Annotated in this window: 126 protein-coding genes and 2 tRNA genes (2 of these 128 running past the window's edge); 71 read left to right on the plus strand and 57 right to left on the minus strand. The window is 67.3% G+C overall.

Going from position 1 to position 110947, the window contains the following annotated elements; all coding sequences use genetic code 11:
* The 5 genes from B0I00_RS08735 to tatC form a co-directional block, all read left to right on the plus strand.
* On the plus strand, positions 1–274 hold the 3' portion of the coding sequence (locus B0I00_RS08735) for a segregation and condensation protein A (RefSeq protein ID WP_100866983.1). 527 nt of this gene lie to the left of the window's left edge; only the last 274 of its 801 coding nucleotides appear in the window; the start codon falls outside the window, past its left edge; it ends in the stop codon at positions 272–274.
* Positions 271–891, plus strand: a complete 621-nt coding sequence (scpB, locus tag B0I00_RS08740) for an SMC-Scp complex subunit ScpB (RefSeq protein WP_100866984.1) — start codon at positions 271–273, stop codon at positions 889–891. Before B0I00_RS08735 ends, scpB begins: the two co-directional genes overlap by 4 nt.
* An 84-nt stretch (positions 892–975) precedes the next feature.
* Positions 976–1227, plus strand: a complete 252-nt coding sequence (gene tatA / locus B0I00_RS08745) for a twin-arginine translocase TatA/TatE family subunit (protein WP_100866985.1) — start codon at positions 976–978, stop codon at positions 1225–1227.
* Positions 1228–1248: 21 nt separating this feature from the next.
* The gene (gene tatB, locus B0I00_RS08750; protein WP_100866986.1) at positions 1249–1653 is read left to right on the plus strand and encodes a Sec-independent protein translocase protein TatB; all 405 of its coding nucleotides are present in this window, start codon (positions 1249–1251) and stop codon (positions 1651–1653) included.
* Positions 1653–2459: a twin-arginine translocase subunit TatC gene (tatC, locus tag B0I00_RS08755; protein ID WP_100866987.1), complete on the plus strand. Its 807-nt coding sequence runs from the start codon at positions 1653–1655 to the stop codon at positions 2457–2459. The genes tatB and tatC overlap by 1 nt, the downstream gene beginning before the upstream one ends.
* Here the strand turns inward: tatC and B0I00_RS08760 are convergent.
* The gene (locus B0I00_RS08760) at positions 2456–4168 is read right to left on the minus strand and encodes an amidohydrolase (RefSeq protein ID WP_100866988.1); all 1713 of its coding nucleotides are present in this window, start codon (positions 4166–4168) and stop codon (positions 2456–2458) included. The two genes, tatC and B0I00_RS08760, sit on opposite strands and share 4 nt — an antisense overlap.
* Positions 4165–5061, minus strand: coding sequence for an NAD(P)-dependent oxidoreductase (locus B0I00_RS08765; protein WP_100866989.1), 897 nt, complete (start codon positions 5059–5061; stop codon positions 4165–4167). Before B0I00_RS08765 ends, B0I00_RS08760 begins: the two co-directional genes overlap by 4 nt.
* Positions 5062–5144: 83 nt before the next feature.
* On the opposite strand from B0I00_RS08765, the gene B0I00_RS08770 reads away from it, so the two are divergent.
* The 3 genes from B0I00_RS08770 to B0I00_RS08780 all read left to right on the plus strand — a co-directional run bounded on the left by B0I00_RS08770 (position 5145) and on the right by B0I00_RS08780 (position 7763).
* Complete coding sequence (locus tag B0I00_RS08770) at positions 5145–5525, plus strand: VanZ family protein (RefSeq protein WP_198519179.1); 381 nt, start codon at positions 5145–5147, stop codon at positions 5523–5525.
* A gap of 11 nt (positions 5526–5536) precedes the next feature.
* Complete coding sequence (locus B0I00_RS08775; protein WP_100866990.1) at positions 5537–6778, plus strand: threonine ammonia-lyase; 1242 nt, start codon at positions 5537–5539, stop codon at positions 6776–6778.
* 130 nt (positions 6779–6908) lie between these two features.
* Entirely contained in the window at positions 6909–7763 is an 855-nt protein-coding gene (locus B0I00_RS08780) for an arginyltransferase (RefSeq protein ID WP_100866991.1), read from the plus strand.
* Here the strand turns inward: B0I00_RS08780 and B0I00_RS08785 are convergent.
* From B0I00_RS08785 to B0I00_RS08850, 14 genes are all read right to left on the minus strand, one after another.
* Positions 7760–8416 carry an aquaporin gene (locus tag B0I00_RS08785; protein WP_100866992.1) on the minus strand — a complete coding sequence of 219 codons (657 nt, stop codon included), beginning with the start codon at positions 8414–8416 and terminating at the stop codon, positions 7760–7762. The two genes, B0I00_RS08780 and B0I00_RS08785, sit on opposite strands and share 4 nt — an antisense overlap.
* On the minus strand, positions 8413–8916 hold the full coding sequence (locus B0I00_RS08790; protein WP_100866993.1) for an arsenate reductase ArsC: 504 nt from the start codon (positions 8914–8916) through the stop codon (positions 8413–8415). Before B0I00_RS08790 ends, B0I00_RS08785 begins: the two co-directional genes overlap by 4 nt.
* Positions 8917–8919: 3 nt before the next feature.
* Positions 8920–9393: an ArsI/CadI family heavy metal resistance metalloenzyme gene (locus tag B0I00_RS08795; protein ID WP_100866994.1), complete on the minus strand. Its 474-nt coding sequence runs from the start codon at positions 9391–9393 to the stop codon at positions 8920–8922.
* Positions 9390–9722, minus strand: a complete 333-nt coding sequence (locus B0I00_RS08800; protein ID WP_100866995.1) for an ArsR/SmtB family transcription factor — start codon at positions 9720–9722, stop codon at positions 9390–9392. Before B0I00_RS08800 ends, B0I00_RS08795 begins: the two co-directional genes overlap by 4 nt.
* Positions 9723–9830: 108 nt before the next feature.
* Positions 9831–11255, minus strand: coding sequence for an aldehyde dehydrogenase family protein (locus B0I00_RS08805; RefSeq protein ID WP_100866996.1), 1425 nt, complete (start codon positions 11253–11255; stop codon positions 9831–9833).
* A 140-nt stretch (positions 11256–11395) separates the two neighbouring features.
* Complete coding sequence (locus B0I00_RS08810; protein ID WP_100866997.1) at positions 11396–11953, minus strand: fasciclin domain-containing protein; 558 nt, start codon at positions 11951–11953, stop codon at positions 11396–11398.
* Positions 11954–11970: 17 nt separating this feature from the next.
* Positions 11971–12960 (minus strand): hypothetical protein, encoded by a 990-nt coding sequence (locus B0I00_RS08815; RefSeq protein WP_100866998.1) that lies wholly within the window; start codon positions 12958–12960, stop codon positions 11971–11973.
* Positions 12961–13187: 227 nt separating this feature from the next.
* Complete coding sequence (locus B0I00_RS08820) at positions 13188–13700, minus strand: energy transducer TonB (protein ID WP_100866999.1); 513 nt, start codon at positions 13698–13700, stop codon at positions 13188–13190.
* Positions 13701–13945: 245 nt separating this feature from the next.
* Complete coding sequence (locus B0I00_RS08825) at positions 13946–14533, minus strand: lysozyme (RefSeq protein ID WP_232730172.1); 588 nt, start codon at positions 14531–14533, stop codon at positions 13946–13948.
* Positions 14534–14995: 462 nt separating this feature from the next.
* Positions 14996–16405, minus strand: a complete 1410-nt coding sequence (gene glnA / locus B0I00_RS08830; RefSeq protein WP_100867000.1) for a type I glutamate--ammonia ligase — start codon at positions 16403–16405, stop codon at positions 14996–14998.
* A gap of 64 nt (positions 16406–16469) precedes the next feature.
* Complete coding sequence (locus B0I00_RS08835) at positions 16470–16808, minus strand: P-II family nitrogen regulator (protein ID WP_100867001.1); 339 nt, start codon at positions 16806–16808, stop codon at positions 16470–16472.
* Positions 16809–17054: 246 nt separating this feature from the next.
* Positions 17055–17978: an N-acetyl-gamma-glutamyl-phosphate reductase gene (gene argC / locus B0I00_RS08840; protein ID WP_100867002.1), complete on the minus strand. Its 924-nt coding sequence runs from the start codon at positions 17976–17978 to the stop codon at positions 17055–17057.
* Positions 17975–18310 (minus strand): hypothetical protein, encoded by a 336-nt coding sequence (locus B0I00_RS08845; protein ID WP_100867003.1) that lies wholly within the window; start codon positions 18308–18310, stop codon positions 17975–17977. Before B0I00_RS08845 ends, argC begins: the two co-directional genes overlap by 4 nt.
* Positions 18311–18371: 61 nt before the next feature.
* Entirely contained in the window at positions 18372–19754 is a 1383-nt protein-coding gene (locus B0I00_RS08850; RefSeq protein ID WP_100867004.1) for a leucyl aminopeptidase family protein, read from the minus strand.
* Positions 19755–19804: 50 nt separating this feature from the next.
* Between B0I00_RS08850 and B0I00_RS08855 the strand changes: the two genes are divergently transcribed.
* The 5 genes from B0I00_RS08855 (at position 19805) to B0I00_RS17035 (ending at position 23865) form a co-directional block, all read left to right on the plus strand.
* On the plus strand, positions 19805–20632 hold the full coding sequence (locus B0I00_RS08855; RefSeq protein WP_232730173.1) for a DUF3298 and DUF4163 domain-containing protein: 828 nt from the start codon (positions 19805–19807) through the stop codon (positions 20630–20632).
* Positions 20633–20672: 40 nt separating this feature from the next.
* Entirely contained in the window at positions 20673–21497 is an 825-nt protein-coding gene (gene map / locus B0I00_RS08860) for a type I methionyl aminopeptidase (RefSeq protein ID WP_100867005.1), read from the plus strand.
* Between the two features lie 149 nt (positions 21498–21646).
* Positions 21647–22831: a chromate efflux transporter gene (gene chrA, locus B0I00_RS08865; protein WP_198519181.1), complete on the plus strand. Its 1185-nt coding sequence runs from the start codon at positions 21647–21649 to the stop codon at positions 22829–22831.
* 139 nt (positions 22832–22970) lie between these two features.
* Positions 22971–23528 carry a hypothetical protein gene (locus B0I00_RS17030; RefSeq protein WP_157812510.1) on the plus strand — a complete coding sequence of 186 codons (558 nt, stop codon included), beginning with the start codon at positions 22971–22973 and terminating at the stop codon, positions 23526–23528.
* 16 nt (positions 23529–23544) lie between these two features.
* Positions 23545–23865: an MliC family protein gene (locus tag B0I00_RS17035; protein ID WP_157812511.1), complete on the plus strand. Its 321-nt coding sequence runs from the start codon at positions 23545–23547 to the stop codon at positions 23863–23865.
* 23 nt (positions 23866–23888) lie between these two features.
* Here the strand turns inward: B0I00_RS17035 and B0I00_RS08875 are convergent, their stop codons facing one another.
* Entirely contained in the window at positions 23889–24545 is a 657-nt protein-coding gene (locus B0I00_RS08875; protein ID WP_100867007.1) for a heme exporter protein CcmB, read from the minus strand.
* On the minus strand, positions 24542–25120 hold the full coding sequence (ccmA, locus tag B0I00_RS08880; RefSeq protein WP_100867008.1) for a heme ABC exporter ATP-binding protein CcmA: 579 nt from the start codon (positions 25118–25120) through the stop codon (positions 24542–24544). The genes B0I00_RS08875 and ccmA overlap by 4 nt, the downstream gene beginning before the upstream one ends.
* A 49-nt stretch (positions 25121–25169) precedes the next feature.
* On the opposite strand from ccmA, the gene B0I00_RS08885 reads away from it, so the two are divergent.
* Entirely contained in the window at positions 25170–25460 is a 291-nt protein-coding gene (locus tag B0I00_RS08885) for a 4a-hydroxytetrahydrobiopterin dehydratase (protein ID WP_100867009.1), read from the plus strand.
* Between the two features lie 3 nt (positions 25461–25463).
* Here B0I00_RS08885 and B0I00_RS08890 read toward each other — a convergent pair whose 3' ends face one another.
* The 3 genes from B0I00_RS08890 to B0I00_RS08900 form a co-directional block, all read right to left on the minus strand.
* Positions 25464–26264 (minus strand): SDR family oxidoreductase, encoded by an 801-nt coding sequence (locus tag B0I00_RS08890; protein WP_100867010.1) that lies wholly within the window; start codon positions 26262–26264, stop codon positions 25464–25466.
* Between the two features lie 110 nt (positions 26265–26374).
* A complete protein-coding gene (locus B0I00_RS08895) occupies positions 26375–28408 on the minus strand; it encodes a S9 family peptidase (protein ID WP_100867011.1) in 2034 nt (677 codons plus the stop codon).
* A 111-nt stretch (positions 28409–28519) separates the two neighbouring features.
* Complete coding sequence (locus tag B0I00_RS08900; RefSeq protein WP_100867012.1) at positions 28520–29137, minus strand: DNA-3-methyladenine glycosylase family protein; 618 nt, start codon at positions 29135–29137, stop codon at positions 28520–28522.
* Positions 29138–29219: 82 nt separating this feature from the next.
* Here B0I00_RS08900 and B0I00_RS08905 point away from each other — a divergent pair, with 82 nt between their 5' ends.
* From B0I00_RS08905 to B0I00_RS09050, 30 genes are all read left to right on the plus strand, one after another.
* Positions 29220–29537, plus strand: coding sequence for a 2Fe-2S iron-sulfur cluster-binding protein (locus B0I00_RS08905; protein WP_100867013.1), 318 nt, complete (start codon positions 29220–29222; stop codon positions 29535–29537).
* A 68-nt stretch (positions 29538–29605) separates the two neighbouring features.
* Positions 29606–30613 carry a cysteine synthase A gene (locus B0I00_RS08910; protein ID WP_100867014.1) on the plus strand — a complete coding sequence of 336 codons (1008 nt, stop codon included), beginning with the start codon at positions 29606–29608 and terminating at the stop codon, positions 30611–30613.
* 55 nt (positions 30614–30668) lie between these two features.
* Positions 30669–30959, plus strand: coding sequence for a hypothetical protein (locus tag B0I00_RS08915; RefSeq protein ID WP_198519182.1), 291 nt, complete (start codon positions 30669–30671; stop codon positions 30957–30959).
* Positions 30960–31020: 61 nt separating this feature from the next.
* Entirely contained in the window at positions 31021–31695 is a 675-nt protein-coding gene (locus tag B0I00_RS08920; RefSeq protein WP_198519183.1) for an ABC transporter, read from the plus strand.
* Positions 31696–32037: 342 nt separating this feature from the next.
* Positions 32038–32541, plus strand: coding sequence for a division/cell wall cluster transcriptional repressor MraZ (locus B0I00_RS08925; RefSeq protein WP_232730174.1), 504 nt, complete (start codon positions 32038–32040; stop codon positions 32539–32541).
* A complete protein-coding gene (rsmH, locus tag B0I00_RS08930; protein WP_100867017.1) occupies positions 32538–33503 on the plus strand; it encodes a 16S rRNA (cytosine(1402)-N(4))-methyltransferase RsmH in 966 nt (321 codons plus the stop codon). The genes B0I00_RS08925 and rsmH overlap by 4 nt, the downstream gene beginning before the upstream one ends.
* Positions 33500–34003 (plus strand): hypothetical protein, encoded by a 504-nt coding sequence (locus B0I00_RS08935; RefSeq protein WP_100867018.1) that lies wholly within the window; start codon positions 33500–33502, stop codon positions 34001–34003. Before rsmH ends, B0I00_RS08935 begins: the two co-directional genes overlap by 4 nt.
* Entirely contained in the window at positions 34000–35733 is a 1734-nt protein-coding gene (locus B0I00_RS08940; RefSeq protein ID WP_100867019.1) for a peptidoglycan D,D-transpeptidase FtsI family protein, read from the plus strand. The genes B0I00_RS08935 and B0I00_RS08940 overlap by 4 nt, the downstream gene beginning before the upstream one ends.
* Positions 35730–37202 (plus strand): UDP-N-acetylmuramoyl-L-alanyl-D-glutamate--2,6-diaminopimelate ligase, encoded by a 1473-nt coding sequence (locus B0I00_RS08945; protein WP_100867020.1) that lies wholly within the window; start codon positions 35730–35732, stop codon positions 37200–37202. The genes B0I00_RS08940 and B0I00_RS08945 overlap by 4 nt, the downstream gene beginning before the upstream one ends.
* A complete protein-coding gene (locus B0I00_RS08950; RefSeq protein ID WP_100867021.1) occupies positions 37199–38668 on the plus strand; it encodes a UDP-N-acetylmuramoyl-tripeptide--D-alanyl-D-alanine ligase in 1470 nt (489 codons plus the stop codon). Before B0I00_RS08945 ends, B0I00_RS08950 begins: the two co-directional genes overlap by 4 nt.
* Positions 38669–38676: 8 nt before the next feature.
* Positions 38677–39747, plus strand: coding sequence for a phospho-N-acetylmuramoyl-pentapeptide-transferase (gene mraY / locus B0I00_RS08955; RefSeq protein WP_100867022.1), 1071 nt, complete (start codon positions 38677–38679; stop codon positions 39745–39747).
* Entirely contained in the window at positions 39744–41105 is a 1362-nt protein-coding gene (murD, locus tag B0I00_RS08960) for a UDP-N-acetylmuramoyl-L-alanine--D-glutamate ligase (RefSeq protein ID WP_100867023.1), read from the plus strand. Before mraY ends, murD begins: the two co-directional genes overlap by 4 nt.
* Positions 41105–42343, plus strand: a complete 1239-nt coding sequence (locus B0I00_RS08965) for an FtsW/RodA/SpoVE family cell cycle protein (protein ID WP_100867024.1) — start codon at positions 41105–41107, stop codon at positions 42341–42343. Before murD ends, B0I00_RS08965 begins: the two co-directional genes overlap by 1 nt.
* Entirely contained in the window at positions 42340–43503 is a 1164-nt protein-coding gene (gene murG / locus B0I00_RS08970) for an undecaprenyldiphospho-muramoylpentapeptide beta-N-acetylglucosaminyltransferase (RefSeq protein WP_100867025.1), read from the plus strand. Before B0I00_RS08965 ends, murG begins: the two co-directional genes overlap by 4 nt.
* 32 nt (positions 43504–43535) lie before the next feature.
* On the plus strand, positions 43536–44939 hold the full coding sequence (gene murC, locus B0I00_RS08975) for a UDP-N-acetylmuramate--L-alanine ligase (RefSeq protein ID WP_100867177.1): 1404 nt from the start codon (positions 43536–43538) through the stop codon (positions 44937–44939).
* Entirely contained in the window at positions 44936–45829 is an 894-nt protein-coding gene (gene murB / locus B0I00_RS08980) for a UDP-N-acetylmuramate dehydrogenase (protein WP_408635224.1), read from the plus strand. The genes murC and murB overlap by 4 nt, the downstream gene beginning before the upstream one ends.
* Positions 45826–46770 (plus strand): D-alanine--D-alanine ligase, encoded by a 945-nt coding sequence (locus tag B0I00_RS08985; protein ID WP_100867027.1) that lies wholly within the window; start codon positions 45826–45828, stop codon positions 46768–46770. Before murB ends, B0I00_RS08985 begins: the two co-directional genes overlap by 4 nt.
* A complete protein-coding gene (locus B0I00_RS08990; protein ID WP_100867028.1) occupies positions 46767–47771 on the plus strand; it encodes a cell division protein FtsQ/DivIB in 1005 nt (334 codons plus the stop codon). The genes B0I00_RS08985 and B0I00_RS08990 overlap by 4 nt, the downstream gene beginning before the upstream one ends.
* Positions 47771–49051: a cell division protein FtsA gene (ftsA, locus tag B0I00_RS08995; protein WP_100867029.1), complete on the plus strand. Its 1281-nt coding sequence runs from the start codon at positions 47771–47773 to the stop codon at positions 49049–49051. Before B0I00_RS08990 ends, ftsA begins: the two co-directional genes overlap by 1 nt.
* A 120-nt stretch (positions 49052–49171) precedes the next feature.
* Positions 49172–50794 (plus strand): cell division protein FtsZ, encoded by a 1623-nt coding sequence (gene ftsZ / locus B0I00_RS09000; RefSeq protein WP_100867030.1) that lies wholly within the window; start codon positions 49172–49174, stop codon positions 50792–50794.
* A gap of 161 nt (positions 50795–50955) precedes the next feature.
* Positions 50956–52848, plus strand: a complete 1893-nt coding sequence (locus B0I00_RS09005) for an SPOR domain-containing protein (RefSeq protein WP_100867031.1) — start codon at positions 50956–50958, stop codon at positions 52846–52848.
* Positions 52849–52972: 124 nt separating this feature from the next.
* Entirely contained in the window at positions 52973–53482 is a 510-nt protein-coding gene (locus tag B0I00_RS09010) for a type III secretion system chaperone family protein (RefSeq protein WP_100867032.1), read from the plus strand.
* 46 nt (positions 53483–53528) lie between these two features.
* The gene (locus B0I00_RS09015; protein WP_100867033.1) at positions 53529–54329 is read left to right on the plus strand and encodes a pyrroline-5-carboxylate reductase family protein; all 801 of its coding nucleotides are present in this window, start codon (positions 53529–53531) and stop codon (positions 54327–54329) included.
* 113 nt (positions 54330–54442) lie between these two features.
* Positions 54443–55177 carry a Bax inhibitor-1/YccA family protein gene (locus tag B0I00_RS09020; protein WP_100867034.1) on the plus strand — a complete coding sequence of 245 codons (735 nt, stop codon included), beginning with the start codon at positions 54443–54445 and terminating at the stop codon, positions 55175–55177.
* Positions 55178–55330: 153 nt separating this feature from the next.
* Positions 55331–56065, plus strand: coding sequence for a hypothetical protein (locus tag B0I00_RS09025; protein ID WP_100867035.1), 735 nt, complete (start codon positions 55331–55333; stop codon positions 56063–56065).
* Positions 56066–56175: 110 nt separating this feature from the next.
* A tRNA-Ala gene (locus tag B0I00_RS09030) sits at positions 56176–56251 on the plus strand.
* A 53-nt stretch (positions 56252–56304) separates the two neighbouring features.
* A complete protein-coding gene (gene obgE / locus B0I00_RS09035; RefSeq protein ID WP_100867036.1) occupies positions 56305–57360 on the plus strand; it encodes a GTPase ObgE in 1056 nt (351 codons plus the stop codon).
* Positions 57361–57458: 98 nt separating this feature from the next.
* Positions 57459–58082, plus strand: coding sequence for a class I SAM-dependent methyltransferase (locus B0I00_RS09040; protein ID WP_100867037.1), 624 nt, complete (start codon positions 57459–57461; stop codon positions 58080–58082).
* A 313-nt stretch (positions 58083–58395) separates the two neighbouring features.
* Positions 58396–59526 (plus strand): glutamate 5-kinase, encoded by a 1131-nt coding sequence (gene proB, locus B0I00_RS09045; RefSeq protein ID WP_100867038.1) that lies wholly within the window; start codon positions 58396–58398, stop codon positions 59524–59526.
* A complete protein-coding gene (locus B0I00_RS09050) occupies positions 59523–60434 on the plus strand; it encodes an NAD-dependent epimerase/dehydratase family protein (protein WP_232730175.1) in 912 nt (303 codons plus the stop codon). The genes proB and B0I00_RS09050 overlap by 4 nt, the downstream gene beginning before the upstream one ends.
* 10 nt (positions 60435–60444) lie before the next feature.
* On the opposite strand, the gene B0I00_RS09055 is transcribed toward B0I00_RS09050, so the two are convergent.
* The 11 genes from B0I00_RS09055 to B0I00_RS09105 all read right to left on the minus strand — a co-directional run bounded on the left by B0I00_RS09055 (position 60445) and on the right by B0I00_RS09105 (position 70634).
* Positions 60445–61047: a M23 family metallopeptidase gene (locus tag B0I00_RS09055; RefSeq protein ID WP_100867179.1), complete on the minus strand. Its 603-nt coding sequence runs from the start codon at positions 61045–61047 to the stop codon at positions 60445–60447.
* Between the two features lie 220 nt (positions 61048–61267).
* Positions 61268–62209: an SDR family NAD(P)-dependent oxidoreductase gene (locus B0I00_RS09060; protein ID WP_100867039.1), complete on the minus strand. Its 942-nt coding sequence runs from the start codon at positions 62207–62209 to the stop codon at positions 61268–61270.
* A 92-nt stretch (positions 62210–62301) separates the two neighbouring features.
* Complete coding sequence (locus tag B0I00_RS09065) at positions 62302–63090, minus strand: phosphoadenylyl-sulfate reductase (protein WP_100867040.1); 789 nt, start codon at positions 63088–63090, stop codon at positions 62302–62304.
* The gene (locus B0I00_RS09070) at positions 63083–63511 is read right to left on the minus strand and encodes a DUF934 domain-containing protein (protein WP_100867041.1); all 429 of its coding nucleotides are present in this window, start codon (positions 63509–63511) and stop codon (positions 63083–63085) included. The genes B0I00_RS09065 and B0I00_RS09070 overlap by 8 nt, the downstream gene beginning before the upstream one ends.
* Positions 63504–65132 (minus strand): nitrite/sulfite reductase, encoded by a 1629-nt coding sequence (locus B0I00_RS09075; RefSeq protein ID WP_100867042.1) that lies wholly within the window; start codon positions 65130–65132, stop codon positions 63504–63506. The genes B0I00_RS09070 and B0I00_RS09075 overlap by 8 nt, the downstream gene beginning before the upstream one ends.
* Complete coding sequence (locus tag B0I00_RS09080) at positions 65132–65428, minus strand: DUF2849 domain-containing protein (protein ID WP_100867043.1); 297 nt, start codon at positions 65426–65428, stop codon at positions 65132–65134. Before B0I00_RS09080 ends, B0I00_RS09075 begins: the two co-directional genes overlap by 1 nt.
* Positions 65429–65444: 16 nt before the next feature.
* On the minus strand, positions 65445–66221 hold the full coding sequence (gene cobA / locus B0I00_RS09085; protein WP_100867044.1) for a uroporphyrinogen-III C-methyltransferase: 777 nt from the start codon (positions 66219–66221) through the stop codon (positions 65445–65447).
* Between the two features lie 63 nt (positions 66222–66284).
* Positions 66285–67217, minus strand: coding sequence for a mechanosensitive ion channel family protein (locus tag B0I00_RS09090; protein ID WP_232730176.1), 933 nt, complete (start codon positions 67215–67217; stop codon positions 66285–66287).
* A 2-nt stretch (positions 67218–67219) separates the two neighbouring features.
* The gene (metC, locus tag B0I00_RS09095; protein WP_100867045.1) at positions 67220–68458 is read right to left on the minus strand and encodes a cystathionine beta-lyase; all 1239 of its coding nucleotides are present in this window, start codon (positions 68456–68458) and stop codon (positions 67220–67222) included.
* A gap of 1 nt (position 68459) precedes the next feature.
* Positions 68460–69305, minus strand: coding sequence for a 3-mercaptopyruvate sulfurtransferase (gene sseA, locus B0I00_RS09100; RefSeq protein WP_100867046.1), 846 nt, complete (start codon positions 69303–69305; stop codon positions 68460–68462).
* Between the two features lie 132 nt (positions 69306–69437).
* Positions 69438–70634, minus strand: coding sequence for a hypothetical protein (locus B0I00_RS09105; RefSeq protein WP_100867047.1), 1197 nt, complete (start codon positions 70632–70634; stop codon positions 69438–69440).
* Between the two features lie 123 nt (positions 70635–70757).
* Here B0I00_RS09105 and queF point away from each other — a divergent pair, with 123 nt between their 5' ends.
* Positions 70758–71231 carry a preQ(1) synthase gene (gene queF, locus B0I00_RS09110; protein WP_100867048.1) on the plus strand — a complete coding sequence of 158 codons (474 nt, stop codon included), beginning with the start codon at positions 70758–70760 and terminating at the stop codon, positions 71229–71231.
* A gap of 136 nt (positions 71232–71367) precedes the next feature.
* On the plus strand, positions 71368–73635 hold the full coding sequence (locus B0I00_RS09115; protein ID WP_100867049.1) for a TonB-dependent receptor: 2268 nt from the start codon (positions 71368–71370) through the stop codon (positions 73633–73635).
* A gap of 58 nt (positions 73636–73693) precedes the next feature.
* Here the strand turns inward: B0I00_RS09115 and B0I00_RS09120 are convergent, their stop codons facing one another.
* The 7 genes from B0I00_RS09120 to B0I00_RS09150 all read right to left on the minus strand — a co-directional run bounded on the left by B0I00_RS09120 (position 73694) and on the right by B0I00_RS09150 (position 80094).
* Complete coding sequence (locus B0I00_RS09120) at positions 73694–74797, minus strand: aminotransferase class V-fold PLP-dependent enzyme (protein ID WP_100867050.1); 1104 nt, start codon at positions 74795–74797, stop codon at positions 73694–73696.
* Positions 74794–75585, minus strand: coding sequence for a tryptophan 2,3-dioxygenase (locus B0I00_RS09125; protein WP_100867051.1), 792 nt, complete (start codon positions 75583–75585; stop codon positions 74794–74796). The genes B0I00_RS09120 and B0I00_RS09125 overlap by 4 nt, the downstream gene beginning before the upstream one ends.
* 41 nt (positions 75586–75626) lie before the next feature.
* On the minus strand, positions 75627–76781 hold the full coding sequence (locus B0I00_RS09130; protein WP_100867052.1) for an acyl-CoA dehydrogenase family protein: 1155 nt from the start codon (positions 76779–76781) through the stop codon (positions 75627–75629).
* A complete protein-coding gene (locus B0I00_RS09135; RefSeq protein ID WP_100867053.1) occupies positions 76778–77767 on the minus strand; it encodes an acyl-CoA dehydrogenase family protein in 990 nt (329 codons plus the stop codon). The genes B0I00_RS09130 and B0I00_RS09135 overlap by 4 nt, the downstream gene beginning before the upstream one ends.
* Positions 77768–77795: 28 nt before the next feature.
* Positions 77796–77871 (minus strand) — tRNA-Thr (locus B0I00_RS09140).
* 31 nt (positions 77872–77902) lie between these two features.
* Entirely contained in the window at positions 77903–78775 is an 873-nt protein-coding gene (locus B0I00_RS09145) for a hypothetical protein (protein ID WP_100867054.1), read from the minus strand.
* Positions 78772–80094 carry a replication-associated recombination protein A gene (locus B0I00_RS09150; RefSeq protein WP_100867055.1) on the minus strand — a complete coding sequence of 441 codons (1323 nt, stop codon included), beginning with the start codon at positions 80092–80094 and terminating at the stop codon, positions 78772–78774. Before B0I00_RS09150 ends, B0I00_RS09145 begins: the two co-directional genes overlap by 4 nt.
* A gap of 119 nt (positions 80095–80213) precedes the next feature.
* On the opposite strand from B0I00_RS09150, the gene B0I00_RS09155 reads away from it, so the two are divergent.
* A complete protein-coding gene (locus B0I00_RS09155) occupies positions 80214–80636 on the plus strand; it encodes a hypothetical protein (protein ID WP_100867056.1) in 423 nt (140 codons plus the stop codon).
* Positions 80637–80646: 10 nt separating this feature from the next.
* On the opposite strand, the gene B0I00_RS09160 is transcribed toward B0I00_RS09155, so the two are convergent.
* Both B0I00_RS09160 and typA read right to left on the minus strand, forming a co-directional pair.
* Complete coding sequence (locus B0I00_RS09160) at positions 80647–81804, minus strand: glycosyltransferase family 4 protein (protein ID WP_100867057.1); 1158 nt, start codon at positions 81802–81804, stop codon at positions 80647–80649.
* Positions 81805–81851: 47 nt separating this feature from the next.
* Complete coding sequence (gene typA, locus B0I00_RS09165) at positions 81852–83681, minus strand: translational GTPase TypA (protein WP_100867058.1); 1830 nt, start codon at positions 83679–83681, stop codon at positions 81852–81854.
* A 266-nt stretch (positions 83682–83947) separates the two neighbouring features.
* Between typA and B0I00_RS09170 the strand changes: the two genes are divergently transcribed.
* Both B0I00_RS09170 and B0I00_RS09175 read left to right on the plus strand, forming a co-directional pair.
* On the plus strand, positions 83948–86614 hold the full coding sequence (locus tag B0I00_RS09170) for a TonB-dependent receptor (protein WP_198519184.1): 2667 nt from the start codon (positions 83948–83950) through the stop codon (positions 86612–86614).
* A gap of 111 nt (positions 86615–86725) precedes the next feature.
* Positions 86726–87187 (plus strand): DUF805 domain-containing protein, encoded by a 462-nt coding sequence (locus B0I00_RS09175; RefSeq protein WP_100867060.1) that lies wholly within the window; start codon positions 86726–86728, stop codon positions 87185–87187.
* On the opposite strand, the gene B0I00_RS09180 is transcribed toward B0I00_RS09175, so the two are convergent.
* Entirely contained in the window at positions 87184–89706 is a 2523-nt protein-coding gene (locus B0I00_RS09180) for an ABC transporter permease (RefSeq protein ID WP_100867061.1), read from the minus strand. The two genes, B0I00_RS09175 and B0I00_RS09180, sit on opposite strands and share 4 nt — an antisense overlap.
* Positions 89703–90407, minus strand: coding sequence for an ABC transporter ATP-binding protein (locus B0I00_RS09185; RefSeq protein ID WP_100867062.1), 705 nt, complete (start codon positions 90405–90407; stop codon positions 89703–89705). Before B0I00_RS09185 ends, B0I00_RS09180 begins: the two co-directional genes overlap by 4 nt.
* Positions 90408–90455: 48 nt before the next feature.
* On the opposite strand from B0I00_RS09185, the gene B0I00_RS09190 reads away from it, so the two are divergent.
* Complete coding sequence (locus B0I00_RS09190; RefSeq protein WP_100867063.1) at positions 90456–91178, plus strand: arylesterase; 723 nt, start codon at positions 90456–90458, stop codon at positions 91176–91178.
* On the opposite strand, the gene B0I00_RS09195 is transcribed toward B0I00_RS09190, so the two are convergent.
* Positions 91165–91539 carry a copper resistance protein CopC gene (locus B0I00_RS09195; protein WP_100867064.1) on the minus strand — a complete coding sequence of 125 codons (375 nt, stop codon included), beginning with the start codon at positions 91537–91539 and terminating at the stop codon, positions 91165–91167. The genes B0I00_RS09190 and B0I00_RS09195 overlap by 14 nt on opposite strands.
* 299 nt (positions 91540–91838) lie before the next feature.
* Here B0I00_RS09195 and B0I00_RS09200 point away from each other — a divergent pair, with 299 nt between their 5' ends.
* Complete coding sequence (locus tag B0I00_RS09200) at positions 91839–92456, plus strand: copper resistance protein B (RefSeq protein ID WP_198519185.1); 618 nt, start codon at positions 91839–91841, stop codon at positions 92454–92456.
* Between the two features lie 56 nt (positions 92457–92512).
* Here the strand turns inward: B0I00_RS09200 and recF are convergent, their stop codons facing one another.
* Positions 92513–93586, minus strand: coding sequence for a DNA replication/repair protein RecF (gene recF / locus B0I00_RS09205; RefSeq protein ID WP_100867181.1), 1074 nt, complete (start codon positions 93584–93586; stop codon positions 92513–92515).
* 217 nt (positions 93587–93803) lie between these two features.
* Between recF and B0I00_RS17040 the strand changes: the two genes are divergently transcribed.
* Positions 93804–93944 carry a hypothetical protein gene (locus B0I00_RS17040; RefSeq protein ID WP_157812513.1) on the plus strand — a complete coding sequence of 47 codons (141 nt, stop codon included), beginning with the start codon at positions 93804–93806 and terminating at the stop codon, positions 93942–93944.
* Positions 93941–94156, plus strand: coding sequence for a PspC domain-containing protein (locus B0I00_RS09210; protein ID WP_100867066.1), 216 nt, complete (start codon positions 93941–93943; stop codon positions 94154–94156). The genes B0I00_RS17040 and B0I00_RS09210 overlap by 4 nt, the downstream gene beginning before the upstream one ends.
* Positions 94157–94206: 50 nt before the next feature.
* On the opposite strand, the gene B0I00_RS09215 is transcribed toward B0I00_RS09210, so the two are convergent.
* From B0I00_RS09215 to B0I00_RS09260, 10 genes are all read right to left on the minus strand, one after another.
* Positions 94207–94923 (minus strand): queuosine precursor transporter, encoded by a 717-nt coding sequence (locus tag B0I00_RS09215; RefSeq protein ID WP_100867067.1) that lies wholly within the window; start codon positions 94921–94923, stop codon positions 94207–94209.
* 96 nt (positions 94924–95019) lie between these two features.
* The gene (locus B0I00_RS09220) at positions 95020–96051 is read right to left on the minus strand and encodes a tyrosine-type recombinase/integrase (protein WP_100867068.1); all 1032 of its coding nucleotides are present in this window, start codon (positions 96049–96051) and stop codon (positions 95020–95022) included.
* Positions 95940–96221, minus strand: coding sequence for a helix-turn-helix domain-containing protein (locus B0I00_RS09225; protein WP_100867069.1), 282 nt, complete (start codon positions 96219–96221; stop codon positions 95940–95942). Before B0I00_RS09225 ends, B0I00_RS09220 begins: the two co-directional genes overlap by 112 nt.
* Positions 96218–96448, minus strand: a complete 231-nt coding sequence (locus tag B0I00_RS09230) for a hypothetical protein (protein WP_100867070.1) — start codon at positions 96446–96448, stop codon at positions 96218–96220. The genes B0I00_RS09225 and B0I00_RS09230 overlap by 4 nt, the downstream gene beginning before the upstream one ends.
* On the minus strand, positions 96445–97098 hold the full coding sequence (locus tag B0I00_RS09235) for a hypothetical protein (protein ID WP_100867071.1): 654 nt from the start codon (positions 97096–97098) through the stop codon (positions 96445–96447). The genes B0I00_RS09230 and B0I00_RS09235 overlap by 4 nt, the downstream gene beginning before the upstream one ends.
* The gene (locus B0I00_RS09240) at positions 97095–97373 is read right to left on the minus strand and encodes a hypothetical protein (RefSeq protein WP_100867072.1); all 279 of its coding nucleotides are present in this window, start codon (positions 97371–97373) and stop codon (positions 97095–97097) included. The genes B0I00_RS09235 and B0I00_RS09240 overlap by 4 nt, the downstream gene beginning before the upstream one ends.
* A complete protein-coding gene (locus B0I00_RS17355; protein WP_100867073.1) occupies positions 97370–97780 on the minus strand; it encodes a hypothetical protein in 411 nt (136 codons plus the stop codon). The genes B0I00_RS09240 and B0I00_RS17355 overlap by 4 nt, the downstream gene beginning before the upstream one ends.
* Positions 97780–97992 (minus strand): hypothetical protein, encoded by a 213-nt coding sequence (locus B0I00_RS09250; RefSeq protein WP_100867074.1) that lies wholly within the window; start codon positions 97990–97992, stop codon positions 97780–97782. The genes B0I00_RS17355 and B0I00_RS09250 overlap by 1 nt, the downstream gene beginning before the upstream one ends.
* A gap of 8 nt (positions 97993–98000) precedes the next feature.
* On the minus strand, positions 98001–98195 hold the full coding sequence (locus B0I00_RS09255) for a hypothetical protein (protein ID WP_100867075.1): 195 nt from the start codon (positions 98193–98195) through the stop codon (positions 98001–98003).
* Positions 98195–98434, minus strand: a complete 240-nt coding sequence (locus tag B0I00_RS09260; RefSeq protein WP_100867076.1) for a hypothetical protein — start codon at positions 98432–98434, stop codon at positions 98195–98197. The genes B0I00_RS09255 and B0I00_RS09260 overlap by 1 nt, the downstream gene beginning before the upstream one ends.
* Before the next feature lie 253 nt (positions 98435–98687).
* On the opposite strand from B0I00_RS09260, the gene B0I00_RS09265 reads away from it, so the two are divergent.
* From B0I00_RS09265 to B0I00_RS09275, 3 genes are read left to right on the plus strand one after another with little or no spacing between them, the layout of a single operon-like run.
* Complete coding sequence (locus B0I00_RS09265; protein WP_198519186.1) at positions 98688–99125, plus strand: hypothetical protein; 438 nt, start codon at positions 98688–98690, stop codon at positions 99123–99125.
* 16 nt (positions 99126–99141) lie between these two features.
* Positions 99142–99351, plus strand: a complete 210-nt coding sequence (locus B0I00_RS09270; RefSeq protein ID WP_100867077.1) for a hypothetical protein — start codon at positions 99142–99144, stop codon at positions 99349–99351.
* Positions 99352–99392: 41 nt separating this feature from the next.
* The gene (locus tag B0I00_RS09275) at positions 99393–99911 is read left to right on the plus strand and encodes a hypothetical protein (protein WP_100867078.1); all 519 of its coding nucleotides are present in this window, start codon (positions 99393–99395) and stop codon (positions 99909–99911) included.
* 3 nt (positions 99912–99914) lie between these two features.
* Here B0I00_RS09275 and B0I00_RS09280 read toward each other — a convergent pair whose 3' ends face one another.
* Positions 99915–100643 carry a S24 family peptidase gene (locus B0I00_RS09280; RefSeq protein ID WP_157812514.1) on the minus strand — a complete coding sequence of 243 codons (729 nt, stop codon included), beginning with the start codon at positions 100641–100643 and terminating at the stop codon, positions 99915–99917.
* Positions 100644–100729: 86 nt separating this feature from the next.
* Between B0I00_RS09280 and B0I00_RS09285 the strand changes: the two genes are divergently transcribed.
* From B0I00_RS09285 to B0I00_RS09325, 9 genes are read left to right on the plus strand one after another with little or no spacing between them, the layout of a single operon-like run.
* Positions 100730–101056, plus strand: coding sequence for a hypothetical protein (locus B0I00_RS09285; RefSeq protein ID WP_198519187.1), 327 nt, complete (start codon positions 100730–100732; stop codon positions 101054–101056).
* Positions 101053–101550: a phage regulatory CII family protein gene (locus tag B0I00_RS09290; RefSeq protein WP_100867081.1), complete on the plus strand. Its 498-nt coding sequence runs from the start codon at positions 101053–101055 to the stop codon at positions 101548–101550. The genes B0I00_RS09285 and B0I00_RS09290 overlap by 4 nt, the downstream gene beginning before the upstream one ends.
* Positions 101550–101729 carry a hypothetical protein gene (locus tag B0I00_RS09295; RefSeq protein WP_100867082.1) on the plus strand — a complete coding sequence of 60 codons (180 nt, stop codon included), beginning with the start codon at positions 101550–101552 and terminating at the stop codon, positions 101727–101729. The genes B0I00_RS09290 and B0I00_RS09295 overlap by 1 nt, the downstream gene beginning before the upstream one ends.
* The gene (locus tag B0I00_RS09300) at positions 101726–102262 is read left to right on the plus strand and encodes a hypothetical protein (RefSeq protein WP_157812516.1); all 537 of its coding nucleotides are present in this window, start codon (positions 101726–101728) and stop codon (positions 102260–102262) included. The genes B0I00_RS09295 and B0I00_RS09300 overlap by 4 nt, the downstream gene beginning before the upstream one ends.
* Positions 102259–102507 carry a hypothetical protein gene (locus B0I00_RS09305; RefSeq protein WP_100867084.1) on the plus strand — a complete coding sequence of 83 codons (249 nt, stop codon included), beginning with the start codon at positions 102259–102261 and terminating at the stop codon, positions 102505–102507. Before B0I00_RS09300 ends, B0I00_RS09305 begins: the two co-directional genes overlap by 4 nt.
* 2 nt (positions 102508–102509) lie before the next feature.
* A complete protein-coding gene (locus B0I00_RS09310) occupies positions 102510–103463 on the plus strand; it encodes a DUF6551 family protein (RefSeq protein ID WP_100867085.1) in 954 nt (317 codons plus the stop codon).
* On the plus strand, positions 103460–104200 hold the full coding sequence (locus tag B0I00_RS09315; protein ID WP_100867086.1) for a hypothetical protein: 741 nt from the start codon (positions 103460–103462) through the stop codon (positions 104198–104200). Before B0I00_RS09310 ends, B0I00_RS09315 begins: the two co-directional genes overlap by 4 nt.
* Positions 104200–104784, plus strand: coding sequence for a helix-turn-helix domain-containing protein (locus B0I00_RS09320; RefSeq protein WP_100867087.1), 585 nt, complete (start codon positions 104200–104202; stop codon positions 104782–104784). The genes B0I00_RS09315 and B0I00_RS09320 overlap by 1 nt, the downstream gene beginning before the upstream one ends.
* A 2-nt stretch (positions 104785–104786) precedes the next feature.
* On the plus strand, positions 104787–105389 hold the full coding sequence (locus B0I00_RS09325; protein ID WP_100867088.1) for an MT-A70 family methyltransferase: 603 nt from the start codon (positions 104787–104789) through the stop codon (positions 105387–105389).
* Between the two features lie 2 nt (positions 105390–105391).
* On the opposite strand, the gene B0I00_RS09330 is transcribed toward B0I00_RS09325, so the two are convergent.
* Positions 105392–105820: a hypothetical protein gene (locus B0I00_RS09330; RefSeq protein WP_100867089.1), complete on the minus strand. Its 429-nt coding sequence runs from the start codon at positions 105818–105820 to the stop codon at positions 105392–105394.
* A gap of 185 nt (positions 105821–106005) precedes the next feature.
* Here B0I00_RS09330 and B0I00_RS09335 point away from each other — a divergent pair, with 185 nt between their 5' ends.
* From B0I00_RS09335 to B0I00_RS09360, 6 genes are all read left to right on the plus strand, one after another.
* Positions 106006–106626 carry a hypothetical protein gene (locus B0I00_RS09335; protein ID WP_157812517.1) on the plus strand — a complete coding sequence of 207 codons (621 nt, stop codon included), beginning with the start codon at positions 106006–106008 and terminating at the stop codon, positions 106624–106626.
* A gap of 292 nt (positions 106627–106918) precedes the next feature.
* Positions 106919–108859, plus strand: coding sequence for a DNA primase family protein (locus B0I00_RS09340; protein ID WP_100867091.1), 1941 nt, complete (start codon positions 106919–106921; stop codon positions 108857–108859).
* A gap of 330 nt (positions 108860–109189) precedes the next feature.
* The gene (locus B0I00_RS09345) at positions 109190–109657 is read left to right on the plus strand and encodes a hypothetical protein (RefSeq protein ID WP_100867092.1); all 468 of its coding nucleotides are present in this window, start codon (positions 109190–109192) and stop codon (positions 109655–109657) included.
* A 192-nt stretch (positions 109658–109849) separates the two neighbouring features.
* Positions 109850–110197 carry an HNH endonuclease signature motif containing protein gene (locus B0I00_RS09350; RefSeq protein WP_100867093.1) on the plus strand — a complete coding sequence of 116 codons (348 nt, stop codon included), beginning with the start codon at positions 109850–109852 and terminating at the stop codon, positions 110195–110197.
* 55 nt (positions 110198–110252) lie between these two features.
* Positions 110253–110741, plus strand: coding sequence for a hypothetical protein (locus B0I00_RS09355; protein ID WP_100867094.1), 489 nt, complete (start codon positions 110253–110255; stop codon positions 110739–110741).
* A 14-nt stretch (positions 110742–110755) separates the two neighbouring features.
* Positions 110756–110947, plus strand: the start of a protein-coding gene (locus B0I00_RS09360) for a terminase large subunit (protein WP_100867095.1). It continues 1536 nt past the right edge of the window; only the first 192 of its 1728 coding nucleotides appear in the window; its start codon is at positions 110756–110758; its stop codon lies off the right edge, out of view.

A 110947-nucleotide genomic window follows, 5' to 3' on the forward strand; every position in this document is an offset into this window, starting at 1 on the left:
CAAGGCGCGCACCGCGCCGGTGGTCCACATGGTCCGCGACCGCATGGTCATGACGCTCGATTCAGCGCTGTCGCGCGTGTCCTCGATGCTCGGCGTCTCGCTCGACTGGATGGAACTGAAGGACTTCCTGCCGCCCCATGCCGATCCGCGTTTGCGCAAGTCGGCGCTGGCCTCCAGCTTTGTCGCTGCGCTCGAGCTGGCTCGGCTGGGCAAGGCGGAACTCGACCAGCAGGATACCTTCGGCCCGCTGCTGCTGCGCGGTATCAAGGCGTGAGCGGCCCCGGCGAGCTGACCCGTGCGGTCGAGGCGACGCTGTTCGCCGCCGAAGAACCGATGAGCGCCGAAGCGATATCGACGCACCTCGGCGGCGCGGACGTGGGGGACGCGCTGGCGGAACTGGCATCGCACTACGCGGAGCGCGGCGTGCACCTGGTCGAGCGGGGGAAGCGCTGGCACTTCGAAACCGCGCCGGACCTCGCTCACTTGCTGCGCCGCGAGAAGGAAGAGGTGCGCCGCCTGTCGCGCGCGGCAACCGAGGTCCTCGCCATCGTCGCCTACCATGAGCCGGTCAGCCGCGCCGAGATCGAATCGATCCGCGGAGTGCAGACCGCCAAGGGGACGCTCGACGTGCTGATGGAAGCGGGCTGGGTGCGCATCGTCGGTCGGCGCGAGGTGCCGGGCCGACCGGTGATCTATGCGACGACGCCTGATTTCCTCACTCATTTCGGCCTTGCCAGCCGTCGCGATCTGCCCGGAATCGACGAACTGCGCGCCGCGGGTCTGCTTGATCCGGTCGAGGATGCGCTGGCCGCCGCCATGGAAACGCCAGTCACGGCAAGCGAAGAAGCTGCCGATGACGACGATCGGGACGCGGACGAAACATCGGTCTGACTGGCAATCCCCGGGCCGTTGGCCTAGATAGCTGGAAACAGGGGGAGCCGGGCCGTCCCGCCCGCCAAACCAGGAGTGATTTCAATGGGTCTGTCGCTTCCGCATCTGATCATCCTCGCGCTGGTCGTGCTGGTGCTGTTCGGTCGTGGCCGCATTTCCGAAATGATGGGCGATTTCGGCAAGGGCATCAAAAGCTTCAAGGAAGGCATGAACGACGAGGCCAACCCGCCGGTCACGCCGCCCGCGCAGCAGATCCCGCCGCCGCCGCCCGCCAACCAGGCGACGCTCAACGGCGAAACGGTGATCGATTCGACCTCGCAGCCGCCCAAGCCCTGATCCCGCGCCGGGACGCGCGCCATGTTCGACATCGGCTGGGATGAAATGCTGTTCACGGCGATCGTCGCGATCGTCGTCATCGGGCCCAAGGACCTGCCGCGCGCGCTGCGCACCGCGGGGCAGTGGATCGGCAAGATCCGCCGTGTGTCCGGGCACTTCCGTTCCGGCATCGAAACCATGATCCGCGAAGCGGAAATGGAAGATATGGAAAAGAAGTGGCGCGAACAGAACGATCGCATCATGGCGCAGACCCCGCCCGGCTGGAACGCGGCAGAGGCCAATCTGGTCGGGCCTGACCCCGGTATCGGCACCGGCGCCCCCCCGCTGATGACCGAGCTGCCTGCCCCTGCCGAGCCGCCCGCCGCTGCGGCGAACCCGGATGCCGCCGCGCCCGAACTGCCGCTCGGCTCCCCCAAGGCCGGCTGATGGTGTTCCAGATCCGCGACATCGACGAAACCCAGGCGCCGCTGCTCGACCACCTGATCGAACTGCGCACGCGGCTGTTGCGCTCGATCGTGGTCCTCGCGATCGCTTTCGTCATTTGCTTCAGCTTTGCCGACGACATCTTTGGCTTCCTGGTCCGCCCGCTGACCGAGGCGTTTCCGCCGGGACAGGGCAAGCTGATCTACACCAAGCTCTACGAAGCCTTCTTCGTCGAGATCAAGGTGGCGCTGTTCGCGGCCTTCTGCCTAGCCTTTCCGTTCATCGCCAACCAGCTCTGGGCCTTCGTCGCGCCGGGGCTCTACGCGCGCGAAAAGAAGGCGTTCCTGCCATTCCTGTTCCTCACCCCGGCGCTGTTCTTCAGCGGCGCGGCACTCGCCTATTACGTGGTCATGCCCACGGCGTTCCGCTTCTTCCTCAATTTCGAGGGCCAGAAGGGCGGGCTGACGCTCGAAGCGCTGCCAGGCACGGGCGATTACCTCAGCCTCGTCATGCAGTTCATCCTCGCCTTCGGGATCAGTTTCCTGCTGCCGGTGCTGCTGCTGCTGCTCGAGATGGCGGGGCTGGTCAGCCGCACGCAGCTTGCGGGCATGCGCCGCTATGTGATCGTCGCGATCACGGCGGTGGCGGCCATCATCACCCCGCCCGACGTGGTCTCGCAGCTGATGCTGCTGGTGCCGATGTGGCTGCTGTTCGAAGGTTCGCTGCTGGTCATGTGGCTCGGCGAAAAGCGCAAGGCCGCCGCCGACACCACGGTGCAGACCGCAGAGGCTCCGGCCGAAGCGCCCTAGCGCCCGTCGACCGGAACCGGCCGTTCCCGCTTCGGCGGCTCTGCCGGCGGAGCGGGCGGACGCGCCGCGTCGTAGACCAGTTGGCCGTTGACCCAGGTCTGCAGTACCTTCGTCGCGCGCAGGTCGGCCGGAGTGGCCAGCATTGGATCGCGGTCGAGCAGCAGGAAGTCGGCGCGCTCGCCGCGGATCAGCCGGCCAAAGCGCCCCTCACCGAAACCGGCATAGGCGGCATCGGCGGTATAGGCGGTCAGCGCCTGTTCGCGGGTGACCTTTTCCTGCGGCTGCCAGCCGCCGAAGGGCTGTCCATCAGGCCCCTGGCGGGTGATCGCAGCGGCGAACCCTGCCCAGGGATCCGGCAGTTCGACCGGCGCGTCGGACCCGAAGGCAAGCTTGGCCCCGGTGCCGTTCAGCGATTTCCATGCATAGGCGCCGGCCAGTCGCGCCGGGCCGAGCCGCGCTTCGGCCATCACGCGGTCGCTCGTTTCGTGGACCGGCTGCATCGAAGCGATGATGCCGTACTTGCCGAAGCGGGCGATGTCGGCGGGATCGACCACCTGGGCGTGCTCGATCCGCCAGCGGCGATCGCCCTTGTAGGTCTGGGCCATGTCCTCGATCGCGGAGAGCAGTGCTGCGTTGGCTTCGTCCCCGATGGCGTGGACCGCGACCTGGAAATTGTCGAATGCGGCGCGGCTCATCAGGTTCTTGAGCGCGGTGTCCTGCGTGATCCTCAGCCCCCTGGTGCCGGGCATATCGGCGTAGGGCGCCTTGAGGCTCGCCCCGCGCGAACCGAGTGCGCCGTCCATGTAGAGCTTCACGCCGTTGAGGCGCAGCTTGTCGTCGTAGAGCCACGGGCTTGGCCCCGGGCCGCCGATCAAGACCATGTTGTCGACGCCCGAGGCGTAGCTCATGATGCGCAGGCGCAGCGCGCCGGTGTCGCCGGCGCGGCGGAACGATTGCCAGTCCTCGATGCTGCTGCCCATGTCGGCCACAGCCGTGATGCCGCGCTTCAGGAGCAGGTCCTGCGCCGTCGCCAGCGCGAGGTCGCGGTCCTCGGGACGCGGCGCCGGCACCTTGACCAGGTCCATCGCGGTGTCGACCAGCACGCCCGCCGGCCGTCCGCCGGGGGCGACACGCTCGATCTTGCCGCCGGCGGGTTCCTTCGTCGCGGCGGTCACGTTCGCCATGGCCAGCGCGCGGGTGTTGGCCCAGCCGGCGTGACCATCGACGCGTTCGAGCCAGACCGGCCGGTCAGCGACCACGGTGTCGAGTTCGGCGGCGGTCGGGAAGCGGCCCAGCTTCCACAGTTCCTGGTTCCAGCCGCGGCCGAGGATCCACGGCCGGTCCGGGTGGGCGCGGGCATAGGCGGCGATCTTCGCCTTGGCCTCCTCGAGCGAGGTCGTTTCCGACAGGTCGAGCGTCAGCGCGCCGAAGCCGATGCCCATCACGTGGACGTGCGCGTCGATCATGCCGGGCACCAGCACGCGGCCCTTGCCGTCGACCGCATAGTCGACCTTGCCCGGCCGCTTGTCGCCGCGGCGGAAGGTCTGGACGATGCGTCCGTCGTTGCCGATCAGGAGGCCGGTGAAGCGTTCAACCTGCCCCTTGGCATCGATGGTCATGCCATCAACGTTGTCGACCAGCGTATCGGCTGCGGCCGACGATGCGGCAGCGACAATGGCGGCCGCGGCCGCCAGCAACGGGTATTTCATGCCTTGCCCTTTCGCGGGAGAACGCGGACCAGCGCGGAGGTATCCTGCCGTCCGCCGCCGATCGCCTGAACCTGCGCATAGATCTGGTCGATCTGCGCCGCCACCGGCAGCGACACCCCGATCGAGCGTCCTTCGTCGAGCGCCAGGCCCATGTCCTTGCGCATCCAGTCGACCGCGAAGCCGAAATCGAATTCGTCGCGCGCCATGGTGTGCCAACGGTTGTCCATCTGCCAGCTTTGCGCCGCACCGCCCGAAATCGCCTCGTAGACCTTGTCGAGATCGAGGTGTGCCGACTGGGCAAAACGCAGCGCTTCGGACAAGCTGGCGATGATCCCGGCAAAGGCGATCTGGTTGACCATCTTGCAGGTCTGGCCCGCGCCCGCCTTGCCGACGTGGACGATCCGCTTGGTGTAGCACTCCATGATCGGGCGCGCCGCCTCGATCGCGTCTGGGCGACCCCCGGCCATGACGGTCAGCTGGCCGTTCTCGGCCCCGACCTGCCCGCCGGTCACCGGCGCGTCGACGCAGTGGACCTCGAGGTCGCGCGCTTCGACCGCGATCTGCCGGGCGATGCGCGCCGAAACGGTGGTATGATCAATGAACACGGCCCCGCGCTTCAACGTGGTGAAGACCCCCATCGGGCCGAGCACGACGTCTGCCAGGTCATCGTCGTTGCCGACGCAGGTCAGCACGCAATCGGCGCCGCTTGCGGCATCGGCGGGGCTTTCGGCGATGCGGAGCGAAAGGTCGGGATTGGCGTCCTGCCAGCGTTCGATCCGTCCCATCGACCGGTTGTAGACGGTCAGCGAATGGCCCGCGCGCGCGATATGGCGGGCAATCGCGCCACCCATCACGCCAAGGCCCAAGAAGGAAACGTTCAGCGGCTCGGTCATGGGCGAACCCTTACCGGATTTCGGGTGGCCTGCCAGTGGGAAAGGGATTGGTCGGGCATTCTGCCGGCGCTATGGCGGCGGCGATGACAATGCCACCTGAACGCACGGCCAGGGCCCTGCGCATCCTGTTCTGGCTGCTTCTGGCAACCGCGCTCTATTTCGCGCTCGATCCGCGGCCGCCGCGAGGGCCGCTGGACCGGCTGGGCGACAAGTGGGAGCACATGATCGCCTTTGCGACCCTGACCTTCGTTGCCGTCCTGGCCTGGCCCCGGCGCAGCGTCTGGCGGATCGCCGTTCTTCTTGCCGGGTTTGGCGCGCTGATCGAACTGTTGCAGGCCTATCCCGCGATCCACCGCGACAGCGACTGGCGCGATTTCGTGGCCGACTGCGTGGCGATTGCCCTGACCGCACTGACGATCCGACCGCTGGTCAACCGATTTGCGAAAGGTCGCGCTTTGCCGTAACGGCGCTGGCGATGACCGAAACCGCCCAGACCATCGATCCTGCCCTGCTCACCATCGCCGACGTCCGGTCAGCTGCCGCCCGCATCGCCGGTGCGGTTGTGCGCACCGACTGCGACTACAGCCGCACGCTGAGCGAGATTACCGGGGCGGACATCTGGCTGAAGTTCGAGAACCTGCAGTTCACCGCCGCCTACAAGGAGCGCGGCGCACTGAACGCGCTGCTGCACCTGGACGACGAGCAGCGGCGGCGCGGCGTCATCGCGGCATCGGCCGGCAATCACGCCCAGGGCCTGTCCTATCACGGCAGCCGGCTCGGCATTCCCGTTACCATCGTCATGCCGCGCACGACGCCGACGGTGAAGGTCATGCAGACCGAGGCGGTCGGCGGTACCGTGGTCCTTGAAGGCGAGACCTTCGACGATGCCTACGAACACGCGCGTTCGATGGAAAAGCAGCTGGGCCTGACCTTCATCCACCCGTTCGACGACCCGCTGGTCGCGGCCGGGCAGGGGACGGTCGCGCTCGAGATGCTGGAGGATGTGCCCGACCTCGACATGCTGGTGATCCCGATCGGCGGCGGCGGGCTGTCGACCGGGATGGGCGTGGCAGCGCGCGCGATCAAGCCGGACATCGGCATCATCGGCGTCGAAGCCGAACTGTTCCCCTCGATGTACAACCGGTTGAAGAATGCCGCCCTCGAAACGGGCGGCGATACCCTCGCTGAAGGCATCGCGGTTAAGGAACCGGGCCGGTTCACCTCGCGGATGCTGGCCGGGCTGGTCGACGATATCGTCCTCGTCAACGAGGCGACGCTGGAAAACGCCGTCTCCTTGCTGCTGCAGATCGAAAAGACCGTGGCCGAAGGCGCCGGCGCCGCGGGCCTCGCGGCAGTGCTCGCCTATCCCGAGCTTTTCCGCGGCAAGAAGGTCGGCATTCCGATCACTGGCGGCAATATCGACACGCGCCTCCTCGCCAACGTGCTGCTGCGCGATCTGGCCCGTTCGGGTCGCCTCGCCCGGCTTCGGCTGACGCTGCAGGACCGCCCCGGAGCGCTGTTCAAGGTGATGGGCGAATTCGACCGGCATAACGTCAACATCATCGAGATCTACCACCAGCGGATCTTCACCCATCTGCCGGCCAAGGGGTTGATCACCGACATCGAATGCGAGGCCCGCGACAAGGACCAGCTCGACGCGCTGGTCGCCGCGCTGCGCGCCAAGGGCTACGAGGTCGACCAGGTCGAACTGGGCTGAAACGGGACGATTGCGCGCGCGCTGTGCAAAACGGCCGCGTTTGCCCTCATTCGTGGTTAAAACACTTTCAACACGTTCGCTTGGGATGCATAGTGCGCTGGTAACTCCGTATTAAGGATACCGCGCTGCTGTGACGGCTCCAGTCCGCTTTCCCCGGTTCTTCGTCACGAGCTCTGCCCCGTGCCCCTATCTGCCGGGCCGTAACGAGCGCAAGGTGTTCACCGAACTCAAGGGGCCGCACGCCGACCAGCTCAACGATGCGCTCGGCCGGATCGGGTTCCGGCGCAGCCAGACCGTGGCCTACCGCCCGTCCTGCGTCGACTGTTCGGCCTGCGTCTCGGTGCGCGTCGTGGCGGGTGAATTCCGCCCTTCGTCCACCCAGCGGCGAACGCTCAAGGCCAATTCCGACCTCGTCGCGACGATCTGCCGTCCCTGGTCGACGGTCGAGCAGTTCGAACTGCTCCAGCGCTACCTTGCCCACCGCCACCCTGGCGGCGGCATGGCCAGCATGGACGAGGTCGACTTTGCCGATATGGTCGAACACACGCCGGTCGATACCCAGATCATCGAATACCGCGAGCCGACTCCGGAAGGATTGCCGGGACGGCTGGTGGGTGCCTGCCTGACCGACCGACAGGGCGATGGCTTGTCGATGATCTACAGCTTCTATGATCCCGACCATGCCTGGCGGCAGGGGTTGGGGAACTACATCATTCTGGACCACATCCGCCGCGCGGCCGACGAAGGCCTGCCCTACGTCTACCTCGGCTATTGGGTCGAGGGTTCGGTGCGGATGCAGTACAAGGTGCGCTATCGCCCGCTGGAACGTCTGGGCCGCGACGGATGGAGCCGGATCGCCGATGACGAGCATGACCGCCTGGTTGCCGCCGCCGCCACCCTGCGCCGCGAAGACGCCGAGCCGCTCGACGGACTGACGAAGGACGGGGCCCACGGCGGCCAGGATCAGTACCGCGTCGACGCCTAGGTCGCGCGCGCTTCCATCACATGCCGGTCGAACAGGTGTGCCAGCAGCGCGCCCGACAATTGCGCCAGCACGAAACCCGGCACGCTCGCCGGGGCGATCCCGGCAAAGGTGTCGCTGACACTGCGCGCGAGAGTGATCGCCGGGTTGGCGAAGCTGGTCGAGGCGGTGAACCAGTAAGCCGCCGCGATATAGAGCGCGACGCTGGCGGGAAGGGCCTGGGGCCGGTGCCGCGCGGTCAGCAGGATCGTCGTGACAAGGCCGAAGGTGGCGATCCCTTCGGCCAGCCATTGCCCCGGTCCGCTGCGCAGGTGCTGCGACACCTGCAGCACGGGCAGGTCGAACATGGCATGGGCCGCCCAGACCCCGAGCACGCCGCCCGAGACCTGCGCGGCAATCAGCGCCGCCGCGCTGGCATTGGTCTCGCTGCCGCGCAGGCGCAGCACCAGCGTTACCGCAGGATTGAACTGCGCACCAGATACCGGGCCGAGCATGGCAATCAGCACGAACAGGATCGCCGCCGTAGCGCCTGTGTTGGCGAGCAGCGCCACGGCCGTGTCGCTTCCGGCCAGCGTCTCGCCCATCACGCCAGACCCGATCACGGTGGCGAAAAGGAAGAAACTGCCGAGCGCTTCGGCCCAGAGGCGGCGGCTCATGCGGCGCCTTCCATCCGGCCGATCGCGGCGAGTGCTTCCTGTGCCTGGGCCCGGTCCATCGCGGCGAGGTCGAGCGCGAGGAACGCCGCGACCCTCATGTCGAGCAGGCGCCACGTTTCGGCAAAGGCGGCGTCGATCTCGGCCTCGCTGCCGGTCGCGTCGGCCGGGTCGGGCAACCCCCAGTGGGCGCGCAGGGGCGTGCCGGGAAAGACCGGGCAGGCCTCGCCCGCGGCATTGCCGCAGACCGTCACCGCCAGATCGATCGCGGGCGCATCCGGGCCGGTAAACTCGGTCCACGACTTGGAGCGGAAAGGCGCCGTATCGATGCCTTCCGCCACGAGCTTGCGGAGCGCTCCGGGGTGCGGAACGCCCTTGGGCTTGCTGCCCGCGCTGTAGGCGGCGATCTTTCCCCGGCTGCGCTGCGCGAACAGCGCTTCGCCGAGGATGGAGCGTGCCGAATTGCCGGTGCAAAGCACCAGTACCGAGCGAACCTCAACCATGCTTCAGCTGCAGCAGGACGATGCCGCCGGAGCCGCTTGCGGCGCGCAGCAGGCGCTCGGGGCTGCGCTGGCCGATGCAAGCTGCGCGATGTCCGGGCCCGAGCCATAGACGGTCGCATCGCCGCTGGTCAGGAAGGCTTCCCAGACGACCCCGTCGGGATCCGAGATCCAACTCTTTTCCGAATTGGCGTAACAGCAAGTGGTCGCGCCTTCTTCGAGCACGGGCCGTCCCGCGGCTTCGAGCCGGCCATAGACTTCGGTCAGTTCGGACGCGTCGTCGACCTGGAGGCCGAGGTGTTCGACGCCCTTGGCCGCGCCGCACTTCTGCGAAATGGCGAAGTTGACGCGCGGATCCTCGAGCATCCACTTGGCGTAATCGGGCTTGGTCACGCTCGGCTCCTGCCCGAACAGGCCCGAATAGAAGGCAATCGACTGGTCGATGTCGGCCACACCGACATGCACGTGGAAACGCTTCATGCGCAGTCCCTTTCGCTGATGGCGGCGCAGGACGATCCCGCGCAGCAGTTTTCGGTCAGGAAGGAAATCAGCCCGTTCATCGCCGCATAGTCGGCGGTGTAGATGATCGAACGGCTTTCGCGCCGCTGGCCTACCAGCCCGGCGTTGCTGAGTTGCGCCAGGTGAAAGCTGAGCGACGATGCCGGCACGCCCAGCCGATCGGCCAAGACCCCCGCTGCCATGCCGTCGGGTCCGGCCTGTACGAGCAGGCGGAACACGGCCAGGCGGTGCTCCTGCGCCAAGGCACCGAGAGCGCGGATGGTTGCTTGTGAGGTGGCATCGATTTCCATGATTCGATAAATATGGAAATATCGAAGAGAGTCAAGTCGGGTCCGAAACAGAAAACCCCTTCCCGCTCGCGCGGGAAGGGGCCTCGATGAGTTGCAATTGAGATCTGCTTAGGCGGGCAAGCCCGAAATCGCCTTCATTTCCATGAAGTCCTTGAGGCCGGCGAGGCCGCCTTCGCGGCCGTTGCCCGACTGCTTGTAGCCGCCGAACGGTGCGCCGGGGCTCGGGCCCCAGTTGTTGATCGCGACCATGCCGGCGCGCAGCTTGCCGGCAACGGCGGCTGCCTTGGCCGGATCGCCGGTGATCGCGGCCGACAGGCCGTATTCGGTGGCGTTGGCCAGTTCGATCCCGTCCTCGAGGCTGTCGTAGGTCAGGATCGTGGCAACCGGGCCGAAGATCTCTTCCTGCGCGATCCGCATGTCGGGGGTGACGTTCGAGAACACAGTCGGCTGGATGTAATAGCCGCGGTTCACGCCCGGGGGCAGGTCGGGGCCGCCGGTTTCGAGCGTTGCGCCTTCGTCGATCGCCGACTGGATCAGGTCCTTGACCTTTTCGTACTGCGCCTTGTTCACGACCGGGCCGAGGTGATTGCCTTCGGCCATCGGATCACCAACCGGGGTGGCGGCGTACATCTGCTTGTAGAAGCCGACGACCTCGGCCTCGCGGTCCTTGGCGACCAGCACCTTGGTCGGCGAAATGCACGACTGGCCGGTGTTGATCAGCGGACCCATGGCCACCGCCGGAAGCTGGGTGGCCAGATCGGCGTCGGGCAAGACCAAGTTGGGCGACTTGCCGCCCAGTTCCTGGTGGACGCGCTTGACCGTCGGCGCCGCCGCGATGGCAACCTGGATGCCGGCGCGGGTCGACCCGGTGAAGCTCACCATTTCGACGTCGGGGTGGCTGGAAATGGCGTTGCCGGTGGTCGGCCCGTCGCCCTGGACGAGGTTGAACACGCCCGGGGGCACGCCAGCCGCGTCGAGGATCTCGGCAAAGATCGCCGCGTTGGTGGGGCATTCTTCCGAAGGCTTGAGCACCATGGTGTCGCCGGCGGCCAGAGCCGGTGCGACCTTGAGCGCGATCTGGTTGAGCGGCCAGTTCCACGGGGTGATCATGCCGACCACGCCGATCGGTTCGTAGGCGACCTTGTAGCCCGGGCCGTCCTCCATGAACTCGAAGTCCTTGAGCGCCTGGATGGTCGAAATGAAGCCGCCGATGCCGGCGCCGACCTGGGCAGTCAGCGCGAACGACAGCGGTGCGCCCATTTCCTCGGCCATCGACTGGGCCAGATCCTGCGCGCGCTTCTTGTATTCCTCGACAATCCTTTCGAGCAGGGCGAGGCGCTCGGCCCGGGTGGTCTGGCTGTAGGTCTTGAAGGCGCGGCGCGCGGCGGCGACGGCCTTGTCGACATCCGCCTTGGTGCCCACCGTAATGACCGCGCAGGCTTCTTCCGTCGCAGGGTTGATGACTTCGCGGCGGGCGCCGCCTTCGCTGTCGACCCACTTGCCGTCGATGTAGTGTTGCAGCCTCTCGCGCATGATCCGAATCTCCTTAAGGGATCGATTAAACTCGGAGACAATCGGACCGGCGCATATCAATTGCAAGATGCAATCGTTGAGGCGCACCCGCGCACCGCCAAGGCGGAACGCGGGTGCAAGTTGCCTACAAGGCAAGGGGTTCAGACCTTTTTCAGGAGCGTATCGACGGGCAGCACGGCGCCGTTCGAGCCGACCGATCCGGCGCCAAGGACCTTCGCCTTGGCCCCGTCGGAAGAGGCGACGGCAATTGCATCGCCGTCCCGGGTAAAGGTCACGCTGCCGCTGCCGACCGTGCGCATCGTCACGCTCTTGCCGCTCGACGCGTCGATCGCCTTGCCGATGTCGGCGGGTGTCAGCGTGCCGGGGATCACGTGATCGCGCAGGATCGCGGCAAGGACGGCCTTCTGTTCGGGTGCGGTCAGTGTGGCGGCCTTGTCGCCCAGTGCGGTGAAGGCCGCATCGGACGGGGCGAGGACGGTATAGTCGCCCTTTCCGCCGAACACTCCGTCGATGCCGGTGGACTTAAGCGCGCCGGCCAGCGTCTTGTGATCCGCCGATCCGTCGATCAACGCGGCGACTGTATCGCCCGATGCCGCCTCGGCGGCAGCTTCGGTGCCGGCTGCAGTGGGGGTCTTGTCCGAACAGGCTGTGACAGCAAGGGCCGAGGCAGCCGCCATGAGCAGGGTGGGATAGTTCATCGCTCGTGCTCCGTAATTCAGGTCAGCAGGTTGATCGCAGCCACGACCAGCTGGGTGGTCGGATCGACCTCGTAGACGTAGCCATCGTTGTAACGGTAATAGGCATCCGGCCCGTCGACATAGCGATCGCGGTAGGCGTAGGGCACGTTGTAGACGCCGTATCCGTCGGGAATTCGCTGGCCGACAGAGAAGGTGTCACCGGTCAGCAGCGCCGCAATGGTCTCGATCGCCTGGGTTTCGGGATCGAGGCGGTAGAGCGCGCCATCGAAATAGCGGTAGTCGTCGCCAAGGCCGTAGTAATCTACGTAGTACTGCGGCACCGGGGTGGGCGACCAGGCGCTGGGCCAGACGTTGCCGATCGCCAGCGCGCCGCCCAGCAGCGGGTAGTAGCCGGAAATCATCCCGCTGGGCCCCAGCCTGACGAGGTTTCCGTCATAATAGCGATAGCCCGAAAGTCCGGTCAGGCCGCGCAGGCCCCACCAATCGGCATCGTAGCGGTCCCAGCCGCTGTCCTGTTTGGCCAGGCCCGGCGGCATGCAGCCATTGTTCTTCTTGGCCAGCCCCGGCGGACAGCCATCGACCAGCGCACGACTGTCGTAATCGCGCCAGGCGACGCGTTCGAAATTGGTGATCCTGCCCTGGACCATGGGCCTGACGTCCTTGCCTGGACGATCGACGGTGACGACGCGCGCATCGTTGCCACGTCCGGCATTGCCGTTACCCTTTCCGTTGTCGTACACCCGCAGGGGCGCGGGGACGTCCGGACGACCCTTCTCGGCGCGATTGTCTCCGGCCGGGCCGCGGTTCACGACCCGTTCGACCTGTCGAGCGTTTTCGGCCTTGCCGCCGCCATTGCCCTTTCCGCCGCCGTTCAAGGCCGCGCTGGCCTGGGCCCCACCGTTGCCGCGCTCCTTGTTGCCGCCACCCTTCCCGTTGCCCCCCGGATCGGCCTGCGCGGTCGCCGTGACCAGTGCCGCGAGCGCGATCGAAGTCAGAAACTTACGCATGATACTCTCCTGAGTTGAGCGGACATAACCGCCGAACCGGAGTGCAGGTTCCCTGGATTGGGGTGAGGGGCGATCGCCGGCTGGCAGCCAGGCGTCTTTCATTTCGGCAACACAAGGCCGCGCTGGCCGGACCGAAAACAAGAAGCCGCCGCGCCCACCCTACCGCAGAAGTCGGGGGGTCACGGCGGCCCGTACGCCTGACGATCTGAAATCAGGCGGACGTGAAGTCAGGAACGGGTCCGGGGGGTCAGTGTGAGGACCAGTTCCGTGCGGCTTTCGCGTGACGCCATCAGGCGTTCGACCTCGATGTCACGCGCCTTTCGGGCCAGCGAGTCGTGCGAGTCCTGGTCGGTGGCAACGATCATGTAGGCCCTAACCCGGCTTACGCTGGGCGGCAGAGTGGCAGGATCGATGTCGAGGCGCTTGATAACCCGGCGAGCCACGCTGTCGAGCAGGCTGTTGCCCGACCGTTCGGCCATTGCGACGTTGCTGACCTGGCCCTGGCTGTCGATATTGAATGTGACGGCGGTGAGACCGGTGACTTCGCGGGTGCTGGAGGAATGGCTGCGCAGCGCGCCGTTGAGCCCGGCGGAAACGTCGCGGGCCAGGCTGTCGGCAAAGTTGGTCACGGCAGCCTGGTGGCTGCTGACCACGATCGGGTCATCGGCGAGGGCGGCGGTGGGGGTGAAGGCAGATAGAGCGAGGCTTGCAGCCAGGGCTGCAGTAAGAGCGAGTTTCATTGCGAAATCCTTCCTGTGACGGTGCGGACGCGACCCCCGAGAAAGTCCACGGGTGGAGTCGGCTTATCTTTTTGTCTCAGATCGAAGGTGGGCGGGCGTCGCTCTGCGGATCAAACGCTATCCCTGAGATGGAAAATCGCTCTTTTATTGCGTCGGGTCAAGTCGTCTGTCGATGAAAGTTGCGGAGAGTCGATGAACGACGCAATATCACCGACATACGGCGCAGCCTGTCGGACAGACGACATCTAGGCACCGCGATAGAGCTTCGCTTCGGCTGCGCGGCGCCGCTCGAGCCCGCGCAGACGAGTCCCGCCGGCGAAGACCCAGCGACCGAACTGAAGCGCGGCTCCGGCATGGTCGCCGGCGCGGTGCAGGCGCGTCAGCGTGGCGCGCGCGATCGCGCCGGTGTTGAAGTGGAAACTGACCAGGGCATCGAACTGAGCCTGGCTGGTGGGCGCCCCGCCGATCGCCGTGCGCACGTCAGCGGCATGGCGACGAAGGTCCGCCGCGAGCCGCGCGTCACACTGCTCCTGTGTCCAGATCGTGCCCGGCGATATCCCGGCACCCGTCGTGCCCCAGCCGATGGTCCAGGGCGCTCCACCGGTTCCCGGATCGGGATAGGCCTCGATCAGTCCATCGGCGCGCTTGAGTGCGCAACCTTCGAAGCGCCTGATCAGTGCGGTACCAGTCGCGCTCACCTCCATCTGGACAGGCGGCGACGGTGGTGTGCCCGGAGAAGGCGCCGGAAAGGGAGGCGTCGCTGCGGGAGCGCAATCGGCGCGATTGGCCACCATCCGGCGCAGTGCGGCGAAGTAATCGAGTTCAAACGGCATACCAGGCTCCAACGCGGCGAAGGAACCTATATGGTTATAATTATGCGTGTAGGAAACCGCATAAAAGCGAAAACCGCGATCAGCCCGAAGGCTGATCGCGGTGCGACCCGAAGGCGGATAGGCTTGTTGCCAGTCTGGCGTCGAAACACCGGAACCGGCGCCCGACGCCAGCTTCCGTACGCCACCGATACCCAGCAGGTAATCGAGGATCGGCGACGCTGCCCTCTACGCGGCGGCTTCCTATGGTCGTGGGGCGCGGTCGGGAACTGTTTTCGATGCGGCATACGAATGCGTTTCGCCGCTGCTGACATTTAGGAAAGCAAGTTGCTGCAAGCGAAGGCCGGCGTGGAATTTCGTTCTTCCGGTCGTAATCGCGGTGCAGCGAATCGCTGCTACGGGCCGATAAAAAAGCGCCCCGGTGGCCCGGGGCGCTCTCTTAGGCGGCACTGATCGCCGGAGCAATCAGTAGCTGTAGTACATGTCGAATTCGACCGCCGAGGGGGTCGTCTCCCAGCGCAGCACTTCGGGCCACTTCAGCTCGATGTAGGCGTCGATCTGGTCCTTGGTGAAGACGCCGCCCTGCAGCAGGTAGTCATGATCGGCCTCGAGGCTTTCCAGCGCTTCGCGCAGCGAACCGCAGACGGTCGGCACTTCGGCCAGTTCGGCCGGCGGCAGATCGTAGAGGTTCTTGTCCATCGCGTCGCCCGGGTGGATCTTGTTCTTGATCCCGTCGAGTCCGGCCATGAACAGCGCGGCGTAGCACAGGTAGGGGTTGGCCATGGCGTCGGGGAAGCGGAACTCGACGCGCTTGGCCTTGTCGCCCGCCCCATAGGGAATGCGGCACGAGGCCGAACGGTTGCGGGCCGAATAGGCCAGCAGCACCGGCGCTTCGTAGCCCGGCACCAGGCGCTTGTAGCTGTTGGTGGTCGGGTTGGTGAAGGCGTTGAGCGACTTGGCGTGCTTGATCACGCCGCCGATGAAGTAGAGGCACATGTCGCTGAGGCCGGCATAGCCGTTGCCGGCGAAAAGAGGCTTGCCGCCGTCCCAGATCGACATGTGGGTGTGCATGCCCGATCCGTTGTCCTTCATGATCGGCTTGGGCATGAAGGTCGCGGTCTTGCCATAGGCCTGGGCGACCTGGTGGACGACGTACTTGTAGACTTGCATGCGGTCGGCGGTCTGCACCAGGGTGCCGAAGGTCAGGCCCAGTTCGTGCTGCGCGGAAGCCACTTCGTGGTGGTGCTTGTCGCAGGGCAGGCCCATTTCGAGCATGGTCGAGACCATTTCGCCGCGGATGTCGACGGCGCTGTCAACCGGGGCGACCGGGAAGTAGCCACCCTTGGCGCGCGGACGGTGGGCCAGGTTGCCGGCTTCGTATTCGCGGTTGCCGTTGGTCGGCAGCTCGATGTCGTCGATCCTGAAGCCGTTGCCGTCGTATCCGTCGTAGAAGCGGACGTCGTCAAACATGAAGAACTCGGCTTCGGGGCCGACGTAGATCGTGTCGCCGATTCCGGTCGACTTGAGATAGGCCTCGGCGCGCTTGGCGGTCGAGCGCGGATCGCGGCCATAAAGGTCACCAGTCGAGGGTTCGACGATGTCGCAGTTGATGATCATCATCGGGGTCGCGCTGAACGGATCGATGAACACCGAGTCCAGATCCGGCTTCAGGATCATGTCGGATTCGTTGATCGCCTTCCAGCCTTCGATCGACGAACCGTCGAACATCAGGCCGTCTTCCAGCTCGTCCTCGCCCATGACCCCGGCGCACATGGTGAGATGCTGCCACTTGCCCTTGGGATCGGTGAAACGCAGGTCGACCCACTCGATCTCCTCGTCCTTGATCCTGGCGATGATGTCCTTTGCCTTGGCCATATTTGCGTCCTTTGCGTTCCCCGATGCGCCATCGCTGGGGTGTTTGTGAAACTGGGTTTTCGGATCAGATCGCGTCGTCGTCGCGTTCGCCGGTGCGGATGCGCAATGCGCTTTCGACCGGCATCACGAAGATCTTGCCGTCGCCGATGCGGCCGGTCTGTGCCGCGCCGGCGATCGCCTCGACCACGCGTTCGGCCAGCGCATCGGGGACCACGACCTCGAGCTTTACCTTGGGCAGGAAGTCGACGACGTATTCGGCGCCGCGGTACAGCTCGGTATGGCCCTTCTGGCGGCCGAAACCCTTGGCTTCGGTCACGGTGATGCCGGACACGCCGACTTCGTGCAGCGCTTCCTTAACCTCGTCGAGCTTGAACGGCTTGATGATCGCTTCGATCTTTTTCACGTAATTCCCCCGCGCGGCAAACCGGCACCGCCGAGACGGACCGGGTAAATCGTTTGCGGCACGCCCCTATGGTAACAAGAATCGTGCCAGCTGCTGATTCAGCGCACTAGGCCAGATGGCAAGCGGCGAAAAGAGTGCAAAATGCAAGAAATGGTCGCATTGCTATGCGCTTGCGACAACATATGTGCGCGATTTGCGAAAAACTCTTGCCTCAATTTTCGGCAGGAGCTGCCTAAAAAACAGGCGTCAGAGGGCAAGGCCTGCGGTTTCTGGCAGATCGGCCATCAGGTTGAGGCTCTGCACCGCGGCGCCGCTTGCGCCCTTGCCCAGATTGTCGAGCACCGCGACCAGGCGCACCTGGTTGCCGTCACGGCTGCCGAACACGTAAAGATCGAGACGGTCAGACGGCTGCGCGCCGGCGCGCAACAGCAATTCGTCCGGGGTTTCCTCGTGCACCCGGACCACGGGCGACCCCGCGTAGAAATCGACCAGGCAATCGCGCAGTCCGTCGGTCGGCGCGGCGTGCGGCATCAATCCAAGGTGCAGCGGCACCTCGACAACCATGCCGCGGTGCGCGTCGACAACCGCCGGCGCGAACAGCGGGGCATGGGCAAGGCCGGCATAGCGCTGCATCTCGGGCACGTGCTTGTGCCCCATGGCCAGGCCATAGTCGCGGAAGGCGATGCCGCCGTCGGCCTCGAACCGTTCGATCAGCGCCTTTCCGCCGCCCGAATAGCCCGACACGGCATGGCAGGTATAGGGCCAGTCACCCGGCAACAGACCCTTGCGCACCAGCGGGGCAAGCAGGGCGAGGAAGCCGGTCGGGTAGCATCCCGGGTTGCTGACGCGAGTGGCCCGGGCAACCGCGTCGCGGCCGACCAGTTCGGGAAAGCCGTAGGTCCAGCCATCGGCCACACGGTGCGCGCTCGACGCGTCGATGATCCGCACCTTGGCGCCCTCGGCCAAGGCCACCGCCTCGCGCGCGGCCTCGTCGGGCAGGCACAGCACGGCGAAATCGGCGGCGTGATAGGCTTCGCGCCGGGCCTCGGCGCTCTTGCGCTGGGCATCGTCGAGGAGGATCAGGTCGAATTCGGGCCGCGGGGCCAACCGTTCGACGATCTCGAGCCCGGTGGTGCCCGCCGCCCCGTCGATGAAGACCCGCGCGGTCATGCCGGCACGATCGCGCCGAGCGGCAGGTAGCCGACGAAGCCGTCCGCGCCGACCTGACCCCAGGCCCAGCCGCCGGCCATGTCGAGCACGTTGAACAGCGCTCCTCCGGGCAGCGTCTCGCGCAGGTCTGCGCTCGGGTCGGGTTTGACCATCAGGTCCGCGCCGCCATCGAGCACCCGGTGCGCCATCGGCACGGCATAGTGCGGCACGAAGACCCGGCCCGCCAGGCGGATGTGCGCCAGGTCCCCGCGCACCGGCCAGTGCGGCGCATCAAGCTTCTCGCTTGGCCCGGAAAGGCGCAATTGCTCGGTCGGGATGGCACTGGCTGGCAAGGTCTCACGCCCCTGGAATTGAAAGACAGCGCGCTTAGCGCCGCGCAGCCCTTCTATCAAGTTATCCATACCGGGCCTTTAACAGCCCCCAGGCTGCGCGCAGGCCCAGCGCGTCGCCGCCCTTGGGCCGGCCAGGCTTGGCGGCAGGACGCCAGGCGAACGTGTCGAAATGTGCCCAGTCGGTGCCTTCGGGGACGAAGCGGTCGAGGAACATCGCAGCGACCGTCGCCCCGGCAAAGCCGTTGCCGCCGGCATTGCCGAGATCGGCGATGTCGCTCTTGAGGTAATCCTTGTAGCCGTCGTAGAGCGGCAGCGGCCAGCACGGATCGTCCGCCGCCTTGCCGCAGGCGACCATCTGGCTGGCGGTTTCGTCGTCGCGCGCGAACAGGGCGGGAAGGTCAGGCCCCAACGCGACCCGCGCCGCGCCGGTCAGCGTGGCGAAGTCGATTACCAGTTCGGGGTTGTCCTCGCCGGCGCGGGCCAGGGCGTCGCCCAGCACCAGCCGTCCTTCGGCATCGGTGTTGCCGATTTCCACCGACAGCCCCTTGCGGCTGCGGAGCACGTCGCCGGGGCGGAAGGCGTTGCCCGAAATGGCGTTTTCCACCGCCGGGATCAGCAGGTGCAGCCGCACCTTGAGCTTGTGCTGCATCACCAGACCGGCCAGCGCCAGCGCGTGGGCCGCGCCGCCCATGTCCTTCTTCATCAGCAACATGGACGAACCGGGCTTGATGTCGAGCCCGCCCGAATCGAAGCAGACCCCCTTGCCGACGATCGCCACGCGGGGATGGGCGGCATCACCCCACTGCGCCTCGATCAGGCGCGGGGCGTGGCTGCGCGCGGCGGCGCGCCCGACGGCGTGGATCATCGGAAAGCCGCGCTCCAGCGCGTCGCCGGAGGTAACCTTGAACTCCGCCCCGTGGGCCTTGGCGACGAGCTGCGCCTCGTGTTCGAGCTGGGCCGGCCCCATGTCCTCGGCCGGAGTGTTGACGAGATCGCGCACCAAGGCAGTTGCCGCCGCCTCGGCCAGCGCCGCGTCGATCTGCTTGACCTCCTTGGTCAGAAGAACGCGCGGGCCTTCCGCGTCGCTGTCGGCGCGGTAGCGGTCGAAGCGGTATTGCCCGGTGACCCAGCCGAGCAGGGCCGGGCCTGGTTCGCCCCCGACGCGGCGATAGGTGCCGGCGGGAAGCACTTCGGCCAGCTTGGCCATGCACCATGACGAAAGGCTGGCGCTGTTGGCGACGCCAGCTGCCACGAACCAGCCGTCGCCATCGGGCAGGATCGCGTGCGAATAGCCGTCGGCGGTGAATTTCTGCGCCTGGACCGCGGAACGCTGCGCGGCGGTCAGGGTTTTGACGAAGGCGTCGAGGCCGTCCTTGTCGACAAGGTGGATCGGCACCGCGGACTGGTTGCGGTCGGGCTGGATAAGGGCGTTCTTGTCGGTCATGCTGGCACGGTCTTGCCGCAGCTTGGCGGCCAGCGCGAGAGGAATTGTCAGTGAAACCGGTCTTGTTCCTTGCGGTTGCCGTTCTGGCCCTTGGCCTCGGCGCCATCGCCTGCACACGCGAAGGAACCGCGCAGGAACGCCAGGCGGAGTCTAGCGCAGCCCCGACCGGCGCGGCCGGCAGCAGCGCAGCCGCAACCGCGGCCGGAACGGCTCGGACCGTGTCGGAGAACTCCGACCTCTATGCGTTCGACTACGCCTATCCCGCCGCCGCCGCGGCGATCCCCGATCTCAAGGCGTGGCTGGATCAGGACCTGGTCGCCCGCAAGTCGAAGCTCGTCGAGGATGCGACGGCCTGGCAGGCCGAGGCGAAGAACGATGGCGTGCCCTATCACGCCTATGCCCACGCGACGAAGTGGCAGGTGGTGACCGAGCTGCCGGGGTGGCTGTCGCTTTCGGCGCAACGCTACGAGTTCACCGGCGGCGCGCACGGGATGCCTTGGTCCGACGGGCTGATCTGGGACAAGGCGGGCAACCGGCGGCGCGAGGCGCTCGACCTGTTCGTGTCCCCGGCCGCGCTGTCGGCCGCGATCCGCCGGCCCTTCTGCGCCGAACTTGATCGCCAGCGCGAGGAAAAGCGCGGCGAACCCGTGAAGCGCGGCACTTCCTATGGCTTTGACGAGTGCATCGATCCGGTCAAATCGCAGATCATCCTGGGATCGGGCGACCGCCAGCACTTCACGCGGCTCGGCGTGCTGGTCGATCCCTATGAGGCCGGGCCCTATGCCGAGGGCAACTACGAAGTGACCCTTCCCGTGACCGCTGCCCTAGTGAAGGCGGTGAAGCCCGAATACCGCGGCGCCTTCGCGCCGGCGCGCTGAACCCTCGCAATTTCGGCCTCCTGCTGCTACATGGGGCGGCATGACGATGTACCAGACTGTTGCCGATACCGAGACTGTCCTGCGCGATGGAACCATCAAGCTGCATGGCCCCGGCGCCTTTGAAGGAATGCGCAAGGCGGGGCGGCTGGCCGCCGAAATCCTCGACGCGATGGTCGATCTGGTGAAGCCAGGGGTGACCACGGGGGAGATCGACGACGCGGTCCGCCAGATGACGCTGGACGGCGGGGCGGTGCCGGCGACCATGGGTTATCGTGGATACGCCCATTCGTGCTGCACCTCGGTCAACAACGTGATCTGCCACGGCATCCCGGGCGACAAGGTGCTGCGTGACGGCGACATCATCAACATCGACGTGACCCCGCTGCTCGACGGCTGGCACGGCGATTCGAGCCGGATGTACCTGGTCGGCGACGTGCCGCTGAAGGCTCGCCGGCTGGTCGATGTGACCTACGAATGCCTGATGATCGGGATCGACAAGGCCAGGCCCGGCGCGCGGCTTGGCGATATCGGCGCGGCGATCCAGGCCCATGCCGAAAAGCACCGCTATGGGGTGGTGCGCGAGTTCTGCGGCCATGGCCTCGGCCGCCTGTTCCACGACGCGCCCGAAGTGGTCCACGCCGCCCGCGCCGGAACCGGGCCGGAATTGAAGCCGGGCATGTTCTTCACCATCGAACCGATGATCAACCTCGGCAAGCCGGGCGTGCGGATGATGGACGATGGCTGGACTGCAGTGACCCGCGACCGGTCGCTGTCGGCGCAATTCGAACATTCGATCGGCATCACCGAGGATGGCTGCGAAATCTTCACCGCAAGCCCCAAGGGGCTGAACCAGCCGCCCTACTGACCGGACGATCCATCGCGGTTCAGGCATTGACGGCGCGGCACGATTGCGCAAGACATCGACGCGCGGGCCGGTGCGGACGCCCGTAACCCAGGCGCCATGCGTGCCCAAGTTCCGCTCTTTTGCCTGCCTGTCGGCCAAGGAGCGTCTGCTTGTCGTCTGAAACCACCGCTATCCGTCCGCCCGCAATTACGCTGGGCGCGCTGTTCCTGAAATTCCTGCGCTTCGGCGCGCTCGCCTTCGGGGGGCCGGTGGCGCAGATCGCGATGCTGCGCCAGGCGCTGGTCGAGGACGAGCGCTGGCTCGACAAGGCGCGGTTCAACCGGTTGCTCGCGGTGTTGCAGGTTCTGCCCGGGCCGGAAGCGCACGAGCTGTGCGTCCACCTCGGCATGCTGGCGCGCGGGCGGATCGGTGGCGTGCTGGCGGGGCTGGGCTTCATGCTGCCGGGCTTCGTGCTGATGCTGGCGGCCGGCTGGCTCTACACCGAATGGGTGGTCGAGCGCGATGGCTGGGCCGACGCGCTGCTCGGCCTGCAGATCGCGGTCCTGGCAATCATCCTGCGCGCGGTGGTGCGGATCGGCCAACACGTGATCGAGGACGCCTGGCTGTGGGCGATCGCCCTGGCCAGTTGCGCTGCAATCCTGGCCGGCGCGGCGTTCTGGATTCCGCTGGCGGGTGGCGGCCTGGCCTATGCCCTGCGCGGTCGCCGGTGGGCGGCTGCTCTCATCCTTGGCGGTGCCGCCCTTTCAGCATGGCTGCTGGCCGGAACGGGCAGCGCGGCGGTCACCACCGAGCTCGGCGCGGTCGATACGGCCGCGCTGTTCCTGGCCGGTCTCAAGGGCGGCCTGCTGACTTTCGGCGGTGCCTACACGGCCATCCCCTACGTGCGCGCGGACACCGTCGGGCGCGGTTGGATCGGCGACTCGACGTTTCTCGACGGGGTGGCCATCGCCGGTGTCCTGCCGGCTCCGCTGGTGATCTTCGCGACCTTTGCCGGTTACGTGATTGGCGGGTTCTACGGCGCGCTGGCGATCACGGCGGGGATGTTCCTTCCCGCCTTCGCCTTCTCGCTGGTGCTTTTCGAACGGCTGGAAGCGCTTATCGAGAAGCCGGCCCTGCACGACCTTCTGACCGGGCTCGCGGCCGCCGTCGTCGGCATCATCGGTGCGACCTTCCTGCAACTGACCGTAGCTGCCTCGGGGCGAGTGGCCAGCCCGGTCCTCGCCCTCTTGTTGTTTGTGCTGTCCCTGGCCGGGGCCTGGCGGCTCAAGGGAAGCTGGGTCACGCCGGCGCTACTCGGCCTCGGCGCCTTGGCGGGGGCGATCCTGCCGCTCTAGGCGCGCCCGGCGCATTGGCCAGGAATAGTCCCATGAACCAAGGTGAGTGTTTACTTAGCCATCGCGGCTGGGCATCCTGGCCGAAGAAGGTCGCAATTTCCGGTCGCAGTCTGATCACGATGCAGATGGGAGTAGTGCAATGGTCTTCAGGACGTTTGTTGTTCTTGCCGCCGCCGCCGCCGCACTCGCAACTCCAGGTGGAAGCCTGGCGCAGACCGCCGGCGAGCTTACCCTTTACAGCGATATTGCCTTTCGCGGTCAGAGTTATACCGTCACGGGACCGCGCGAGCATATCAACATGCCGTTCGTGGCGCGCAGCGCGCGGTTGAGCGGCGGCGAAAGCTGGCAGGTCTGCACCGGCGATTCGTACAGCGGCCAATGCAACACCGTTCGCGACGATCAGGGCAACATAGCCTGGAATGTGCGATCGGCCCGACCGGCGCAGGGCTGGACCGTGCCCGGCGTACCCGGAAACGACCAGTCTCTTCGAGGCATGGCGGCCGAATTCTACCCCTACCCCACTACAAACGGGCGGCGTGTGGCATCGTGCTCCAACGGCGCGGCGGCCTGTGCGACGCAGGCCGCAGACCGGTTCTGCCGCGCCAAGGGTTGGACGCTTTCGGCCTACAGCAAGCAGCAGACCATCAACCGCCGGATCTATCTGGCCGACGTCCTTTGCGCCCGCACGCGCCGCTGATCGGGGGGGTACAGCCATGAACAATCCAGCCCTGTTTTCGCTCTCGCTCGCCATCGCCGCGCTGGGCGGGTGTGCGACCGACCGGCCAGGCCCGATGCGCCAGGTTGCCTATGGCTGTGATCGCGGTGCGGGCATCACGGTGCAGTATTCCGGCAACGAAGCGGCGATCATCGGCTCTGGAGGAGAGCGCATCGTCATGCAGCAAAGGCCCAGCGGATCGGGATTCTGGTACCAGTCGCCCACGCACTCCATTCGCGGAAAGGGCGACATGATTACCTATACCGTCGGTCGCATGGTGCCGATGACCTGCACCGCGCTGCAACCGATGCCGCGCTGATCGAACAGGCCGCGGGGCGCGGCTTAGCCTCGCCCCGCCCTGATCGCTGCGCCGCCCGCAAAAGGCGCGATCGCCAGCAGCACCAAGCTGGCCGCACCGCACAGGGCAAGGCCGCTTTCACCGCCCGTCGCCAGGCTGCCGGCGCCGAAGACAAGCAGGGGCACGGCCAGCGGGATCACCAGCAGGCCGCCCAATGCCGCACCGCCGCGCAGGCCGGCGGTGAGCGCGGCGACCGTGACGCCCAGCGCGGCAAGGCCCGGCGTGCCGAGCAGCAGTCCCAGTTCGACCGTACGCAAGGTCGGCCCGTCGATCCCGACCAGCGCCGCACCGGGCAGGGCGGCCAGCATCAGCGGCGGCGCGAAGCTGAGCCAGTGGGCCAACACGCGTACCGCAATCACCATTTCCTCGCTGATCCCGCGCAGGGTCCACTGGTCGAACAGCCCGAGTTCGAGGTCGGGCTCGATCAGGCGGTCCAAGGGCAGTATCGCGGCGAGCAGCGCGGCGATCCACAGCACGCCGCCCCCGGTCCGTGCCAGCACCGGCGCATCAGGGCCGACCGCAAAAGGATAGAGCATCGCCACGGCGATGAAGAACAGGACCGGCAATAGTGTCCCGCCGCGCCGTCCCCCCAATAGCAGCTGCTTGAGGTCGCGAAGCAGCAGCGTGCCGAGCGTGCTCATGCGGCGTGGTCCGCGATGGCCAGCCGGCGCACGTCGGCAAGGGAGATGGGCTGGTGGGAGGCAATCACGCAGATCCCGCCGCCGCGGCAATGCTCAGCCACCAATGTCTCGACCAGCGCAACGCCCTTGGCGTCGAGGCCGTTCAGCGGTTCGTCGAGCAGCCAGAGAGGGGCGCGCTGGCCGATCAGGCGGGCCAGCGCGGCGCGCTTCTTCTGGCCGGTGGAAAGATAGCGCACCGGCACGTCCATCAGGTCCGACAGGCCAAGCCGCGCTGCCTGATTGTCTTCCGGCCCGTCGAGCCGCTGCCAGAACGCCAGTGCCCGGCCCAGTGGCAGATGCGGGTCGAGCGCGGGACGCTCGTCGAGCAGCGCCACCGCGCCTTCGCGCTCGACAGAGCCGCGATAGGCGGGCAGCAGCCCGGCGATGATACGGATCAGGCTCGACTTGCCGATGCCGTTGGCACCGGTCAGGTGCAGTGCCTGTCCGCCCACTAGCGCGAAAGAGAGCCCGCGAAACAGCAGGTTGTCGCCGCGCCGGCAGGCAATGTCGCGAAGCGTCAGGCTGGCCCCTTGCATGGTCCAGCCGGATAGGGGAAAGCGGCGAGGCTGCCAAGGAGAGCCACGCATGTCCGTCCACCGTCTCAGCGAACCCGAGATTGCCGCCATGCTGGCCGAGTTCCCCGGCTGGACCTTGCGCGCCGACGGCCATGCGATCGAGCGGACTTTCAAGTTTGCCGATTTCAATCAGGCGTTCGGCTTCATGACCCGCGTGGCGCTCTATGCCGACAAGGTCGATCATCACCCCGAATGGTCGAATGTCTACAACACGGTTGAAGTCGCCCTGACGACGCACGACGCGGGCGGGCTTTCTACACGCGATGCGGCCATGGCCCGCGCGATCGAGGGATATCTGTAAGGTTCAGCGGCCCATCGGCCGCGGTGACCCGCGCATCGCCTTGCGAAGGCGGCCCGGTATCCAGCGCGTGGCGAAGGCCAGCTGGTTCGCCGTCCGCCCTACGCGGGTGTGCAGGCGCGTGCCGTGAACGGCAGACCATGCCGCGTCTGCCACGGCGCTGACCGGTGAGATCTCGAGCTTGTTGTCGGTAACCCGCCCGCGAATATCCTCGTTGCTGCCCTGGTGCGGCGCGTGATCGAGCAGCGGCGTGTCGATGAAGCCCGGCATCAGGCTGGCGACCTTGATTCCGTCCGGCGCCCATTCGGCGTCGAGGCTTTCGGTGATCGCCCGCACGCCGAACTTCGTCGCCGAATAGACCGAGGCGCCCGGCGTGCCATAGATGCCCGCCGCGCTGGCGGTGTTGAGCAGGCAGGATCCCGGCGCGCTGGCCTTCAGCCACGGATAAGCCGCCTGGGCCCCGAACAGCACCCCTTTGAGGTTGATGTCGAGACAGCGTTCGATCTCGCCCGGCGTGTTTTCGATGACCGCCCCGCCAAGCGGAATGCCCGCGTTGTTGAACACCACGTCGATCTGCCCGTCCGATGCCTTGGCGAAGGCGCTAAGCGCAGCATCCCATGCCTCGCGGTCGCGAACGTCGAGCTTGTGGATCGAACTGGCCCCTGCGGGCAGCAGGGCCGCCGTTTCGCGCATTCCCGCTTCGTCGATATCGGCCAGCCCCACGAACCAGCCTTCGCGGCCGAACCGCTCTGCCACGGCGCGGCCGATGCCCGACGCCCCGCCGGTGATGAAGATCGTCTTGCGCATTCCGTCCGCTCCCATCGCACTTTGCCGCGCACTGGCAGCGGCGCGCAGCCTTGGCAAGCGAAGGCCCGCCCCGACCAAGCGCGGAGCGGGCCATGTTCGACTTTCGCCGTCTACTTCCTTGCGGCGGTCAGCCCGGCGATGCGTTCGGCCCCTTCGAGGACCTGCGCGGTGGACGGGGTCATGTCGTTGCCGATCGGTTCGGCGCGGCCGCCCAGGCACTGGCCGAGGAAGTTCTCGGCCACCGCGTTGAAGGCAATGTTGTTGGCCGGCCGGGCAAATCCGTGCCCCTCATCGGGAAACAGCACGTATGTGACCGGGATCGACCGGGCCTTCATTGCCGCGACGATCTGATCGCTTTCGGCCTGGTTGACGCGCGGATCGTTGGCGCCCTGGCCGATCAGCAGCGGGCGGACGATCTTGTCCGCGCTGTAGAGCGGGGAGCGCTCCTTGAGCAGCGCCAGCCCTTCGGGCGTGTTGGGGTTGCCCATGCGATCGTGGAACTGCTTGACCAGGGGTGCCCAGTACGGCGGGATGGTCTTGAGCAGGGTTTCGAGGTTCGACGGTCCGACGATATCCACCCCGCAGGCGAACTTGGTCGGGGTGAAGGTCATCCCGGCCAGCGTGGCATAGCCGCCATAGGACCCGCCCATGATCGCGACCTTGTCGGCGCTGGTGATCTTCTGCGCGACCGCCCAGTCGACCGCGTCGAGCAAGTCGTCATGCATCTTGCGGCCCCACTGCAGGTTGCCCGCCTCGATGAAGCTTTTGCCGAGGCCGGTCGAGCCGCGGAAGTTGACGCTGAGCACGGCATAGCCGCGGTTCGACAGCCATTGGTGGGCGCGGTTCGATCCGTAGACATCGCGCGCCCAGGGGCCGCCGTGGACCAGCAAAACCATCGGCACCGGCGCAGTCGGTACGCCGTTTGCGTCGGTGTCGGTGCCGAAGGGCAGGGTAAGATAGGAGACAAGATCAAGCCCGTCGCGCGCCTTGATCACGCGCGGGTGCATCGCGGGAAGCGGGGCACCGACCAGTTCGGGGCGCGGGGTGAACAGCTTGGTCAGCTTGCCCGCCTTGCGGTTGTAAAGGTAGGCCGATCCTGGCGCGGTCACCGGATCGTCGTTGACGATCCACAGATCGTCCTTGTCGGTGCGCGAGGACACGCTGAAATCGCCGCGCAGGTTCTTCTTGAGGAAATCAAGCGAGGCCTTGATGCCCGGATCGACCGCGGTCCACTCGTTGCGCAGGTAATTGACAGAATAGGCCTCGACCACGCCGGTGGTCGGATTGCTGAGCGTTCCTCCGACATCGGCGCGCGTATCTTCCGCCAGGACCTTCGTCGCTCCGGTGGCCACGTCCTGGGCAACGAGGGCGGCGGTGTTGCGACCGCGGCTGTCGACCCAGTACAAGGTCTTGCCGTCGACCGTGAAGCCCGCCGGATTGGTGGTCAGCGCGTCTTCGAGCCCGGTCGACGCGAACGGAGTCTCGGCGATCTTGTTGTCGGTGACCTGGAAATAGTCCTGCCCGCCCTTGGCATTGGCCTTCAGCGCCATGCGCACGACGAGGTTGTTGTCGGCCAGGAAGCCGACATAGCCTTGCTCGTTGCGCAGCACTTCGGTCAGCTTGCCGGTGGCAAGGTCCAGGCTGTGAACGTCGTGGAAGCGCGCGTCGCGGTTATTGAGGCCGACCAGGATGCGATCCTTGTGGACGGTAGAGGCTCCGATGAGCTGGACCCGGGTCTTGGTGAACGGGGTCAGGCTGCGCTCCTGACCGGTCTTCGGATCGACGCTGTAGAGCAGGAAGTTCTCGTCGCCGCCCTTGTCCTGGATGAACAGGACGCTCTTGCCGTCGGGCGCCCAGAAGTACTGCCGGATCGGGCGCGTCTTCTCGTTGGTGATCGGGCGGCCGGCATCGGGCTTGCCGATCGGGGCGACCCAAACGTTCATCACCCCGGCGACGGGAGCAAGCCACGACAAGGTCGAACCGTCGGGACTGATCTGGGCCGCCGCCTTGACCGGATTGCCGTAGAGTGCCTGGCGCGGGATGAGCGGGTTGGCGGCGCCGGGCGTCTTGGCCAGGATTGGAGCGGCCGACGATGCGGTAACGGCAAGCGCCGCCGCGGCAAGCAGGCGAAAACGTGCTGACATGAATGTATCCCCTTGAATCTCAGACTGGGGACAGCGTGTCATATCTTGCTAATACAGCAAGCGAAAAATGGTGTTCCTGCCATGGCTTCGGCGGACAGCGCGCCGTGCGACCTACAGCGCCGGGTTGTTGTAGACGTGCCAGGTGAAGATTGCGGTGGCGCCGCGGTGCGGACGCCAGGCTTCGGCCAGTTCGCGGGTGCGCTTTTCGCTGGGCCGCTCGTCGAGAGCGAGCAGCTTCGCAAGGCCCGCCTGCACCGCCAGATCGCCGGCGGGCCAGATATCGGGCCGGCCTTCGGCAAACAGCAGATAGATCTCGGCCGACCAGCGCCCGATGCCCTTGATCCTGGTCAGTTGGGCTATCGCCTCCTCGTCGTCGGCAGGCAGAGCGTGGAAATCGAGTTCGTCGGCGGCGACCAGTTCGCAGAGTGAGCGCATGTAGCCCTGCTTCTGCCGTGACAGGCCACAGGCGCGCAGGGTGTCGAAATCGGCGGCAAGGACCCGCGCGGGGTCAGGATCGGTCCCGGCATAGTCCTCGAACTTGCGCCACATCGATGCCGCCGCCGCAACGCTGACCTGCTGGCCGACGATGGTGCGCATCAAGGTGGCGTGGCCGCGTTCGCGAATCCGCGGCTCAGGATAGCCGGCCTTGTCCAGGGCGCTGGCGATGCCCGGCTCGATCGCGGCGACCGCGTCGAGGCTCTGTTTGATCTGTTCGGCGCTGAGGCCCATCGTCGTCTCGCTTGCATTGCAGGAAGCGAGTGGTTAGCAGCCCGGCCAAAGTGCGGGAAGCCGCCAAGCAAGGGAAGATTCGATGCCGAAGCTGGTCATTGTCAATCGCGCGGGTGAAGAAACGACGGTCGATGCGGCTCCGGGCCTGTCGGTCATGGAAGCGATCCGCGACAACGGCTTCGACGAACTGCTTGCGCTGTGCGGCGGCTGCTGTTCCTGCGCGACCTGCCACGTGCATGTCGCGCCCGAATGGACCGACAAGCTGCCGCCGATGAGCGAGGACGAGAACGACCTGCTCGACAGCTCGGACCACCGCGACGAGACCTCGCGCCTTTCGTGCCAGGTACAGCTGACCGACGCGCTCGACGGGCTCAAGGTAACCATCGCCGCCGAGGACTGAGGCTGGCTTTACCGGGGCCAAGCGCAAATCATTTGCGAATGCGGCGCGGCAAACCTACCTCTGCGGGCATGAACGCGCCCTCTGCCCGCACCAACACGCTCGACCTGATCGGCAACACCCCGCTGGTCCTCCTTGAAGGGCCGAGCTCGGCCGCCGGCTGCGAGATCTGGGGCAAGTGCGAGTTTGCCAACCCCGGCGCTTCGGTCAAGGATCGGGCAGCGTTGTGGATTGTGCGCGATGCCGAAAATCGCGGCACACTGAAGCCTGGCGGGACGATCGTGGAAGGAACGGCGGGCAACACCGGCATCGGGCTCGCCCTGGTGGCGAACGCGCTCGGCTACAAGACGGTTATCGTCATGCCCGAGACGCAGAGCCGCGAGAAGATGGATACCCTGCGCGCACTGGGCGCCGAACTGGTGCTGGTTCCGGCCGCGCCCTTTTCCAACCCGGGACACTTCGTCCACACCTCGCGCCGCCTGGCCGAGGAAACCGAAGGCGCGGTCTGGGCCAACCAGTTCGATAACATCGCCAACCGCAAGGCCCATATCGAAAGCACCGCGCCCGAATTGTGGGAGCAATTGGAAGGCCGGATCGATGGGTTTACCTGCGCGGCCGGCACCGGCGGAACCATCGCGGGGGTCGGTCTCGGCCTCAAGGCCTTCGACGAGGACATCCGCATCGCGCTGACCGATCCACACGGCGCCGCGCTATACAGCTATTATGCCTGCGGAGAGTTGAAAGCCGAAGGGACCTCGGTGGCCGAAGGGATCGGGCAGGGCCGGATCACCGCCAATCTGGAAGGTGCGCCGATCGAAACGCAGTTCCGCATCTCCGATGAGGAAGGACTGAATTGGGTGTCGCGCCTGCTGCGCGAAGAAGGTTTGTGCCTTGGCTTGTCATCGGGGATCAACGTTGCCGGTGCGGTCGAACTGGGGCGGCAACTGGTGGCCGAAGGGCGGGAAAGGCCCCGTGTTGCGACGATTCTCTGCGACACCGGCTTCCGCTACCTGTCGAGCCTGTACAACGCGGATTGGCTGAAATCCAAGGGTCTGCCGGTCTTCCCTTGGCTGACCTGATCGGGTAGAACCGGCGGCGATGGCTACACAACCGCCACATCGGGTCCCGGGTCCATTGGCCCCTCAGCATTACGTTCCGCCTTCGGCGCGGGATCTGCGCACGCACGCGGTGCAGCGCCTGCAGGCCGGCCTGTTCGGTCTATCGGCGATCGTGCTGATCGTCGGCCTGGCCAACATCATCAAGGATCGCGCCCGCCTGGCCGAAGAAGGTCTGCGCCCGACCTCCACCGCTTCCGCAGAAGCTTCGCCCAGTGCTAACGATCCACTGGCCGATATAGGTGTGGTGCCATCGGCCTTGCCGAACGACGCCGCAGAGCCGGCGCGGCCCGGCACCCCGTCCAATTAGACGGCGCACTGTCCTGTTGCTCGTCGTGGCGCTTGTCGCCGCAGCGGGTGTCGCTTTGCTGGTGCGGGGGCGTTCGGCAGAGCCCGCCGCCGGCCCGGTCGGCCTGTTCACCAATCTTCCGATCCTGTGGAACGAGGAGGCCGACGTCGCCGACCTGCTCAAGTCGAGCGAAACTCCTCACTGGGCACGCGCCGTCCTGGCCCGGCAAGGTCCGATAATGGCGCTGGACACGCTGGATGCTCCGGGCGGCAAAGGGCCGCTAGGCGGGCTTTCGCGGCTCGTCATGGCCCAGCCTCGCGCGCTCGGTCCGGGGGAGAACGTGGCGCTCGACACCTGGGTGCGCGGCGGCGGTCGCCTGCTGCTGCTCGCCGACCCGGCGCTGACTGAGGACTCGCACTTCGCCATCGGCGATCCGCGTCGCCCGCAGGCGGTCGTCCTGCTCAGCCCGATCCTCAAGCGCTGGGGGCTCGAACTGCGATTCGACGAGGCCCAGGCCTTCGGTGACCACGACGTTCAGGTCGGCGGCACCAGTGTGCCGGTCAACCTCGCGGGCAGTTTCATCGCGATCGATGCCAAGGCATGCGCGGTCGAGGCCGACGGCGTCCTTGCCACCTGCCGGATCGGGGCTGGTCGCCTTACCGCTCTGGCCGATGCAGCCGTTCTCGCGCGTGAGGATGAAGACGGCGGGCGCGAAGAGGCCTTCGCCGCCCTGCTCGGGCGCGCTTTCAGGGACTGAATCCGGCCCATTCGGGGAAAGCACGGGACTTCCACCCGGGCGTCGTAGAGTCGCGCGCTAAGTTGCTGATTTTTGTAGTGAACATATTGGCAACAAGCGTCCGGCAAGTCGCAATTTTCAGCATCAAAAATAAATAAAATCAGTAAGTTACCAAGTTATCCCGTGAAATCCCGCAATTTTCCCTTCCATCCCTGCCGGTGCAGCGTTAAGAATCGGCTTCATCAACAGCAATGATCACTGCCGAACCCCGATGCGGGGCGACTCTGGCCGCGAAGCCGCGCGGCCAGCCGGGAGAGGGTGTTGCGGGGGGACCGGGGCATCCGGGAATAGGGGCGGTAAGACGTGGAGGCTCAGCGGCCGATCAGTTACAGCGGTCAGGGCTTTTCGCTTCTCGGCGAAAAGGGCCGCTTCGTGCTGCCGCCCGACTTCCGCAAGGCGGTCCGCGATTCAGGCAATGGCGAGCGCGTGCTGTGCCTGGCCAAGCATCCCCGCTGGAAATGCCTGACCGGCTTCGGCTTGGGCCGGGTCGAGCAGTTCGAGGCCGAGTTGGACCGCGAAGAGCGCAACGCCCTTGACCGGGGCCACGACTTCGACCGCGAAATGCGCGCCGCCCAACTTTACGGCTTCACCCAGGTGCCCTTCGACGACAGCGGCCGCTTCGTCCTGCCCGAGCGATTCTTCAAGATGGGGTCGATCAAGGAAGCGATCTATTTCCAGGGCGGCGGTCTCCAGTTCACGGTCTGGGACCCGGAAGAACTGGCCAAGATGGGTCAGGGCTGGGAAGACGCCCAGGAAGCCTGTCTCGATCTTGCTGCCAAGGCTGCCAACGGGAAGGGGCGCAAGTGACCGGCGCGCCGCACATTCCCGTCCTCCTCGATGAAGTGATTGCCGCGCTGGCTCCCGAGCCGGGCGCGGTGATCGTCGATGCGACCTTCGGCGCGGGCGGTTATACGCGCCGGATCATCGATGCCGGTGCGACCGTTCACGCCTTCGACCGCGATCCCGATGCCATCGCCGCTGCCCGGACCTGGCCGGAAACCGCCGCCGATCCGCCGCGGCTGGTACTGCATCCGCGGCGCTTCAGCGAAATGATCGCCAGCCTTGCCGAGGCTGGCGTTTCGCGCGTCGACGGGGTCGTCATGGACATCGGCGTCTCGTCGATGCAGCTCGACCAGGCGGAGCGCGGCTTCGCCTTCTCGAGCGACGGCCCGCTTGACATGCGCATGGCCCAGGAAGGCGAAAGCGCCGCCGATTTTCTCAACACCGCGCCCGAAGACACGATCGCCGACGTCTTGTTCCACTATGGCGAAGAACGCCAGTCGCGCCGCGTCGCCCGCGCGATTGTGGCGGCGCGTCCGCTGGAGACGACCGGGCAACTGGCTCAGGTGATCCGCAAGGCCTTGGGTTACCGCCCCCACAGCAACAAGGGGCCCGCGCCCAAGGATCCGGCGACCCGCAGCTTCCAGGCGATCCGCATCCATGTGAACGCCGAGCTTGACGAACTGCGCACGGCGCTGGGTGCTGCCGAAGCCTTGCTGCGTCCCGGCGGCCGGCTGGCCGTGGTCAGCTTCCACAGTCTCGAAGACCGCATCGTCAAGCAGTTCCTGCGCGACGCGAGCGGTCAGGTTGCAAGTGCCTCGCGCCATCTGCCGGTCACCGCCAGGACGGCTGTGCCAACCTTCGCGCCGATCGCCAAGGCGGTCCGCCCGTCCGAAGCCGAGCTGGCCCGCAACCCGCGCGCCCGTTCCGCCACGCTGCGTTCCGCCATTCGCACTGCCGCTCCCGCCCGGGAAAGGAGGGCCGCATGAACCTTACCCGTGATCGCCTGCGCCAGGTCGGCTGGGTCGCCGTGCTCGTCGTCTGCGGCGCTCTGCTTCTTGCCCTGACCTTCAAGGTTAACGCGGTGAAGAGCCAGGTCCGTCTGACCGAGCGCAAGATCGTCGCGGTCAAGCAGGACACCATGTTCCTCGAGACCGAGTTCGAAACACGTGCCAACCAGCAGCAGCTTTCGAACCTCAACACGGTCGAATTCGGCTATCAGGCGCCGACCGCCGCACAGTACCTGGAAGGGGAACGTCAGCTTGCCTCGCTCGGCAAGCCGCGCGGCCCCGGCGCGCCCAGCCCGATCCGGGTCGCATCTGCCGCCGATGTCACCGAGGACAGCGGCTTTCCTGCCATGGTCTCGCCGCTCACCGGCAAGGCCATGGCCGCCGAACTGCCCAAGGGCGAACCCAAGGCCAAGGTCACTGCCGATACCCTGCGCGACAAGCTGAGCACCGTCGAAAAGCGGGACGTCGCCGCTCCATGACCTCGATCACCGTCTCGACCGCCATCTCTTCGGGCCGCGGCGAGCTGGTCAACGTGCGCCAGCGCACCCTGCTGATGGCCAAGTGGCGCATCCTGTGGGTGGTTGCGGGCTTCTTCTTCATTGCCGTGATCGCGCTGGCCCGCATTGCCTGGCTTGGTCTGTTCGAGGGCGAAACACGCCGCGTCGACGGACTGGCCGCGCTGCTGCCGGCGCGCGGCGATATCGTCGATCGCAACGGCGTGCCCCTCGCTCGCGCCTTTCCCGCCTATGCTCTGTGGTACAACCCGACTGCGCTGGGCGACGATGGCACGCCGCTGATCCACGGCTCGCGCCAGATCGCCGAACAGCTGGTGCGGATATTCCCGGACATGAACGTGGACGAACTGGCTGCGCGGCTGGCCAGCGGCAAGCCCGGCTACCTGCGCCGCCGCATTCTGCCCGAAGATGCCAACCGCATCCACGCGCTGGGCGAACCGGCGCTGGAATTCCCGCGCGAGGTCGAACGCTATTACCCGCAAGGCTCGATGGCTGCCCACGTGCTTGGCTTCGTCGGCGCCGACGGCAAGGGCCGGGTGGGCATGGAACAGATCTTCGACAGGCAGCTCACCGATCCGGCCACGCGCGGCGCCCCGGCCGTGCTGTCGATCGACACCCGCGTCCAGGGCGCGCTCGAGGACGAACTGCACCGCGGCATGGTCGACAGCGCGGCCAAGGGCGCGGCGGGGATCGTGCTCGATGTCGATACTGGCGAGGTCGTGGCGCTGGCCTCGCTGCCCTCGTTCAATCCCAACCTGATCGACCACGCCAGCACGCCCAACATCTTCAACCGGGTGACCAACCAGGTCTATGAACTGGGATCGACGTTCAAGCCGATCACCGTGGCCTCCGCGATCGATGCCGGCACCGTCACCAATCTGGGGCGGCGCTACCAGTCGGCCCGGCCGATCGCCATCGGCGGCTTCCAGATCCGCGACAGCCACGCGCTCGGCGCTTCGCTCAACATCCCGGAAATGCTGATCCATTCGTCCAACATCGTCACCGCACAGGTCGCCGACGAGCTGGGCGGAGCCAGGCTGCAGGCGACGATGCGCGCGCTCGACATGAACCAGCGTCCGGGGATCGAGCTGCCGGCACGCGGGTTCCCGCTGTGGCCGGCCGGAGAGTGGTCGCGCATCACGACCATGACCGTTGCCTATGGCCACGGCATCGCCGTTACCCCGCTGCACCTTGCCAGCGCCTATGCGACGATGGTCAACGGCGGCGTCTGGCGGCCCGCGACCCTGATGAAGGCCGACCCGAACAAGCCAGTGGCCGGTCGCCGCGTGTTCAAGGCCTCGACCAGCGCGCGGATGCGCCAGTTGCTGCGCCTGATCGTCGATATCGGTACCGGCAAGAAGGCAAATGCGCCCGGCTACCGCGTGGGCGGCAAGACGGGTTCGGCCGAAAAGCCTGGCGCAGGCGGATACCGCCGCACCTCGCTGGTGGCGACCTTTGCCGCCGCCTTCCCGATGGACCGGCCGCGCTATGTGGTGATTGCGATGCTGGACGAACCGCAGGGCACCGTCGCAACTTCTGGCCAGCGTACCGCCGCCTGGAACGCCGCGCCGGTCGTCGGCCGCGTGGTGCCCCGCATCGGCCCGCTGCTGGGCGTCATGCCCGACGAAACCCGCGACGTTGATATCTCGGACTTGGCCGGACTGGTGCCGGGCCTTTCGGACAAGGCGGAATGAAGCTCTCGGCGCTCGCCACGGCTGCCGGAATAGCGCTGCCGGGCGGGACCGAAGCGCAGGTGACCGGCTTCGCCATCGACAATCGCAAGGTTGCGCCCGGCACCGTGTTCGGCGCCTTTCAGGGCGCCACCGTCAATGGCGAGGACTTCATCCCGGCGGCGGTTACGGCAGGCGCCGTGGCCGTGGTCGCCCGGCCCGAAGCGCGGGTCGTCGGCGCGATCCACATCGCCAACGACAACCCGCGCCGCGCCTTCGCCCGGCTGGCGGCGGGCTTTTTCCAGCCGGTGCCCGAAACGCTGGTGGCGGTCACCGGTACCAACGGCAAGACCAGCACGGTCGAGATGACGCGGCAGATCTGGCGCATTCTGGGCGAACGGTCCGCCTCGATCGGCACCCTGGGCGTCACCACCAGCGACGAAAGCGTCTCGACCGGGCTCACCACGCCCGACATCGTAACGTTCCTCGCGAACATGCACGGCCTTGCCCGCGAAGGGGTGAGCCATGTGGCCTACGAGGCGTCGAGCCACGGCCTCGACCAGTACCGTAACGAGGGGCTGCGGGTGAAGGCGGGGGCCTTCACGAACCTCAGCCGCGATCACCTCGACTACCACAAGGACATGGACGATTACTTCGCGGCCAAGATGCGGCTGTTTGGTGAAGTTGTCGACCGCGATGGCACGGCCGTGATCTGGGCCGACGATGAATGGTCGTCCCGCGCCGTCGAGCAGGCCCGCAGCGGGGGGCTGCGCCTGTTCACCGTGGGCAAGGGCGGGGAGGCGATCCGTCTCCTCGCCCGCACCCCCACCCAGCTCGGTCAGGTACTCGAGATCGAATGGGCGGGCGCACCGCGCAAGGTGACTCTTCCGCTGATCGGCGCCTACCAGGCCGCCAACGCGCTGGTCGCGGCGGGCCTGGTCATCGCGACGGGCGGGGATGCGGAGCGGACCTTCGATGCGCTTAGCCGCCTGCAGCCCGTGCGCGGCCGGCTAGAGCGCGCGGCGATCACCCAGGCCGGAGCGCCGGTCTATGTCGACTATGCGCACACGCCCGATGCCCTCGAGGCTGCGATAGACGCCTTGAGGCCGCATTGCACCGGGCGCCTTCTGGTCGTATTCGGCGCCGGCGGCGACCGCGATGCTGGTAAACGCCCGCAAATGGGCGCGGTGGCGCAGCGGCTGGCCGACGCTGCCATCGTCACCGATGACAACCCACGCGGCGAGGACCCCGCCGCGATCCGCGCGATGGTGCTGTCAGGGGGGGGCGGCGCCCTGCGCGAAGTGGGCGACAGGCGCGCGGCAATCGCCGCCGCCATCGCCGAGGCCGGCGCGCAGGACATCGTCCTCATTGCCGGCAAGGGGCACGAACAGGGGCAGATTGTGGGCGCGGGCGCGGACATGCGCGTGCTGCCTTTCGACGACGTGATCGTGGCCCGCGAATGCGCGGGTCAGCTTGGGAGTGAGACGCAATGAACGCCTATGCCCGTATCCTGGAATGGCCGATCCAGCCCGACGATGCCGCAGGCCTGGCCCTGTGGACCGCGGGCGAGATCGCGGCGGCAACCGGCGGCACGCCGTCGGCCGATTTCCAGGCGGCGGGCGCCGACATCGACAGCCGCGACGTGGGCGAAGGCGACCTGTTCTTTGCCCTCAAGGGCGAGGCGATGGACGGCCACGTCTTCGTCGATGCGGCGATCGCCAGGGGCGCGGCGGCGGCCATCGTCGATCGCCCGATCGCGGCGCCGCACGTGCTGGTCGACGACACCTCAAGCGCACTTGAGATGCTGGCGAAAGTGGCGCGAAACCGCGCCGATGCGCGCATCATCGGGGTGACGGGATCGGTCGGCAAGACCGGGGTCAAGGAAGCCATCTTCGCCGCACTCGACCGGTCGAGCCGCGGCCGCGCGCACCGTTCGGTCAAGAGCTACAACAACCACGTGGGCGTGCCGCTGAGCCTGGCGCGAATGTCGGCGCGGGCCCGGTTCGGCGTGTTCGAAATGGGCATGAACCACGCCGGCGAGATCCGGGCGCTGACTGCACTGGTCCGTCCCCACGTGGCGGTGATCACCACCATTGCCCCGGCGCATATCGAGATGCTCGGCAGCGAAGAGGCGATTGCCGATGCCAAGGCGGAAATATTCGAGGGGCTGGAGCCCGGCGGGGTCGCGATCATCCCGGCAGACAGCCCCCACCATGCCCGGCTGAAGGAAGCGGCAGAAAAACACGCGGGCGCCGTCGTTTCCTTCGGCCGGGCTTCGCACGCCGATGTCCGCCTGCTCGATGCCGTGCCGGCGCCGGGCGGCGGGTCGCTGGTCACCGCCGACATGGGCGACCGGCGGATCTGCTATACCGTGGCTGCGCCGGGCGATCACTGGATCGTCAATTCGCTGGCTGTCATCGCTGCGGTCCGCGCCGCCGGCGGCGATCTGGGCGCGGCAGGGCTCGCTTTGGCCGAACTCGAAGGGCTGAAGGGCCGCGGCGAACGCCACACGATCGCCGCTGCCGGCGGTGACGGATCGGGCACCGCGCTGCTCATCGACGAAAGCTACAACGCCAACCCGGCCTCGATGCGCGCGACGCTGGCGCAACTGGGCGCGACGCCGGCCCGCCGCCGCGTGGCGGTGCTGGGATCGATGAAGGAACTGGGCAGCCATGGCCCTTCCTTCCACGCGCAACTTGCCGATCCGATCGCCGCCGCGCAGATCGACCGGCTGTTCCTTGTCGGAGACGAGATGCAGGCCTTGGCCGACGAACTGGGGAAAGAGCCCGGCGCCGCGCTTGGCAAGGCGATTCCCTTCGATCATTGCAGGACCGCAGGAGAAGCGCTCGATGCGCTGAAGCGGTTTGGCGTGGAGGGCGGTGACGCCCTGCTCATCAAGGGGTCGAATTCGGTTGGGCTCGGCGCTGTCGTCGCCGCTCTCGCCAAGCAGGAAGGTTAGATCAGGCGATGCTGTACCTGATCGCGGAATATTTCCAGTTCGAAGGCCTGGCGAACCTCATTCGCTATCAGACCTTCCGCGCGGGCGCAGCGCTGATGACGGCGCTGGTCATCGGGCTGCTGATCGGGCCCCGCTTCATCAACATGCTGCGCGTCCGCCAGGGCAAGGGCCAGCCGATCCGCGAGGACGGGCCGCAGACCCATCTCGCCAAGCGCGGCACGCCGACCATGGGCGGGCTGATGATCCTGATCGCGCTGGTCCTGTCGATGCTGGTCTGGATGGACCTGGCCAACCCCTTCGTGTGGGCCTGTCTTGCGGTCACCACCGGGTTCGGCGTGATCGGCTTCCTCGACGATTTCGACAAGGTCCGCAAACGCAGCACCGCCGGGGTTTCAGGCCGGGCGCGCCTGATTGCGGAATTCCTCGTCGCCGGCATCGCGGCCTGGATCATCGTCAGCCAGATCAGCACCAACCTCTACGTGCCGTTCCTCAGCGGACGGTATATTCCGCTCGGGCCGTTCTACTATGTCTTCGCGGCGGTCGTCATGGTTGGCGCGGGCAATGCCGTGAACCTGACCGACGGGCTCGATGGGCTGGCGACCATGCCGGTGATCATCGCCGCAGGCACCTTTGCGATCATCGCCTATCTGGCCGGCCGCGCCGACTTTGCGACCTACCTCGGCATTCCGCACGTGCCGGGGGCGGGTGAACTCGCCATCCTGTGCGCCGGGATCATGGGGGCGGGCCTGGCCTTTCTGTGGTTCAACGCCCCGCCGGCGGCGGTGTTCATGGGCGATACCGGAAGCCTGGCCCTGGGCGGTGCACTGGGCGCGATCGCGGTTGCCGCGCACCACGAGATCGTCCTCGCCATCGTCGGTGGACTGTTCGTGATGGAGGCCGTGTCGGTGATCGTCCAGGTGTTCTGGTACAAGCGCACCGGGCGCCGGATCTTCCGCATGGCCCCGATCCACCACCACTTCGAGCAACTCGGCTGGAAGGAATCGACCGTCGTGATCCGCTTCTGGATCGTGTCGATCGTTCTTGCCCTTATCGGATTGTCGACTCTCAAGATCCGATGATCAACTCGCCCGTCTTTACCGGCAAACGCTACGCGGTCCTGGGACTGGCCCGGTCGGGACTGACGGCTGCGGAAAGCCTGCTGGCCAGCGGCGCGCGGGTCACGGCCTGGGACGCGCGCGAGGAGCCGCGCCGCGCGCTGGAGCGCCGGGCCGAGTTGGCCGATCCGGCCACCATCGACCTTACCGGCTACGCCGGCGTCGTCGTGTCGCCGGGCGTGCCGCTAAACACCCATCCGATTGCCGCCCACGCCGCGAAGTACGGCGTGCCGGTGATCGGCGACATCGAACTGTTCGCGCTTGCCCGCCCGCACCTGCCGGCGCACCGTGTCGTCGCGATCACCGGGACCAACGGCAAGTCGACCACCACCGCACTGGTCCACCACCTGCTGCAATCAGCCGCGCTGCCTGTGCGGATGGGCGGAAACATCGGCTTGCCGGTGCTGGGCCAGAACCCATTGGGACCGGGCGGAATCTACGTGCTCGAATTGTCGAGCTACCAGATCGACCTCACTTTCAGCCTCGAGGCCGAAGTCGCCGCTCTGCTCAACCTGACGCCTGACCACCTCGATCGCTACGACGGCTTTGCCGGCTATGCCGCCAGCAAGGCGCGTCTGTTCGCCATGCAACGGCCCGATCAGTTCGCAGTCTTCGGCACCAGCGATGCCAAGACCATCGCACTCGGCCAGCGCGAGGCGCAATTGCGCGGGGCGGACCGCGTGGCCCTGGTCGACGGTGCCGATCTTGCCGGTCTACAGCCGCAGTGGCCCTCGTTGCAGGGGCCGCACAACCTGCAGAACGCGGCAGTGGCCGTGGCGATCGTCACCGCTCTGGGGCTCAGCGAGGGACAGTGGCGCCCGGCCCTGGCCAGCTTCCGCGGCCTGCCCCACCGGATGGAGCGGGTCGCCGAAAGCGGCGGCGTGACCTACATCAACGACAGCAAGGCGACCAACCCGGCCTCGACCGCGCCGGCCCTGGCGGCCTTTCCGCCCAATCCCGACCGCCGAATCCACTGGATCGTCGGAGGCCTGCCCAAGGGCGAGAGCCTGGCCGAGTGCGAGGCCTATTTCGCCAACGTCGCCGCTGCCTATACCATCGGCGATGCCGGCCCGCTGTTTGCCGATCTCCTTGCCTCTCATACCAAGGTGACACGCAGCGAGATGATGTGCGACGCGATCCGCCAGGCGCGCGAGGCCGCCCGGCCCGGCGACGTCGTGCTGCTGTCGCCGGCCTGCGCCAGTTTCGACCAGTTCCGCGACTACGAGGCGCGGGGCGATTCGTTCCGCCAGATCGTTCTGGCCCTGATCGAGGAGGATCGCGTGGCCGCCAGCGCCGCCGCCCGCACCGGAGAGACCCGCTGATGGCGACCTACCCGCCTTTCGTTCCCAGCGCCGGCCGCGTCGCCCCCGAAGCGGCCCAGGCCGCACGCCAGCGCCGCAACCGCCGCAGCGAGTTCGCGATCTGGTGGCGCGAAATCGACCGCGTGCTGCTGGTGCTCGTCCTGTCGCTGATGACCATCGGCGCGGTCGCCGTCGCGGCCAGTTCGCCCGCCTCGGCGCGGCGGCTGTCGACTTCGGCTGTGCGGCTCGACGATCTGCACTTCTTCTATATTCACCTGCGCTGGCAGGTGCTGGGCCTGATCGCCATGTTCGGCGCGTCCATGCTGCCGCGCGAACGGGCGCGGCAGGCGGGAATCCTGCTCGGTGCGGCCATGCTGGTGGCGCTGATGCTGGTGCCGATCATCGGCACGACGGTGAACGGGGCGAAGCGCTGGATCAACCTTGGCATGTCGCTCCAGCCGTCGGAGTTTCTCAAGCCGAGCTTCGCGATCGGCCTTGCCTGGATCCTGTCGTGGCGCGCTCGCGATCCCAAGATCCCGGTGATTGCCATCGCCACCGGGCTGATGGCCTGCATCGGCGGATTGCTGATGCTCCAGCCCGACTTCGGTTCGACCGTACTGTTCGCCGGCGTGTGGTTCGTGATGATCCTGCTTTGCGGCCTGCCGGTGCAGCGGATCGCCATGGCGATCGGCGGCGGCGTGGGTGCGGTGATCCTGGCCTACATGTTCTACGAGAACGGCCGTCACCGCATCGATGCGTTCCTCGGCGGCGGCACCGCCTTCGACCAGGTCGATCTTGCGCAGAAGACCATCCTGGCCGGCGGCTGGACCGGCACCGGGCTGTGGCTCGGCACGCGCAAGCTCGGCCTGCCCGAAGCGCACACCGACTACATCTTCTCGGTCATCGGGGAAGAGTTCGGCCTGCTGGCATGCGCGGTGATCGTCGCACTCTACCTTGCCCTAGTGTTGCGCATCATGCTGCGACTGCTCGACGAGGAGGACCTGTTTACCACCCTCGCCGCCACGGGCCTTACCGCGCAGCTTGGCGGGCAGGCCTTCATCAACATCCTGGTCAACCTGCAGCTTTTCCCGTCCAAGGGCATGACCCTGCCGCTCATTTCCTATGGCGGGTCCTCGACCATCGCCCTGTGTCTCGGCGTGGGCTTCCTCATTGCCATCACCCGGCGTAATCCGTTCCTGAAGCGCGAAGGGTTCAGCCTTCGCCAGGTCGGATTACAGAAGCCCGGAGCGCGCAAATGAGTTCGGTTGCCCGTCACTATGTCCTTGCCGCAGGCGGCACCGGAGGTCACCTGATCCCGGCGTTTGCTCTCGCGACCGAACTGGAAAAGCGCGGCCACCACGTCGCCCTCATCACCGACGAGCGCGGCGCGCGGCTGCCCGGCAAGCCGGCCTCGCTGACCAGCCACGTCCTGCCGGCCGGGCGGATCGGCAAGAATCCGCTGCACTGGCCCAAGGGCATCGCAGCGATCCTTGAAGGGCGGCGCATGGCGCTGCGCCTTTTCGAAAGCTTCCAGCCTTCGGCCGTGATCGGTTTCGGCGGCTATCCGGCCTTGCCCGCGCTGTGGGCAGCGACCGGCGCCAGGGTGCCGAGCGTGATCCACGAGCAGAACGCCGTGCTGGGCCGGGTCAACCGGTTCCTTGCACGCCGGGTCGATGCCATCGCCACATCCTACCGTGAGGTGCACCGGCTGGATGCCAAGCACGGCGACAAGGTCCACCTCGTCGGCAACCCTGTGCGCGAAGACGTGCTCGCGCTGCGCGACCGGCCGTTTCCGCCATTTACCGAGGACGGCCTGCTGCGCGTGCTGGTGACCGGCGGCAGCCAGGGGGCCAGCGTGCTGTCGCAGGTCGTGCCCGATGGATTGGCCATGCTGCCGCCGTCGCTGCGCAGCCGTCTGCAAGTCACCCAGCAATGCCGGCCCGAGGATATCGACGCGGTCCGCGACCGCTATGCCAGCCACGACATTCCCGCCGAGCTGGGCACCTATTTCGAGGACATGGCCAGCCGCCTGGCCGACGCGCACCTGTTCATCGGCCGGGCCGGGGCCTCGACCATTGCCGAACTGACCGCGGTCGGCCGGCCTGCGATCCTCGTACCGCTGCCGATCGCGACCGACGATCACCAGGCCTACAACACTGCCGAAGTCACGCAACTTGGCGGGGCGCGGATGATCCGGCAGGACCGCTTCACCCCGGTCGAACTGGCCAAGCAGATCCAGGCCATCGCGATGAACCCGGAAACGCTGGCCACCGCGGCCCACGCGGCCTGGAACTGCGGCTATCCCAATGCCGCGGCCGACCTGGCCGACTTGGTCGAAAGCTTCGGATCCCCCCCGCTGATGGACGTGATCCAGGTGGCGCGCAGCGTCAGCCCCCAGGGGCAGGAGCAGGTCGCGTGAAGAAGGCGCTGCGCCAGTCGGGCGGCGGGCGGATGCCCACCGATATCGGCACGATCCACTTTGTCGGGATCGGCGGCATCGGCATGTCCGGCATTGCCGAAGTGATGAATAATCTAGGCTATACCGTGCAGGGCTCGGACATTGCCGAGGGTTACGTTGTCGATGGGCTGCGCAAGCGCGGAATCAAGGTGATGATCGGCCACGCGGCCGAAAATCTCGGCGATGCGGCGGTGGTGGTGACCTCGACTGCGGTCAAGCGCGACAACCCGGAAGTCGCCGCCGCGCTCGAACAACGCATTCCCGTGGTTCGCCGCGCCGAAATGCTGGCCGAGCTGATGCGGCTGAAGCGCACCGTGGCGGTCGCCGGGACTCACGGCAAGACCACCACGACCAGCCTGGTCGCCGCGCTGCTAGACTCTGGCGGGGTCGATCCCACGGTCATCAACGGCGGGATCATCAACTCGTATGGGTCCAACGCTCGGCTTGGCGAAAGCGAATGGATGGTCGTCGAAGCAGACGAAAGCGACGGCTCGTTCCTGCGCCTCGATGGCACCATCGCGATCGTCACCAACATCGATCCCGAGCACCTCGAGCACTACGGCACCTTCGACGCGATCAAGGAAGCCTTCGTCGAGTTCATCGAGAACGTGCCCTTCTATGGCTGCGCGGTCCTGTGTATCGACCACGCCGAGGTTCAGGCGATCATTCCCAAGATCCGCGACCGCCGCGTCGTGACCTACGGCTTTTCCGCCCAGGCCGACGTACGCGGGGAGAACGTGACGCCCTATCCCGGCGGCAACCGCTTCGACGTCGCGATTCGCGAACGCGACGGCAGCTTTCGCCGCATCGAAGGCATCGACCTGCCGATGCCCGGGCGCCACAACGTCCAGAACGCGCTGGCCGCCGTGGCGGTCGCGGTCGAGATGGGCATTTCCGACGACCTGATCTGCAACGGCTTCAAGAAGTTCACCGGGGTCAAGCGCCGCTTCACCAAGGTCGGCGAAGTCGCCGGCGCCAGCGTGATCGACGATTACGGCCACCACCCGGTCGAGATCCGCGCAGTCCTGTCCGCCGCGCGCGAGGGGGTAGGCACGGGCCGGGTGATCGCCGTCGTCCAGCCGCACCGTTTCACCCGGCTGCGCGACCACATGGAAGACTTTTCCGCAGCCTTCAACGATGCCGACGTGGTCTATGCCGCCCCGGTCTATGCCGCGGGCGAAACGCCGATCGAGGGCATCGACAGCGCGGCAATGGTTTTCGGCATGAAGGAGCGCGGCCACCGTTCCGCGCAGACGATTTCCGGCCCCGATGCCCTGGCCGACGCCTTGGCCGCGACGGTTCAGCCGGGCGACATGATCGTCTGCCTCGGCGCAGGCGACATCACCAAGTGGGCCGCGGGACTTGCCGACGCCGTCGCCCGGCGGAGGGCGGCATGATGGCCGATACGCTGCCCAAGGTCGAGGGCAAGCTGACCGCGCAGGCCCCGCTGGCGCCGCTGGTCTGGTTCAAGTCGGGCGGCGCCGCGCAGTGGCTGTTCGAGCCCAGGGACCGTGCCGACCTGCAGACTTTTCTGCGCGACCTCGATCCGGCCGTGCCGGTCATGGCGCTGGGGCTCGGCTCCAACCTGATCGTGCGCGATGGCGGGGTGCCGGGCGTGGTGGTGCGGTTGGGCAAGGCCTTCGCCAAGGTGACGAATAGCGCCGACCTGACGCTCGATTGCGGCGCGGGCGCTTCGGGCATCCTCGTGTCGTCGACGGCCCGTGATAACGGCATCGCCGGGCTGGAATTCCTGCGCTCGATTCCCGGCACGGTCGGCGGCTTCGTACGGATGAACGGCGGTGCCTATGGCGGCGAGGTGAAGGATATCCTGGTCGATTGCGACGTGGTCATGCGCGATGGTTCGCTCCGCACCCTGCCGGTGGCTGAACTTGGCTACACCTACCGCCATTCCGAACTGCCCGACGGCGCGATCGTCGTCGCGGCGCGGTTCAAGGGGCGCCCCGGCAAGAGCGAGGATATCCAGGCCGAGATGGACCGCATCTCCGCCAGCCGCGAGGCGAGCCAGCCGCTGCGCTCGAAGACCGGCGGCAGCACTTTCAAGAACCCCGAGGGTCACAAGGCCTGGCAACTTGTCGATGAGGCCGGCTGCCGCGGGCTGACGCGGGGCGGGGCGCAGGTCAGCGAAAAGCACACCAACTTCCTGCTCAACACGGGCGATGCGACCAGCACCGATATCGAGGCCCTGGGCGAGGAAGTGCGGCGCCGGGTGAAAGAGAAATCGGGCGTGACGCTCGAATGGGAAATTCAGAGAGTAGGTATCAAGTGAGCCTTGCCAAGCTTCATGTCGCGGTCCTGATGGGCGGATGGTCGAACGAACGGCCGGTCTCGCTGATGAGCGGCGAAGGCGTGGCCACGGCGCTGGAAGAGCGCGGCCACAAGGTGACCCGCATCGACATGGGCCGCGACGTCGCCCAGAAGCTGGCCGAAGCGGCGCCCGATGTAGTGTTCAACGCGCTGCACGGCACGCCAGGCGAAGATGGCACCGTGCAAGGCCTGATGGACCTCATGGGTCTGACCTACACCCATTCCGGCATGGTCACCTCGGTCATCGCGATCGACAAGGAACTGACCAAGCAGGCGCTGGTCCCCCACGGCATCCCGATGCCCGGCGGGCGGATCGTCGATACGGCCGAGATCTACGAGAAGGACCCGCTGAAACGGCCCTATGTGCTCAAACCGGTAAACGAAGGCTCCTCGGTCGGGGTTGCCATCGTCACCAAGGAAGGAAATTACGGCAACCCGATCAGCCGCGAGGCCAAGGGGCCGTGGAAGGAATTCGACCGGCTGCTGGCCGAACCCTATATCCGCGGGCGCGAACTGACGACCGCCGTGCTGGGCGACCGCGCGCTGCTGGTGACCGAACTCAAGCCCAAGTCGGGCTTCTACGATTTCGACAGCAAGTACACCGACGGCATGACCGAGCACGTCTGCCCGGCGCAGATCCCGGACGAAATCACCAAGGCCTGCCTCGACCTCGCCCTGCGCGCGCACCGGCTGCTCGGCTGCAAGGGCTGCAGCCGCACCGATTTCCGCTGGGACGATGAACGCGGCGTCGAAGGGCTGTTCGTGCTCGAAACCAACACCCAGCCGGGCATGACGCCGCTCAGCCTGGTGCCCGAACAGGCCCGGCACCTGGGCATCAGCTATGGCGAACTGGTCGAAATGATCATCGAGGACGCGCTGGCCGCCAGGCAGGCGGGCCAATGAGCCAGACGATCAAGCGCGGCGGCAAGAGCGTCCGCAGGACTGCGGCGCGCGAAGGCAAGGCGCGCCAGGTCCGCGCGGCGAGGGCCCGCACGGGCTCGGCGATGGACGCGGTGATGAACTGGATCCCGTTCAGCGAGGCGCAGTTGCACCGCATCTTCCTGGCGGCGATTCTCGGGCTGGCCGTCGTGCTGGCGTGGATGGTCGCCAGCTTTGCCGGGGTGCCGGCCATGGCGCAGCAGCAACTGGCCGCGATCAGCCACGACGCCGGCTACGAGGTACGCCGCGTCGAAGTGACTGGCACCAAGAACCTCAACGAACTCAAGGTCTACCAGCTCGCCCTGGCCGACAACCACCGCGCCATGCCGCTGGTCGATATCCATGCCTTGCGCGAAAAGCTGATCGAACTGCCGTGGGTCGAGGATGCGCGCGTGTCGCGGCAGCTACCCGACACACTGGCGATCGACATCGTCGAACGCAAACCCGCCGCCGTGCTGCGCAAGGCCGACAAGTACGTGCTGATCGACGCGACCGGGCACGAATTGCAGGCGGTCTCCGCCGCACGCGCCAAGGGTAAGCTGGTGATCGGCGGTCCCGGCGCTGGCCAGCAGGTGGAAGCGCTGAACACGCTGCTCGACGCCGCCCCGGCGCTCAAGCCGCAGGTTGCGGAGGCCGAATGGGTCGGTAACCGGCGCTGGAACCTGACGTTCAAGACCGGCCAGGTCCTGGCCTTGCCGCAAGGCGACCGGGCGGCGCCCAAGGCGCTGATGACCTTCGCCCGGCTCGACGGGGTGAACCGCCTGCTGGGGGGCAAGGTCACCGCCTTCGACATGCGCGCGCCGGACCGGATCTATTTCCGTCTCGCCAACCGCACCGACCAGGTCGAACTGCCGCCGGCGGCGGCGGCGGCGAGGCCTGCCGCGAAGACTGCCAGCGCGGCCGATGCGCCAAAGTCCAAGAGCGACGAGGCGAAGTCGACGGACAAGCAGGGGGATGCCAACTGATGGCGCAGCCACGGATCGCGAAGGTGTTCGGAGCCGTCAACATCGGCTCGTTCCGGATCTCGGCGATGGTCGCCGGGCTGACCGAAACGGGCGAGATGGTCGTCCTCGGATCCTTCCACCGCGCCGCCCAAGGGATCAAGCGCGGTTACGTTACCGACATGCAGGCCGCGACCTTTGCGGTGCGCGACGCGGTCGAGCGCGCGGAAAAGATCGCCAATACGGCAGTGACCAGCGTGTGGATCGGCGCTTCGGGGGCGGGGCTGGCCAGCCAGGTCGCGCAGGTCGAGGTCGATATCGGCGGCCGCCGGATCGAGCAGGAGGACATCGAGCATCTCCTGATCGCCGCGCGCGACGTGATCCAGCCCGACGGGCGCATGGTCCTCCACGCCCAGCCCGCGCACTACACGCTCGACGGGGCAGACGGCGTGTCCGATCCCAAGGGGCTTCACGCCGAACGGCTCGGCGTCGATATTCACGTCATGCTGGCCGACGGCGCGCCGATCCGCAACATCACCGAAGCGGTGCAGAACGCCCACCTCGACGTCGAGGCGGTGGTGGGATCGCCGATTGCGGCCGGCCACGCCTGCCTGACCGCCGAGGAACGCGAACTGGGCGTTGCGCTGGTCGAGTTCGGGGCCGAGGTGACCAACGTCTCGGTCTATGCGGCAGGGATGCTGCTGGGCCTCGTCACCATTCCGATGGGGTCGGGCGACATCACCGATGCCGTGGCCAGCGCCTTCGGCATCCGCCGCTTCCAGGCCGAACGGCTGAAGTGCGTCCACGGCTCGGCGATCGCCAGCCCGGCCGATCACCGCGAGATGATACCGGTCAACGCGCCGGGCGAGGAAGGCGCCGGGCCGATGGCGCGCCACGCCGACGACAAGAACCGCGTGCCGCGCGCCGAACTGGTCTCGGTCATCACCGCGCACCTCGGCCGCTGGATGGAGGAAGTGAACAAGGCGCTGAAGGGCTTGGGCTTTACCGGACAGCGCGGGCAGCTCGTGGTGCTGACCGGCGGCGGAGCCGAACTGGCGGGCCTTGCCGACTATGCCCAGGCCGCGCTCGGCAAGCCGGTCAGGATCGGCAAGCCGATCCATATCAAGGGCCTTGCCGAAGCTCACGCCACCCCCGGTTTCTCCACCCTGGCGGGCCTCGTGCTTTATGCCGCGGCCGATCCGATCGACATCCGCTCGCTCGGGACGCGTCACCAGGAAACCTTCCGTTACAGCGGTGTGGGACTGGTCAACCGCGTGTTGCGCGCGGTGAAGGAGTATTTCTAGGTGCAGTTTCGGCCGGCGCCTGTGGAGAAAGGTTAATTTGACTTTGATTCGCCGAATCGAACCGTGCAAGAACCCGGCGAATTGGATTTTCTGCATTTGCGTGCCTGACTGGAGAGCGCCATGAGCATCAATATCGGACCGCCGGCTGTGGAAGAGCTGCGTCCCCGCATCACTGTCATCGGGGTGGGCGGCGCCGGCGGCAACGCGATTGCCAACATGATCACGGCGGGCATCGAGGGCGTCGATTTCATCGTCGCGAATACTGACGCCCAGGCGCTCAACAACTCGATCGCCGAACACCGCATCCAGCTCGGGCCGGACATCACCCAGGGTCTGGGCGCCGGGTCGCGCCCCGAAGTGGGCCGTGCGGCGGCCGAGGAAACGCTTGCCGACATCGACCGCGCGCTCGACGGGGTGCACATGTGCTTCATCGCCGCGGGCATGGGCGGCGGCACGGGTACCGGCGCGGCTCCGGTCGTGGCCAAGGCGGCGCGCGAAAAGGGTGTGCTGACCGTTGGCGTGGTCACCAAGCCCTTCCTGTTCGAGGGTACGCGCCGGATGCGCAGTGCCGATTCCGGGATCGAGGAGCTGCAGAAGCACGTCGATACCCTGATCGTCATTCCCAACCAGAACCTGTTCCTGGTGGCCAAGGCCGAAACGACCTTCAAGGAAGCGTTCCAGCTTGCCGACGAAGTGCTCCAGCAGGGCGTGCGCTCGATCACCGATCTGATGGTCATGCCGGGCCTCATCAACCTCGACTTTGCCGACGTGCGTTCGGTCATGGCCGAAATGGGCAAGGCGATGATGGGCACGGGCGAGGGCGAGGGCACCAACCGTGCCCTCGAAGCCGCCGAAAAGGCCATCGCCAATCCGCTGCTCGACGGCGTGTCGATGCAGGGCGCGAAGGGCGTGATCATCTCGATCATCGGCGGCGATGACATGAAGCTGCTCGAAGTCGACGAAGCGGCCAACCACATCCGCGACCTGGTCGATCCCAATGCCAACATCATCTGGGGCAGCGCGTTCAACCCGGACCTGCAGGGCAAGATCCGCGTCTCGGTGGTCGCCACCGGGATCGAGCAGAGCGCCGAAATGGCCGAGCAGGCCGCGCGCCCGATCAACCTTGCCGCCTCGCGCGGACCGGTCCGCCCGGCAGTGGCTGCGCCGCCTGTTGCGCCGGTTGCCGCGCCCGAGCCGTTGTTCGAGCGCCCCGCGCCGATCGAAGCGGCCGCTCCCGTAGAGCCCGAGGCCGAACCCGCCCCGGCGCCGGCCGATAACAGCTGGTCGGCCCCGGCGGCGTCTCCCGCTCCGGCGGACGAGCCCTATGAACTCGACCTGGCCTCGGCCAATGTGGGCGACGGCGTTGAGGATGCGCCGGTGTCAACCTCGGGCAACGGTGACGAACTGCTGCTCGACGCGTCGCGCCTGCACGAGGAGGACGGTCCCCTGGGTGGAGCGCTTCCCGGCCGTCGCCGCGGACTGGTCGCGAACGAAAGCGACGATGCTGAAGCGGGTGACCTGCCCGTGGCAGAGCCGCAGGCCTACGCCCCCGCTCCAGCTCCCGCCGCGCCTCCGGCCGGCGGTGGTCGCTCGGGTGCCGGGGCGACGCTGTTCGAACGCATGGCCAACCTGTCGCGCGGCGGCCGCACCTCGGCCGACGAAGACGAGGATGAGGACGAGACCGGCAATGATGGCCCCTCGCTCAGCATCCCGCGCTTCCTTGGGCGGCAGAACAACCAGTAACCAGCGCCGCCCGGGCCGGGTCGCACCGTTCGTGCAGGGTTAAGGCAGGGGGGGCTACCCGCCACGAACAGCGGCCAGTCCGGCGGTCAATTGCAGAAATGGCGATGCCCCCAGTTCGTTCTTTGGTCCTTGTCCTTGTTCCTGCTGCAGCGGGACTGGTCATGGCCGGCGCAGCACCCCTGGCGGCGCAGGTTGGCCGGCCGGCGATCCAGTCGGCGCCCGGCAGCGAAGGGGCACGGCTCAATGCCGCGCTTGGCCGGCTGGCGCGCAATCCCCGCGATGTCGATGCGCTGGTTGAAGCCGGCATCGCTTCGATGGCAGCCGGCGATGGCGAAGCGGCGATCGGCTTCTACCAGAAGGCCGACGCACTTTCCCCGAACACGGTTCGGATAAAGGCCGGCCTCGCCGGCGCCTATGCGGTGACCGGCGACGCTGCAAGCGCTATCCCATTGTTCGACGCTGCCGAAAAGCTGGGCCTGATCGACGCGGCACGCACCGCCGACCGGGGGCTCGCCTTCGACATGGTCGGCGACGCGGTGACCGCGCAGCGCTACTACCATGAAGCCCTCATGGCCGGTCCCAACGACGAGACCAGCCGCCGCCTCGCGCTGAGCCAGGCTATCGCCGGCGACCGGCGCGGCATGGAAGTGACGCTGGGGCCGCTGCTGCAACGCCAGGACAAGGCGGCGTGGCGCACCCGCGCCTTTGCCCTGGCCATCCTCGGCCAGGCGGCGGAAGCGGAATCGATCGCCAAGTCGACGATGCCGGCCGACATGGCCGCGGCGATGACCAATTACCTGCGCTACATGACCCGGCTGACCCCGGCGCAGCAGGCCTCCGCCGCCAATCTGGGGCGCTTTCCCCGGGCGGCCGAAATCGGCCGGGACGATCCGCAACTGGCTGCGCTGGTGCGCACCCGTCCGGTCGCGGCGAGCGCGACGCCGAGCCGCGCCACGGTCGCCGCCGCAGCCGCGCAGCGCTCGGATCGCCGGTCGCGCGACCGTCGGCGCGAGCAGCCGGCGCCGGTGACGGCCGCGCCGCCCCTGGCCACCGTCGCTGCCGCTGCTCCCGCTCCCCTGCCGACTGGAGAACTGCCGCCCCTCCGTCCGGCGCAGTCGCCCGCTCCAGCAGTCGCCGTCACCCAGGCTCCTGCTATTGCGCCGGCAAGGGTCACGAACGCTCCCGCCACGTCGAAGCCGGTTGCGGTCGCCGCCTCGGCAGCGACAACGTCGAGCCCCTACACGTTCGGGCCAACGCCGGCCCAGGTGACGACCCCGACGCCTGTTGCGCCCCCGCCGACCGTCGCGCCCGCTCCGGCATCGCCGCGCAGCGAGCCCGGCTTCGCAACGCTCGATCCAGCCGGCAGCGCCTTCGAACTCAACCCCTCGACCCCAGCTGTACCCGCGGTCGCCGCTGCCCCGCCCCCGGCGCCCGCTCCAGTCGCCGCCGCGCCGGTGCCAGTTGCGCCCCGGCCTGCCGCACCGGCACGGCCGCGCAGCCTTGCCGAGGTCTTTGCTGACCTGACGCCGCCAAGCCGTGAGGCAGAACCCAAGGCCGGCGCGGTCGACTTGCGCAAGATCAAGGCGGCTGCACCCGCCAAAGTCGTCGATCCCAAGACTGCCAAACTGGCCGATGCAACTTGCGAACCGGTAAAGCCGGCCGCCAGGGGCAAGGCCGCGCCGGTCCCCAAGGGCAAAGCCGCCGCGACCCAGTGCAAGCTCGATCCCAAGGCCCAGGCCGCCAAGGATGCGAAGGACGCCAAGGCCAGGGAAAAGGCCTCGCCCAGCCGCTACTGGGTGCAGGTCGCCACGGGCCGCGACAAGAAGGCACTCGCCTTCGACTGGCGCAAGCTGGTCAAGGATGAGGCCGTGCTCAAGGGGCGCAAGGCCTACACCACGCAGTGGGGGCAGGCCAACCGTCTGCTGACCGGGCCCTTCGAGAGCTCGGCGCAGGCGAACGCGTTCCTGGCGCAGGTGAAGAAGGCCGGGCTGAGCGGGGCCTTCATGTTCAACAGTCCTGCCGGTCAGGACGTCGATCCGCTGCCGGGCACCTGAGCCAATGGGGCTGGGCCGTTTCCACCCCTTTTCCACACTTTGTGAACAGGCTTGTCGAGTTTTGCGCAACGGCGCGTTAACCGCGCATTGTCCTTTCGGCCCTTGCCGACGCATTCCGTGATCCATGATGCAGGGCAACCGCGACGACTACCGGGACGATGACGACGCTGCACCCGTCGACATGCTCGCCAGCCTGTTCGAGGCGCGCGGATGGCCGTGCGAGTTCGTCAACGACGACGAAATGTCGGGCGAGATCAAGGGCAGCTGGGCCAGCTACACCGTTCGCGGTGTCTGGCGGCGCGAGGATCACGTCCTGCAGCTGCTGTGCCTGCCCGACATCCGTATCCCGGACGACAAGCGTCAGGCGGTTTACGAACTGCTGGCGCTGGTCAACGAGCAGCTCTGGGTCGGGCATTTCGACGTGTGGTCCAACGGGTCCGTGCTGCTCTATCGCCACGGGCTGCTGCTGGGCGATGATGGCCTGCTCAGCCTGGCCCAGGCGCAGGTCGCGGTCGAAGCGGCGGTCGAGGAATGCGACCGGTTCTACCCCGCGTTCCAGTTCGTCTTGTGGGGCGACAAGAGCCCAGCCGACGCGCTCACCAGCGCGCTGGTCGATGCGGCGGGCGAAGCCTGACAGTTCGCGCTGGACTTTCGGGCACGCGGCCTGAACAGGTGCGATCATGACTATCGACAGGATCCTGATCTACGGCTGCGGCAACATGGGCGGCGCCATGCTGGCGGGCTGGCTCAGGGGCGGCTTCCCGGCGCGGGCCTTCACGGTGGTCGATCCCTACCTTGCCGCCGCGCCCGATGGCGTCCGCTTGCTGCGCGCGCTGCCGGACGAAGCGTTCGATGCGGTGCTGCTCGGCGTCAAGCCGCAGATGCTGGACGAGGTCGCCCCCGTTCTCGCCCCCGTGATCGGCGCGGACTGCGTGCTCATGTCGATCCTTGCAGGGGTCGAACTCGACAGCCTTGCCGCGCGGTTTTCTGGCGCGGGCGGGCTCCTGCGGATCATGCCCAACCTCGCCGCGGCTATCGGCAAGTCGCCGATCGCGCTGTTCGGTCGCGGCGTCGATGGCGACAGGGGCGCGGCGCTCGCCGTGCTGATGCGGCACCTCGGGCCGGTCGAATGGCTGGTGAGCGAGGCCGACTTCGATCTGGTCACCGCGCTGTCGGGATCGGGACCGGGTTTCGTCTACCGCTTCATCGAAGCGCTCGCCGAGGGCGCGGCGGCGTTGGGTCTCGATCCGGCGCAGGCCGAGCGCCTGGCAATCGCCACGGTCGAGGGCGCGGCGCTGCTTGCTGCAAGCTCCGAATACGGCCCGGCCGAACTGGCGCGGCGCGTGGCGAGCCCCGGCGGCAGCACGCAGAAGGGGCTCGACGTCCTCGACCACGAACAGGCGCTCAAGCGCCTCGTCGAGGCGACCCTGCGCGCCGCGCGCGACCGCAACGCCGAGATGGCCGCCGCCGCGCGCGGCTGAGGCGTTACAAATCGTTACAGCGCCGCTTGTCCGGTTTTGCTTGAAAGCGCGGGGCAGACCCACGATATTGCCCCTTGTCGCCCGCTGTTGGGCGCAAGGGAGTTTGACTTATCATGGCTGACTGGAACGATCCGCAGTCGACCCGCACGCAGTTCGGCTCGGGGCCTGTCCTCAACGGCCAGGTTCTGGGAGCGGACGCGCGTGACCAGGGTCTGCGTCGCTATATGCTGTCGATCTACAACTACATGGCGTCGGGCGTGTTGCTTTCGGGCATCGTCGCGCTGCTGTTCGTGGTGTCGGGTCTGGCCGCACAGGTCTTCAACACGCCGCTGCGCTGGGTTATCGCGCTTGCGCCGCTGGCCTTCATCTTCTTCTTCAGTCCGCGCCGCGACGAAGGCACGCTGAAGCTGATGTTCTGGTCGTTCTGCGCGGTCATGGGCCTGTCGCTGTCGGCGATCCTGCTGGTCTATACCGGCCCGTCGATCGCCACGACCTTCTTCGCCACCGCTGGCGCCTTCGCGGGTCTGAGCCTCTATGGCTACACCACGAAGCGCAACCTGTCGGCAATGGGCAGCTTCCTGATGATGGGCCTGATCGGCATCATCCTGGCCTCGCTGCTCAACCTGTTCCTGCAGTCGGGCCCGCTCCAGATCGCGATTTCGATCCTGGGCGTGCTGATCTTCGCGGGGCTGACCGCCTGGGACACGCAGCGCCTGCGTGACACCTACTACCAGGTGGCCGGAACCGACATGGCCGGCAAGGTCGTGATCCTGGGCGCCCTGTCGCTCTATCTCGACTTCGTGAACATGTTCCAGTTCCTGCTGAGCTTCCTCGGCGACCGCCGCTGAACGCAAGCCAAGAACGGACAATCGTGCCCGGCGCTTCCTGCGAAGCGCCGGGCATTTTCATTGATGCGCGGCAAGGCTAGAACTGCTTAAGCCTGCAGCAAGGCACAAACCGGTATTTTGAAAGCCGGTCGCAAGTCGGGGACAAGAGGGATCATGGGTTCGCAAGTATCGAAAATCATCAGGCTGGGATCGGTCGCCGTGCTGGTCGGCGGGATCGCCGCGTCGCTGTCGCTCGCCAGTCCGGCCATGGCCGGCAAGAAGAAGCCTGCGCCGCCGCCGCCGCCTCCTCCGCCCAAGCAGATCTACGTGGCGTGGAAGCCGACAACCCCGGAATGGGCCACGCCGACGCTTGCCTACCCCCCGATCGGAGCCGATGGCCTGCGCGTCAGCGTCAACCGCAACATCTCGCCCTCGCAAATGGTGTGGAACCTGCGCTCCGGCCTGAACGTCGCGGCGCTCAACTGCCGCGATGCCGAGCATGCGGAGGTTCTGACCAACTACAAGCTGCTCCTTAAGAGCCACGCCAAGGGTCTGCGCGCCATCAACGCGAAAATCGATGGCGAATGGAAGGCCAAGTACGGCACCGGGTTCATCAAGGCCCGCGAAAAGTACATGACCGAGGTCTACAACCACTTCTCCATTCCGCCGGTCAAGCCGGCGTTCTGCAACGCCGCACTGGCGGTCAGTCGCGAGTTGCCCACGGTCAAGGCCGCGGATTTGAACGCCTTTGCAATCCGCTCGCTGCCGAGCCTTGAGATCGTGTTCGACGATTTCTTCAAGCGCTTCGACCAGTATCACACCGACATGGCCGCGTGGGAGGCCCGCTGGGGCAAGGATGCGGTACCGGGAAGCCTGGTCGTCGAAACTCCCCGGAACGTCGGCGGCTAGGCTTTTTCGGGACAGGTCAAATTTGCGCTTTAAAGCCTGCGGCCACTCCGCTAATGGGGCCGCTCGCGTGAGAGGGCGGAAATTCCGCCCTCTTTTGCTCGCACTGGAACGGGGCCGTAGCTCAGATGGGAGAGCGCGTCGTTCGCAATGACGAGGTCAGGGGTTCGATCCCCCTCGGCTCCACCAGTGCCCATCTACCGCGCGCGACATTTCCTCTCTTATAAGCTAGTGCGCGTTCCATGCATTTTCTCGACCAGGCCAAGATCTACATTCGTTCGGGCGCGGGCGGGCCCGGAGCGGTTTCGTTCCGGCGGGAAAAGTACGTCGAATACGGCGGGCCCGATGGCGGCAACGGCGGCAAGGGCGGCGACATCATTTTCGAGGCCGTGCCCGGCCTCAACACCCTGATCGACTTTCGCTATACCCAGCACTTCAAGGCGCAGCGCGGCGTTCACGGATCGGGCAAGAACCGCAACGGTGCAGCGGGCAAGGACCTGGTTATCAAGGTGCCGCTGGGCACGCAGGTCATATCGGACGAGGACCGCGAGACCGTTCTGGCCGACCTGACCGAGGCGGGCCAGCGCGTCACACTGCTCGAAGGCGGGCTCGGCGGGCGGGGCAACGCCAGCTACAAGACCAGCACCAACCGCGCCCCGCGCCAGCACCAGCCTGGCATGCCGTTCGAGGAAATGTACGTCTGGCTTCGGCTCAAGCTGCTGGCCGACGCGGGCCTTGTCGGCTTGCCCAACGCCGGCAAGTCGACCTTCATCAACCAGATCACTAACACCAATGCCAAGGTCGGCGACTACGCCTTCACCACACTGCGCCCGCAACTGGGCGTGGTGCGCCACAAGAACCGCGAGTTCGTGCTGGCCGACATTCCCGGCCTCATCGAAGGTGCGGCCGACGGCGCCGGGGTGGGCGACCGGTTCCTCGGCCATATCGAGCGCTGCCGCGTGCTGATCCATCTGATCGACATCAACGGCACCGATCCGGCCGAGGCATTGGCCATCGTCGAGGACGAGCTCGAAGCCTATGGCGGCGGCCTCGTCGACAAACCGCGGCTGATCGCCTTGAACAAAATCGATACGGTCGACCGCGAACTGGTCAACGCCTTCATCAAGGAACTGAAAGCGGCCGGCGCGGACAAGGTCTTTCCGATTTCGGGCGCCACCGGCAAGGGCATGGACGCCTTGCTCGACGCCGTGATTGCCCACCTTCCGGCTGCCACGGTAACCGAACGGCCCGACGGCGAACAGGAAGAAGGCGACGACCGACCGTGGTCGCCGGTCTAGATCTTGGGAATACCGGGCCGGACTCCGCCGTGTCACGCCGTGTTCGGCTTTCGCGGGGGGAGCGCCAGGCCGGCCCCATCGAAGGGTAAGCAGGGATCATGACAGGCACTGACCGGCACGAACACTGGGACGCGGTCTACACGGGCAAGTCGCCCACTGACGTCAGTTGGTATCAGCATGCGCCCGCCCCTTCGCTTCGCGCCCTGGCCCACGCGGGAGCGGTGCCGGCCTCATCGCTGGTCGACGTGGGTGGCGGCGCGTCCAACCTGGTGGATGCCCTGCTTGCGCAAGGGTGGCAGGACCTTACCGTTCTGGACATCGCCGCGCCCGCGCTGGACACCGCGAAAGCCCGGCTCGGTCACCTTGCCGACATGGTCAACTGGGTGGCGGAAGACATTACCGAATGGGTGCCGGAACGCACCTTCGACGTGTGGCATGACCGCGCGGTCTTTCACTTCCTGACCGAGCAGGAGCAGCGCGAGGCCTACCAGAGGGCCTTGTTGCAGGGCACCGCCACGGGTAGCCATGTCATCATCGCAACCTTCGCGCTGGATGGACCGGAAAAGTGCAGCGGCCTGCCGGTGCAGCGCTATGACGCGGCCGGTCTCGCGAGGCAACTGGGCGACCGCTTCGAACTGACGGACACCTGGCTCGAGGACCATGTCACGCCGTGGGGTGCGGTCCAATCCTTCAATTGGTGCCTGTTTCGACGGATTCGCTAGGAAGCGCTCGCGCGTCGGCGCGTCGGCATCGACCGAGCCCGCCCGTCGGTCGCGGTGTCTCACGCGTGCTTTGCTGGCCGGCCGCAAACCGGCAGGGGAAAGCGATGCGCCAATCCCTCCGGCTTCACCGTCCCGAAATCGAAATTCACAGGTCAACGGCGATGCCATGCCCCCTCGCACTGCCGCCAAGCACCGTGTTTTCAGGTGTTTCGCCAGTGCCGAGACCGCGAAAGGTCACGTCGCAAACACTGTTCGTTCCATGGAGGTTCAACCCCCTGTTGCATCGCGGCGGCAATTGCGTAAGCGCACTGACATGACGATCGCGCGCCTTTCCGATCTGGCCGATTTGTCCGCCTGTCCGCTGCTGGTGGTCAAGGTCGGCTCGTCGCTGCTCGTCGGCAACGACGGGGTGCGGCGCGACTGGCTCCAGGGGCTGGTGGCCGAGATCGCCGCCGCTGCCGCGCGCGGGCAACGGATAATCGTGGTGTCTTCGGGTTCGATCGCGCTCGGCGCGGCGCGGCTCGGGCTCGACAGGGGCGGGCGCGGCAGCCTGGCCGATGCGCAAGCCGCCGCCGCCGTCGGGCAGATCGCGCTGTCGGGGCTGTGGGCCGAACTGCTCGGCATCCACGGGCTGACTGCGGCGCAGCTGCTGCTCACGCTCGAGGATCTGGAGGACCGTCGGCGCTACCTCAACGCCACGGCGACGCTGACGCGTCTGCTCGATGCCGGTGCCGTGCCGGTGATCAACGAGAACGACAGCGTCGCGACGCAGGAAATCCGCTTTGGCGACAACGACAGGCTGGCTGCGCGCGTGGCCCAGGCGGCGCAGGCCAGCGCGGTGCTGCTGCTGTCCGACGTCGACGGGCTCTACGATCGCAATCCCTCCGATCCGGCCGCTGTCCTGCTGCCCGAGGTCAAGGGCGTGACCGCCGAGGTCCACGCCATGGCCAGCGGCGGCAGTTCGTCGGGCATGGGTTCCGGCGGGATGACCAGCAAGCTCCAGGCCGCCGAGATCGCCGAGCGCGCGGGCATCGCGCTGGCGATCGCCTCGGGCCTCCACGACGCGCCGATCGCACGGGCGACGCAGCAGGGCGTGGGGACACTGTTCCTCGCCCGGCGCAAGGATGCGGGACGCAAGGCCTGGCTGGGCGGACGGCTGCGGCTGAAGGGCGCCTTGGTGGTCGATGCCGGCGCGGCGCGGGCGCTGTCCCGGGGGTCGAGCCTGCTCGCCGCCGGAATCGCCCGGGTCGAAGGCGAATTTCAGCGCGGCGATGCGGTCGCTGTTCGCGACGAGGCTGGCGCGACGCTGGCCCACGGACTTGCCGAATACGACGCGGTGGAATGCGCGCGGCTGATGGGACGGCAATCGGGCGATCACGCCGCGATTCTCGGCTACGCTCCGCGCTCCGCCGTGGTTCACCGCGACCAGATGGTAGTGCTGTGACGCTGGCTGTGACAGGGGCGACCGGCTTCGTCGGTCAGGCGCTGCTCGACCGCGCCGGGCAGGCGGGGGTCGAGGTGCGCGCGCTGGCGCGCCGCAGCCAGCCGGCCCGCGATCACGTCGAATGGGTCGCCGGCGACCTTGCCGCGACCGACCGTCTGCGCGAACTGGTCCGGGGGGCGGAAGCGGTTGTGCACATCGCAGGCGTGGTCAACGCGGCCGATGCCGCAGGCTTCGAAGCGGGTAACGTCTCCGGCACACTCAACCTCCTCGAAGCGGCGCTCGCCGAAGGCGTGCCGCGCTTCGTCCATGTCTCATCGCTCTCCGCTCGCGAACCCGACCTGTCGGCTTATGGTGCCAGCAAGGCGCGCGGGGAGAAGCTGGTCATGGCCAGCCCGCTCGACTGGACGGTGGTGCGACCGCCCGGGATCTATGGTCCGCGCGACACCGAATACCTCGAGATGTTCAAGCTTGCCCGGCTGGGCCTGATGCCCGTGCCGCCCGAAGAAGGCCGCTCCTCGCTGATCCACGTCGACGATCTGGCACGCCTGCTGCTGGCGCTGGTGCCGGGCGGTGAGGGCGTGACGCACCAGGTGTTCGAACCCGATGATGGGCACAAGGGCGGCTGGACCCATTACGAACTGGCCCGCGCGATCGGCTGGGCGATGGGCCGCCGGCCGAAGGTGTTGCACCTGTCGCGCGGCGCGCTGGAAAAGGTTGCCAAGGCTGACCGCCTGCTGCGCCGCGACAAGGCCAAGCTGACGCTCGACCGGGTCGGCTACATGACCCATCCCGACTGGGTGGTGGGCGAAGGCGCACGCCCGCCCGCGGCCTTGTGGCGCCCGCAGGTGCCGACCCGCGACGGGCTCAAGGCCACGGCCAGGTGGTACCGCGAAAAGGGCTGGCTTTAGCGCCAGGACGTCAGCGCAGGGTGTTGTAGGGGTTTACCGCCGCGCCGTTGACGCGGATTTCATAGTGCAGGTGCGGCCCGGTCGACAGGCCGGTCGATCCGACATAGCCGATCACGTCGCCCTTGCGCACCGCCTGCCCCGGATAGACCGCCATCCGCGACATGTGCGCATAGCGCGAGGCGATGCCCTTGCCGTGATCGATCTGCACTGCCAGGCCATAGCCGCCGCGCCACCCGGCGCTGGCCACCATGCCGTCTAACGTGGCGCGGATCGGTGAGCCCGCGGCCGCCGGCAGATCCACGCCTGAATGCCCGCGCAGGGCGCCCAGCACCGGATGGGTGCGCAGGCCGAAGCCGCTGGAAATGTAGCTGGCCCTGACCGGCATGCCGCGCGGCAGGATGCCGCCGCCCAGAAGCGGCTTGATGCCGAGTGCAGCGGCTTCGAGGGCATCGCGGCGGCGGGTTGAGGCGACGATGTCGATCGGGCGACCAACGAGGTCGAGCGCGCGGCCGACGGTAATTGGCGAAACAGGCGTTGCAGCAGGCTCCTCGCCCCAGTCGGCATCGGCGTCGGCCGCCTCGGTCACGGCCGCTTCGGACGCGGCGCGGGCCATCGCCACGTGGGCGCCGGGCAGCAACCACGCTGTCAGAAGAACCGGAAAGAACCTGCCAAGACGGGCAGGCGCGCAGGATCGAACCATGCAGATCACCCCTATCCATCGCCGGCTTTGCGCCGAGTCGTATGGCTACCCGTGTGCGGAGTTATACAACCATTGGGGCTGCACTGCGCGCTAAATCATGCCCCAGTCCGATTTCGGCACTGATTTGCCTGACTTATTGTCGCGATGCGGCCTGGACCAGATGGCCGGCGGCGTGCAGCCTATCGAGGAATTCCGGGGTGTAGGCCGCTTCGGGATCGGCCCGGACACACTGGTCGAGGAAGATCGCATCCTCGCCCACCAGGATGCGCCAGCGATTCGCGCGGACGCCATCGAGAATGATCTGCGCCGCCTTGGCCGCCGATGTAGGAGCGTTGTCGCGGAAGCCCGCGTTGGCCATGGCGATCATCTGTTCATCGGTGAGCGCCTTGGTATCGACGCCCATCGCCTCTAGGCCGAGCAGAAGTTCGTTCGACACGCCGCCCTGAATCGCCATGGAATTCCCCGCGATGTCGGTGCCGATGTGACCGGGCATGACCACCGAGCAGGAAATGTGCGGCGCGTGCAGGCGCAGATCTTCGATCAGCGCCTCGGTAAAGCCCTTCACGCCGAACTTGGCCGCCGAATAGGCAGTGTGCGGCCGCCCCGGCCCGAGCGAGGCCCAGAAGCCGTTGACGCTGGAGGTGTTGACGATGTGTCCCTCGCTTGCGTTCTGCAGTAGGGGCAGGAAGGCCCGCACCCCGTTGATCACGCCGTAGAAGCAGATTGCAAAGGTGCGCTCCCACGCCTTGCGATCGCCGGCAACGAAGCTGCCGCCACCGCCGATTCCGGCGTTGTTGAACAGCAGGTGGATCTTGTCGGTGTCGAAATCGCGGCGCACCGCTTCGGCCCAGGCGTTCATTTCCTGCTCGATCGCGACATCGGCGCGGAAGGTGCTGACCTTGGTGCCCTGCGGCGCGGCCTCTTGGCAAAGACGCGCGGTTTCGGCCATGTTGGCTTCGGAAATGTCGCAGATGGCGACAGAACAGCCTTCAGCCGCCAGTGCCTTGGCCAGTTCGCGGCCCATGCCCGTGCCGCCGCCGGTGATCACGGCGATCTTGCCCGCAAAGTCCTTCACGATTCGCTCTCCCTCGATCCTGTTTGCGACAGGAGGGACCGAACCGTAGCGATTTGCAATGCTTTTTGCGCGGCGCGGCCGCCGTGCAGACGTCAGAACGCCGGATCGTATCCAGGCGGCAGGTCGGTGACCGGCGACACGTCGGTGTGAATGCCGCATTCGGTCTTGTCCCAGCCGCGCCAGCGGCCCGAGCGCGGATCTTCGCCGGGGGCGACCTTGCTGGTGCAGGGCATGCAGCCGATCGAGGGATAGCCCTGTTCGACCAGTGGATGGGCGGGCAGTCCGGTGGCGGTGAAGTATTCGGCGATCTGGTCGGCCGACCAGTCGGCCAGCGGATTGACCTTGAGGCGGCCGGCAGAGTCGCTGGTATCGATCTCGAACCGGGCCAGGCCGGTGCGGGTTTTGCTCTGGAAGCCCTTGCGCCCGGTGAAGGTCGCATCGAAGCCGGTCATGGAGCGGGCCAGCGGCTCGACCTTGCGGATCTCGCAGCAGCCGTCGGGATCGTAGGACCAGCGCAGACCGGTTTCGTCCTTCTTGGCCAAGCTTTCGGCGTCGGGCGTCAGGTTGACCAGATTGGTCATACCCAGCCGGCTGACCAGCTCGTCGCGATAGTCCAGCGTTTCGGGGAAATGCTTGCCCGTATCGAGGAACAGCACCGGCACGTCCGGATCGATCGAGGCGATCAGGTGCAGCAGCACGGCGCTTTCCGCGCCGAAGCTCGAGACGACCGCGATCCGTCCCGCCAGGCCTTCCTTGATGACGGCGGCCAGCATCTCGCTGGTCGAACTGCCTTCGAAGCGCGCGTTGAGCGCAGCCGCATCCGCCGCGGTGAAGCGGGGTCCTGTGTCGAGCACGTCGATGCGGCGCGCCGGCTCAGCCATGGCGCAGGGCCCAGATCGGGGCGCGGCCGTCGGTGGTCGGCTGGTAGACGTGATCGAAGCGGGCAAAGGCGGCTTCGGCGTCAGCGGGGTTGAGCGGCACGTCGGGCGCAAAGGCATCGAACCCGCAGCGGCGCATGAACGCGATTTGGTCGACCAGCACGTCGCCTACGGCACGCAATTCCCCGGCATAGCCGGCTTCGCGCAGTAGGCGTGCTGCGGAATAACCGCGCCCGTCGCCGAACACCGGGAAGTTCACCTCGACCAGACGGATCCGGTCGAGGTGCGGCAGCAGGTCGCGGGCGTCGTCGCCCGGCTCAATCCGTACGGCAGCGGCGTTCGACTGCTCACCGAAGGAATCGACCGTGACGGCGGGATCGCCGACGGGTTCGTCGTCGCGGAACCGGAACTGCGGCTCAGCCATAAAGCGCCTCCTTGAACGGCGCCATGCCGATACGGCGGTAGGTGTCGAGGAAGCGTTCGCCATCCTGACGGGTGGAAAGGTAGACTTCCGTGGCCTTTTCGACCGCGTCGACGATGCCGTCCTCGTCGAAGCCCGGGCCGGTGATCTGGCCAAGCGAGGTGTCCGCGCCCTCGCAGCCGCCGAGCAGCAACTGGTAGTTCTCGACGCCCTTGCGATCGACCCCCAGGATGCCGATGTGGCCGGCGTGGTGGTGGCCGCAGGCGTTGATGCAGCCCGAGATCTTGAGCTTCAGCTCGCCGATCGCCTCGCTCCTGTCCGACAGGCGTTCGCTGATTTTCTGCGCGACCGGGATCGAGCGCGCGTTGGCAAGGCTGCAATAGTCGAGCCCCGGGCAGGCGATGATGTCGCCGATCCGGTCAAGGTTCGCGGTGCCGAGACCTGCCGCATCCAGCTGCTGCCACAGGCCATAGAGATCGGCCTTCTTGACGTGCGGCAGGACGATGTTCTGGGCGTGGGTGACGCGCAGCTCGTCGAAGCTGTGGTCGCGGGCAAGGTCGGCCATCAGGCGGATCTGGTCGGCGCTCGCATCGCCCGGAATGCCGCCAACGGGCTTGAGGCTGATGGTAACGGCGATATAGCCAGGCTGCTTGTGCACGACGCAATTGGTGTCGACCCACAGCGCGAAATCGGGATCGCTGCGATCCAGGTCGTCGCTGGCGCCGGCTTCGAAGGCCGGATCGGCGAACTGGGCCTGGATCCGGTGCAATTCGGCCAGCGGCGGTTCGATCCCCTGGGTCAGAAGGTGGGCGAACTCCGCTTCGACCTGGCGGGTGTATTCGTCCTTGCCCAGCTCGTGGACAAGGATCTTGATCCGCGCCTTGTACTTGTTGTCTCGCCGTCCATATCGGTTATAAACCCGAAGGCAAGCCTCCGAATAGGTTATCATCTGGTCGATCGGCACGAAGGGATTGATGCAGGGCGCGACCATCGGGGTCCGGCCCATGCCGCCGCCGACATAGAAAGCGGCGCCCACTTCGCCGGCATCGTTCTTCACCAGCTGAATGCCGATGTCGTGCAGGCGCATGGCGGCGCGATCGGTGTCGCTGGCGATCACCGCCATCTTGAACTTGCGGGGCAGGAACGAAAACTCGGGGTGGAAGGTGCTCCACTGGCGGATCAGTTCGGCATAGGGGCGCGGGTCGATCACCTCGTCCGCGGCGGCCCCGGCGTACTGGTCGCTGGTGGTGTTGCGGATGCAGTTGCCGCTGGTCTGGATGGCGTGCATCTCGACGCTGGCGAGGTCGGCCAGGATGTCGGGCGCGTCTTCCAGCTTGATCCAGTTGTACTGGATGTTCTGGCGGGTGGTGAAGTGGCCATAGCCGCGATCGTACTTGTCGGCGATATAGCCCAGCATGCGCATCTGCGCGCTCGACAGCGTGCCATAGGGAACGGCGACACGCAGCATGTAGGCGTGAAGCTGGAGGTAAAGCCCGTTCATCAGCCGCAGCGGCTTGAACTGGTCCTCGGTGATATGGCCTTCGAGGCGGCGTTTCACCTGGTCGCGGAATTCCTCGACGCGGGCGTCGACCATGGCCTGGTCGTATGTGTCGTACTTGTACATCAGATCACCCAGGTTCCGGCCTCGGGATCGGCCGGCTTCAATGTCAGGTCCATGCGTACGGTCGGGCCCAGTGCGCGGATGCGTTCCTTGATGTGCGCCGGGCGGACGCCTTCGGGCTCTTTCGTCGCGTCGACGGCATAGGCCGCGTTGACGCGGCGGGCCGCGCTTTCGCGCGCCAGGATGGTGTCGGCATGATCGCCGACGTCGACCGCGTCCTCGACGTGGAGCGACCATTGCACTCCGTCCCACCAGGTAACCGCCCCGGTCTTGAGGTCGTTTCCGGTCAGTATCTTCACGTCGTAGCCTTTATCTTCACGTCGTAGCCTCCAGCGCCAGGGCGCGCAGTTGTTCGGTGTCGGGCTCGGCGCAGACCTCGCCGATGACGATCACGGCCGGGCTCTTTACCCGTTCACTCGCAATCAGGGAGGGCAGGCCCGCAAGGGGCGCGCGCAGCACGCGCATCGCGGGCCGCGTCGCGTTCTCGATCACGGCGACGGGCATGGCCGGGGACAGGCCATCGGCGATCAGCTTGTCGGCAATCGACTCGGCCGTGGCGACGCCCATGTAGATCACCAGCGTGCGGCCGACGCCGGCAAGCCCGGCCCAGTTCTGGTCGGACAGGCCCTTGCACTGGCCGGCAACGAAGCTGACGACCGAGGCGGCCCGGCGGTGGGTGAGGGGAAGCTGCGCTGCAGCGGCCGCGCCGATCGCGGCGCTGATGCCGGGCACGACCTGGCAGGGAACGCCGGCGGCGCGGCAGGCTTCGGCCTCTTCGCCGCCGCGGCCGAAAATGAACGGATCGCCGCCCTTCAGGCGGACCACATCGTGGCCCTTCTGCGCCTCTGTCACCAGCAGGGCGTTGATTTCGTCCTGCTGCATCGTGTGGCGGGCGCGGTGCTTGGCGACCGAGATCAACCGTGCGCTCGCCGGCGCCATGGCCAGGATCGCGAGATCGACCAGCCCGTCATGGACGATCAGGCCGGCGCGCATGATCAGCCGCGCGGCGCGCAGCGTCAGCAGGTCGGGATCGCCGGGACCGGCGCCGACCAGCCAGACCGTTCCGGGGGTTGTAGATGCAGGGCTGCTCATGGTCAGCCAGATGGCGAAGCGGTTGCCCGCGCGCCAGCCACAATGCCTTTGCCGACCCCTAGATCAGCTTTCGCCGCCGTGCTCGCCGCGCAAAACCGGCCAGTCGCGCAGGTGAATATCGCGCTGCGGATGGGGCAGGGCGATGCCGTTGTCGCGGAACCTGGCCAGGACGCGCTTCAACAGGTCCGATCGCACGTTGCCGACGCCTTCTTCGGGATCATCGACCCACAGGCGCACCTCGCATTGCAGGGCGTTCTCACCGAACCCGGTCAGCAGGACGACCGGCTTGGGGAAGGGCAGGACGCGCGGCGTTTCCAGCGCAGCCTCGATCATCAGGCGCTCGGCAAGGTCGCTGTCGCTGCCATAGCCGATACCGACCGGCACCCGGATACGCACATCGCGCGAGGAATAGGACCAGTTCTCGACCTGGTTGACCATCAGGTTCTCGTTCGGGATCAGGAACTCCTTCTTGTCCCGGGTGATGACCGAAACCGCGCGGATGCCGATGCGGCTGACCTGGCCGACCACCGAATTGGTCCCGTCGTTGACCGCGATCACGTCACCCGGCTTGATCGAGCGGTCGAGCAGCAGGATGATCCCCGCGATCATGTTGCCGAAGGTCTTCTGCAGACCGAATCCGATGGCGAGGCCGAAGGCGCCAGAGAACACGGTCAGCGCGGTCAGGTTGATGCCGAGCAGGTCGATCCCGACGAAGAACGCGACGGCCCAGATCACGATGCCCGACAGCTTCTCCGCCAGGGTCCGCTGCACCGCGTCGATGCCGGTGATCCGCCCCAACAGGCGGCCGACGACACGGCTGGCATGCCGCGCGAAGAGGATCAGCGCGGCGACGACGACAATGGCGACCAGCACCGTCCAGACCGAGATCCGCGCCGACCCGACGTCGAAGCCCCAGGAATCGAGCGTGGCGACGATCTCGGCCAGGCCCTGGTGTCGCGAGACGATGGCCGCGGGCACCTTGGGCTCGATCGCCACGGTCAGGCTGCCTGCCAGGCGGCGAGGCCGCGCGCGAGGTCGGCCTGAAGGTCGTCCAGTCCTTCTAGACCTATCGACAAGCGCACCCCGTAGCGGTCCTCGTCGGCCATGCCGGCCAGCGGCCAATGGCTGGCGGTGCGCAAGGGGGCCGGATCGATCGGGCTGACCAGGCTTTCGTAGCCACCCCACGAATAGCCGATGCCGAACAGGTCGAGCGCGTCGATGAAGGCGTCGCGCGCGGCGCCGTCCTTGCCCTTGAAGACCATCGAGAACAATCCGCAGCCGCCGGTGAAATCGCGCTTCCACAGTTCGTGACCGGGCGATCCGGGCAGCATCGGGCAGAGCACCCGGGCGATCTGCGGCCGGGCATCGAGCCAGGCCGCGAGCGCGAGCGCGCTGCCGGTCTCGCGTTCAAGTCGCAGGCTCATGGTGCGCAGCCCGCGCAGAGCCAGGGCCGCATCGTCGGGGGAAACCACCAGGCCAAGCTGCTGCGCGGTGCGGCGCAGCTTGGCATAGTGGCGCTCGCCCGCGCTGGCGCTGCCCATCATCAGGTCGGAATGGCCGCCGACGTGCTTGGTCAGGCTCATCACAGCGATGTCGGCGCCCTGCGCCAGCGCGGCAAAGCCGAGCGGGCCGGCCCAGGTGTTGTCGAGCACAACCGTCAGGCCGCGCGCGCGGGCCGTGGCGGCAAGGGTCGGCACGTCCTGCACCTCGAGCGTCAGACTGCCCGGGCTTTCGAGCAGCACCGCCTTGCAGCGTTCGTCGATCGCGGCGTCGAAGGCGGCGAGGTCGAGCGGATCGAACCAGCGGGTCTCGATGCCGAAATCCCTGAGCAGCCCGCGCCCCATGTTGCGCGTCGGCTCATAGGCGTTGTCGGTCATCAGCAACACGTCGCCGGGGCGCAGAACCGCCATCAGCGCGCCGGCGAGCGCCGTGACGCCCGAGGGATAGAGCACCGTTCCCGCCGCGCCCGGCTCCAGCGCGGTCAGCGCATCGGCTAGCGCCCACTGGGTCGGTGATCCGCGCCGCCCGTAATAGAAGTGCCCGTCGGCGTTGGGCTTGCCTGCGTGCAGCGCGGCACTGTCGGGATAGAGATGGGTCGATGCGCGCCAGACCGGCGGATTGACCACCGCGCCCGGTTCCGCCGGCGTGCCGGTCCATTCGGGCTTGCGGCCGCCGCCGACGAGGCGGGTCGCCGGAGACAGGTCACCCCCGGCGCCGGTCCGTCCGCCCTTGGCCATGTCAGGCCGCCGCGCCGGTTTCCTTGGGCGTGTCGGCGTCGGAGCCCCATTCGCTCCAGCTGCCGTCATAGAGTGCGGTGTCGTCCTTGCCGATGAGGTGCATGGCGAACAGCACTACCGATGCCGTCACGCCGCTGCCACAGGTGGTGACGACCGGCTTGGCCAGATCGATCCCGGCGTCGGTGAGGACCTTCTTCAAGTCGTCCTTAGGCTTGAAGGTGCCGTCGGCGTTGTACAGTGCGGTAAAAGGCACGTTGCGCGAGCCCGGGATATGGCCTGCGGCAACGCTCGGTCGCGGGTCCTTGTCCTCGCCGGTGAAGCGCGCGGCGCTGCGGGCATCGACCACCTGTTCGGCCTTGCTGTGCAGGTTCTTCAGCATGTCGGCCTTGGTGCGGACGTTCTTTTCATCCTTCCAAGCGGTGAAATGGCGGTGGCGCAGCGTCTCCTTGCCCTGGGCGATGGCGCGGCCTTCCGCCTTCCACTTGGCGATGCCGCCGTCGAGGATGGCGACGTCATGGGCGCCGAACATCTTGAGCATGAACCAGGCCCGCGCCGCAGTCTTCACCGCGCTGTCATCGTAAAGGACGATCCGGCTGCCATCGCCAAGGCCGAGCGACTGCATGCGGCTGGCGAATTTTTCGGCCGGGGGCAGGGTGTTTTCGATCGGCGAGGCGGTGTCGACCAGATCGGACAGGTCCATGAAGACGGCGCCGGGAATATGCGCCGCTTCGTATTCGGCCTGGGCGTCGCGGCCCGATCCGTCCAGATGCTTGGTGCAATCGACGATCCTGAGATCGCTGGCCCCGATCTCGTTGGCCAGCCATTCGGTCGAAACAAGACTTTCCATCGTAACGCGTCCTCCTCGCGCCCTGCGCGGCGGCAGGGTCTGTTGTCCGGCAACGCTCCTCTCGCTGCACTTGCGAAAGGACTAGCGAGGCAGAGGGGCGGCGTCGAGGGGGAGAATCGTCCAGTTGACGGGTTAAGTAACCGCGCGCTGGCCGATTCTGGAATAGGTTCGCGGCCCCAGGTCGAGCCGGAACGGGCGCAGCGCTGCGCCGGGTTGTTCGGGAAGTTCGCCGACAACGAAGGTCTGTGCGCTGACCAGCGGATTGCCGCCCGGAGTCCTCGCCCGGACGCGCAAGCGCGCAAGCGGAACGAAAAAGGCGGCTTGGCCCGAGCGAATCGGCGTGACAGCGGTCAGCGGAAGGCGGAAATCGCCGGTGAATTCGGCGCTTTCTCCCGGTGCGAGTTCGACCAGAGCGTGACGCGCCTCAAGCGTGTGCGCGTCGGTCGCGACCTGCTGTTCGGCGGGGAGCGAGGAATGCGCCGAAACCATGTCGCCTTCGACCGCGAGGCCCGAGAGCACCTGCGTTCCGCGGTTGGTCACGACCAGTCGGTAGTTGAGCGTGGTGGCAAGCAGCGACGCGCTCATCCGGGTGGCTTCGAGCGCGATCTCGAGGCCCGATCGGTCGAGCGGCGGCTGCGGAACGACGGGAGCGGCCGGACGCGGTTCCGCGGCGGGATCGACGGTGGGTTCGGGCACAGGTCCGGTCGAGGCCGGCGCGGTACGAACCACGGGCGGCTCGAAGGTGATTTCGGGTTCGCGCTCATCACGGCCCCTGCGCCACCACATGAGCGCAAAAATCGCGGCGACGATCGCCAGGAGCCCGGCGATCCACGGCCAGGGACCGGCGCTGTCATCGCTCGCAGATGGCACGCTGGCGGCAGGCGCGGCTGGCGGCACGACCGTGTCGATGCCGGGAGAACCGGTCGCGGCGGGCGTCGCAAGCGGCGGAAGTGCCACGGCGGCGCCGCTCGCGCCGGGCACGGGCTGGCTGGTCCGGAGCGTCGGTGCGGCGGCCCGCGGCGCCGGTTGCGGGGCGGGCTGCGACGTTGCCGGTGCCGGGCGCGACGTTGCGGCAGGGGCGGGCGTCGCGACCACGGGCGCCGGGGAGATGGTCGGCGTCGCGCTTGGCGTGGCTGTCGGCTGGGGGGTGGGACGGACGACGGGCGCTTCGGCGTCGACGGGGCCCTGGGCGCGCGGATTGGGCGCTGTGGTCGTCGTTCCGGGCAGGCGATAATCGTTGACCGACTGGGCCATTGCCGGCGACGCGAGCGCCGTCGCCAGCGCTGCTGCGCTGCCGATTGAGGCCAGTCTTCCCGCCCGCTGCGACATCGTTACCTTGAAACCCCTACATCCATCGCGCGCGCTAACGCCCGGACCACTGAATAGGAAGTGAACCCGTGGCTTCCAACCGGTGACTTGTGTCGCCGGCGCGATGGGGGCATGGCGCGTTGCATGACAGACACACCTTCCAGCGAAGCGCAGCGCCCGCTGCACCTGGGCCAGACCAGCGCGCTGCCTGCTTCTCCTGAAGCCGCCGTGCTCGACTACGTTCCCAATCCGCGACGGAGTTCGCTTTACCTCGTCCGCTTCGCCGCGCCCGAGTTCACCTCGCTCTGTCCGGTCACAGGCCAACCCGATTTCGCGCACCTGGTGATCGACTACGCTCCGGGCGAAACGATCGTCGAATCGAAGAGCCTCAAACTGTTCCTCGGCTCGTTCCGCAACCACTGCGGCTTTCACGAGGACGTGACCGTCGGGATCGGCCAGCGCCTGTTCGACGAGATGGAACCGGCCTGGCTGCGGATCGGCGGCTACTGGTATCCGCGCGGCGGCATTCCGATCGATGTGTTCTGGCAAAGCGGCGTTGCGCCGGAAGGCCTGTGGGTGCCCGACCAGGGGGTACAGGGCTATCGCGGCCGGGGCTGAAGCCCTCTTCGCAGTTGCGGCAAAGCGGCCACACCTGCGGGCAAAACCGTTCACTTCCGTGTGGTTTGGCTTGTCGGCGCGCGGGCCTCGGGCGTAGGCGCGCACGCAATCGCGCGGTTCAAGGGGAGTTTGCGCCATGACCATTGCCACCATCCTTCGTCAGTCGAGCGCCGTCGCCGCTCTCGGCTTCTCGGTTGCCGCTCTGCCGGCCTTCGCCCAATCGGCTGACGCCACCTCCGACGAGAGCCTCGGCGAAATCATCGTTACCGCCCAGCGCGTGTCCGAAAACCAGAAGGACGTACCGATTTCGGTCTCGGCCCTGCGCGGCGAGACGCTGTCGACGGTGACCGGTGCGGGCGCCGACATCCGCGCGCTCGCCGGCCGCGTGCCCAGCCTCAACATCGAAAGCTCCTACGGCCGCACGTTCCCGCGCTTCTACATCCGCGGACTGGGCAACACCGACTTCGACCTCAACGCCTCGCAGCCGGTCAGCTTGGTCTATGACGACGTCGTGCTGGAAAACCCGATTCTCAAGGGCTTCCCGGTGTTCGACGTGAACCAGGTCGAAGTCCTGCGCGGACCGCAGGGCACCCTGTTCGGTCGCAACACCCCGGCCGGCATCGTCAAGTTCGACACCGTTCGGCCGGATGCGGTCGGCCGCAACTTCGTCAAGGCGAGCTATGGCAGCTTCGGCACGGTCAACGCCGAGGCCGGCGTCGGCAGCGGCGATGCCAGCGATGTCATCTCGGCCCGCGTCTCGGCGCTGTACCAGCATCGCAACGACTGGGTCGACAATGTCGCGACCACTGGGGACAAGGACCTCGAAGGCTTCGACGAGTTCGCCGTGCGTTTCCAGCTGCAGTCCAAGCCCAGCGACGCGCTGACCCTGCGCACCACGTTCCAGGCCCGCCTGTTCGAAGGCACCGCACGCCTGTTCCGTGCCAACAGCTTTGCCACTGGCAGCAACACGCTGATCGGGCTCGGTGGCGCCGGGACCAAGTTCGAGCGCGACCAGGTGCGGATGGACGGCCTCAACTTCCAGGAACTGGAAAACTACAACGCCGCCTTCTTCGCCGCTTACGATGCCGGCGCGGTGACGATCACCTCGGTCAGCAGCCTGTGGACCGGCAATTTCCAGTCGCGCGGCGATATCGACGGCGGCTTCGGGAATGCCTTCACCCCGCCGATGGGTCCGGGCTTCATCCCGTTTTCGGCCCAGTCGCGCGACGACGTGCCGAGCCTGGACCAGTTCACGCAGGAGCTGCGCATCGCGTCGAACAACGACGGCGGGCTCGGCTATCAGCTCGGCGCGTTCTACTTCAGCGAAAAGCTGGACATCGTCAGCTACGAATACTCGAACCCGACCGATACCCAGTATGTCGCCTACGCCACCCAGCGTCAGGACAGCGAGGCCCTCGGCCTGTTCGGCTCGCTCAACTACACCTTCGAGAACGGCCTGCGCCTGCAGGCCGGCGCGCGCTACAACCATGACAAGCGCGACTTCGTCGCCGCCCGTCCCATCGACAACCGTCCCGGCTTCCTCGGCTTCGGCGGCCCGGTCGCGCCGCAGAGCGCCAGCGTGGGCGATGACGTGATCACCTGGGATGCCGCCGCGACTCTTCCGGTCACCCCCGACGTCAACGTTTTCGCGCGTGTCGCCAAGGGCTATCGCGCGCCGTCGGTGCAGGGCCGCCTGACCTTCGGCCGCGCGCTCTCGGTAGCCGACAGCGAAACCACGATGAGCTACGAAGCCGGCCTCAAGTCCTCCTTCGCGGGTGGCCGGGCGCGGTTCAACCTGACCGGTTACTACTACACCACCGACGACATGCAGCTGACCGCCGTGGGCGGCGCGTCGAACTTCACGACGCTGCTCAACGCCGACAAGGTCGACGGCTACGGCTTCGAGGCCGAGCTGGAAGCCCGCCCGGTGCGCGGCCTGACGCTCACCGCCGGCGTGTCGTACAACCATAACGAGATCAAGGATCCGAACCTGTTCGTGGCGGGCTGCGGCGCGCCGTGCACGGTGACCGATCCGGTCCGCGCCGGTAGCCCGGGGATCTACTCGATCAACGGCAACCAGCTGCCGCAGAGCCCGCGCTGGTCGGCCAACTGGACTGCCGGCTACGGCGTTCCGGTGGGTGATGGCGAGGTCTATGTGTTCACCGACTGGGCCTACCGCTCGAAGGTGCAGTTCTTCCTTTATGAATCGGTCGAGTTCAGCGACGACGACATGCTCGAAGGCGGCGTTCGCGTGGGCTATCGCACCGGGCGCTATGACATCGCCGGCTTCGTCCGCAACGTGACCGACGATGTCTCGGCCGTGTCGGGGATCGACTTCAACAACCTCACCGCCATGGTCAACGAACCGCGCGTGTTCGGCGTCGAACTTGGCGTGAAGTTCTGATCCTGCCGACAGGCGAAATCGAAGGCCCCGCCGGAGCGATCCGGCGGGGCTTTTCGATTCAGGTCCGGCAGATCGCGATCAGCGCGTCGACGTCGGCCTCGTCCTGATAGAGCCCGAAGCCGATCCGCAGCACGTCGCCGCGCAGGTCGGTGACGACATCGCGTTCGGTCAGCCGGGCGTGGATCGCCGGCGCGTCGCGGCCTTGCAAGGCGATGAAGCGTGCCTCTGCGCCGCTGATCGAGACCAGCGACGAAAGCGGCGATGCGGCCTGGAACCGCGCCTTCAGCCTATCGCAATGCGCCGAAATGTCTGCGGTGGTCAGACCCTCAGTCGCCAGCATCCGCTGCACGGCGTTGAAGCGGTACAGGCCCGACGGATCGAAGGTGCTGCCAAGGAAGCGGCGCCCATCGGGCGCGTAGCCGACCCCGCCCTGCCGCGCGGCCAGGTCGTCGAAGGCGGCATACCAGCCCGTCACCTCGGGGCGCGGCGCATAGCCCGGCGGGGCGTGAAGGAAGCAGACCCCTTCGCCGGCCATCGCATACTTGTAGCCGCCGGCGAGGTAGAAGATGCGATCGGCGAGGCCGGCAAGGTCGATCGGAGTCGCCATGAAGCCGTGATAGCCGTCGATCACGACCCACGGACCCTCTGGCCGGGCGACGGCGGCGAGGCGGTCCAGACCGTCGAGCGCCTGCCCGCTGTTGAACTGCACCTGGCTGACGAAAATCAGGTCCCAGCCGCCGCCTTCGGCCTCGCCGACCAAGCGGTCCTGCGGGACCGTGACCAGATCGATGCGTCCGCTTTCGGCCCAGCGCAGCGCCTGGCGGCGAAAGGAATGAAACTCGCCGTCGCTCGCCAGCACGCGCGGGCGCGCAATTGGCAGGGCCGACAGGATCCGCACCAGGAAATCGTGCGTGTTGGGCGCGAAGGCGATCGTCGCCGGATCGGGCAGGCCCAGTTCGCGGGCGATGTGGCCCTGCGCCTCGGGGATCACTTCGGAAAACACCCGGTCCCACTTGTGATCGGCCAGCCGCGCGGCATCGTCCCAGGCCTCGACCTGGCCATCACGGCTGGCATCGGGCCACAAGTGATGGCTGTGCGCGGCAAAGTGCAGCCGGCCCGGGGCGGCTGCGAGGCTGCGCGAGAACAGGCGTTTCCAGCTCACAGCAGCGTCCGCAACGACCACAACTCGGGAAAGGCGCGCTTGGACAGGGTAGAGTGAAGGTAGCTGGCCCCCGCCGTACCGCCGGTACCGCGCTTGCCGCCGATCACGCGCTCCACGGTCAGAACGTGCTTGTGCCGCCAGGCCGCCATCGCATCGTCGAGGTCGACCAGCTTTTCCGCCAGCTGATAAAGGTCCCAGTAGCGCTGCGGGTCGCGATACACCTCGAGGAACGCGGCCTCGACCCCTTCGCTGGGCTCATAGGGTTGAGTAACATCGCGCCCCAGCACCGCGGCGGGAATGGCGAGCCCGGCTCGCGCGGCGGCGGCCAGCGCCTCGTCCCACAGGCTCGGCGCTCCAAGCGCCGTCACCATCGCAGCGCGCGCTTCGGGGCGGTCGTCCTGGTAGGTCAGGAACTTTCCATCCTTCAGCCCCAGCATGTATTCGACCGTGCGGAACTGGTCCGACTGGAACCCGCTCGACGGACCGAGCGCGTGGCGGAACCGGCTGTAATCGCTCGGCGTCATGGTCGCCAGCACGTCCCAGCTCAGCGTCATGACCGCCTGGATCCGGCTGACCCGTGCGAGCGCCTTGTAGGCGGGGACAAGGCGGTCGGCGCGGACCTGCTCCAGCGCCAGCCGCAGCTCGCGGATCATCTGCTTCAGCCACAGCTCCTTGGTCTGGTGGATGATGATGAACAGCAGTTCGTCGTCGGCGTCCGAGCGCGGGTGCTGGCAGGCCAGCAGGTCATCGAGCGCGAGGTAGCGCGCATAGGTCATGGTCTCGGTCATGGACCGGACCATCGACCCAGATGGTTACGATTGCAACCTGTTCAGCGTGTGCCGAGACCGCGGGCGATAATCCCGCGCAGGATTTCGCGAGTACCGCCACGCAGGGACCAGCTCGGCGCGTTGTGCACGATGTTGGCCAGCACCCCGGCATAGGCCGAGGCGCTGCGCGGATCGGGCTCGGCATCGACAAGCTGGCGCGCGAAGTCGGGCAGTGTCTGTTCCCACACCGCGCCGACGTCCTTGACGATCGCGGCCTGAAGCCCCGCATCCTGCTTGTTCTGCAACATGGCCGCGACCGACCGCGACAGGCGGCGCAGGACGGCAAGCTGGGCGGTCAGGCGCCCGATGGTCGCCAGCGCCGCATCGTCAGTGCGGCCTTTCAGCACGTCGAGCAGCTGAAGCATCAGTTCGATGGAGGACAGGAAGCGTTCCGGACCGGATCGTTCGAAGGCCAGTTCGCTCATCACCTGGTTCCAGCCGTCGCCTTCCTGGCCCAACAGGTTCCTTGCAGGAACCACGGCATCTTCGAAGTGCATCTCGTTGAAATGATGCTGTCCGGCCAGGTCGATGATCGGCTTGATCGTCAAACCTGGAGTGGCCTTGAGGTTGACCAGAAGCTGGCTGGTTCCCTGATGACGGTCGGCCGGGGTGCCGCTGGTCCGGCAGAACAGGATGACGTAGTCCGCCTTGTGGGCAAAGCTCGTCCAGACCTTGGTCCCGGTCACGCGGTAGACGTCACCATCGCGGACTGCCTTGGTCCGCGTTGCCGCAAGATCGGACCCGGAATCGGGTTCGCTCATGCCTATGCCGAAGGCCAGTTCCCCCGCGGCGATGCCGGGCAGGATGGTTTCCTTCTGCTCGTCCGTCCCGAACTTGAGGATCGAGGGGCCCGACTGTCGATCGGCGATCCAGTGCGCTCCGACTGGCGCCCCGGCAGCCAACGATTCCTCGACCACCACATAGCGTTCGAAGGCGCTGCGTTCGTGCCCGCCGTATTGCTTCGGCCAAGTCATGCCGAGGTAGCCGGCCTGTCCCATCGCGCGGCTGAAGTCGCGGCTGAAGCCGTACCAGTTGTCGCTGCGCTGACGTGGCGAACGGCCGCCGAGTTGCTTGTGGAGGAACGCGCGAAACTCGGCGCGCAGAGCCAGGACTTCTTCGCTGTCGGCAGGCGGGGCGGGGAAGGGTATCGCGCTCATAGCTCTGTCACCATCGGCCAGTATCCATCACCGCCGGCTTCGACGGCGGCGCGGCCCAATCTGGTCGCCCACATCACCTGCCCTCCGAACTCGTCGCGCCAGGTCCACAGGGCGGTGGTGTAAAGGTGCAGGCGGTGTTCGCGGGTGAAACCGATCGCGCCGTGCATCTGCGTGGCGATCGACGCGCCGTTGCCGGCCGCCTCGCGCGCGCGGAGCGATCCGGCCGCGACGCCCAGATCGTCACCGCGGGCCAGCGCTTCGCCGGCAAGATCGGCGGCGGCGGTGGCGCAGGCCAGCTCACCGGCCAGCTTGGCCAGTTCGTGCTGGACCACCTGGTTCTTCTGCAGCGGCTTGCCGAACTGAACGCGCGTCGCCGTGTGCTCGAGCGTCATGTCGAGCGCAGCCTCGAGCGCGCCCGCGATCTGGAAGGCGCGAACCGTCGCCCCGGCGGCCAGCGGGCAGTGCGGCAGGGGCGCTGACGCATCGATCGTCCAGTCCACCGCCAGCGAGGGTCGCGGCTGGAAGTTCATCGAAGTGCCCTCTTCTGTCACGCTCCAGCCGCTGCGCGGCACGCGGTAGAGGGTGTCCCCCACGGCGAGCGCCAGGCAGTCGAGATGGTCGCCCCAGGCCACCCGCGCGACCATTCCGGTCAGCTTACCGCCTTCGGCCTTGAGGTCATCGGCACGGGCCAGTCCGGCGGCTCCTTCGGCCAGCGGCAATCCGGCGATGGCAAACAGCTGGTTCGCAGCCATGGTCTCGACCACCGGAAGCGGCATGGCGTGGCGACCAAGCAGCCGCAGCACTTCGCCCGCTTCGCCGAACGACAAGCCGAAACCACCCTGGTCCTCGGTCAGCAGGGCAAGCGGAAGGCCCATGTCCTCGACCTCGGCCCATAGCGTAGGCAGCCATTGCCCCTCACGCGCGGCGCCTTGCGCGGCATCGTCGAGATGACGGTCCAGCAAGCGTTCGATCATGTCGGCTAGCATCGCGGCAGCCTGCTCCCTGTGATGACTGTGGTGCCGGCTACAGGATTCGAACCCGTGGCCCCCTGATTACAAATCAGGTGCTCTACCAACTGAGCTAAGCCGGCAACGTGACCTTTTGTGAAGGCGTCCTTAGAACTAAGGAGCGCCGAAGGTCCACCCCTCAGTTGCGGCAATCGCCGGGGTCAGTCCGGCGGGCGACCACAGGGCGGGATCGCGGGCGGCGCGGCGCAGCCAGGCGGCGGTGACCAAGGCATCGCTGGCATGGTCGGTGATCGGCCCGGCGCCGGGCACGGGTTCGCTGCCCAGCGCGGCGAGCGCGGCGTTGAGGTCGGCATGGTCGCGGATCTTGGACCTTCCTGCGCGCCGACCGGCCGCCAGGGCGGCGATGGTGGTATAGATCTCGACAATTGCAGAGCCGCTATCGGGCAGGGGGTCGATCGGCCAGACGGGCAGCCGGCCCTGCACCTGGTGAAGCAGGCGCATCCCCGCCAGGCTAGACTTGCCGACCTGCGCCGCGCCGACCAGGTTGAAGTTCGAATAGGGTTTGCAGCCCAGGGACTCCTGCGCGCGCTCGGTCACGCGGAGGCGGCCGCGACCGCCCTCGAACAGATCGCCCTCGCGTCCGTTGTGTCGGCGGAAATGACGGGCGGCTTCGGGATGGTCGACGAAGCTGCCGACCGCCAGATGGCTGTCGGCTTCGCACAAGCGGTCGACCAGCGCCCACAGGGAACGGGCATCGCGCGGGCTGTCCGCCCAGCCGGGAAAGAACGCGCCCCGGTCGGCATGCGCGAGGCTGATGCCCATGTCGAAGCCGACCAGCGTGTCAGCGGGAAGATCGTGCAAAACCCAGTCGCGCACCTCGGCCCGCGACCAGCGATGACCGGGACGGACAAGCGCGGGCGCCGTCGCCCGGTCGCCCTGCAAGGCGACGGCGATGCCGCGATGCCGCTCTCCGACCGCACCCGACCAGTCGACCGCGGCGAAATGGCGGAAGCGGTCGTGCCTCATTCGCCGCGCTTTTCGGCCCGCTTCCTCTCCCACCATTCGAGGCGCTTCATGACCTCGCGCTCGAACCCGCGTTCCACCGGGCGGTAATAGGTCTGGGGCTCCATCTCCTCGGGCCAGTAGTTGTCGCCCGAAAAGCCGTCCTCGGCGTCGTGGTCGTAGGCGTAACCCGCGCCATAGCCGATGTCCTTCATCAGCTTGGTCGGTGCGTTGAGGATGTTGGCCGGCGGGGCAAGGCTGCCGGTTTCGCGCGCGCTCTTCCACGCTTCCTTCTGTGCCAGATAGGCCGCGTTCGATTTGGGCGCGGTGGCAAGGTAGAGGCAGGCCTGGACGATGGCCAGTTCGCCTTCCGGACTGCCGAGGAACTGGTACGCGTCCTTGGCGGCAAGACACTGGCTCAGCGCCTGCGGATCGGCGAGGCCGATGTCCTCGCTGGCGAAACGGACGAGGCGGCGCAGCACGTAGAGCGGCTCTTCGCCCGCGGTCAGCATGCGGGCCATGTAATACAGCGAGGCCTGCGGATCGGAGCCGCGCAGCGCCTTGTGCAACGCGGAAATCAGGTTGTAGTGCCCGTCGCGGTCCTTGTCGTAGACCGCCACACGGCGCTGCAGGAACGCGCCGAGCCCCGCGGGGTCGAGCGGTTGGGCGATCTTCGCGTTGTAGAGCGTTTCGGCCTGGTTGAGCAGGAACCGCCCGTCCCCGTCCGCGCTGGCGACCAGCGCCTCGCGCGCTTCGGCGGTCAGGGGCAGCGGCCCTTCGAGCGCTTCGGCGCGGGACAGCAGCTCGCCCAGCGCCGCCGCGTCGAGACGGTGGAGGATCAGCACTTGCGCCCTCGAGAGAAGCGCGGCGTTGAGCGCGAAACTGGGGTTCTCGGTCGTCGCGCCGACGAGAGTGACCGTGCCCTTTTCGACAAAGGGCAGAAAGCCGTCCTGCTGGGCGCGGTTGAAGCGATGGATTTCGTCCACGAACAGCAGCGTGCGCTGGCCGGCCCTCGCGGCGACCTCGGCCTCGGCAAAGGCCTTCTTGAGGTCGGCAACGCCTGAAAAGACCGCGCTTATCGAGGCAAAGCGCATTCCCACCGCGTCGGCCAGCAGCCGCGCCGTGGTGGTCTTGCCTGTGCCCGGCGGTCCCCACAGGATCATGCTCGACAGGCGGCCGGCGGCGACCATGCGGCCGATCGCGCCTTCGGGTCCGGTCAGGTGAACCTGCCCGATAACCTCGTCCAGCACGCGCGGGCGCAGCCGGTCAGCCAGCGGAGCGTCGGCGGCTGGCGCGTCGGCGGGGGAAGCAGGGGGCAGATCGTCAGCGAATAGGTCGGCCATCGCCGCCAAGATAGGCGATGCGGCGGATAATGCCACCGGGCCGCCACTTCCGGCGATTTTGCCATTCACCAACCCCGTGATAGCCTCCGTCCGTCCTTTGCGAACAAGGAGGGGTAGCAATGGAAACCGTCAATGAAACCGCGGCCCGCGTGCCGACCAGCTATTGGGCCATCGCCGTTGTCGGCCTGTTGTGGAACAGCTTCGGGGCCTATCTATACCTGATGGCGCGGCTCGATCCCGACACCGCGCTGGCCGCCGCCTCGCCCGCACTGCGCGACTATGTCGCCAACCAGCCGATCTGGGCCAACGTGGGCTATGGCCTGGGCATCTGGGGCTCGTTTCTCGGCTCGATCGCGATGACCCTGCGCTCGCGCCACGCGGTGTGGCTGTTTGCGGTGTCGCTGCTGGGCGTGATCCTCAGCCACCTCGGGCAGGCGCTGGCCGGCGTGCTCGACGCGCCCCTGGCGATCACCATCTTCGTGGTCGTCGCGTTCCTGTGGTTCTATTCGCGCAAGTCGGTGGAGCAGGGCATCCTGCGCTGACCCCGTGCGATCAGGCCCTGGCGCGCGGCTTGTGGCGGATCAGCCGCAGATAGGTGTCCGCCACGGCCTGGTTGATCCGGTCCCAGCTGAACGCCTTTGACCGTTCCTCGCCCGCGGCGCCGTGCCGCGCACGAAGGTCGGGCTGCTCGACATAGCCGCGCAGCGCCTCGGCGAATTGGTGGATCGCGCCGGGCCGGACCAGGCGGCCCGAGACGCCGTCGTCGACCAGGCTTTCGCTGCCCGTGGCCGCTGCTGCGACGACCGGCAGGCCGCAGGCCATGGCTTCCAGCGTGACATTGCCGAAAGTCTCGGTGATCGAGGGGTTGAACAGTACGTCCATGCTGGCGACCGCGCGACCCAGGTCCGATCCGCCCTGGAAACCGGCGAAGACCGCATCGGGCAGGCGCGCCTCGAACCAGTCGCGCGCCGGACCTTCGCCCACGACCAGCACGCGGTGGGCGATGCCGCGCGCGTTCAGCTCGTCGATCGTATCGGAAAAGACGTCGAGCCCCTTTTCCATGACCAACCGGCCGAGAAACCCGACCGCCACCTCCTGGTCGGCGATGCCAAGGCTCTGCCGCCAGGCCATGTCGCGGCGCTGCGGATTGAATACCGTGCGATCCACTCCGCGCGACCAGATGCCGATGTCGTAATTCATGCGCTGGTCGCGCAGCACCTGGGCCATCGATTCCGACGGCGTCACCAGCGCGTCGCAGCGGCGGTAGAAGCGGCGCAGGCCGGCGGTGACCAGCGGTTCCGCCCAGGCCATGTTGTAATAGCGCGGGTAGGTATCGAATCGGGTATGGACCGACGACAGCACCGGCAGGCCCCGGTGCCGCGCCCAGGTCACCGCGCGGTGCGCGCTGATATCGGGCGAGGAGACGTGGACCACGTTCGGATCGAAGGCGGCCAGATCGCGCCGCACACGCCTGTTCAGCGCCATCGGAAAGCGGTATTCGCTGCGCCCGGGAATGGCGATCGAGGGCAGGCTGACCAGATCGCCGGTCGGCGCGAAGGCCGGCTCGGCAATGGTCGGCGAATAGACGCGCACCTTCGCGCCCTGGCGCAGCAGGTATTCGACCAGCCGGTTGAGCGCGCGGTTCGCGCCGTCGGTGGTCATGTTGTAGTTGCCGCTGAACAGGGCAATGCGAAGGTCGGACATCTGCATCGGCGGAGCCTTAGCCCAAGGACGCTCTCATGGCGAGAAGCGCCGGGTCAGTCGTCCTTGCGGCGGCTGGCCTTCTTGCGCTCGTGCGGGTCGAGCAGGGCCTTCCTGAGGCGGATCGACTGCGGCGTCACCTCGACCATCTCGTCGTCGTCGATATAGGCGATGGCCTGTTCCAGCGTCATGATCTTGGGCGGGGTCAGACGGATCGCGTCGTCCTTGCCGGTCGAACGAAAGTTCGTCAGCTGCTTGGACTTCATCGGGTTGACCTCGAGATCGTCGGGCTTGGCGTTCTCGCCGATGATCATGCCTTCGTAAATCTTGTCCTGCGGGCGCACGAACAGGATGCCGCGATCTTCCAGCGCGTTGAGCGCGTAGCCGACCGCTTCGCCGGTGCCGTTCGAGATCAGGACGCCGTTGGGACGGCCCTCGATCGAGCCCTTGTAGGGGCCGTAGCTGTCGAACAGGCGGTTCATGATGCCGGTGCCGCGCGTATCGGACAGGAATTCGCCGTGATAGCCGATCAGACCGCGGCTGGGGGCGAGGAAGGTGATGCGGGTCTTGCCGCCGCCCGAGGGGCGCATGTCGGTCATCTCGCCCTTGCGGATCGCCATCTTCTCGACGACCGTGCCCGAGTGTTCGTCGTCCACGTCGATGACCACGGTTTCGTAGGGTTCGGTGCGCTGGCCATTCTCGTCCTCGCGGAACAGCACGCGCGGACGGCTGATGCCCAGTTCGAAGCCCTCGCGGCGCATTGTCTCGATCAGCACGCCAAGCTGCAGTTCGCCGCGCCCGGCCACGTCGAAGCTGTCGCGGTCGGCGCTTTCGGTGACGCGGATGGCGACGTTCGATTCCGCTTCGCGCAGCAGGCGGTCGCGGATCATGCGGCTGGTCACCTTGCTGCCTTCGCGGCCGGCCATCGGCGAATCGTTCACCGCAAAGCGCATCGACAGCGTCGGCGGATCGATCGGCTGGGCGTGGAGCGGTTCGGTGACCGTTGGATCGCAGATCGTGTTGGCGACGGTCGCCTCGGTCAGGCCGGCGATCGAGATGATGTCGCCGGCGCGGGCTTCGTCTACGGGGACACGCTCGAGCCCGCGGAAGGCCATCAGCTTCGACGCGCGGCCGCTTTCCAGCACCTTGCCCTCGGCGTCGAGCGCGTGGATCGGCGAATTGACCTTGACCGTGCCCGACTGGACCTTGCCGGTCAGGATGCGGCCGAGGAAGTTGTCGCGATCGAGCAGCGTGACCAGGAACTTGAACGGCCCGTCAACGTCGGCGGCCGGCGCCGGGACGTGGCTGACGATGGTCTCGAAAAGCGGAGTCAGCGTGCCGTCGCGCAGGCTCGGGTCGGTGTTGGCATAGCCGTTGCGGCCCGAAGCGTAGAGCACCGGGAAATCGAGTTGCTCGTCGCTCGCATCGAGGCTGACGAAGAGGTCGAACACCTCGTCCAGCACTTCCTGGATGCGTTCGTCCGGGCGGTCGACTTTGTTCACGACGACGATCGGCTTGAGGCCCAGCGCCAGCGCCTTGCCGGTCACGAACTTGGTCTGCGGCATCGCGCCTTCGCTGCTGTCGACCAACAGGATCACGCCGTCGACCATGCTGAGGATGCGCTCCACCTCGCCGCCGAAGTCGGCGTGGCCCGGGGTGTCGACGATGTTGATCCGCGTGCCGTTCCATTCGACCGAGGTGCACTTGGCCAGAATGGTGATTCCGCGTTCCTTTTCGAGGTCGTTGGAATCCATCGCGCGTTCTTCGACACGCTGGTTGTCGCGGAAGGTGCCGGACTGGCGGAACAGTTGGTCGACAAGGGTGGTCTTGCCGTGGTCGACGTGCGCAATGATGGCAATGTTGCGCAAGGGCAGGGGGGCGGACATGGAGGGGCTTCTCTGCTTGGAGTGGCGGCGGCACGAATAGGCGCCGCTGATTTTCGCCGCGCCCCTAGCCCATGAGGCCCTTCGGGGCAAGAGCGGCGACTGTGATCATGTTGCAACAGCGCGCAAGGATATTGCGGGGCTGTCACGGAACCGTTTCTAAACGCGGGTATTCCTCACTAGGACTGCAAGTGGTCGCAAATCTGGCTTCGATCCACGCCTTTCTCTTGCGGTCGCAAACAAACAACCCCCTCAGGAGAGGTTTTTTCGTGATCAATACGCTGTTCAATGGCAACGCCCGCGCGGCGCTGCTCGCCGGTCTTGCCGTTCCCGCCCTTGCCCTGCCGCAGATGGCCTTTGCCCAGGAAGAAGCGCAGCCCGCCACGGATGAGGCGCAGGCCGATGTCGCCATCGAGGAAGGCAACGAGATCGTCGTCACCGCGACCAAGCGTGAGCAGACCCTCCAGGACACCCCCGTCGCCGTCAGCGTGACCAGCGCCGCCACGATCGAGCGTGCGCAGATCCGCGACATAGCCGATCTCGCCAGCGTCGTCCCCTCGCTCAAGGTAAGCACCAGCCAGAATTCGTTCGCCACGACCTATGCCGTGCGCGGCTTCGGCACCAGCGGCAACAACCTGGGTCTCGAGCCCTCGGTCGCGGTATTCGTCGACGGCGTCTACCGCAGCCGCTCGATGGCGCAGATAAGCGACCTTCCCGATATCCAGCGCGTCGAAGTGCTGCGCGGCCCGCAGTCGACCCTGTTCGGCAAGAACGCCTCGGCCGGCGTGATCTCGATCGTCACCAAGGAGCCGAGCTACACCTTCGGCGGATCGGTCGAGGCGACCTATGGCAACTTCGATGCGATGACGGTCAAGGGCTATGTCACCGCAGGTCTCAGCGACACGATCGCAGCTAGCATCGCGGGCGGCTACAACCGCCGCGACGGCTATGTGACCAACGCCTTCAACGGCGATGACATCGGCAACCGCAACCGCTGGTTCGGCCGCGGCCAGGTCCGCTTTGATCCCAGCGACGCGCTCAAGATCCGGCTGATCGCCGACTATGACCAGATCGACGAAAAGTGCTGCGCGGTGTTCAACCTGCGCCGTTCGGCCGCGACCGGCGCGGTCAACGCCGTGGGCGGCCAGGTCAACGATGCCGCGACGATCTATGACGACGTCGTCTACACCGACGTCGTGCCCTTCAACAAGGTGCGCAACTGGGGCCTTTCGGGTCAGATGGACTACGAGTTCGGCCCGCTGACGCTGACGTCGATCACCGCCTATCGCGACACCGATCTCAAGGCCAACCAGGACGTCGATTTCTCCAGCGGTGCGCTGGCGACCGGTGCCAACATCGGCCAGGCGAGCCTCAAGACCTTCACCCAAGAACTGCGTCTGGCGAGCGATCTGGACGGTCCGCTCAACTTCCTCGTCGGCGGTTACTACTTCAACGAGAAGGTCAAGACCGCGGACCAGATCGTCTACGGCAACGCCTTCCGCAACTATGCCAACCTGCTGATCGGCGGCACGCCGACCAGCCCTCCGAACGATCTCGCCGTCGACCAGCTTGAGGCGCAGTTCAGCGCGTTGACCGGGCGCAACCTGATCAACACGTTCTTCCAGTCAGGCCAGGGCTTCTTCAATGCGATGGACCAGAAGAACGAGGCGTGGTCGCTGTTCGGCCAGGTCGACCTCAAGCCGACCGAGCGGCTGACCATCACCCTGGGCGGCAACTACACCCACGATTCGAAGGACGTGACGACCAGCTCGGTGAGCACCGACGTGTTCTCGTCGCTCGATCTCAACGCGATCCGCACCACGGCGACCAGCTTCGGCATCGCGCAGACCGTGGGCGGCATCCTCGGCGTTCCGGGCGGCATCGCCTCGGCCACCCAGATTGCCGGCTTCGCGGCGCTGCAGCCGGCGCTGTTCCAGCAGATCCAGGCCGGGGCCGCTGCGGCCACCGCGCCGATCCTGGCACTGCGTCCGCTGCAGTTCCTGCCGCCGTTCCAGAACTGCCCGAACGCGGTGGAAAGCTGCAGCACGCGTGACGGCAACTTCTCGTACACCGCGCGCCTGGCCTACGAGATCAGCGACACGCTGAACGTCTATGCCAGCTATGCGACCGGCTTCAAGGCGAGCTCGTTCAACTTGTCGCGCGACAGCCGCCCCACGTTGAGCGACCTGGCCGCGCTGCGTGCCGCGAACCTTGCGGTGACCAACCTGACCTCCGGGTCGCGCTTCTCGCGTCCGGAAAAGTCGAAGGTCTACGAAGTGGGGATCAAGGGCAACTGGGGCCTCGCCAGCGCCAACCTGACCTTCTTCAAGCAGTCGATCGAGGACTTCCAGGTCAACAACTTCACCGGCACCGGCTACATCTTCAGCAACGCCGACAAGCAGTCGACCTTCGGGATCGAGTTCGACGGTCGGGTCAACCCCACCCGCGAGCTGACCCTCATGCTGGCGATGACCTACCTCGATCCGAAGTACGACAGCTACGTCAATTCGCCCTTCGGCGACGTTTCGGGCACCCAGATCGTCAACATCTCCAAGCTGTCCGCCACGTTCGGCGCGCAGTATGAGCGCCGCCTGGCGAACGATGATCGCCTGATCGCGCGGACCGACTTCAACTACTCGGCCCCGGTCCAGGTCCAGCCGGGTCTGCTCAACTACATCGGCACCAACGCCAACGGCACGCCCAACTATGCGCCGGCACGCGATGCGGCCCGGCCGTTCGGGCGCGAGGTCAACGACCTCAACGCCTCGCTCACCTATGCGATGGCGAACGGCCTGGAGCTGAGCGTATGGGGCCGCAACCTGCTGGACGACCGCTACCTCGTCGACATCTTCGATTCGGTTGCGCAGCGCCAGTCGGTGTCGGGCTACACCAACCAGCCGCGCACCTATGGCGTTGCCGCCCGCTTCAAGTGGTAGGATCGGCAGCGCTTCGAGACAGGAAAGGGGGCCGTCACCGGCCCCCTTTTTTGTTGTCAATTCAAACTGTTTGTGGTCGACCTACAACCAGTTCTCAAGGAGGGTGAGACCATGAACTGGATGATCATGCCGTTCCGGCGCTATTTCGACTTCAAGGGGCGTTCGCGCCGGATGGAATTCTGGATGTTCGCGCTGCTCAACACCATCGTCTGGATAGTGCTGACCATGGTGCAGCTCGGATCGACCGGGGGCATGGCCCAGATGGCCTCCCTCGATGAAAGCAATCCGTTCGCGATCTACGGCATTCTGTTCTCGGGCGCTTTCGGCATCCTGATCGCGCTGTGGGGGTTGGCGACCATCATTCCCAGCATCGCCGTCACGATCCGCCGCCTCCACGACCGCGACATGTCGGGCTGGTGGTACCTGGGCGTGATCGTGGGCAGCCTGATCCCGCTGATCAACATCCTCGTCTCGCTGGGCTTTCTGGTGCTGATGCTCCTGCCCGGAACACCCGGCCCCAACCGCTTCGGCCCGGATCCCAAGGATCCCACCAGCGCCGAGGTCTTCGCCTAAAGTTCCCTGAGGGCGCGCGCTGGCTTCGCTTTCAGCAAGGGAAGCGAAGCCGCCAGCGCAAAGCCGATCACCAGCACAAGGCCGGCGCCCAGAACGGCCAGGACGTGCGGCCAGGATGGCAGCCAGTCGAATTCGAACAGCTGCACCACCACCAGCCAGGCCAGCCCCGAACCCAATGCCAGTGCGACGCCGGCCAGCACCGTCGCCAGCAGCCCGTATTCCGCGAGTTGCAGCGCCAGGAGCTGCTGCCGGCTCGCGCCGAGTACCCGCAGGATCACGTTATCGTAGGTCCGGCTGGCGCGCGCTGCGGCGATGGCGCCCAGTAGCACGGCGATCCCGGCGAGCACCGCGACCGAGGCAGCGGCAAGGATTGCCAGGCTGACCTGGCTGAGCAGTTCGCGCGCCTGGGTCAATACCCCGCCGATCTCGATCACCGAACTGGATGGAAAGGCGCGGACCATAGCGCGCAGAAGGGGCCCCCGGTCGCTGCCTTGCGGCAGGTCGATCGTCGCCGCCAGGTTGTGCGGCGCGTCGGCGATGGCGTTGGGGCTGAACACCAGCACATAGTTGAAGCCCATCGAATCCCAGTCGATCCGACGCAGCGAGGCAATACGCGCGGTGCGTTCGACGCCGAGCAGGCCAATGGTCAGCTTGTCCCCGATCTTGAGGTCGAGCGCCGTGGCCAGATCCTCGTCGATGGAGACCAGCGGCTCGCCGGTGTAACCGACCGGCCACCAGGCGCCGGCGGTGACGGTGTTGCCCTCGGGCACGGTGTCCGAATAGGTCAGCCCGCGTTCGCCGCGCAGCGGCCAGGCCTCGTCAGGGATGGCCGGCAGGTCGGCCACGCGGGTCATGCGGTCGGCCGGGCCATAGGCGAGGATCGCGCCGCGCAGCGATGGGACCATGCGCACATCGGCGCGCGGGGCTTCGCCCGCGATGGTCGCCTTGAACGCGTCGGCCCGGTCGCGCGGTACGTCGAGCACGAAGTAGTCGGGCGCGCGCTGCGGCACCCGCGCGGCGATATTGGCATCAAGGCTGGTCTGGATCGCCGCCAGGGTGACGAAGGCGGACAGCCCGAAGCCCAGCGCGGTGACCAGCGCGCCGGTCTGCGCGCCGGGGCGGTGCAGGTTGGCAAGCGCAATCCGCAGCAAGGGCCTTTCGGGACGGGGGAGGCGGCGCGCCGTCCTGCGGATCGCCCAGCCGAGCAGCGCCAGCAGGCCGAGCAAGGCAACCGACCCGGCCAGGAAATACAGCGTCACCAGCTTCTGCGAAGCGGTGGCCAGCGCCAGCCCGGCAATTGCCGCCATGCCGAGGCCGACCGGCAGCGCCGCGTCGCGCCACCGGCTGGCAAGCGGCGATACCCGCGCGCGCATCAGCGCCATGGCCGGAAAGCGCCGCGCGGCCAGCAGCGGCGGGGCGGCAAAGATCAGGGCGACCAGCAAGCCGTAAAGCGTCGCCTTGGCCAGTGCGAGCGGATCGAGGACGAAGCCGGGCGCCACCGGCAGCAGGCTGCCGAGCGCCACGTCGAGCAAGGGGGTGACCAGCACCCCACCGACCAGACCCGCCGCGCTGCCGACCAGCGCCGCCGCGCCGATCTGCATGAGGTAGATCCGGGCGATGTCGCCGCTGGTCGCGCCGAGCACCTTCAGGGTCGCGATGCTGCCGCGCCGGGCTTCGAGATAGGACGAAACCCCGCCGCCGATGCCGATCCCGGCGATGACCAGCGCGGCAAGGCCGACCAATACAAGGAAATCGCCCATCCGGGTGACGAAGCGTTCGGCCCCCGGACTCGCCTTGTCGCGGGTCCTGAGGTCGAGTCCAGCCGAGGGGAACTGCCGCTTGATCGCTTCGCCGACCTCGACCGGATTGGCGGCCGCGGGAAGGGCGATGCGGGTCTTGCTGCGATACATCGCGCCGGGGCTCGTCAACCCCGATTCGGCCGGGAAGCCGGCAGCGGTGATGACCACGGGGCCGAGAGTAAAGCCTTCGCCCAACCGGTCCGGCTCGTCGGCAACGATCCCGGCAACGCGCAGCGGTCGGCCGCCGACATTGATCGTTCCGCCCGGCGCAACCCCCAGCCGCTCCGCGGCTCCCGGGGCGATCCACGCCGATCCCGGGGCCGGCGCGCCGACCTTGCGGCCATCGGTAAGGGTCAACCTGCCGACGAGCGGCCATCTGTCGTCCACCGCCTTGAGCTCGACCGGCGCGGCGAGATCTCCGGCGGTGGCCATCGCCTGCATCCTGAGCCCGGTCGAGGCCGTTCCGGCGCGGGCAAAGGCGGCCTGCTCGGCCGCGGTGGGGCTGCGCTGCCACACCGACAGCTCGATATCGCCGCCCAGGATAGTCCGCCCCCGGCTGGCCAGTTCGCGCTCGATCGCCCCGGTCAGCGTGCCGATCGCGGCCAGTGCGCCGACCCCCAGGAACAGGCAGACCAGCAGGAGCCGCAGGCCCTTGAAGCGGGCCGACAGGTCGCGCCGCGCAATGGTCCATGCTGCGCTCCAGGACAGGCGTTCGCTCACGCCGGCAGGCTGTCGCTGGCGATGCGGCCGTCGGCCAGGGTCACCACCCGCTCGCAGCGTTGGGCCAGCGCCGTATCGTGGGTGATAACCACCAGCGTCGCGCCGGTTTCGGCGCGGCGGGCAAAGAGCAGATCCATGATCGCCTCGCCCGTCGCGGTGTCGAGATTGCCCGTCGGCTCGTCGGCGAAGACCAGCGGCGGGCGCGGGGCGAGCGCGCGGGCAATGGCCACGCGCTGCTGTTCGCCGCCGGACAACTGGGCCGGATAGTGGTCGAGCCGGTGGCCGAGGCCGACCGCCGCCAGCTCCGCTTCGGCCCTTGCGCGCGGATCGGGCGTGCCGGCCAGTTCGAGCGGGGTCATGACGTTCTCGATCGCGGTCATGGTCGGGAGGAGGTGGAAGGCCTGCAGCACGATGCCGATGCGCCCGCGCCGCGCAGCGGCAAGGCCATCTTCGTCAAGCGCCGCAAAGTCGGCCCCGGCGACGTGCAGCGTGCCGCCGCTTGCCCGCTCTAGGCCTGAAAGAACTGCCATCAGCGAGCTTTTGCCCGACCCTGACGGGCCGAGCAGGGCCAGCGTCTGCCCTTGCGGCACGGCGAGGTCTATCCCGCGAAGGATTTCGACGGAACTGCCGTCCTGGCCCAGGGTCAAGGTGAGGTCGGTAGCAGCAATGGCGCGCTCTGTCGCCGGTTGGGGGCTTGTCACGTCAGCGGGATGCCATAGCTAGGGATGAACTCGAGAAGGAATTGCAGAATGAAATGGAACCTGATCCGCGTGGTTACAACCCCCGTGGCTCTCGCGCTCGCGCTGGCGGCCTGCGGATCGGAAGCGCCCGTCGCCGCGCCGACCGCCTCCGCCAGTGCGGACGAGCCGCCGCTGCCGCCAGTGATGGGAGCGCAGCTTCGGGTGATCGCGCTGGGGGACAGCCTGTTCGCCGGCTACGGCCTCGATCCGGGGCAAAGCTATCCGGCGCGACTGGAGACCGCGCTGCGCGGCCGGGGGATCAATGCAAAGATCATGAACGCGGGCGTATCGGGCAACACCACGGCAGACGGGCTGCAACGGCTGGACTTCACGCTGAACAGCGATCCCGCCGCCCCCGCCCTGGTCCTGATCAGCCTGGGCGGCAACGACATGCTGCGCGGCCTGCCGCCCGAACAGACCCGCTCGAATCTCGAAGCGATCCTGGCCAGATTGCAGGAGCGCAAGGTGCCGGTCGTGCTGATGGGCATGATCGCCGCGCCGAACCTGGGCCCCGACTATGCGGCGAAGTTCAACCCGATCTTCCCGACGCTGGCCAAGAAGTACGGCGCCGCGCTGGTGCCGTTCTTTCTGCAGCCGCTGCTGGGCAAGCCCGGCCTGATCCAGCCCGACCGCATTCACCCCACCGCAGAAGGGATCGACCTGATGGTCGGCCAAACGGTCGAGGCGGTCGCCAGGGCCCTGCCGGCGCCGGCGAAGTCTAGCGCACCGTAAAGGTGTAGGCGCCGGTCACGCGCTGCTTGTCGGCGCCGGCGGCGTGCCACTTGAGGCTGTAGGTGCCCGCCGGCAGCGCGCGAGGCAGCGTGACGACGAGGTCCTTGCCCGCGGTGGCGGTCTTGAAGCCCCGGATCGGCATCGGCGGGTGATTGGCCATCCCCGGCATACCGGTCATGATCAGCTCGATGCCCGACAGCGGGCCGGCGAGCGCCTCCGAAAAGGACAGCTTGATCTGCGTCGGCTTGGCCACGGTCGCCCGGGCAGCGGGCGAGGCGGCGACAAGCCTGGGCTGAGCCATCACCGGACTGGCAAGTCCAAGGGCGGCGAGGGCGGCAAGGGTAACGGTCAGACGGCGCATCGTTTCTCCAGTTCTCTTTTGGCGCTCCGGCCCGGGTCCGAAGGTAGGGGCGTTGGCGCGCCTGTTGCCTTCATGCCTTGTGGCAGTCGACAATTTTCTTGTGCAACCAGTGCGATGGCGGCTCCTATCGCGGGCAAGCTGAACGAATGGGATACGGCGCTGGTCCGTTTCGACGAACGCTGCCGTCGACGACAGAATTGGCGGGAAAACGGCATGAATGGCGCTATGATGGGGCAATGCTCGATCGTGTGCTTGCCCTTTTGATGATCGCGCCGGTTTGTCTTTGCGCCTTTCCCGCCGTGGCTGAAGTGAACGCGGAAATTGCTGTCGCCGAACTGCATATCGGCCCCGGGCCGGAACATCTGCTGATCGAATCGGCACTCGAAGCCGGCAGCGGCCTTGCGCATTTCGGACTGAAGATCGACGGCGGCAGCGAGACGCGCACCGCCTTTGACCTTGTTCAGGTGCAGGCCCTGTGGATGCCGAAGGTGAGCAAGGCCGCCACTTTGGCCTTCGGCCTGCGCCGCGGCGAAGACCTGGTTCACGCCTCAGCCGGAATCGAAGCCGCGCTAGCGTCGTGGCTTGACGCAGAACACTACGTCTTCGTGTCGCAGCGCGGCGACCTGACCGGCAGCGGCAAGCTGACCGCTTCATTCGATCTGTCCGAGCGTTGGCGGTTTGAGCCGCGACTGGCGCTGAACTGGTCGGCGCAGGTCATTGCGCCAGAGGCGCTGGGCCGCGGGCTGACCGACCTCAACGCCTCGACCAGACTGCGTTTCAATCTGTCCGAGCGGGCCGACGCTTATGTCGGCGTGGTCCACGAACGGCTGCTGGGCGGTACGGCCGACGTGGCCCGCGCCCAGGCTGCGACGGTGCATGTGACGCGGGGGGTGATCGGCTTCGGGCTGGCCATCTAGCACTATTTCGCATCGCCGCCGCTGCGCGATGGACGGCAGTGGGCGCTTGAAGAGCGCTATGGCGTGCGTACGGCCGATCCCCCGGCCACTTGCCACACGGCGGCTTCACCCGCGATGTCCGAGAAGGGCGCCAGTTCGGTTCCGGTCAGCCAGACCTGCGCGCTGCCCCGGCGCAAGCGGTCGAACAGAGCCTCGCGGCGCTGGGGATCGAGATGGGCGGCTACTTCGTCGAGCAGCAGGAGCGACGGACGTTCGCCGCCCAGCAGACCCGCGTGAGCCAGTGTGATGGCGATCAGCATGGCCTTCTGCTCGCCAGTCGAACAGTCGGCGGCGCGCTGATCCTTGCCGGCCATCGTCACGACAAGGTCGTCGCGGTGCGGCCCGGTCAGAGAGCGTTGGGCAGCGCGGTCGCGGCGGCGGCCTTCGGCCAGGGCGCGTGCAAGATCTTCGGGTTGAAGCGGCCCGCCCGGTTGATAGCAGAGCTCGGGCCGGGCGAAGGGTGCATCGGGCAGAGTTACAAGGGTGGCGCCCAGCCGATCCACCACCCGCGCGCGCGCCTGGGCCACGGCAGAGCCGGCTTCAGCCAGTTGCGCTTCGATCGCGTCGAGCCAGCGGGGGTCCGGCTCGGCCGCATCGGCCAGCAGGCGGTTGCGTTCGCGCAAGGCCGTGTCGAGCCGCGTCGCCTGGCGGGCGTGGCGCGGCTCGAGTGCCACGACGAGCCGGTCGAGGAAGCGGCGCCGGGCACCTGCTCCGTCGGCGAACAGGCGGTCCATCGCCGGCGTCAGCCAGCCGATGCTGAGCCATTCGCCAAGCTGCACTGCGGCGATCTCGGCCCCGTTGGCCTGGACGATCCGGCGGCCCGGTCGTTCGGCCCGAATTCCGGTGCCGAGCTGCACCGTCTGATCCAGCGCGGCGCTGATCGCGAAGCTGCCGTCGCCGTGCTGGCCGGCCATGTCGGCAAGAGCCGCGCGGCGAATGCCCCGGCCGGGGGCAAGTAGCGACAGCGCCTCGAGCACATTGGTCTTGCCCGCGCCATTCTCGCCCACCAGCAGGTTGAATTTCGCCGTATCTTCCAACCGTGTGCCGCGGTGGTTGCGAAAGCGGGTCAAGGAAATCCGGTCAAGCACCATGATAGCGGCGATAGTGCGCTGCTTGCCCAAGGTCACGCGAAAGGCGTTTGCCGATAGTTGGGAAAAATTACCACTTGTGCGCATTCATCCTGTGGCAAGAATCCGTGTTCGGGGAAGAATTGGCAGATTTCTGGCATTTTCTGCAATTGGCACGGTCCCTGCAATGTTTGTGGCATGCGCTGCAAGCGCTGGGAACTTTGAACAAGGAGATCTAGAAATGACGCAGAACACCAACCTGACCAGCCGGCTTACCGCTGCCGTGTCGGCCTTCGCCCTGTCCTTCCTGCTGATCAGCGGCACCGTTGCCACCGAAGCTGCTCCGCAGCAGACCGCCGCCTATATCGGTGCCGTCGCATGAGCAGCCTCGACAAGAGCAGCCCGATCCTGCCCGAACGCCGCGGCTTCCGCCTCGGCCGCAGCCAGGCCAAGCTGATGGGCGTGTGCTCGGGCATCGCCGACTACTTCGGGATCGACGTCACCCTGGTCCGCGTGGCCTGGGCGCTGGGCACGATCCTTGGCATGGGCAGCCTGGTGCTGATCTACATCGCAATCGGCCTCATCGCCGATTGACCATCGCCGGTGAGGCCCCGCATCCCGATGTGGTGCGGGGCCCAAGCCGCCTACTTCGCCTTGGCAAAGGGCGAAAAATCGGTGCCACGGTCGAATACGTCGACCCCCTCGCGGCGCTTGAGCCAGCCGACCACCGCATAGGTCACCGGCGTCAGCAGCGCTTCCCACAGCACCTTCAGAAGCCAGTTGGTGACCATTACGGTCAGGACCTGGCCGGTGCTCCAGATCCCCAGAAACGCGATCGGATAGAAGATCAGGCTGTCCACGGCCTGGCCGAACAAGGTCGAGCCGATCGTGCGCGTCCACAGCTGCTTGCCCGCGGTCAGGATCTTCATCTTGGCCAGAACGAAGCTGTTGACGAACTCGCCCGCCCAGAACGCGATGACCGAAGCCGCGACGATCCGCCAGGTGCTGCCAAAGACGCTTTCATAAGCGCCTTGTCCGTCCCAGCCAGCGGCCGGGGGCAGGGCGACCACCACCCAGCTCATGAAGGCCATGAACAGCAGCGCGGCAAATCCCGCCCAGACGCAGCGGCGCGCGTTGGCATAGCCATAAACCTCGGTCAGCACGTCGCCGATGACGTAGCTGATCGGGAAGAACATGATTCCCGCGCCAAAGGTCCATCCGCCCAGCGTGGCCAGTTTTGCGGCACCGATCAGGTTCGATAGCAGCAGGATCGCCACGAAGGCGGCCATGACATAGTCGAAATAACGGAAATGGCGGCGGGCGCCGGCCTGGCCGTCTAGCGTATCGAGGTGCTGGGTCATCGCGCGCCACGCTAGCCGCATTTGCGCGCCGCGCAATCCCGCCCTATGGAGCGCGCGGCGCGCGCCCGTAGCTCAGCTGGATAGAGCGCGAGACTTCTAAGCTTTGCGCGTTTGCTTTGTTCTCAAGGCTTTAGGTGCATCGTGTGCCCCAGATTGTGACCAGACCCCGGCGGCGACGCGGTCGAAGGCGCTGATGTGCTGGGTCGGTTCGATGTGGGCGTAGCGCATCGTGACGGCCGTGCTGCTGTGGCCAAGCGCGTCGCAGATGTCGGCGATGTCGGCGCCGGCCATCCTGGCCCAGCTGGCGAAGGTGTGGCGCAGGTCGTGGAAGCGGAAGTCGTCGAGGCCGGCGTCCTTGACCGCCTTTTCCCAGCGCTTGCGGAAGTTGGTGGTGTCGAACACCCGGCCTTTGCGCACGCGGGTGCGGCCGAGCATCGCGCGCAGCTGAGGGGTCATCCTGACGGTGTGGAGCTTGCCGCCCTTGACCGGCACGACGATCGCGCCGCGGGCGAGGTCGACCTGGTTCCAGGTCAGGCCGACCACGTTGGCCTTCCTGAGGCCGGTGGCGACGGCGAAGGTCACCGCGCGGTGCAGATCGGCGTCGCAGGCGGCGAGCAGCGCGGCGTATTCCTTGTGGCTGAGGAAGCGGATGCGGTGCGGCGGCTCGTCTGCGCGCAGGCGCTTCCACGCCAGTTCGGCGACCGGCTTGCCGTGCATCTGGCGGGCGTGGTTGAGCGCGGCCTTGAGGATCGCCAGATCGCGGTTGACGGTGTTGGCGGCCAGCCCCTCGCCGCGGCGCCTGGCCCGGTAATCGAGCAGCTTGGCGTTGGTCAGGTCGGTGATCGGCGTGTCCTTGCCGAGCAGGCGGCTCAATTGCTCGAGTTTGTGAAAGACGAAGTCGGCGCTGCGCTGGTGCTTGGCATGTTCGTCCCAGTAGGCGCCGAACGCGTCGCGCAGCCGCCAGGCGTCCTTGTAGGTGCGCTTTTCCTTGGCGGCGGCAAGCGCCTCAGCCTCGATCAGGCGGGCGTCACGTTCCTTTTCCGTGCCCGTGCTTCCTCGAAATCGAACACCGCCCCAGGTGAACGAGTACCACCAGAAGGGCGACCCTTGGCGCTGGTAGAGGGGCATTGGCGGGCTTTCTCGATGAAGGCGGCAAGATCGGTTTCGGAATAGAGCACCTTGCGCCCGAACTGGACCCAAGACAACTCGCCGTCCTGCCGCGCCTTGCGCAGGGTGCGCGGGCACAGGCGCAGGCGGGACGCGGCTTCGGCTTCGGTCAGAAGCTGGGGGGCGGTCACGCGAAGCCGGCCTTATCAAGCCAGTCGTGCAGCTTGGCTTCGACAGCCTCGCGCGCCTGTTCAACGGTCCGGGCGGTGGTCCAGTGGGCTGTTGCCCCGGCTAGATTGAAAATCCAGCTTGCCGCGTCGCCCTTCCCGTTGCGGTTGATCGATACGCGCCCGACGATGATTTCGCCGAGGTACAACGCTTCGAGGCCGTGCCAGGGTTTCCACAGAGCGCGTGTCATGCGGCAAGCCCTTCCAGCAGAAGTGCTCCCCACTGATCGGCCATGGCGGCGGCGATGCCGGGGAAGAAGCGGCTGCGTTCCTTGGCGCGGTCCGGGCCGGGCGGCATGCGGTGCACGCGGCTCCACTGGCGATGTTCGGCCGTGCCGGTTGCAGGCGGGGTGAGCCGGTTGGTCGGCGCCAGCGGCGGCAGGCCGCGCAGGTGCAGTCCGGTGGCCTTGAACTGCGGATCGCCGAACCACCAGGGCTGGACGATCTGCGGCAGGGCATAGCCGGCAATGCGCTCGCGCGCGTGCCGGTGCATGATCGGGTTCTCGGCGCAGACGCGGTCGACCGGGGCGTTCCACAGGGCCGAGAACAGCGCGGCACCTTCATCCAGTTCGCGCCACAGATCGGCGCGGGTGCGGCCGGGCGGCGGGGTGTGGAGCCAGCGGACGCCGGAATTGGTCAGGCGCGTGCAGGGTGGGTGGGCGACGATCAGCAGATCCCAGCCATCGTGCAGTACAGTGCGCACGTCGCCCGTGATGTGGCGGTTGCTGCGATCCTCGGCCGGTAGCAGATCGCACGACCAGGCATCGAACCCGCGATCGGTAAAGGCGCGTCGAACGATGCCCGAATACTCGCAGGCAACAAGGACGCGCGGGCCGGTCACGCCGCTTTCCCCTGTTCGATGGTGTCGCGCACGGCGGTGCCGGCTTCGGTGAGCCACCAGGTGCTGCCCTTGGGGGTGCCGTCGTCGGAATCGAACACCGGGCCGAAGGTGGCGAGGCCGTGTTCGCCGAGCTGGAACAGGATGCGGCGGACCTGTTCGACCGGCAGGTCGCAGTCGGCGGCGATGGTGCGGACGTAGGGGCGATGGTCGTCGCGCTGGGTGGCGAGGGCGAGCACGACTTCGCGCGCGTCGGTGCCGAGGGAGAGGTCGATCATGCCGCGATGCTTTCCTCTTGGTCCCAGCGCATCGGGCCGAGGCCGGCGGCGAGGGACAGGGGGTGGTCGAGCGCCAGCAGGTGGCGGGCGCGGGTGAGGGCTTCGGCGCTGGGCTCGCGCTCGGCGCGGCGGGTGGCGGCCTGGGCGGCGCCGCGCAGTTCGGCGGCGAGCAGGGTGCGCCACTGGGCGGCGCTGGCCTCGCGCGGGGCGTGGTCGGTCCACAGCTGCCAGCCTTCGTAGGGGCGCAGATCCTCGGGCAGCAGTGCGCCGAACCAGGCGGCAATGCCGGCCCACAGGCGGACGTGGCGTTCCGCGGCCTCGCGCTCGGCCGGGTTGCGGCGCACGGCCGCGCTGCAGCGGGCGCGGCGGCGGGCGAGTTCGTCGGCGGCGATGGCGGCAAGGTCCATCAGCTGCGTCCCTCGCGCGAACAGGTTGGGGCGGCGGCGCGGTGATCCGCGTCCGCCGCCCCGGCGACCCGCCGGGCGCGGCGGCGGTTGAACAGGTGAAAGGCCCAGGCGAGCGCGACGGCCGCGATCGCGCTGGCGAAGAACACCGCGGTGACCATGGCCATCTGATCGACCGTGATGCGGGGCAGGAAGGTGCGCAGGCGATCGAGCATGGCGCGCCTCAGTTTGGGGTCATCACGGCGAAGGCGGTCAGGCACAGCGCGGCGGCTATCAGGATGGGGGGAAGCAGGACCGGTTCGCGGGTGCGGCGCAGGTCGGTGCGGAAGGCGACGACGCGTTCGCGGGCGCGGGCATCGTCCCACTGGCCTTGCAACTGGTAGAGCGTGGGGCGGGGCTTGGCGCGGCCGAAAGGCATCAGGCGGCTTTCCGGCGGCGCTTGACCGGCGCGGAGGCTTCGTTGGCGGTGGCGCAGAGATCGGCCGCCGTAACGGTCCGCGTGCTGCTGGCGGTCTTGAAGCGTTCGTCGATCGCGATGGTCACCTGCCCATCGGCGCGGCGCTGGAGGATGCGGCAGGGCTGGGGTTCCGTGCCGGTTGGGCCGCGCAGGAAGGCGGCGGATCCGGGAAAGGGGAAGGTGGCGGCGGTCTTGAGCATGGAAGGCTCCTTTCGACGCCAATGGGTAATGCGGGATATATCCCTTTGTCAAGGCGCTATGCGGGGCAAAACCCGCGCGGCCCGTGCGGGACGCCGGTCGGTTGCGCCAAAACGGTGCAAATCGTCGGTCCGGACCGGGAGAAGGCCGTTGCCAAGTGCCTGATATGTTGGCAGCTTGGCCGGACTGGGGAAGAACACCGGTCGCAATCCCGACAACTCTGGAGATTGGCCCATGCGTGGGAAGACCTTAGTCGTGTCCTTGATTGCCCTGTCGCTCGCCACCGGCGGGTGTGCCACCAAGCGGTACGGGCGGCTGCAGCCGCTGACCGCGGCGGAGGGGCAGTATTACGATTGCAATGCGATCGAGATCGAAATCGCCAAGATCGAGGCGTTCCGCCAGCAGGTTGCGGACGGGGCGCGGTTCAACGGCGCGTCGGTGATGGGCTTCCTGGGCGACTGGGGGATCGGCAACGCGAACGAGAAGAACGCGGCCGAGCGGACGGCGACCGAGCGGATGACCCAGCTGCTGGCGCTGAAGGCGCAAAAGGGCTGCACGGCGCGGATCCAGCCTGCCGCTGGGGTGGCATCGACTCCCGCCCCGTTGCCGGCACCGGCGCTGGCCCCGGCGGCGGAGCCGATCGCGGCGCCGACGGGCAATAGCCGGGTGAAGTGCGTGACCTGCCGGGATTGAGCGGGGATCCTGATCAATGGCCCGTCGCCGCCGTGCGCGAACATCCGGGAACGAGTTCGCCAAGCCATTGCTTGGACTGGTGCTGCTGGCGCTGATCTGGGGCGCCTATGAACTCGGCGTGATCAACCTGTTTGCCGAGAAGATCGTGGGCATCAGCAAGCCCAAAGTCGAGACCAACGCGGGGGCGATCTACCGGCGCGAAGTGGCGAAGAAGGCTGGCCAGTAGCCGGACCAAGGGGGGCGCCATGTATCGAAAGGTAAGAGACGATGGCTGATCCGCCTGAAGGGCGTACCGCCGAGGCGAGCGCCGCGCTGCGCGACCTGAAAGCCTGGCTGTCCCGGCAGGACATGGTGGTCTGGTTTCTGGCCGGGTTTGCTTTGCTAGTGGTGGTGGCCCTTTTTGCCGATACGAAGCGCGCGACGCAGCCCATTTCCACACCGGAAGATGTCAAGGCTGAGGCGGCGGCCAAGGCTGCTGCTAAAAGCGCAGCGGTTCAGGCCGCCGCGGTCGTGCGCCACAAGGCGGAGCTGGCAAAGGCCTGCGACGATTGGCTTGCTGAGCTGACCAAGGCGGGCACGGTACGCGACCGCCCGTCTCCGACCCGGATCGACGTCGACGAATACCTGTGGGCCGAGTTGCCGTACCGGCAGAAGGAGGCGGTGCTGAGCCTTGTGACCTGCAGCGCGTTTGGCCAGCATGTCGTGCCAGAAGGCAAGCATGTGGCGGCCTATGGCTGGCGCGACGGCAAGCGCAAGCTGGTGCTGACCAGCGCCGGGTCGTTCTGAAGCCTAGCGTCCGACCAGTTCCTCGTAGGTGACGATGCGGTGCAGGCGGGCGACCTGGCTGCGCGGGATGCGGAAGGTGATCGGCGGGTTGAACTGCTGCAGTTCGACCACGGTCGAGGTCGCGCGGACCAGCTTCTTGACCAGCACGGTAACCACGTCACGGCCGCCGTTGCCATCATTCAGCTGGGCGACGACATAATCGCCGTGGGCCGGCGGCCGGCGCGGATCGACGATGCGGACCGAGCCCTGTTCGAGCGCGGGTTCCATCGAATCGCCGTGCAGGTCGATCGCATAGGCTTCGCGCGCGGCCCATAGCGCGGCGGGGCGGTGGATCATCCGCACGGTGTGGTCGAGTTCGAGCTGGATCCGTTCGATGTGGAGCGCGCCATCCTGCCCCTCAATGGCCAGGTCATCGCAATAGCCGGTGCCGAGCACGGGAATCCCGTCCTTATCGTTCGTGCCGCGCCATTCGGGGGGCTTGTCTCGCACGGTCGCCTCGCTGACGGGCTGATCGGGCGTCTCGCTTCGGCCGAGCAGCCAGTCGGTCGTAGTCTCGAGCTCGCGGGCGAGTTCGAGCATGACCGGCGCGGTCGGCATGCGGCGTTCGCGGAAGATGTCGCGGATCAGGTCGGGTTTTCCACTAGCCGCGATCGACGCGTCGCGGGGTGAACGGCCGAGCAGATCCAGCCTTTGCCGTACTCTTTCGGCCAATATTTCGCGTTCGGTGGGCACGCGGGGATTATCCCGCAAATCCCGCAATTCGGTTAGCGGTATATACCCCGTTGACGAATGCGGGACATATCCCGTATGCAGGGCGGGTGATGCTAGAAGCAATTCCATTGATCGACCGCCTGATGACCTGCGCCAAGGCGTGGGCCGAGGCGAACGACAGATCGCTGTCCCGGCTTGCCACGATCGTGGTCAACGACGGGAAGTTCTTCGTTCGGTGCGAGGAAGGGACGGCCAATCCGACCGCGGCCACGCTGGAACGCTTCGCCCGGTTCCTGGGCGAGCCAGCCAACTGGCCCGAGGGCGCCGTGCCCGATGCGGTTGCGTCGTTCGTGCATGTTGTCGGTGTTAGCCCGGCCGATGGGGCGGCGACAACCGGACAGGCGGACGGCATGTCCGGTCAGGTGGTGGCGTGAGCCCCGCGCTGGCCCGGATCAAGCGCCAGGTGCGCGCGGCGGTGGACGCCTGCGGCGGGGTGGACGGCGCAGCCGCCACGGCCGAGCGTGGCCGATCGGTCGCGGGGGACTGGCACAACCTGAACCACCGCGCCTTCCCGCCGCTGGATTGCGCGCTGGCGCTGGACGAAGTGGCGGTGGCGCGCGGGCTGACCCCGGCGATCCTGACCGCGCTGGCCGCCGAGCTGGGGCACGTGGCGATCCGCCTGCCCGATTGCGGCGCGGGCGAGGACGCGCTGACCCGCGCGATGGTCGAGGCCAGTGCCGAGTTCGGCGATGTGGCCCGCGCGCTGTGCGAGGCGACGCGGGACGGCGAAATCAAGGCCCGCGAAGCCGACGGCGTGGTGGTGCAGATTGATGAGGCGATGGCGGCGCTGGTCCGCATGCGGGCGGTGCTGGCGAACCCGGCGGCCGAAGCGCGCCCGGGCATCACCCGGACGGGGAGCGCGCACTGATGCTGGACTGGGGGGTGGGGCTTGTTCTGCTGGGCGTGATCGCCGCCGGGTGGCTGGCGTTCGGCGCGGTGTGGGCCGCGCTCGACTGGCTTGACGCCGCAATCAACGACGAACCGATGCCGCGCCCGCGCGCCGTGCTGCGCAGCCTGCTGTTCTGGCCGTGGGCGAACCGGTGGTGAGCGGAACACTGCCCCAGTTTGCCGATCCGGCGCAGCTGGCGGCTGCGTTCGAGCGCCTGGCGCCGGGGGCCTCGCTGGTGTGGGCCACAGGGCCATCGAGCCTGGGCACAGCGCGCAACGCGACGCGCGCGCTGGTCGATACGTGGATCGCCGAGAAGCGGGCAACCTGCGCGCACGGGCGCGAGCCGGGGCAAAGCGATCGCTGGCTGTTCCGGGTGTACCGAACCGAGCCGGGGCCTTTCCGCCGGAACGGAATCTCCGCGACCGGGAAGGCCGGTCGCGACAAGCGCGAGGACCAGAATCGCGTCCTCGGCCTTTTGGCGGACTGCGCCAGGCGGGGCACGGAATGCCCGACCAATGAGGCGATCGCAGAAGCTCTGGACCTGCCGACCCCATGGCGCGCGCGGTACCTGGTTCAGCGGCTCGAGGCAGAGGGAGAGATCCGCCTGATCGAGCCGGCACGGTTCGGCCCGCGGGTGATCGAGATCGCCAGTTCGGGCCTGCGCACCGCCAGCGTGGAAACGGCGCGATGAGCGGCGAGGGGGTTCTGCCCGCCGCGCCGGGCGTCGGCTCGTTCGCCGCCGGAATGGTGGCCGAGGCGCGCGACACGGTCGCCTATCTGCAGCGCAAGCGCGCCACCGCGCTGACCGTGGCCGAGAACAGTTCGGCGGCGCCCGAGGACCGCGAGCGGGCCGTGATCACCCGGCAGGCCATCGACGTGCTGATCGGCGACCTGGCGGCCGGGCTGCACCGCGGCGACAGCGAAAGGGAGGACTGAGCATGGTGCGTGCCGCGACCGATCGGTTGAAGTTCAATCCGCCGCTGGGCAACCTGCCGGCGCTGCAATACCTGTTGCCGCAGCAACTGCAGATCGATGCCGAATACCAGCGCAGCCTGGACACATCGTCCAGCCAGGCGCTGGTGCGCAAGATCGCCCAGCACTGGAACTGGGACCTGTGCCAGCCCTTGGTGGTGGCGCGGCGCGAGGCCGGCGACCTGTTCGTGATCGACGGGCAGCATCGTCTGGCCGCCGCCCGGCTGCGCGGCGACATCAGCCAGCTGCCGGCGGTGGTCGTGCAATACGCCAGCGCGGCGGACGAGGCGGCGAGCTTTGTCCACCTGAACCAGCAGCGGCGCCCGCTGGGCAAGCTGGACATTTTCAAGGCGGCCGTGGCGAGCGGCGACCGGGAAGCCATCCAGATCAGCGAGGCGCTGGTTGAGGCGGGGCTGTCGATCGCCAAGACGACGAACCCGGATAGCTGGTCGGCGCGGCAGATCACGAACATTGGCGGCATCGAAGCATCGTGGCGACGCCACGGCCGCAAGGCGACGACGGTCGCGCTTCACACTTTGGCTCAAGCCTTCGGTTCGCAGATCCTGCGGTATGCCGGCACGATCTTCGGCGGGATCGCGGCGGTCTGTGCCGACGAAATCGCGCGCTTCGGAACCTTTTCGGCAGAGCGGAACGAACGCTTCCAGACGATGCTGGCGCTGCGATCGCAAGAGCAGTGGCGCAGCGACGTGATGCAGGCGCGGGCCGACGATCCCTTGCTGAAGTTTGCCAGTGCGGGCGAGAAGGTGATGCGATCGGCCTGGGCCAGGGCCAGCGGCGATGGCGCGCCGCCGGCGCAGTTCGCCGGCAAGCGCTGGTGCGACCAGTGCGAGATCATGGTGACCTGCGCCGAGGCTTCCGCCTGTAAGAGCCGGTTCTGCGGCGTGAAGGTGGCGGCATGAAGCACGACACCAGTCTGCGCCGCTTCGCCACGGCCATGCCGCACGGGCGGGGCATGGTGATCGGGCCGCTCAACCAGTCGTTCCGCGCCGGGAACACGATCTTCCCGAGCCGGGTGTTCGCCCCGTCCGAAGTGCGCCGGGTGCTGAAAGACGGGCACCAGAGCCGCAAGATCGGCAGGGACGTGCGCAAGGGCCCGCGCCGGGGCTGGCCGATCTTCACCCTGACGCTGGAAGAGCGGGCATCGTGCCCGCGCAGCTGTGCCCAGTGGGGCGCCTGTTATGGCAACAACATGCAGGCGGCCGAGCGGATTGCCCACGGTCCCGAGTTGATCGCCGCGCTGGAAGACGAACTGTTCGCGCTGGCGCGCAAGCACCCGGCGGGCTTCCTGGTCCGGCTTCACGTGCTGGGCGATTTCTACAGCGCCGAATACGCCGGTTTCTGGAACCGGATGCTGGCCAGCCTGCCCGCGCTGCACCTGTTCGGGTTCACCGCGCAGGATCCCGCATCGCCGATCGGGCGAGCGGTGGCGCGCCTGGCGCTGGACCATGGCTGGGCGCGGGCGGCGATCCGCTTTTCCGGCGCACCGCATGAACTGCACGCCGCGCGGGTCATCGATCCCGGCGACATCGATCCGGATGCGGTGCTGTGCCCGGCCCAGACCGGCGCGACCGATTGCTGCGCGACCTGCGCGCTGTGCTGGCACAGCGAGCGGTCCATCGCGTTTCGGCGGCACTGATGGGCGAGGACATCCTTCCCCCGCGCAGCGGCCTGCCGCGAGCGGACGCCGATGCCGTGCTGCAGGCGGTGAGCATCGCCTTTTCGCTGCCCGAGGCGGAGCTGAGGGGCAAGGGCCGGCGCAAGCGGGTGGTGCAGGCGCGGTGCATGGCCAGCTGGCTGCTGCGCTTTCGCCTGCCGCGCTCGGGCAAGCAGCGCAGCTTTCCGTCGCTCGGCAGGATGCTGGGCGGGACCGACCACGGGACGGTGATATACCGGGTCAACAAGGCCGAGGCCCTGGCGGAGCGCGATCCGGCCTATGCCGCCAAGCTGCGCGAGCTGGCCTGGCTCGACCCGATCCTGCCCGAGGCGATGCCGGTCACCCGGCTGAGCGCCGAGGACCTGGCGCGGATCGACTGCCAGACCCAGGCGGCGATGGTGCAAGCGGCGCGGTGCCGGCACCGCGAGGCGGTGAACGATGCCGTTGCGCGCAGCCGGACCAAGCGCGGCGAGCGGGTGATCGAGGACGACACCGATGCGCGCAACCGGGCAAGCGGGAGCCTGCTGCTGGCGAAGGCCATGCTGCGGGCGCGGGTGGCGGTTTAGCGATGGAGCACCTGCCGCAGAACCACTTCGGCTGCATCCTGGCTGACCCGCCGTGGGCGTTCCGAACCTTTTCGGGCGAGAACATGACCCCGCACCGCTGCGCCGAGGATCATTATCGGACGATGACGCTGGCCGAAATGGCCGCGCTGCCGGTCTCCAATGCAGCGGCAAAGGATTGCGCGTTGCTGATGTGGATCGTGGGGTCCCACCTGACCGAGGCGATCGAACTGGCGGCAGCATGGGGTTTCACCTTCAAGACCGACGCGTTTTACTGGGTCAAGCAGCGCCTGATCGGCGGCGACCAGGCCGACCTGTTTACCGGCGACTTGCCCGAGCCGCGCATGGGGTTCGGGTACTGGACGCGCAAGCAGGTTGAGCCGTGCTGGCTGTTCACGCGGGGCAAGCCCAAGCGGATCGAGGCCGGGGTGCGGCAGGTGATCCTCGAGCCCCGGCGCGAGCACAGCCGCAAGCCCGATTGCCAGTACGAACGGATCGAAGCGCTGGTCGGAGGACCCTATCTGGAAATGTTCGCCCGCACGGCGCGGCCCGGTTGGACCAGCTGGGGCAACGAAGTGGGCAAGTTTCCCGCCGAGGTGGCGGCGTGATGTCAGACGCGTTCGCGAAGCCGATCGATGTCGAAAAGATGGATGCCTTCGACTATGGGGCCAGGGATCGTGTCGCCTTCGGCCATGAGGTAGACGGAACTGGCGCCGGAGGCATTCAGCAGGTTGGCGGTCGCATCGGAAAGCGCGGGGTCCGCGCCGCGCATTTCGCCCGCCACATCTTCCACCAGTCTGGTTGCAACCGCCACTGCACCCGCTGTGCCGCAGAGAGCAAAGACTACATCGACCGCGTGGTCGCAGTTCAGCCGGCTGAGCGCGAGAGTCGCGCTCCGGCCCAGCCTTGCGGGCGAGCGCAGGTAATTGGTCAATTCGGCGCCGAAAGCTGCAAGAGCCGCGGCATCGATCGGACCGGGTGCGTCGAGCCGCAACAACAGATCGGACGGGGCGAGAGCAGGATCGGTGTCGAAAACCATGTAGAGCCCTTTCTGTTGAGCCATCGCGCTTTGCGAAATGCCGATCGCCCACGTGAAGCGAGGCGGCGCTGGCACTTTGGCATGACTGGTCCGCGCGACTGGAAACAAATCGCCTCCAAAACGGAGAATGGTTCGCAGCGGGTTTGCCCAAAAGAAGGGCGGCTGTGTACCGCGCCGGGTTCGCAATGAGGCCGGGCGCGGACGACATGGCGTGCGAGCTGCTGAGTGCGGCCGCGGCGATGCCGTGGGCGGCGGTGCAGATGCTGCAGGGCATGGGGGCCGACCGGCACCTGATTGCGCGGCTGAGCGGGGCGGGCGACCTGGGCGTGGCGCGGGTCGAGCTGTCGGGCAACGGGGCGACCTGGACGCCCGGCGGGGCGACGCAGCGGCTGCTGATCGGGGTGCGGGACGCAGACGGCGAGCTGATCGACGTGGCGGCGCTGGCCAGCCATTGCCGTGACGAATGGGCGTTGCGCACCGGGGACGGGTGGGCGCTGGGGCTGGATATGCTGGCGCAGGCCGAACAGGCGCGCGACGAAGCGCAGGCCGCGGCGAGCCCGGCCAAGCCGCCGCGCGCGGTGCGGCTGCGGCTGTTTGCCGATCCGTTCGACTGGATGGGCGCGGGCGGCGCGGGGCTGTGCGTGCTGGACTGGGGCCTGCCGGCGCTGACTGCGCTGCGCGCGCTGGGCGAACGGGTGACGCTGACGGTCGAGGCCGGGGCGCAGGAGCGATTGCGCCAGCTGCTGGCCCATGGCGGCCTGCCGCGCGTGGAAGCGGCGCACCAGGCGCGGGGGTTGGCGGCGTGAGGAATACAGGTCGAACGACAAAGGCGCTGACGGCGTTGTCCGATGGGTCGATTTACCTTGTCGCCAATCATCACCACGTTTCGCACGCGCGGCGCTTGCTCGATCGTTGCGGTCGGCGCGGCGATTGCATCACCTTTGTCACGCTTGCTGATTTCGCCGATCGGTTGAGGGGTCTGCCGAGATCAAAGGTCTTTGACGTTGATCATTTCGTCTATGAGATCGCCTCTGCGGAGCAGGCGTCGCTAATTCAGATATATCGCGCTCGCTTTACGCTCCCACCGGTTTGCGGCGCATGACCCGGCGCAATGTGCTGACCGGCGGGGGCGATGTCCCCGCGCCCCCTGACGGCGGTCCGGATGGTTCCGCCACGGACGGCCCGGCGGCTTCATCTGCCGGGGGTGCGGGGGATGGAGCCGGGCGGCATGGAGCCGCAGGCGACATTAGTACCGGCGGCCGACAGGGACGCCTGCGCGCGGTGCCGGACTTTGCCAAGGACCTGGCCTGTGCGCGGCTGCCGCTGACCGACCTGGGCAATGCCGAGCGATGGCGGGTGCGGCATGGCGACGATTTCCGCTTTTGCCCGGAGATTGGCTGGTTCGCCTGGGACAAGCGCCGCTGGCGGCTGCTGAGCGAGGAAAAGGACCGGCTGCCCGCGCCCGTCATGCAATCGGTGTTCCTGACGGTGCGGGCGATCCGCAACGAGGCGGCGCTGGTGGCGGCATCGGGCTTTGCCCCGCCGAGCGAGCCGCTGAACGACCGCGACCTGTGGGAGTTCGAGCGCTGGGCCGAGGCGTTCGGTCTGGCCGAGCGCGACACGTACCTGCGCAGCGACAGCGATGGATCGCTGGCCCGCGCGCTCGACGCGCTGGAACCGCTGGACGTGGTGCTGGGCGCCAAGAAACAGGCGATGTGGAGCCACAAGATCGCGGCCTGGGCCAAGACCAGCGAAGGGGCGGGCAAGCTGCAATCGGTCGCCGCGCTGGCCAAGGCGTTTCCCGACATCGCGATCGAGCCCGACCAGCTCGACCAGGACCGCATGGCGATCAACGTGCTGAACGGGACGCTGCGCTTGGAACGGGCGCGGGAAAAACGGCCGAGTTCCGAGGTGGAAGCGGGCAAGAGCGAATGGCGCACGGCGGGGTGGCGGGTGAAGCTGCACCGGCACGACCGCGCCGACCTGATGACCAAGCTGGCGCCGGTGAAGTATGCGCCGGGCGCGACCTGCCCGGAATACGACGCGTTCATCGAGCGGGTGCAGCCCGACGAGACGATGCGCCGCTTCGTCCACCAGTGGGGCGGCCTATCGCTGACCGGGGACATTTCCGAACAGAAGCTGGCGTTCTTTTACGGCAGCGGGCGCAACGGCAAGGGCACCTGGGTGGAGACGGTGGCGGCGATCGTCGGCGACTATGCCGGGTCGATCCCGATCGACAGCTTCATGACCGATGCGGGCAAGCGCCGCGGCGACCAGGCGACGCCCGACATCGCCCGCCTGCCCGGCGTGCGGTTCCTGCGCGCGAGCGAGCCCGACAAGGGCGCGGCGCTGAACGAAGGACTGATCAAGCAGGTGACCGGCGGCGATCCGGTGGACGCGCGGCACCTGAACAAGGGGTTCTTCACCTTTCTGCCCAGTTTCAAGATGACGATTTCTGGCAACCACAAGCCCAAGATCAAGGGCACCGACGACGGCATCTGGCGGCGCATGCAGCTGGTGCCGTGGGGCGTGCAGATCCCGCCCGACCAGGTCGACCGCAAGCTGGGCGACCGGATGCGCGATTCCGAAGCCAGCGGCATCCTGAACCGGTTGCTGGCGGGGCTGATCGACTGGCGCACGCACGGCCTGGTCGAACCGGACCAGGTGCGCGAGGCGACGCGGGCCTACCGCGACGACAGCGACGAACTGGGCCGGTTCCTGTCCGACATGTGCGAGGTGAGCGACGATCCCAAGGTGCGGATCAAGTCGACCGAGCTGTTCCAGTTCTATGAGGCATGGTGCCAGGCGAGCGGGCGCGAGGCGTGGAAGCAGCGCGGCTTTGTCGGCGCGATGCGCGACAAGCAGTTCGAGCAGCTGACCAGCAACGGCATGTGGTGGGTCAAGGTGCGGATCCGGCCGGGCATCCTGCTCGACGACGTGAAGGCGGGCGCGTGGCGCGCGGATGATGAAAAGGGCGATTCCGGCGCGCCGGACGATGTCGGCGACGATCCGTGGCTGGACGGGCGGCGCTATGACTAAGCACATGCGCTATAACGGTTTCCCCGCGCCCCCGGTGGGCTGGTGGCCGGTGTGGAAGGTTCCACTGGAACCTTTGCCGAAGCGGGCCGATTGCTGCGATTGGAAGTCACGAAAGCCCGGTTTTCCGGGCACGTGGCGCGCGTTTGGAACCTTGGAAGGCAAATCGCGGCAGGTCCCGTGCGCGATGATGCGGGAAAAAGCAGTCCGTGGGAGTTGCCCGGTTTTGCCTTCCAAGGTTCCACATATCTTCTAACTCTCTGAAAAGAGGAATAATAAAAGGTTCCAATCAAAGGCAATCGGGCTGATTTGGCGAATGGAAGGGTGGAAGCGATGGCGGCAATGGTGACGTGGCAGGAAGCCGAGGATGCGCTGATCGAGGCGGTGGAATGCCTGGCGGCGTTGCCGGACCGCGAGCGGTCTTACCTGGCGGCGGGATCGCGCAGTTGCTGGCCGGCGATCGTCAAGGACGCGCAGGCCGACTATGCCGATGCCGACGCGGTGCCGAGCGCGCCGCTCAGCCGGCGGATGATGGCCCGTCTCGACGCGGTGCTGCTGGGCGAGCGGGCCGCCGCGCTGGCCGTGCCGGAAGGGCACCGCGCGCTGGTCGGCCGGGTGCTGGTGATGAAGCGCTGGCCGGGGCCGGAAGGCTTTGGCTGGGACGTGGTGTTCCGGGGCGAGGAACGGCACGCCAAGGCCAAGCTGGGCGTGACCAGCGATGCGCTGCGCAAGCGTTACGAGCGGGCGGTGGGCAAGGTGGCGGTGCGGATGGAGCGGTTGGGGCTGGGTTCTGCGGACTGAAATGGCGGATTTTCGTCAGGGACAACTGTCAAGCGGAACACTTTTCGTTTCTACAGAAAAGAGTGTGTCCGTTTGTCCCGCGAAATAGGCTATGCCTTGGGCACGCTGGGGCCGGTGCGCCGGGATTGAGCCCTCCCCTTGATTGCTCGGCACTCTGGCTCTGGCACCTCACAACAGACACGGGATCGAACGATGGTGCGCCTGGTAAGGCTGGCGCCGCGGCTTGCACCGATGCTGCCTCGGGTGGCGCGGGCGGCGAAGGTTGCCGACAGCTTCTACCAGTCGCCCGAGTGGGTGGCGCTGCGGGCCAAGCGGATGCGCGATGCCGACTATCGCGAGGCGAAGGCAAGGGCCAAGCCGGGCGAGCGGTTGATCCTCGATCACAAGACCGAGCGGCGCGACGGCGGTGCGGACCTCGATCCGGCGAATACGGTGTGGCTGACCTTCAGCGAGCACCAGGCCAAGACGGCGCAGGCCAAGGCCGAGCGGGCGCGGAGGCAGGGGGGTGGTCGAAAGTCCACCAGGCACCCCGCTCCCTGACCGCCGCCCCTACCATTTGGAGATTTTTTTCTTGGGTGATGCGAAATCCGGCAGGGTGGATGGGCCCGGGTGGCTGCCGTTCGACCTGCTGGGCCAACCGGTCCCGCCCAACAAGGGCTGCAAGGGTCGGCCGCAGCACGTGCCGACGGCGGAAAACCTAGAAAAAGCCGTGCTGCTATACGCGCAGCGCAAGTCGGACGCCGACGTGGCGGCGGCGCTGGGGATCTCGATCCCGACCCTGAAGGAACATTATTTTTCGACCCGCGAGCTGCAGGCGATCCGCCGCAACGCGCGGGCCTTCGTCGAGGGCGAGCTGCTGGCGCGGCTCAACCGGGATTCGCTGGCCGGCAAGACCGGCGCGACCGAGAAGCTGCTGAAGCGCCTGGACAAGGCGGGGCTGGCAGCGCTCGGCGAGAGGATCAAGGACCGGGGCAAGGCCGACAAGGCAAAGCCGCTGGGCAAGAAGGAAGCGCAGAAACAGGCCGCAGGCGAGGTCAAGGGGCGGTTCGCGCCGCGCCAGGCGCCGCCGCAGCTGATCCACTGAGGCCCTGAAGGGCCATGGAATGGTCGACGGCCTGCCTCGATTGGCGGGAACGGATCGTCGCGGGCGACAGCCTGGTGCCGATCGCACCGCTGTTCCAGGCCAGCGCCGACGAAGCGCTGGGCGTGTTCAAGGCGCTGCAGGTCACCGACCTGCCGCAAAAGCTCGACGGGACCTGGCCGACGCTGGGCGAGGTCTGCGACAACTGG

It is taken from the genome of Novosphingobium kunmingense, from assembly GCF_002813245.1.
Classification (GTDB): Bacteria; Pseudomonadota; Alphaproteobacteria; order Sphingomonadales; family Sphingomonadaceae; genus Novosphingobium; species Novosphingobium kunmingense.

Coding starts and splice junctions, on each gene's coding strand:
- tatA (WP_100866985.1), top strand. CDS start 976: ATGGGTCTGTCGCTTCCGCATCTGATCATCCTCGCGCTGGTCGTGCTG.
- B0I00_RS17035 (WP_157812511.1), top strand. CDS start 23,545: ATGAACAATCCAGCCCTGTTTTCGCTCTCGCTCGCCATCGCCGCGCTG.
- murC (WP_100867177.1), top strand. CDS start 43,536: ATGCCCACCGATATCGGCACGATCCACTTTGTCGGGATCGGCGGCATC.
- B0I00_RS08795 (WP_100866994.1), bottom strand. CDS start 9,393: ATGAAGCGTTTCCACGTGCATGTCGGTGTGGCCGACATCGACCAGTCG.
- B0I00_RS09015 (WP_100867033.1), top strand. CDS start 53,529: ATGACTATCGACAGGATCCTGATCTACGGCTGCGGCAACATGGGCGGC.
- B0I00_RS09295 (WP_100867082.1), top strand. CDS start 101,550: ATGCTGGACTGGGGGGTGGGGCTTGTTCTGCTGGGCGTGATCGCCGCC.
- B0I00_RS17355 (WP_100867073.1), bottom strand. CDS start 97,780: ATGGACCTTGCCGCCATCGCCGCCGACGAACTCGCCCGCCGCCGCGCC.
- B0I00_RS09150 (WP_100867055.1), bottom strand. CDS start 80,094: ATGGCCGACCTATTCGCTGACGATCTGCCCCCTGCTTCCCCCGCCGAC.
- B0I00_RS08850 (WP_100867004.1), bottom strand. CDS start 19,754: ATGACCGACAAGAACGCCCTTATCCAGCCCGACCGCAACCAGTCCGCG.
- murD (WP_100867023.1), top strand. CDS start 39,744: ATGATCAACTCGCCCGTCTTTACCGGCAAACGCTACGCGGTCCTGGGA.
- B0I00_RS08885 (WP_100867009.1), top strand. CDS start 25,170: ATGTCCGTCCACCGTCTCAGCGAACCCGAGATTGCCGCCATGCTGGCC.
- B0I00_RS09160 (WP_100867057.1), bottom strand. CDS start 81,804: ATGCAGATGTCCGACCTTCGCATTGCCCTGTTCAGCGGCAACTACAAC.
- B0I00_RS08895 (WP_100867011.1), bottom strand. CDS start 28,408: ATGTCAGCACGTTTTCGCCTGCTTGCCGCGGCGGCGCTTGCCGTTACC.
- ftsA (WP_100867029.1), top strand. CDS start 47,771: ATGGCGCAGCCACGGATCGCGAAGGTGTTCGGAGCCGTCAACATCGGC.
- B0I00_RS08775 (WP_100866990.1), top strand. CDS start 5,537: ATGACCGAAACCGCCCAGACCATCGATCCTGCCCTGCTCACCATCGCC.
- B0I00_RS08800 (WP_100866995.1), bottom strand. CDS start 9,722: ATGGAAATCGATGCCACCTCACAAGCAACCATCCGCGCTCTCGGTGCC.
- B0I00_RS09155 (WP_100867056.1), top strand. CDS start 80,214: ATGGAAACCGTCAATGAAACCGCGGCCCGCGTGCCGACCAGCTATTGG.
- B0I00_RS09195 (WP_100867064.1), bottom strand. CDS start 91,539: ATGCGCCGTCTGACCGTTACCCTTGCCGCCCTCGCCGCCCTTGGACTT.
- B0I00_RS08905 (WP_100867013.1), top strand. CDS start 29,220: ATGCCGAAGCTGGTCATTGTCAATCGCGCGGGTGAAGAAACGACGGTC.
- B0I00_RS09350 (WP_100867093.1), top strand. CDS start 109,850: ATGGTGCGCCTGGTAAGGCTGGCGCCGCGGCTTGCACCGATGCTGCCT.
- glnA (WP_100867000.1), bottom strand. CDS start 16,405: ATGGCCAAGGCAAAGGACATCATCGCCAGGATCAAGGACGAGGAGATC.
- B0I00_RS08935 (WP_100867018.1), top strand. CDS start 33,500: ATGAACCTTACCCGTGATCGCCTGCGCCAGGTCGGCTGGGTCGCCGTG.
- B0I00_RS09255 (WP_100867075.1), bottom strand. CDS start 98,195: ATGCCTTTCGGCCGCGCCAAGCCCCGCCCCACGCTCTACCAGTTGCAA.
- B0I00_RS09055 (WP_100867179.1), bottom strand. CDS start 61,047: ATGGCCCGCGCCGCGTCCGAAGCGGCCGTGACCGAGGCGGCCGACGCC.
- B0I00_RS09260 (WP_100867076.1), bottom strand. CDS start 98,434: ATGCTCAAGACCGCCGCCACCTTCCCCTTTCCCGGATCCGCCGCCTTC.
- murB (WP_408635224.1), top strand. CDS start 44,936: ATGATGGCCGATACGCTGCCCAAGGTCGAGGGCAAGCTGACCGCGCAG.
- B0I00_RS09230 (WP_100867070.1), bottom strand. CDS start 96,448: ATGACACGCGCTCTGTGGAAACCCTGGCACGGCCTCGAAGCGTTGTAC.
- mraY (WP_100867022.1), top strand. CDS start 38,677: ATGCTGTACCTGATCGCGGAATATTTCCAGTTCGAAGGCCTGGCGAAC.
- B0I00_RS09330 (WP_100867089.1), bottom strand. CDS start 105,820: ATGGTTTTCGACACCGATCCTGCTCTCGCCCCGTCCGATCTGTTGTTG.
- B0I00_RS09305 (WP_100867084.1), top strand. CDS start 102,259: ATGAGCGGCGAGGGGGTTCTGCCCGCCGCGCCGGGCGTCGGCTCGTTC.
- B0I00_RS08820 (WP_100866999.1), bottom strand. CDS start 13,700: ATGAAACTCGCTCTTACTGCAGCCCTGGCTGCAAGCCTCGCTCTATCT.
- B0I00_RS08825 (WP_232730172.1), bottom strand. CDS start 14,533: ATGCCGTTTGAACTCGATTACTTCGCCGCACTGCGCCGGATGGTGGCC.
- obgE (WP_100867036.1), top strand. CDS start 56,305: ATGCATTTTCTCGACCAGGCCAAGATCTACATTCGTTCGGGCGCGGGC.
- B0I00_RS08805 (WP_100866996.1), bottom strand. CDS start 11,255: ATGCGCGAGAGGCTGCAACACTACATCGACGGCAAGTGGGTCGACAGC.
- B0I00_RS09335 (WP_157812517.1), top strand. CDS start 106,006: ATGAGGCCGGGCGCGGACGACATGGCGTGCGAGCTGCTGAGTGCGGCC.
- B0I00_RS08945 (WP_100867020.1), top strand. CDS start 35,730: ATGAAGCTCTCGGCGCTCGCCACGGCTGCCGGAATAGCGCTGCCGGGC.
- B0I00_RS09340 (WP_100867091.1), top strand. CDS start 106,919: ATGACCCGGCGCAATGTGCTGACCGGCGGGGGCGATGTCCCCGCGCCC.
- B0I00_RS09270 (WP_100867077.1), top strand. CDS start 99,142: ATGGCCCGTCGCCGCCGTGCGCGAACATCCGGGAACGAGTTCGCCAAG.
- metC (WP_100867045.1), bottom strand. CDS start 68,458: ATGGCCAAGGGCGGACGGACCGGCGCCGGGGGTGACCTGTCTCCGGCG.
- B0I00_RS08815 (WP_100866998.1), bottom strand. CDS start 12,960: ATGCGTAAGTTTCTGACTTCGATCGCGCTCGCGGCACTGGTCACGGCG.
- argC (WP_100867002.1), bottom strand. CDS start 17,978: ATGACCGCGCGGGTCTTCATCGACGGGGCGGCGGGCACCACCGGGCTC.
- B0I00_RS08940 (WP_100867019.1), top strand. CDS start 34,000: ATGACCTCGATCACCGTCTCGACCGCCATCTCTTCGGGCCGCGGCGAG.
- B0I00_RS09145 (WP_100867054.1), bottom strand. CDS start 78,775: ATGAGGCACGACCGCTTCCGCCATTTCGCCGCGGTCGACTGGTCGGGT.
- B0I00_RS08770 (WP_198519179.1), top strand. CDS start 5,145: ATGACAATGCCACCTGAACGCACGGCCAGGGCCCTGCGCATCCTGTTC.
- B0I00_RS09240 (WP_100867072.1), bottom strand. CDS start 97,373: ATGATCGACCTCTCCCTCGGCACCGACGCGCGCGAAGTCGTGCTCGCC.
- B0I00_RS09345 (WP_100867092.1), top strand. CDS start 109,190: ATGGCGGCAATGGTGACGTGGCAGGAAGCCGAGGATGCGCTGATCGAG.
- proB (WP_100867038.1), top strand. CDS start 58,396: ATGACGATCGCGCGCCTTTCCGATCTGGCCGATTTGTCCGCCTGTCCG.
- B0I00_RS09325 (WP_100867088.1), top strand. CDS start 104,787: ATGGAGCACCTGCCGCAGAACCACTTCGGCTGCATCCTGGCTGACCCG.
- tatC (WP_100866987.1), top strand. CDS start 1,653: ATGGTGTTCCAGATCCGCGACATCGACGAAACCCAGGCGCCGCTGCTC.
- B0I00_RS09315 (WP_100867086.1), top strand. CDS start 103,460: ATGAAGCACGACACCAGTCTGCGCCGCTTCGCCACGGCCATGCCGCAC.
- B0I00_RS09210 (WP_100867066.1), top strand. CDS start 93,941: ATGAGCAGCCTCGACAAGAGCAGCCCGATCCTGCCCGAACGCCGCGGC.
- B0I00_RS09130 (WP_100867052.1), bottom strand. CDS start 76,781: ATGAGCGCGATACCCTTCCCCGCCCCGCCTGCCGACAGCGAAGAAGTC.
- B0I00_RS08790 (WP_100866993.1), bottom strand. CDS start 8,916: ATGGTTGAGGTTCGCTCGGTACTGGTGCTTTGCACCGGCAATTCGGCA.
- B0I00_RS08785 (WP_100866992.1), bottom strand. CDS start 8,416: ATGAGCCGCCGCCTCTGGGCCGAAGCGCTCGGCAGTTTCTTCCTTTTC.
- B0I00_RS08810 (WP_100866997.1), bottom strand. CDS start 11,953: ATGAACTATCCCACCCTGCTCATGGCGGCTGCCTCGGCCCTTGCTGTC.
- B0I00_RS09070 (WP_100867041.1), bottom strand. CDS start 63,511: ATGGCTGAGCCGCAGTTCCGGTTCCGCGACGACGAACCCGTCGGCGAT.
- B0I00_RS09275 (WP_100867078.1), top strand. CDS start 99,393: ATGGCTGATCCGCCTGAAGGGCGTACCGCCGAGGCGAGCGCCGCGCTG.
- B0I00_RS08910 (WP_100867014.1), top strand. CDS start 29,606: ATGAACGCGCCCTCTGCCCGCACCAACACGCTCGACCTGATCGGCAAC.
- B0I00_RS08965 (WP_100867024.1), top strand. CDS start 41,105: ATGGCGACCTACCCGCCTTTCGTTCCCAGCGCCGGCCGCGTCGCCCCC.
- typA (WP_100867058.1), bottom strand. CDS start 83,681: ATGTCCGCCCCCCTGCCCTTGCGCAACATTGCCATCATTGCGCACGTC.
- B0I00_RS09190 (WP_100867063.1), top strand. CDS start 90,456: ATGAAATGGAACCTGATCCGCGTGGTTACAACCCCCGTGGCTCTCGCG.
- B0I00_RS09115 (WP_100867049.1), top strand. CDS start 71,368: ATGACCATTGCCACCATCCTTCGTCAGTCGAGCGCCGTCGCCGCTCTC.
- B0I00_RS08990 (WP_100867028.1), top strand. CDS start 46,767: ATGAGCCAGACGATCAAGCGCGGCGGCAAGAGCGTCCGCAGGACTGCG.
- B0I00_RS09005 (WP_100867031.1), top strand. CDS start 50,956: ATGGCCGGCGCAGCACCCCTGGCGGCGCAGGTTGGCCGGCCGGCGATC.
- B0I00_RS08890 (WP_100867010.1), bottom strand. CDS start 26,264: ATGCGCAAGACGATCTTCATCACCGGCGGGGCGTCGGGCATCGGCCGC.
- ccmA (WP_100867008.1), bottom strand. CDS start 25,120: ATGCAAGGGGCCAGCCTGACGCTTCGCGACATTGCCTGCCGGCGCGGC.
- murG (WP_100867025.1), top strand. CDS start 42,340: ATGAGTTCGGTTGCCCGTCACTATGTCCTTGCCGCAGGCGGCACCGGA.
- cobA (WP_100867044.1), bottom strand. CDS start 66,221: ATGAGCAGCCCTGCATCTACAACCCCCGGAACGGTCTGGCTGGTCGGC.
- B0I00_RS09020 (WP_100867034.1), top strand. CDS start 54,443: ATGGCTGACTGGAACGATCCGCAGTCGACCCGCACGCAGTTCGGCTCG.
- B0I00_RS09040 (WP_100867037.1), top strand. CDS start 57,459: ATGACAGGCACTGACCGGCACGAACACTGGGACGCGGTCTACACGGGC.
- B0I00_RS09025 (WP_100867035.1), top strand. CDS start 55,331: ATGGGTTCGCAAGTATCGAAAATCATCAGGCTGGGATCGGTCGCCGTG.
- B0I00_RS08765 (WP_100866989.1), bottom strand. CDS start 5,061: ATGACCGAGCCGCTGAACGTTTCCTTCTTGGGCCTTGGCGTGATGGGT.
- B0I00_RS08760 (WP_100866988.1), bottom strand. CDS start 4,168: ATGAAATACCCGTTGCTGGCGGCCGCGGCCGCCATTGTCGCTGCCGCA.
- B0I00_RS08875 (WP_100867007.1), bottom strand. CDS start 24,545: ATGAGCACGCTCGGCACGCTGCTGCTTCGCGACCTCAAGCAGCTGCTA.
- B0I00_RS09215 (WP_100867067.1), bottom strand. CDS start 94,923: ATGACCCAGCACCTCGATACGCTAGACGGCCAGGCCGGCGCCCGCCGC.
- B0I00_RS09175 (WP_100867060.1), top strand. CDS start 86,726: ATGAACTGGATGATCATGCCGTTCCGGCGCTATTTCGACTTCAAGGGG.
- B0I00_RS09010 (WP_100867032.1), top strand. CDS start 52,973: ATGATGCAGGGCAACCGCGACGACTACCGGGACGATGACGACGCTGCA.
- B0I00_RS09065 (WP_100867040.1), bottom strand. CDS start 63,090: ATGGCTGAGCCGGCGCGCCGCATCGACGTGCTCGACACAGGACCCCGC.
- B0I00_RS09320 (WP_100867087.1), top strand. CDS start 104,200: ATGGGCGAGGACATCCTTCCCCCGCGCAGCGGCCTGCCGCGAGCGGAC.
- tatB (WP_100866986.1), top strand. CDS start 1,249: ATGTTCGACATCGGCTGGGATGAAATGCTGTTCACGGCGATCGTCGCG.
- ftsZ (WP_100867030.1), top strand. CDS start 49,172: ATGAGCATCAATATCGGACCGCCGGCTGTGGAAGAGCTGCGTCCCCGC.
- B0I00_RS17030 (WP_157812510.1), top strand. CDS start 22,971: ATGGTCTTCAGGACGTTTGTTGTTCTTGCCGCCGCCGCCGCCGCACTC.
- sseA (WP_100867046.1), bottom strand. CDS start 69,305: ATGGAAAGTCTTGTTTCGACCGAATGGCTGGCCAACGAGATCGGGGCC.
- map (WP_100867005.1), top strand. CDS start 20,673: ATGACGATGTACCAGACTGTTGCCGATACCGAGACTGTCCTGCGCGAT.
- queF (WP_100867048.1), top strand. CDS start 70,758: ATGACAGACACACCTTCCAGCGAAGCGCAGCGCCCGCTGCACCTGGGC.
- B0I00_RS17040 (WP_157812513.1), top strand. CDS start 93,804: ATGACGCAGAACACCAACCTGACCAGCCGGCTTACCGCTGCCGTGTCG.
- B0I00_RS09075 (WP_100867042.1), bottom strand. CDS start 65,132: ATGTACAAGTACGACACATACGACCAGGCCATGGTCGACGCCCGCGTC.
- B0I00_RS08900 (WP_100867012.1), bottom strand. CDS start 29,137: ATGGGCCTCAGCGCCGAACAGATCAAACAGAGCCTCGACGCGGTCGCC.
- recF (WP_100867181.1), bottom strand. CDS start 93,586: ATGGTGCTTGACCGGATTTCCTTGACCCGCTTTCGCAACCACCGCGGC.
- B0I00_RS09310 (WP_100867085.1), top strand. CDS start 102,510: ATGGTGCGTGCCGCGACCGATCGGTTGAAGTTCAATCCGCCGCTGGGC.
- B0I00_RS08950 (WP_100867021.1), top strand. CDS start 37,199: ATGAACGCCTATGCCCGTATCCTGGAATGGCCGATCCAGCCCGACGAT.
- B0I00_RS09250 (WP_100867074.1), bottom strand. CDS start 97,992: ATGCTCGATCGCCTGCGCACCTTCCTGCCCCGCATCACGGTCGATCAG.
- B0I00_RS09105 (WP_100867047.1), bottom strand. CDS start 70,634: ATGTCGCAGCGGGCGGGAAGACTGGCCTCAATCGGCAGCGCAGCAGCG.
- B0I00_RS09220 (WP_100867068.1), bottom strand. CDS start 96,051: ATGCCCCTCTACCAGCGCCAAGGGTCGCCCTTCTGGTGGTACTCGTTC.
- B0I00_RS09125 (WP_100867051.1), bottom strand. CDS start 75,585: ATGACCGAGACCATGACCTATGCGCGCTACCTCGCGCTCGATGACCTG.
- B0I00_RS09135 (WP_100867053.1), bottom strand. CDS start 77,767: ATGCTAGCCGACATGATCGAACGCTTGCTGGACCGTCATCTCGACGAT.